Genomic DNA, 112,930 nt, shown 5'->3' on the forward strand with positions numbered 1-112,930 from the left:
CAGCCGAGCGTGGGGGAGTTGACAACCGACGACAACGCGGCAGATGTGCGTGCCACGCCCCGCGACGCCGGCATGATCCAAACGACAGGCCCTAGGCCCGGCGGCGGTTCTTCGGGTTGCCCGAGCGGCGTGTGGTGCGCTTCTCGTACTGCCTGCGGGCCTCTTCGTACTCCTCGCGGTGGAGCTTCTCGCCGGGTGCCTCGGTGAGGGAGCGAAAGAAGTACGCGAGGAGGGAGCCGACGAAGCCGACGGTCAGGAGGCCGCGCAGGGACGCCTGGCGCTCGGGGTCGGGACGGCGGGTGAAACCGTCCCAGGTGTGCCGGAAGGCCATCGCGCTGCAGATCGCGAACATCGCGACCATGAGGACCGTGACGAAGCCGCCGATCGCGGCGATCTGGAGGCCCTGGTAGGCGAGGCGGAGGACGAGGCAGGAGGCGGCGGCGGTGGCCAGGGAGCCGACGGTGACCGCGATACGACGGGGCGTGTAGCCGTTGTCGTGGTTCAGCCAGGTCGTGCCGAAGAAGCGCAGGGGCTCGGGGCGGGGACCGGAGGCCTCGGCCGTGGAGCCCGCGGCGGCGGCAGGGGTGCTGTCATCTGCACTCACGGGTCGATTATCACCCTTGCCGGGCCGCGGGCTCCTTGCGGGCTAGCCGCAGCGCGGGCGGACGTAGCCGTCGCTGCCGGTGTTCACATAGGCGTCCGCGACGTACTCGCCGTCGTCGATGTTGTCCCAGATGTTCGAGGTGCCGTAAGGACCCGCCACCGTGGTGCCGGGCCGCTGGCAGAAGATGGTGACCCTGGCTCCCTCGGGCAGGACGCGGACGATGCCGTAGCCGGTGCCCGGGCCGCTGCGGACGTTCAGACGGACGCCCGGGGCGACGGCGTACGACGGCAGGGCCGACGCCGCCATGGTGACGGCCTCTCCCTCGCCTCTGCCTTCGAGTTCCTCGACATGGTCGACGGACATGTGCTTCTCCCCCGTTGAACCCCATGGCTGTCATGGGGTGCCGTTGATTCCCCCGAGTCACGCCGTGAAACACGTGTGCGCAACTCGTGCGTGGAGGCTAGCAAGCCGCCTCTGTCCCGTACGAGTCTTCGACTAGGCTCCGTGCGTCGCGCGCGCGGACGAACAGCACGGGGGTGGTTCCATGGCGCCACAGCGGAACGCCGGAGCGGGCGCGGAAGCGGAACTTCCCGAATACGCCGGTCACTACCGCCTGGAGTCCCGGCTGGGCTCGGGCGGCATGGGTGTCGTGCATCTGGCCCGGAGCACCTCCGGAATGAAGCTCGCGGTGAAGGTCGTGCACGCCCAGTTCGCCGAGGACCCCGACTTCAGGGGGCGTTTCCGGCAGGAGGTGGCGGCGGCGCGGAAGGTGAGCGGCGCCTTCACGGCACCCGTCGTCGACGCCGACCCGGACAGCGAACGGCCGTGGATGGCCACGCTGTTCATCCCGGGTCCGACCTTGTCCGACCACGTCAAGCGGAACGGCCCCATGGAGCCGGCCCAACTGCGGCGTCTGATGGCGGGGTTGGCCGAGGCACTGCGTGACATCCATCGGGCCGGGGTCGTCCACCGGGATCTCAAACCGAGCAACGTCCTGCTCGCCGACGACGGACCCAAGGTCATCGACTTCGGTATCTCCCGGCCGGTGGACAGCGAACTGCGCACCGAGACCGGAAGGTTGATCGGCACGCCGCCCTTCATGGCACCCGAGCAGTTCCGGCGACCCCGCGAGGTGGGTCCCGCGGCCGACATCTTCGCGCTCGGGTCGGTGATGGTGCACGCGGCCACGGGGCAGGGGCCGTTCGACTCCGACAGCCCGTACATCGTCGCCTACCAGGTGGTGCACGACGAGCCCGACCTGACCGGTGTACCGGACGAGGTGGCACCGCTGGTGCTGCGGTGTCTCGCGAAGGAGCCGGAGGAGCGGCCGACGCCGGACGAGTTGATGCGGGAACTGCGGTCGGTGGCCGCCTCGTACGACACGCAGACGTTCATACCGGCTCAGCGGTCCTGGGACACCGAAGGTTCGAGGCCGCCCGCCGGGAGACCCGTCCGCGAGGTGGAAGCCGTCCGTGAGGTGGAAGCCGTCCGTGAGGTGGAAGCCGGTCGTGCGGGGCGAGCGGGTGATGCGGTGCAAGCCGGCCGTGGCAGGGGGCTGCGGCTCGGCAGGCGGGCGGCCCTCGGAGCGGGGGCGTTCGGCCTGGCCGTCGTCGGTGCCCTGGCCGCGCTCCCGTTGCTCGACGGTGCCGACGGCTCACCACAGCCCGCCTCCCCGCGGACCACGTCCGCCGCGTTCAGCGGGTGGCAGACCACACCGGCGGCCGGGGACAGCGCGCCCCTGTGCTCCGACGGGGCGGGACGGCTGCTCTGTGCCGCCTCCGGACTGGTCTTCGCCCTGGATCCGTCCGACGGGCACCTGCTGTGGCGGCACCCCGTCGGCAAGGGGCCCCGCAAGGAGCCGCCGGTGCTGGCGGGTGGGCTCGTACAACCCTCGACGGACCAGGGGCGTCGCCTGGAGGCGCTCGATCCGGCCTCCGGCGAGGTGCGCTGGCGGCGGGACCCACCCGAGGGCGGCAGTGCGGTGTACGCCGGCGGCATGCTTCTGGTCACGGGTGCCGACGGGAAGGTCACCGGTGTGGACGGCGCCTCGGGTGACGCGCGGTGGAGCCACCGGATCCCCGGCCATGAGGCGCCGTACTTCGACACGTTCAGCGGTGACCCGCTGGCGTACCTCGCCGGCGCGTCGGGGGACGGGAGGAGCACCCGGCTCACCGTGGTGGACCCGCAGACGGGCGATGTGCGGTCGGACGCCCGGCTCGACGGGACCCTGAAGCCCTTCGGCGCGACGGACGGATCGGTGTTCCTCCTGTCCGTCGACGCGGTGCACGGCGATGCTCGGGCCGTGGTCCGCTACACCCCGAAGACGGGTGAGACCCGACGGGTGCCCCTGGCCGTCCCCCTCCAGCAGGCCCAGGGCGCCGTGCGCGGGAACCTGGCCTATCTCATGGGAACCGGGGGATCGTTGGTGGCCGTGGATCTCGAGGCGCGCGAGCAGCTGTGGAATCTGGAGACGGGGGCGATGCGGGGGTCCACGCCGGTCGCCGGTGACCGGTACGTGTACGTGACGACGTCGGACGGGCGGTTGCTCGCCGTCGACGCGCGGCGCGGGAAGATCGCCGGACAGACGTCCCCCCGGCTGGGCGAGCGGTCGGACCGGATCCCGGCCGCGCTGCCCGAGCCCGTGGTCGTGGGCGACCGCGTCTACGGCAGTGCGCCGGACGGGACCGTCTTCGCCGTGAACGGGCGCGATCCGGCGGCCTGGTAGTCGGCGGGGCCGGTAGCCGGCGGGCATGCGCGAGGGCCGCCCCCCGGCAAGCGGGAGGCGGCCCTCGGTGCGAGCAGGGGTCAGCCCAGCTTCGACACGTCCCGCACCGCGCCCTTGTCCGCGCTGGTCGCCATCGCCGCGTAGGCCCGCAGCGCCGCCGAGACCTTGCGGTCGCGGTTCTTCGGGGCGTACACGCCGTTCAGCGCCTGCTCGCGGCGGGCCAGTTCGGCGTCGTCCACCAGCAGCTCGATGGAGCGGTTCGGGATGTCGATGCGGACGCGGTCGCCGTCCTCGACCAGGGCGATGGTGCCGCCCGCTGCCGCCTCGGGCGAGGCGTGGCCGATGGACAGGCCGGAGGTGCCGCCGGAGAAGCGGCCGTCCGTGACCAGCGCGCAGGTCTTGCCGAGGCCGCGGCCCTTGAGGTACGAGGTCGGGTAGAGCATCTCCTGCATGCCGGGGCCGCCCTTGGGGCCCTCGTAACGGATGACGACGACGTCGCCGTCCTTGACCTGCTGGGTGAGGATCTTCTGGACGGCCTCCTCCTGCGACTCGCAGACGACCGCAGGGCCCTCGAAGGTCCAGATGGACTCGTCGACGCCGGCCGTCTTCACGACGCAGCCGTCCACGGCCAGGTTGCCCTTGAGGACCGCGAGGCCGCCGTCCTTGGAGTAGGCGTGCTCGGCGGAGCGGATGCAGCCGCCCTCGGCGTCCTCGTCCAGGGCCTCCCAGCGCTCGGACTGGGAGAAGGCCTCGGCGGAGCGGACGCAGCCGGGGGCCGCGTGCCACAGCTCGACCGCCTCGGCGGACGGGGAGCCGCCGCGCACGTCCCAGGTCTTCAGCCAGTCGGCGAGGGACGGGCTGTGCACGGAGTGCACGTCCTCGTTGAGCAGGCCCGCGCGGTGCAGCTCGCCGAGCAGGGCGGGGATGCCGCCGGCGCGGTGCACGTCCTCCATGTAGTACGTGCGGTCCTTGGCGACGTTCGGGGCGACCTTGGCGAGGCACGGCACGCGGCGCGAGACCGCGTTGATCTCGTCCAGGCCGAAGGGGACGCCCGCCTCCTGGGCGGCGGCCAGCAGGTGCAGGATCGTGTTGGTCGAGCCGCCCATGGCGATGTCGAGCGCCATGGCGTTCTCGAAGGCCGCGAAGGACGCCACGCTGCGGGGCAGGACCGTCTCGTCGTCCTGCTCGTAATAGCGGCGGGTGATGTCCATGACCGTGTTGGCCGCGTTCACGTACAGCTGCTTGCGGGCCGTGTGGGTGGCGAGGACCGAGCCGTTGCCCGGGAGGGACAGGCCGATGGCCTCGGTCAGGCAGTTCATGGAGTTGGCGGTGAACATGCCGGAACAGGACCCGCAGGTCGGACAGGCGTTCTCCTCGATGCGGAGGATGTCCTCGTCCGAGATCTTGTCGTTCACGGCGTCGGAGATAGCGTCGACCAGGTCGAGGGTGCGGACCGTGCCGTCGACGAGGGTGGCGCGGCCGGACTCCATCGGGCCGCCGGAGACGAAGACCGTGGGGATGTTCAGCCGCAGGGCGGCGTTCAGCATGCCCGGGGTGATCTTGTCGCAGTTGGAGATGCAGATCAGGGCGTCGGCGCAGTGGGCCTCGACCATGTACTCCACGCTGTCCGCGATCAGGTCGCGGGAGGGCAGGGAGTAGAGCATGCCGCCGTGGCCCATGGCGATGCCGTCGTCGACGGCGATCGTGTTGAACTCGCGCGGGATGCCGCCGGCCGCGACGACCGCCTCGCTGACGATCCGGCCGACCGGCGCCAGGTGCGTGTGGCCGGGCACGAACTCGGTGAAGCTGTTGGCGACCGCGATGATCGGCTTGCGGCCGATGTCCGCACCCGGTACACCGGAGGCGCGCATAAGGGCGCGGGCGCCCGCCATGTTGCGGCCGTGGGTGACTGTGCGGGACCTCAGCTCGGGCATCGTCGCTCGCTCCTTCAGAGACGGCGTCAGAGAGTTCGGAGATTTCTGACTGCTACCGAGCGTACGCCGGTCATCCAGTGGGCGGGACGGAGTGTCCGAAATGCGGGACGGCTGTCTCGGACGACGGCACCCGCACGCCTTGCGGATCGGTCACCCGCACGCCTTACGGATCGGTCAGATGTCCCTGTACGACGGGTGCGAGCCGCGCGATGACCTGCTCCGGGTCCGCCGAGGCCAGCGGCTCGATCTTGAGGACGTACCGCATGATCGCGGTGCCGACGAGCTGGGCGGCGGCGAGCTCGGAGCGCAGCTCGGCGTCCGGCAGGTCCAGCTGGACGGCGATGCGGCGCAGCACCTGGGTGGCGACGATCCGCCGGAAGACGGCGGCCGCGGCCTCGTTGGTGAGGGCGGAGCGGACGATGGCGAGCAGGGGAGCGCGGGTCGCCGGGTTCTCCCAGACGCCGAAGAAGAAGCGGGCCAGGCGCTCCCCCACCCCGTCGAGCGGGCCCTCCTCGATGGCCTTCGGCGCCTGCAGGGCCGGTCCGAAGGACTGGGTGATCGCCGCCTCGAAGACCTGCTCCTTCGTCCCGAAGTAGTGGTGCACCAGCGCCGAGTCGACCCCGGCGGACTTGGCGATGCCGCGCACGGAGGTCTTCTCGTAGCCGCGCTCGGAGAACTCGTCGCGGGCGGCGGTCAGGATGCGGTCGCGGGTGTCCGCCGACTCCGTGCGCGGGGGGCGGCCGCGGCGGCGGGCGGTGGTGCCGGACGCGCTGTCGGCCGGGGGCCGTCCGGTCATCGCCGCGGCACCTTCACCGCCGAGGCCAGGTGCAGGCGGGTGAAGGCCAGGGCCTCCGCCAGGTCGGCCTCGCGCTCCGCGCTCGACATCGCGCGGCGGGTGTTGACCTCGATGACGACGTGCCCGTCGAAGCCGGTCAGGGCGAGCCGCTCCAGCACCTCGGCGCAGGGCTGGGTGCCGCGGCCGGGCACCAGGTGCTCGTCCTTGGCGGAGCCCCGGCCGTCGGCGAGGTGGACGTGGCCGAGCCGGTCCCCCATGCGGTCGACCATGTCGAGGGCGTCGGAGCGGGCCGTCGCGGTGTGGCTGAGATCGATCGTGAAGTGCCGGTAGTCGTCCTTGGTGACGTCCCAGTCGGGGGCGTACGCGAGCATCTCGCGGTCGCGGTAGCGCCAGGGGTACATGTTCTCGACGGCGAACCGTACGTCCGTCTCGTTCGCCATGCGCCAGATGCCGGAGACGAAGTCCCGGGCGTACTGACGCTGCCAGCGGAACGGGGGGTGGACGACGACCGTGCTCGCGTCGAGCTTCTCGGCCGCCGCACGGGCCCGCTGGAGCTTGGTCCACGGGTCGGTGGACCACACGCGCTGCGTGATGAGCAGGCACGGGGCGTGGACGGCGAGGATCGGGATCCGGTGGTAGTCGCTGAGTCTGCGCAGGGCCTCGATGTCCTGGCTGACCGGGTCGGTCCAGACCATGACCTCGACCCCGTCGTAGCCGAGGCGCGCGGCGATCTCGAAGGCCGTGGCCGTCGACTCCGGGTAGACCGAGGCCGTCGACAGGGCGACCTTCGCGTCCGGGATCTTCACGGCTGGCTCTGCCATGCAGGACAGATTACGGGGTGTGGTCGGGGTGGGGTGGGGGGCCTCTTGGCCGTTGTGGTGTTTGCCATAGCGTTCGGCCCCCTACACGGACTCCATGTGATCCAGGCGACGCAGGATCACGCCCTCGCGAAGCGCCCAGGGGCATATGTCGACGCGCTCCACGCCGAAGAGGTCCATCGCGGCCTCCGCCACCAGGGCGCCCGCCAGGAGCTGGCCGGCCCTGCCCTCCGAGACGCCCGGCAGCTCCGCGCGCTCCCGCTCCGTCATGGCGGCCAGCCGCGGGACCCAGCCCTCCAGGGACTCCCGCTTGAGCTCGCGCTGGACGTAGAGGCCCTCGGCGGAGCGGGCCGCGCCGGCGATGCGGGCCAGCTGCTTGAAGGTCTTCGAGGTGGCGACGACGTGGTCGGGGGTGCCGAAGCGGCTGAACTCGCCGACCGTGCGGGCGATCTCGGTGCGGACGTGGCGGCGCAGGGCGCGGACGTCCTCCGGGTCGGGCGGATCGCCGGGCAGCCAGCCGGCGGTGAGGCGCCCGGCGCCCAGCGGCAGCGAGGCGGCCGCGTCGGGCTCCTCGTCGATGCCGTAGGCGACTTCCAGGGAGCCGCCGCCGATGTCCAGCACCAGCAGCTTCCCGGCCGACCAGCCGAACCAGCGGCGGGCGGCGAGGAAGGTCAGGCGGGCCTCCTCGGAACCGGTGAGGACCTGGAGCTCGACGCCGGTCTCGGTGCGCACGCGGTCGAGGACGTCGTCGGCGTTGCGGGCCTCCCGTACGGCGGAGGTCGCGAACGGGAGGACCTCTTCGACGCCCTTGTCCTCGGCGGCCTGGAGCGCCTCCTTGACGACCGAGACCAGCCGGTCGACGCCGTGGGGGCCGATCGCGCCGTCGTCGTCGAGGAGCTGGGCGAGGCGCAGTTCCGCCTTGTGCGAGTGCGCGGGCAGCGGGCACGCGCCGGGGTGCGCGTCCACCACGAGCAGATGCACCGTGTTCGATCCCACGTCGAGGACACCGAGTCTCATGTACGGAACGCTACTGCCCTGTGTGTCGTCCGCCGTCCTCGGCGGGGGTACAAGGCCCGTACCGTGGCCCGTACCCTGGACTCGTGCCAAAGACGAAAAAGGCGAAGCGCGACAAATCACCGGCCGTCGTGGACTCCGACGAAAAGGGCCTCGACTTCGCTCGCGCGTGGGTGGAGTTTCCTGATCCGGCGGACGACGAGCAGGTCTTCCGCTGCGATCTGACATGGCTGACCTCTCGCTGGAACTGCATCTTCGGCAGCGGCTGCCAGGGCATCCAGGCGGGCCGCGCGGACGACGGGTGCTGCACGTTGGGTGCCCACTTCTCCGACGAGGACGACGAGAAGCGCGTCGCCGAGCATGTGGCCAGGCTCACGCCGGACATCTGGCAGCACCATGCCGAGGGCACGCGGAACGGCTGGGTCTCCGAGGACGAGGACGGCGAGCGCCAGACGCGGCCCTTCCAGGGCTCGTGCATCTTCCAGAACCGGCCCGGCTTCGAGGGCGGCATGGGCTGCTCGCTGCACATCCTCGCCCTCAAGGAGGGCCGCGAGCCGCTGGAGACCAAGCCGGACGTGTGCTGGCAGCTGCCGGTGCGGCGGACGTACGAGTGGATCGACCGGCCCGACGACACGCGCGTGCTGCAGGTGTCGATCGGTGAGTACGACCGGCGCGGCTGGGGCCCGGGCGGCCACGACCTGCACTGGTGGTGCACGTCGGCGACCTCGGCGCACGGCGCGGGCGATCCCGTCTACATCTCCTACCGGCCCGAGCTGATCGAGCTGATGGGCAAGGCCGGCTACGACCGGCTGGTCGAGCTGTGCGAGGAGCGGCTGGCCTCGCAGCTGCCGCTGCTGGCACCGCATCCGGCGGATCCCGCGCACCCGGCGAGCCCTGGGGCCTGAGCGGTCGGCTACGACGTGACCGGGCTCGGGTCGCCGCTGTCCGATGGCGGTGGCGTCGAGTCCGCCGGGTCGGTGGGGCCCGGGTCCGTCGGGGTGGGTGTGGGGTCCGGGTCGGTCGACGGGGGCGGGGTGGTCGGCGTCGGGTCGGGGGCCGGGGCGGAGGTCGTGGGCGTCGGGTCGGGGTGGGTCGGCACCGGGTCGCCCGGATCGCTGGGGCGTGGGTCCGGGCCGGGAGGAGTGGGCGCGGTGCCGTAGCCGTCGATGTGGACGACGGCGCCCATCGGTGCCACCGCCACCTGCGCGTGCCAGGGGCCGGCGGGCTCCCGCAGGTGGTCGACGTACACCTTGATCGTCAACGACTCGCCGGGCCGGAGCGTTCCCGAGGACTGGCTGAGGTAGAGCCAGGGGGCTCCCGTGGACGCCGACCAGCGGACCGGGGCCGGGCCGCTCGCGGTCAGGGTGATCAGGGTGGTGTCGCCGCTGTTGTCGGCGGTGACCTCCAGGGCGCTCTCGCGTCCCGCGCCGGCGACGCCGATCACCTCGACGGAGACGTCGGCCTTGCCGTCCTTGCCGAAGCGGGGGCCGGGACGCGTGCTCGCGTTGCCCGTGTTCTCGTAGCCGCCGCCCGCCATCTCGCCGTCCAGGCCGAACGGGTCGTCCACCTCCAGCGCGGAGGCCGAGCGGCCGTCCTGGCCCTCGCCGACCGGGGTGCCCCGGTAGGCGGCCCACAGGGCCAGCACGGGGGCGGCCACGACGGTGGCGACGACGGTCGTGGTGACGGCACGCGCGCGGAGGCGGTCGCGCCGGGCGGCGTGGTCCTTGGGATCCATCGGGAAGCCCCGCCGGTCGAAGCGGGGAGCGGCGTTCCGCGCACGCGGGTGGTGGGCCATGGCGATGTGCACGGCCGCGCGCGGCGCCGGCAGGACGGGCAGTTCGGCGGGCGTGACGCTGGTGCCGGGCCAGCGGCCGGGGATGGCGCGCTCGGCGGTGCGACGGCAGCGGGGGCAGTCGTCGACGTGCCGCACGAGTTCGCGGCGCAGGGCAGTGCCGAGCACGAGCCGGTCGTCGCCGACGAGGTGCGCGACGCTCGGACACGCCCCGGTCTCCACCACGGCGAGCGCAGCACGCGTGCGTTCCACCTCGCACGCGGCGGACGCGAGCAGATCGCGGGCGGCGGCCAGGTCCATGCCGAGGACGGCGGCGACCTCGTGGGCGGCGAGGTGGTGGCGCACGGCCAGCTCGAGCGCCTCGCGCTGCTCCGGGGTGGTGCCGGCGGCCTCCGGCCAGGCCAGCAGGGCCAGTTCGCTTCGGCGCCGCTCCTGGACCTCCTCGGAGGGGACCGGGGCGGCCGGACGGTCGGCGCGCTGCCGGTCGGTGCGGCCCGCCGCGTGACTGCTCAGACGTTTCTGCTTGGCCTCGGCCAGCTTGCGCAGGCACGCCCAGCGGGCCAGCGCGTACAGCCAGGCCCTGCGGTCCCCGGGTGCCTCGGGGGCCTGCCGGCCGCGGCGTTCGGCGAGTGCGAGGACGTCGCCCAGGGCGGTGGTCGCGGCCTCGTGGTCGCACAGCACCGACAGGCAGTAGGTGAACAGGCCGTCCAGGTACGGCTCGTAGCGCGCGGGCGGCCGCTGCGCCAGCGTGCGCGCCGCCCCGCGGTCACGCGCTTCCCGGTGCGCCCGGTGTGCACCGGCCGTGCGGGTCGAGCGGGTCGAGATCTCCGGAGTACTGCTCATCATTCGGCGACCGTAGGGGGCCGGGAGTGGCACCTTCAGGCGGCTTGAGCACATTTAATCCGTACGGGTGAAACGATCCCTCAATCGGGGACATGAACCAGGCGTTCCGCCGCTGGCGCGGGGTGGCGGACCCCTGGCGCGCAGGTGGCCGCCACCGGCCGGTCCCCGCGATGTCAGTGCCTGCGGCTACGGTTCCGTCCATGGCTGCCCGTACGAAGACCACCAAGGACCGCCCGTCCTACCGCTGCACGGAGTGCGGCTGGCAGACGGCGAAGTGGCTCGGCCGCTGCCCCGAGTGCCAGGCCTGGGGGACGGTCGAGGAGTACGGCGCGCCCGCGGTACGGACGACGGCACCGGGCCGGGTCACCACCTCCGCCCTGCCCATCGGCCAGGTGGACGGCCGCCAGGCCACCGCCCGCCCCACCGGCGTGCCCGAGCTGGACCGCGTGCTCGGCGGCGGCCTGGTCCCCGGCGCGGTCGTGCTGGTCGCGGGCGAGCCGGGCGTCGGCAAGTCGACGCTGCTGCTCGACGTCGCGGCCAAGTCCGCGAGCGACGAGCACCGCACGCTGTACGTCACGGGCGAGGAGTCGGCGAGCCAGGTCCGGCTGCGCGCCGACCGCATCGGCGCCATCGACGACCACCTGTACCTCGCGGCCGAGACGGATCTGGCCGCGGTGCTGGGCCACTTGGACGCGGTGAAGCCGTCCCTGCTGATCATGGACTCGGTGCAGACGGTGGCCTCTCCCGAGATCGACGGCGCCCCCGGTGGCATGGCCCAGGTGCGGGAGGTCGCCGGCGCCCTCATCCGGGCCTCCAAGGAGCGCGGCATGTCCACCCTGCTGGTGGGCCACGTCACCAAGGACGGCGCGATCGCGGGCCCGCGCCTGCTGGAGCACCTCGTGGACGTCGTCCTGTCCTTCGAGGGCGACCGGCACGCCCGCCTGCGTCTCGTGCGCGGCGTCAAGAACCGTTACGGCACCACCGACGAGGTCGGCTGCTTCGAGCTGCACGACGAGGGCATCACGGGCCTCGCCGACCCGAGCGGGCTCTTCCTGACCCGCCGGGCCGAACCCGTCCCGGGCACCTGCCTGACCGTCACCCTGGAGGGACGCCGCCCGCTGGTCGCCGAGGTCCAGGCGCTCACGGTCGACTCGCAGATCCCCTCCCCGCGCCGCACCACCTCGGGCCTGGAGACCTCCCGCGTCTCGATGATGCTCGCGGTGCTGGAACAGCGCGGGCGGATCAGCGCCTTGGGCAAAAGGGACATCTACTCCGCGACGGTCGGCGGGGTGAAGCTGTCGGAGCCGGCCGCGGACCTGGCCGTCGCCCTCGCCCTGGCGAGCGCCGCGAGTGACACACCTCTCCCGAAGAACCTCGTCGCGATCGGCGAAGTGGGCCTCGCGGGCGAGGTGAGACGCGTCACGGGCGTGCAGCGCAGACTGGCGGAAGCCCACCGTCTGGGCTTCACACATGCCCTGGTACCGGCCGATCCGGGCAAGGTCCCGCAGGGCATGAAGGTCCTGGAAGTCGCGGACATAGGGGACGCCCTGCGGGTCCTCCCGCGCTCCCGTCGCCGAGAGGCCCCACAGGACGAGGAGGGTCGCCGGTAGACTTTGCCCTGGTCTCGCCCGTCCGTGCGAACCGAGCGCGCGACACGGGGGCGCCCAGAACCTGCGACCGGAGGAGTGCAGTGGCAGCCAACGACCGGGCATCGGCTCCCGGAAAGTCCGGCGGGAGTGCCGGTACCGATGGCCTGATGCGCGCCTCCCTGAGCGCCGTGGCACCCGGCACCGCCCTGCGTGACGGCCTGGAGCGGGTGCTCCGCGGCAACACCGGCGGGCTCATCGTGCTCGGCTCCGACAAGACGGTCGAGGCGCTGTGCAGCGGCGGTTTCGTCCTGGACGTCGAGTTCACCGCGACCCGTCTGCGCGAGCTGTGCAAGCTGGACGGGGGCATCGTGCTGTCCTCGGACCTGTCGAAGATCCTGCGCGCCGGCGTGCAGCTGGTCCCGGACCCGACGATCCCCACCGAGGAGACGGGTACCCGGCACCGCACCGCCGACCGCGTCAGCAAGCAGGTCGGCTTCCCGGTGGTCTCCGTCTCCCAGTCGATGCGGCTGATCGCCCTGTACGTCGACGGCCAGCGCCGCGTCCTGGAGGACTCGGCGGCGATCCTGTCCCGCGCCAACCAGGCCCTCGCGACCCTGGAGCGCTACAAGCTCCGCCTCGACGAGGTCGCGGGCACACTGTCGGCGCTGGAGATCGAGGACCTGGTGACCGTCCGGGACGTCTCGGCGGTCGCCCAGCGCCTGGAGATGGTCCGCCGCATCGCCACGGAGATCGCCGAGTACGTGGTGGAGCTGGGCACGGACGGCCGGCTGCTGGCCCTCCAGCTCGACGAGTTGATCGCGGGCGTGGAGCCCGAGCGCGAGCTGGTCGTGCGGGACTACGTCCCCGAGCCCACGGCCAAGCGCTCCCGCACGGTCGACGAAGCCCTCGCCGAACTCGACGCCCTCAGCCACGCCGAGCTTCTCGAACTGTCCACGGTGGCCCGGGCGTTGGGCTACACCGGCGCGCCCGAGACGCTGGACTCGGCGGTCTCCCCGCGCGGTTTCCGCCTGCTGGCCAAGGTGCCCCGGCTCCCCGGCGCGATCATCGACCGCCTGGTCGAGCACTTCGGCGGGCTGCAGAAGCTGCTCGCCGCGAGCGTCGACGACCTGCAGACGGTGGACGGCGTGGGCGAGGCCCGGGCGCGCAGTGTCCGCGAGGGCCTGTCGCGCCTGGCGGAGTCGTCGATCCTGGAGCGGTACGTCTAGGACGCGCAGAAACCTTGAGCAACGGCTGAGGGCGGTACCCGGCAAGGGGTACCGCCCTCGGATGTTTCCGCCGGCGTCTCTTCTGCTCGGCCTCGTTGCCGGCCTCCGTCCCGGCCTCCGTCCCGGCCTTCTTGCCGGCCTCCGTCCCGGCCTTTGTCCCGGCCTTCTTGCCGGCCTCTGTCCCGGCCTTTGTCCCGGCCTTCTTGCCGGCCTCTGTCCCGGCCTCTGCGACGGGACCTAGTCGGCCGAGAGCACGAACGACGTCTGGACCTTCGTGAAGCCCGGGGCCTTGGCTTCCACCAGGTACGTGCCCGCCCCGGCCGAGCCCGCGGGAGGTGTGGCGCACTCGGGAGCGCTCGGCTTGCGGTCCCACTTCACGGTGTAGGTGATGCCGCTGCCGGCGGCGACCCGGTACAGCTGGTGCGCGGCGGCCTTGGGGCAGTCCTCGGAAGACCAGTAGTCGTCGTCGCTGCTCGCCTGGGCGATGGTGAACACCGCGTTCTTCGGCCCGAGATCGATCTTGCAGTCGCTGCCGGAGACGTTCCGTGCGGTCAGCAGGAACGTGGGCGTCTGCTCGGGGTCGTAGGTGTTGTGCCGGCTGCGCAGGCTCAACTTGACCGCGCTCGCGGTGCAGTTGGGGAGGGTGGAGCCGGACGGCAGGGTGTCGCCCGCGCCGACGCCGCCCGCGGTGGCGCCGCTCCCCGAGCCGCCGTCGCCGCCCGCCCCCTCGGAGCCGCCGGAGCCGGAACCGTCGCCGGAGCCGGAACCGTCTCCCGACCCGCTCCCCGAGTCGTCACCGGAGCCGCCGCCCGAGCCGCCGCCGGAGCCGGACGACGAGCCGCCGGAACCGCCGCCGCCCGACTCGTCGCGTCCGCCGGGGGCTTGGCTGATGGCCGGACCCGAACTCGACGGCCCGGGGGTGATGGAGGGCGCGGGATTCTCGCCGTTGGCGCCGTTGTCGCTGTCTTTGCCGCCACCGCCGCCCATCATCACGATCCAGGTGGTCAGCAGCGCCAACACGGCGACCACAGACACCAGTACGACCCTCCGACGCCAATAGATGGAGGAGGGAAGCGGCCCGACCGGATTGCGCAGAGATCCCACGGCCCAAACCTTACGAGAGATCGGCTCGTCAACCCGTCCCACCCGCCGCTCGGAGCGACAACTTTTCCGGATCATCATTCCGGAAGTCACGTTCCCACCCCCGTCTTTCGTCAGGTGCGCAGCATGACGATCGCTGGGTGTGACGGAACAGGCCCTTCGCCTACCGTCCGTGACCATGACCTTCGAGGACGAGACGCTCTACCGCGACATCACCGACTTCGCCCACACCACCCCGTTGTGGGTACAACACGGAGCCAGGACATGGACGGAGGCCGGACTGCTCGTCTTCGTCGCGCTGTTCGCCGTCGGCTGGTGGCGCGCTCGCCGCGACGGTCCCCACGCCTTCGCGACAGCGGTCCTCGCACCTCTGGCCACTGCGGTGGCGTACGTGTGCAGCGAGGTCCTCAAGTCCGTTGTCACGGAGGAACGTCCGTGCCGGGCGGTGGCCGACGCCGCCGTGTCGCTGGCCGGATGTCCCCCGCACGGCGACTGGTCCTTCCCGTCCAACCACGCCACGATCGCCGGTGCTTCGGCGGTCGCCCTGGCCCTGGTCCGGCGTGCGCTGCTGTGGCTGACCGCCCCGCTCGCCCTGCTCATGGCCCTCTCCAGGGTCTTCGTCGGCGTGCACTACCCGCACGACGTCCTGGCGGGCCTGGGGCTCGGCGCACTCGTCGCCCTGGTCGCCGTACGAGTGGGCGCCGAGCCGATGACGCGGCTGACCGGGGCACTGCGCACCTCGTCGGCACCGGCGGTGCGGTGGGTGCTGGGTCCGGGCCCGGACCCGGACCCGGCGCCCGTCCCGTCGTACGAGACGGCCGCGCGCCGGTGAGCCGGGACGCACGGCGCACGGCCGGGCCGGGACGCACGTGCGCCGCACAGCCACTCCGCACGCGCGCCGTCGAGCCACGGCCGTGCGCGCGTCGGCCGACGGTGCGCGCGTCGGCCGGCGGTGCGCGCCCGCGCCGCCGGCCGGTCGTTCGTCCCCCACCGAAGGGCACCGCGAGCCCACGGTCGCTTACGGCTCCACCAGCCCCGCCTCGTACGCCACGATCGCCGCCTGCACGCGGTTGCGTACGTCCAGCCGGTCCAGGACCGCACTGACGTAGGCCTTCACCGTGCCCTCGACCAGGTGCAGCCGGGCGGCGATCTCCGGGTTGGACAGGCCTGCGCCGACCAGGCCGAGCACCTCGCGCTCACGGGGGCTCAGGACCGCCACCCGCGCGCGTGCCCGGGCCTCGCGGGTGAGGCGCCCGCCGCCGAGGCCCTCGTCGATGACGTACCGGGCCACCTTGGGCGAGAGGAACGCGGCGCCGGCGGCCACCGCCCGCACGCCGGCGACGAGTTCGTACGGATCCCCGGACTTCAGCAGGAAGCCGGTGGCGCCACCGCCGAGGGCGCGGGTCACGTAGGCGCCCTCGGAGAAGGTGGTGAGCATCGCGACGGCCGTGCCGGGCACGGACCGCACGATCTCCTCCGCCGCCCCGAGCCCGTCCAGGCGGGGCATGCGGATGTCCAGCAGGGCAACGTCCGGGCGGTGCGCGCGGGCCAGCTCGACGGCCTCGCGCCCGTCGCCCGCCTCGGCGACGACCTCCGTCCCTCCGCCACTGCCCAGGATGGCGCGCACCCCGGCGCGGACCATCGCCTCGTCGTCGGCCAGCAGCACCCGGATCGGTGCCCCGCTCGCGTCCCCTGTGCTCACCGTGCGAACTCCTCGTACTCTTCCCGGCCTTCGCCGGACAGGCCGATGCCGGGGACGACGTCCTTGGCGACCAGCCGCCCGGCCTCGAAGCACAGCCGGAAGTGGTCGACCGAGACGAAGAGTTCGCCGCTCGCGCGGTAGTAGCGGCACTCGGCTCCCCCGGGCGGAACGGGAGCCCGGTCTTCGGGTGGGTCGTTCACATCACGATCGGGCAGCACGCGCTCGATCTCTGTCGTGGGGGCGCCCAGGCGCAGTTCCGCGTATGCGGCCGGTTCGAGCACCGAATGCGTCTCGGCGTACGCGTACCAGCCGAAGGCGGCGCCGACGAGCACGACGCCCACACCGGCCGCGGTGCCGAGGCCGATGGCGACCCGGCGGCGGACCTGGGTGAACGGCGCCCGGGCAAGGCGCGGAGGTGTGACGGCGGTCCGCTGCCGGGGGACGTACGCCCGCACCCGGAAGCCCTCTGCGTGACGGCCCGCCTCGAACTCCCCGCCGACCGAGGTCACCGCGGCCCGCAGCCCGAGCAGGCCCGTACCGCCTCCGGAAGGCGCGGAACCGTTCTGTGTCGCCCGGCCGCTGGTGATCGTGACCGAGGTGCCCGCGGCGCGTCCGCTGACCGCCACGACCACAGGGGCGCCCGGTGCGTGCCGTGCCGCGTTGGTCAGTGCCTCCCGGGTGACGCGGTGCAACAGCCGCTCGGCGATGTCGCCGGGGTCCACGGGCGGGTCGTGTCCGGCGGGGTCCCAGCGCACGGGGAGGCCGGACTCGGCGGCGCGGGCGACGAGTTGCTCCAGGGTCTCGCCTGCCGGCGTCAGCGGTACCGGATCGTCGTCGTCCTCGCGCAGAACGCCGATGATGCGGTGCAGCCGGTCGGTGGCGTCGGCGGCGGCCGCGCGCAGGTCGGCCGCCGCGGCCCGGTGTTCGTCGCCGAGGCCGTGGGCGATCTGGAGGGCACCCGCGCGCAGGGCGATCAGGCTCAGCTCGTGGCCGAGGGAATCGTGCATGTCCTGGGCGATCCGGGCACGTTCGCGCAGCCGGGCGCGCTCCTCGGCGAAGCCGGCCTCGTCCTCCAGTCGCGCGGCGCGCAGCCACCCCGCCTCGGCCAGCTCACGGCTTAGCCGCCAGTAGCGCCCGCCGAGCCAGGGAAAGACACAGCCGAAGAGCAGCGTGCCCGCCATGACGAGGCACTCGGGGGCGGGGTCGGCCCCGACGAGCGCGCTGCGCACGGCGCCCGCGCAGCCGACGGCCGCGAAGCACACCAGGGCGGGACGCGCCCGGCCTGCCCGCAGCCCGAGCAACAGCGCGCACACGCCCAGGGCGGGGCCGTAGGAGACGGTGAACAGGGCCGGGGCGGCGGCAAGACTTAAGACCGCCACCAGCCCGAAGGCGACCAGAGGCAGCCGCCGGGACACAGCGGCGGCCCCGGCCAGGACGACCACACCGACCGCCTGCTGCCAGCCCGGCCGCGGCTCGTTCAGCCCGACCCGGTCCGCCGTGAGCGCCGGGATGGCGAAGGCGGCCCAGAGGAGGGCGCCACGGGCGAGAGAGGCCGGGCCAGGACGTTCCATTCGGCTGACGCTACAAGCGCCCGGCCCGCCCGCACTGCTGTCGATCGTCAGGTAGCTGTCCCCTTCAGGGGTGGCGGTTCAACCGGACAGGGGCCTGTGCGTGGCACCATCGAAGGGCCATGACTGCTCCCACGAAACCCCCGCACCCCACCGCCGCCTCCCCCTCCACCCCCTCCGAGGCCCTCTCCGGCACCCCCTCCGGGCCGGCCCTCGGGGAGAAACTGCACTCCCCCGTCATCGACTGGTTCGGCGAACACGCCCGTGACCTGCCGTGGCGGCGTCCCGAAGCCGGGGCGTGGGGGGTGATGGTCAGCGAGTTCATGCTGCAGCAGACCCCGGTGAGCCGTGTTCTGCCCGTCTACGAGCAGTGGCTGGAGCGCTGGCCGCGCCCGGCCGACCTGGCCAAGGAGGCGCCCGGCGAGGCCGTCCGCGCCTGGGGGCGGCTCGGTTACCCCCGCCGTGCGCTGCGCCTGCACGGCGCCGCCGTCGCCATAACGGAACGGCACGGCGGTGACGTACCGGCCGACCACGCGCAGCTGCTGGCGCTGCCCGGCATCGGCGAGTACACGGCCGCCGCCGTCGCCTCCTTCGCCTACGGGCAGCGGCACCCGGTGCTGGACACCAACGTGCGTCGGGTCTTCGCCCGCGCGGTCACCGGGGTGCAGTACCCGCCGAACGCCACCACCGCCGCCGAGCGCAAGCTGGCCCGCGCGCTGCTGCCCGAGGACGAGCCGACCGCCGCCCGCTGGGCCGCCGCCTCCATGGAGCTGGGGGCGCTGGTGTGCACGGCGAAGAGCGAGTCGTGCCACCGCTGCCCGATCGCCGCGCAGTGCGCGTGGCGGCTGGCGGGCAAGCCGGAGCACGACGGTCCGCCGCGCAAGGGCCAGACCTACGCGGGCACCGACCGGCAGGTGCGCGGGCGGCTGCTCGCCGTGCTGCGGGAGGCCCACGGGCCCGTACCGCAGGCGGCCCTGGACCGGGTGTGGCACGAGCCGGTGCAGCGGGCCCGCGCCCTCGACGGTCTCGTCGCCGACGGTCTGGTGGAGCCGCTGGCCGACGGTTTGTACCGGCTGCCGCTGACCTGACGTACAGGCAGGTCACAGCCGTGGGCCGCCGCCCGTAACAGAGCTCGGGGTGGACAAATCACCCCGAACCTGCACCAACACCCCCGCCGCCTTACCCCGTTCGGATTTCCGTTACACAACCGACGGACAGCCGAGCGCTGGCCGCAGGCTGCTTCGGACAGCGCCGTGACAACGCCTCCGTACCTTCAGATGCGTTCCCGGAAGACACGGGAGCACTGAAGACCACAGGCAGTACACGGGCGGCGGGGAGCCGGCCCGAAACGGGGAAACGGGAGGCGGTTCACCATGGCGCAGGGCGAGGTGCTCGAGTTCGAGGAGTACGTCCGCACCCGGCAGGACGCGCTGCTGCGCAGTGCCCGCCGCCTGGTCCCGGACCCGACGGACGCGCAGGATCTGCTGCAGACGGCGCTGGTGCGGACGTACGGCCGGTGGGAGACCATCGAGGACAAGCGGCTGGCCGACGCCTACCTGCGCCGGGTGATGATCAACACCCGCACGGAGTGGTGGCGGGCGCGGAAGCTGGAGGAGGTCCCGACCGAGCAGCTCCCGGACGCTTCGGTCGACGACGCCACCGAGCAGCACGCGGACCGTGCCCTGCTCATGGACATCCTGAAGGTCCTCGCCCCGAAGCAGCGCAGTGTCGTGGTGCTGCGACACTGGGAGCAGATGTCCACGGAGGAGACGGCCGCCGCCCTCGGCATGTCGGCCGGAACGGTCAAGAGCACGCTGCACCGGGCGCTCGCCCGGCTCCGTGAGGAGCTGGAGTCCCGCGACCTGGACGCACGCGCGCTGGAGCGTGAGGAGCGGGAGCGTTGCGCGGCCTGACCGGCGAGGGTTCTGCACGGACCCGGGGCAGTATCCAGGCGGTGAGCGCGGCCCTGGCCGTGCCCACCGCCCTCGCCCTTTTGGTCTCCGGGTGCGGAGCCGGCGGCACCGGCGCCCGTGACGAGGGCCCGGCGCACGCCGACTCGGTGGCGGGCGCCGCCGCGACGCCGTCCGCCGCACCGTCGAAGTCGCCCGACGCCGTGAACGCGGTCAAGCTCGTCAAGGACGACCCGAAGGTCGCGCCCGAGGTGAAGCGCGAGCTGAAGCCGTGCGTGGCGAACGAGTACCCGGTGGACGTCTCCTACGGCAATCTGACCGGAGGCTCCGTGGACGACGTCGTCGTCAATGTGCTGACCTGCGGTGACGCGGTGGGCGTCGGCAGTTACGTGTACCGCGAGCAGGACGGCTCGTACGAGAACGTGTTCACGTCCGAGGAGCCGCCGGTCTACGCGGAGATCGACCGCGGCGACCTGGTGGTGACCAAGCAGGTGTACGACAAGGGTGACCCGGTGTCGAGTCCCTCCGGGGAGAACGTGATCACGTACAGATGGACCTCCGGCCACTTCGCCGAGAAGTACCGCACGCACAACGACTACGGGAGGGTCGCCGGCGACAGCGCGACGCCGGCGCCGGCGAGCTGACGCGGGCGGAGGGCCGCGAGAACCGATCGGGACACTCGGACCGATCCTCGGGTGAACGCATCGCGCGGACCGTGCGTCCCAGCAGTAGAACGCATCTTCAATAACCGCACATGCGTCCCAGCAGTAGAACCCGCCCCCACGGATCACAAAGGACAGAGAGCACCGGGATGGCAGACCAGACCCACGTCCTGTTCGTCGAGGACGACGACGTCATCCGCGAGGCCACGCAGCTCGCCCTTGAACGGGACGGCTTCGTGGTCACCGCCATGCCCGACGGGCTGTCGGGTCTGGAGGCGTTCCGGGCGGACCGCCCCGACATCGCGCTGCTGGACGTCATGGTCCCCGGCCTCGACGGCGTCAGCCTGTGCCGCCGGATCCGGGACGAGTCGACCGTGCCGGTGATCATGCTGTCGGCGCGGGCCGACTCCATCGACGTCGTGCTGGGCCTGGAGGCGGGCGCCGACGACTATGTGACCAAGCCGTTCGACGGTGCCGTCCTGGTCGCCCGGATCCGCGCGGTGCTGCGCCGCTTCGGGCACGCGGGCGGCGGCCGGGGCGAGGAGCCGGACGCTCCGGCGAGCGGCGGGATCCTGGCCTTCGGGGACCTGGAGGTCGACACCGAGGGCATGGAGGTCCGCCGCGCCGGGCAGCCGGTGGCCCTGACGCCGACGGAGATGCGGCTGCTGCTGGAGTTCTCCTCCGCGCCGGGCACGGTGCTCTCCCGCGACAAGCTGCTGGAACGGGTGTGGGACTACGGCTGGGGCGGCGACACCCGCGTCGTCGACGTGCATGTGCAGCGGCTGCGGCAGAAGATCGGCCAGGACCGGATCGAGACGGTCCGTGGCTTCGGCTACAAGTTGAAGGCCTGAGCAGGGGCAGGGGTATGAGGGGGCACTTCCGGCGCCTGGTCGCCGCGGGCTTGGAGCGTGCGGGCATCCGTACGGGCCTCAGATGGAAGCTGAGCGCGGCCATCGCCCTGGTGGGCGCGCTGGTGGCGATCGCGCTGAGCCTCGTGGTGCACAACGCCGCCCGGGTCTCGATGCTGGACAACGCGCGCGACCTGGCCGACGAGCGGATCATGATCGCCCAGCGCAACTTCGAGCTGTCCGGGCGCATGAACTTCCCCAACACCAAGATCAACGACCCTGACCTGCCGCAGGCGTTGCGCGACCGGGTCGAGGCGGGCCGGCGGGCGACGTACGTGGCGGACCGGCCGGGTGACGTGCCCGACATATGGGCCGCCGTGCCGCTGAAGAACGGGCAGGTGATGTCGCTGCACTCGGGCTTCACCGACCGCAGCTCGGACATCCTCCAGGACCTCGACCAGGCCCTGCTCATCGGGTCCATCGCGGTCGTCCTCGGCGGCAGCGCGCTCGGGGTGCTCATCGGCGGGCATCTCTCGCGGCGGCTGCGCAAGGCGGCCATCGCGGCCAATCAGCTCGCGGGCGGCGAGACGGACGTGCGCGTGCGGGACGCCATGGGCGGCGTCGTACGGGACGAGACCGACGACCTGGCGAGCGCGGTGGACGCCATGGCGGACGCGCTGCGGCAGCGCATCGAGGCCGAGCGGCGGGTCACCGCCGACATCGCGCACGAGCTGCGCACCCCGGTGACCGGGCTGCTGACCGCCGCGGAACTGCTGCCTCCCGGCCGCCCCACCGAGCTGGTGCTGGACCGGGCGAAGGCCATGCGCACGCTGGTCGAGGACGTGCTGGAGGTGGCCCGGCTGGACGGGGCATCCGAGCGGGCGGAGCTGCAGGACCTCATGCTGGGGGAGTTCGTCGCCCGGCGGGTGGCCGCCAAGGACCGGGCCATCGAGGTGCGCGTCGTGCACGAGTCGGAGGTGACCACCGACCCGCGCCGCCTGGAGCGCGTCCTGTTCAACCTCCTGGCCAACGCGGCCCGGCACGGCAAGCCGCCCATCGAGGTCAGCGTCGAGGGCCGGGTCATCCGGGTGCGCGACCACGGCCCGGGTTTTCCCGAGGACCTGCTCGCCGAGGGGCCCAGCCGCTTCCGCACCGGCAGCAAGGACCGGGCCGGGCACGGCCACGGACTGGGCCTGACCATCGCGGCCGGGCAGGCCCGGGTGCTGGGCGCCCGGCTGACCTTCCGCAACGTCCGCACCCCCGGGACACCGGAGCATCTGCCGGCCGAGGGCGCGGTCGCCGTGCTGTGGCTGCCGGAGCACGCGCCGACGAACACCGGCAGCTATCCGATGCTGCCGGGTTCGTGAGCCGTCCGGGCCTGCGGGACCGGCCGGATCGGCGGGATCGGCCGGATCGGCGGGATCGGCCGGATCGGCGGGATCGGCCGGATCGGCGGGATCGGCCGGATCGGCGGGATCGGCCGGATCGGCGGGGTCAGCAGGACCAGTCCTGGTCCATGTCGAGGCCGCCCTCGCGGGGCTGGGTGAACGAGAACCAGTTGCCGGAGTCGTCGCGGAACAGCGCCTCCGTGCCGTACGGGCGCTCCTGCGGCTCCTGGAGGAACTCCACGCCCTTGTCCTTGAGCTTCTTGTAGTCGCCGTGGATGTCGTCGGTGGTCAGCACGCCCGCGCCGAGCGCGCCCTTGGTCACCAGCTTGCGGAGCATCTCGGCGGACTCGGGGTCCATCGCGGGCCCGCCGGGCACCATCAGCGTCAGCTCGACGTCGGGCTGGTTCGGCGAGCCGACCGTGAGCCAGCGCATGCCGCCCTCGCCCATGGTCATGTCCGTACGGACCTCCAGGCCCAGTTTCTCCGTGTAGAACTCCTTGGCCCGGTCCTGGTCGAGGACCCAGACGGTCGAGATGGCGAGACCCTTGATCATGGCGTGCTCCTGCTCTGACGCTGCGGCCGGTTGTGCCTGCCCTGCCACGGTAGGCAGCGGGGGTGTCAGCCCGCTTCTCCGGAATTGCGCTGCTTCACTGCTCGGGAATCGCCGGTGTTTCCGGCGGCTCGGTAATCGCCGGTGTCTCCGGTGGCTCGGGAATCTCCGGAACCTTCGGCGGGGCGCGGCTTGCCGGCGCCGGGTGCGGAGCGGAAGCCGCCGGCCCAGAGCATGGCGTAGCAGCCGGGTATGAGGGCGGCTCCGCGGCCCACGTGCTTGGTCCGGTACTCGCTGGGGGTGAGACCCGTCCAGGTCTTGAAGCGCGCCGAGAACGTGCCGACGCTGCTGAAGCCGACCAGGTGGCAGATCTCCGTCACCGACAGGTTCGCCGTACGCAGCAGGTCCTCGGCGCGTTCTATCCGGCGGTGCGTGAGGTACTGGCCGGGGGTCTCGCCGTACGCCTCCTTGAAGGCGCGGATGAAGTGGTAGCGCGAGTACCCGGCGTGGGCGGCGACGGTGTCCAGGTCGAGCCCGGGGTCGGCCCAGTCCCGGTCCATCGCGTCCTTGGCCAGCCGGACCTGGCGCGCCTTGTCCATGCGACCGATGGTGGCACGGGGGTCTGACAACGGCCCCCGGCAAGACGAAGGCCCCGGGCGATGTCCGCCCGGGGCCTTCGCCGAGAGGTGGTCAGACCGGCTCGACCACCGGCGTCTGAGCCGTCGGGCCGCCCGCCTTGCCGTCGTCCGATGCCGTCGGTCCCGCTCCCTTCAACGGCACCTCCTTCACGAACACGGCCGCCGCGAGGGCGACCACCGCCACCACGGCTCCGAGCAGGAACGCCGAGTGCGTACCGGCGGCGACCGCGTGCTGGTAGGCCTCGCGGGCCGCCTCCGGCAGCTTGGCCATGCTCGCCTGGTCGAGCTGGGCGGACTGCTCGGTCACCTTGGAGCCCAGCGCCCCGGCCCGCTCGGCCATGACGTCCTGGACGCGGTGGTTGAACAGCGCACCCATGATCGCCACGCCGAAGGAGGAACCGAGCGTGCGGAAGAGGGTGGTGGACGAGGACGCGACGCCCATGTCCTTCATCTCCACGCTGTTCTGCGCGACGAGCATGGTGATCTGCATCAGGCAGCCCATCCCGAGGCCGACCACGGCCATGAAGACACCGGAGGTGAACCGCGAGGTCCCCGTGTCCATCGTGGACAGCAGGTACAGGCCGACGATCATCAGCGCACCGCCGAGCACCGGGAAGACCTTGTACCGGCCGGTGTTCGTGGTCACCCGCCCGGCGACCATCGACGTGACGAGCATCGCGCCCAGCATCGGCAGGAGCAGCAGCCCCGAGTTGGTCGCGGAGGCGCCCTGCACGGCCTGCTGGTAGAAGGGCAGGAACAGCGTGGCGCCGAACATCACGAAGCCCGTGATGAAGCCGATGACCGACATCAGCGTGAAGTTCCGGCTGCGGAAGATGTGCAGCGGCAGGACCGGCTCCGCGGCCCGAGTCTGCCAGAACACGAACCCGACGAGCGCGGCGACGCCGATGCCGATCAGCTCCATGATGCGCGCCGAGGACCAGGCGTACTCGGTGCCGCCCCAGGTCGTGACCAGCACGATCGCGGTGATGCCGACGGTCAGCAGCACGGCGCCCAGGTAGTCGATCCGCGCCTGCGCCCGCTTCTTCGGCAGGTGCAGCACGGCACTGACGGCGATCAGCGCGACCACGCCGAGCGGCAGGTTGATGTAGAAGGCCCAGCGCCAGCCCCAGTTGTCGGTGATCGTGCCGCCGACCAGCGGGCCGCCGATCATCGCCAGCGCCATCACGCCGGCCATCATGCCCTGGTACTTGCCCCGCTCCCGGGGCGGGATCAGGTCACCGATGATCGCCATGACGCCGACCATCAGACCGCCGGCGCCGAGACCCTGCACCGCGCGGAAGCCGATCAGCTCGTTCATGTCCTGGGCCATGCCGCTGAGCGCGGAGCCGATCAGGAATATCACGATGGACGACAGGAACGTGCCCTTGCGGCCGTACATGTCGCCGAGCTTGCCCCACAGCGGGGTGGAGGCCGCGGTCGCGAGGGTGTACGCGGTGACGACCCAGGAGAGGTGTTCGAGCCCGCCCAGCTCACCGACGATCGTCGGCATCGCGGTGCCGATGATCATGTTGTCGAGCATCGCGAGCATCATCGCGATCATCAGCGCGAGCAGTACGACCCGTACGCTCTTGGGCTGCTTCGCCTCGGCGGCCTGTGCCACCGGTGTGTCCGTCTTGTCCGCCATCGCTCCCACTCCCCCAGCTACCGCTACTTACTTGCCGACCGGCTAGTGACTACACTCGGAAGCTAGCCGCGGAACTAGCCGGGCGTCAAGTAAGTTTTATGGAAAGCGGGGGGCGTAGGAGGATGGGCGGCACCATGGACGGCACCAGGCAGCGGCGCCGCGGGAACACCCGCCGGCGCATCCAGGACGTGGCCCTCGAACTCTTCGCCGAGCACGGCTACGAGAAGACCTCCCTCCGCGAGATCGCGGAGCACCTGGAGGTCACCAAGGCGGCGCTCTACTACCACTTCAAGACGAAGGAAGAGATCCTCGTCAGCATCTTCGAGGACCTCACCCAGCCGATCGAGGACCTGATCGAGTGGGGCCGGCAGCAGCCGCACACCCTGGCGACCAAGCAGGAGATCATCCGCCGCTACGCCGACACGCTCGCCGAGGCGGCGCCGCTGTTCCGCTTCATGCACGAGAACCAGGCGACGGTGCGGGACCTGCGGATCGGTGATTCCTTCAAGGCCCGCATCCACAGCCTGCGCGACATCATCGTCGACCCGGACGCGCCCCTGGTCGACCAGGTCCGCTGCGCCAGCGCCATCTTCACGCTGCACGCCGGCATGTTCCTGCTGCAGGACATGGGAGACGACCCCGAGGAGAAGAACAGAGCCGTCCTCGAGGTCGCCACGGACCTGGTGACCCAGGCCCACCGGGGAGCCGGAGGCTCCTAGCGGGCGGTCATGCGGGTCACACCGTCCCCAGGGAGCCGGAGGCTCCCAGCGGGCAGGCGGGTCAGACCGTCACGCCCTTGCCGCGCAGGAACTTCACCGGGTCGACCGCCGAGCCGTAGTTCGGGGTCGTGCGGATCTCGAAGTGCAGGTGCGGGCCGCTGGAGTTGCCGGTGTTGCCGGACTTGGCTATCTCCTGGCCGGTCTTGACGATCTGGCCGATGCGCACCTCGACCTTCGAGAGGTGGGCGTACTGGGAGTACGTGCCGTTGCCGTGCTTGATGACGACGGCGTTGCCGTACGCGGGACCGTCGCCGGCGCCGTTGCCGCCGGCCTTGACCACGGTGCCGCCGTGGGTGGCGACGACCTGGGTACCGCTCGGCACGGCGAAGTCCTGGCCGCTGTGCTTGTGCGCCCACATGCCGCCGTTCTGGGCGAAGCTCGCGGAGAGCGTGTACTTCTTCACCGGGTCGACCCAGGACGGCTTGGCCTTCTTGGCCGCGGCCTTCTTCTCGGCCGCCTTCTCGGCGGCGGCGGCCTTGGCGGCCTTCTCAGCCTTCGCGGCCTCGGCCTTGGCGACCTTGGCCTGGGCGGCGGCCTGCGCCTGGACGGCACTGGCGGCCCCGGACGCGGCCGTGGTGTCGGCGGCGGACGCGACCCCGGCTCCCAGTGCGACCGAGACACCAAGGCCGGCGGCCAGCACGGTCGCACGGGTGCGGAGCTGGGACGTACGGGAAGAACGGGACGTGACGCGCTGGGACATCGAAACCTCGTAAGGAAGGGGACGGAGAAAACCACCCGGCGCACAACCGCTCGCCGTGTGGCCATCCCTTGGTAACCCGAAGCCCGACAAACTCCCAAAAGCGTGATCTACGACGCTAGTTAGTAATTTGGTTCAGTGTTCTACGTCTCTTGACACAGCAGTCATTCGGTACAAATCAGGACACCGGCCAGCACTTCCACCCGCACTGCGGGGGAAGAATCCCTTTTCTCCTGGTCCGTTATCCACTAATCCAGCTAGTAACGGACATATCGCCTGTGCGCCATGTCACCGGGGACCCTCTTCGGCCATTCCGAAAATGTGGCGCAGGCCTCTAGGCGCCTACCGTCCGGTAACCCTACGGTTCCCCTCACGCCACCCTCGAGCACAAGCATGCACACGACATGTTGGCAGCGTCACGGACGTGAGAGGACCCCCACGACATGCAGACCCGACGCCCCTGGTTGCGCCGCGCATCAGTGACCGCCGTCTCGGCGGCGGCCCTCGTGGCGATGGCCGCACCGGCCGACGCCACGACCGCTGCACGGGCCTCCACGACCACCGCCGCGACCACCGCCGCGGCCACGGCCGCGGACGTCGACTACGGCACCTGGCAGAAGGACTGCCAGGCCGTGATGGACCAGGCCCTGCCCTATCTGAAGCAGCGGATAGCGGCCACGAAGCCGGGCGAGAAGCAGGCGATCGTCTTCGACATCGACAACACGACGCTGGAGACGGACTTCGGCTTCGCCTATCCGCAACCGGCCAACAAGCCGGTCCTGGAGGCCGCCAGATACGCACAGGAGCGCGGCGTCGCCCTGTTCTTCGTCACCGCCCGGCCGGACATCATCGCCTCGTTCACCCAGTACAACCTGAAGCAGACCGGCTATCAGGTCTCCGGACTCTACGTCCGCAACTTCATCGATCTCTTCAAGAACGTCGCCGACTACAAGACGGCCCAGCGCATCGACGTCGAGAAGAAGGGCTACACGATCATCGCGAACATCGGCAACAGCGCCACCGACCTGTCGGGCGGCCACGCCGAGAGGACGTTCAAGCTGCCGGACTACGACGGACAGCTGTCCTAGGCCAGGCATGCGAGAGGGGCCGGTGCTGTTCAGCACCGGCCCCTCTCAGTGGGTCGTTACGCTCAGGCGTCCTTGCTCAGGTTCGGACCCGTGCCGCCGGCCGCCTGCTCGATCGGCGGGACGTCCGGGAGGGCCGCCTTCTCCTCGCCGCGGAAGGTGAAGGTCTTGGTCTCGCCCTCGCCCTCCGTGTCGACGACCACGATGTGACCGGGGCGCAGCTCGCCGAAGAGGATCTTCTCCGACAGCGAGTCCTCGATCTCGCGCTGGATGGTGCGACGCAGCGGACGCGCGCCCAGCACGGGGTCGTAGCCCCTCTTGGACAGCAGCTCCTTGGCGGACTGGGAGAGCTCGATGCCCATGTCCCGGTCCTTCAGGCGCTCGTCCACCTTGTCGATCATCAGGTCGACGATCTTGAGGATGTCCTCCTGGCTGAGCTGCGGGAAGACGACCACGTCGTCGACGCGGTTGAGGAACTCGGGCCGGAAGTGCTGCTTGAGCTCGTCCGAGACCTTGTTCTTCATGCGCTCGTAGTTGGACTTGGTGTCGCCCTGGGCGGCGAAGCCCAGGTTGAAGCCCTTGGAGATGTCCCGGGTGCCGAGGTTGGTCGTCATGATGATGACCGTGTTCTTGAAGTCCACGACCCGGCCCTGGGAGTCGGTCAGGCGACCGTCCTCCAGGATCTGCAGCAGCGAGTTGAAGATGTCCGGGTGGGCCTTCTCGACCTCGTCGAACAGCACGACCGAGAACGGCTTGCGGCGGACCTTCTCCGTCAGCTGGCCGCCCTCTTCGTAGCCCACGTAGCCGGGGGGCGAACCGAAGAGACGCGAGACCGTGTGCTTCTCGCTGAACTCCGACATGTCGAGGGAGATCAGCGCGTCCTCGTCACCGAAGAGGAACTCGGCGAGCGCCTTGGACAGCTCGGTCTTACCGACACCGGACGGGCCGGCGAAGATGAACGAGCCACCGGGGCGCTTCGGGTCCTTCAGACCGGCACGCGTACGGCGGATCGCCTTCGACAGCGCCTTGACGGCGTCGTTCTGGCCGATGACCCGCTTGTGGAGCTCGTCCTCCATGCGCAGCAGACGCGAGGACTCCTCCTCGGTCAGCTTGAAGACCGGGATGCCGGTGGCGGTCGCGAGGACCTCGGCGATCAGCTCGCCGTCGACCTCGGCGACGACGTCCATGTCGCCGGCCTTCCACTCCTTCTCCCGCTTGGCCTTGGCGGCCAGGAGCTGCTTCTCCTTGTCGCGGAGGGAGGCGGCCTTCTCGAAGTCCTGCGAGTCGATCGCGGACTCCTTGTCGCGGCGGACGCCGGCGATCTTCTCGTCGAACTCGCGCAGGTCCGGCGGCGCGGTCATCCGGCGGATGCGCATCCGGGAACCGGCCTCGTCGATCAGGTCGATCGCCTTGTCCGGCAGGAAGCGGTCCGAGATGTACCGGTCGGCCAGCGTGGCGGCCTGGACCAGCGCCTCGTCCGTGATGGAGACGCGGTGGTGGGCCTCGTACCGGTCGCGCAGCCCCTTGAGGATCTCGATCGTGTGCGGCAGGGACGGCTCCGCGACCTGGATGGGCTGGAAGCGGCGCTCCAGGGCCGCGTCCTTCTCCAGGTGCTTGCGGTACTCGTCCAGCGTGGTGGCACCGATGGTCTGCAGCTCACCGCGGGCCAGCATCGGCTTCAGGATGGAAGCCGCGTCGATGGCGCCCTCGGCGGCACCCGCACCGACCAGCGTGTGCAGCTCGTCGATGAACAGGATGATGTCGCCGCGGGTGCGGATCTCCTTGAGGACCTTCTTCAGGCGCTCCTCGAAGTCACCGCGGTAGCGGGAGCCGGCGACCAGGGCGCCGAGGTCCAGGGTGTAGAGGTGCTTGTCCTTGAGGGTCTCGGGCACCTCGCCCTTGACGATGGCCTGGGCGAGACCCTCGACGACGGCGGTCTTGCCGACGCCGGGCTCACCGATCAGGACCGGGTTGTTCTTGGTACGGCGGGACAGCACCTGCATGACCCGCTCGATCTCCTTCTCGCGCCCGATGACCGGGTCGAGCTTGGACTCACGAGCGGCCTGGGTGAGGTTCCGGCCGAACTGGTCGAGGACCAGGGACGTGGAGGGGGTGCCCTCGGCAGGACCGCCGGCGGCGGCGGTCTCCTTGCCCTGGTAACCGGAGAGCAGCTGGATGACCTGCTGCCGCACGCGGTTCAGATCTGCGCCCAGCTTGACGAGGACCTGGGCGGCGACGCCCTCGCCCTCGCGGATCAGGCCGAGCAGGATGTGCTCCGTGCCGATGTAGTTGTGGCCCAGCTGAAGGGCCTCGCGGAGCGACAGCTCCAGGACCTTCTTGGCACGGGGGGTGAAGGGGATGTGGCCGGACGGGGCCTGCTGGCCCTGGCCGATGATCTCCTCCACCTGCTGGCGGACCGCCTCGAGCGAAATCCCGAGGCTCTCAAGGGCCTTGGCGGCGACACCTTCACCCTCGTGGATCAGGCCCAGGAGGATGTGCTCAGTGCCGATGTAGTTGTGGTTGAGCATCCGGGCTTCTTCCTGAGCCAGGACGACAACCCGCCGCGCGCGGTCGGTGAACCTCTCGAACATCGTTAATCGCTCCTCAGAGCGGTCAGGCAGTGGGGGGAACTTCCCCTCCCTGTCCTTCCGCAGCTTAGTCCCGCAAGCGGGGACCGCTCATTCCAACTGCCGACACCGTCCTTGGCCTCCTGACCCCGAACGCCGACATCTGCTCCAACCCGATGGTGCGAGACGATGTTCCCGCAGGCCAGGCAGATACCCCACTCGCCAGTACGCCGATGGCGAACGTGAGACGTCCTTTTCTGCGTGTCGCCCCCTCCCACTAGGGATGTCTTACCCGCGGAGACCGGAAGTCCATGCCGAGCGCCCCCATTCCCTCCGCTACGGGCGAACAACCTTGCGCCTCCCCGCGCCCCCTTCACGCCCCCGATTCGCCACTGTGTGCGTCCATGGCGCCACCCAGCGTAACCCGCATGACTTTCCGGCCGTTGCACTTGGCATGTTCGGCGCCCCTCGTCCCGTGATCGCGTCCGCGTCCCCGGCCCTCCCGCTCCCCCGCCGGCCGCTCGACCCGGCCTGTCCCGCCGCGAGCGGCCCGGGCACGAGCCGTCCCACGAGCCGTCCCACGAGCGGTCAGGTCCGGCGGTGGTACGAGAACGATCTGGGCTGGCCGACGGTGCCCGGCGATCCCCTGCGGCTGGTGGTGGGGGTGCGCTACGACGTCCTGGACGTGCCGGCGCAGGCGGGTCGGGCGGCGCTGCGCCGCCGGGCGCCGGGTTCCCCCGTCGCCCTCCACGGTGACCGGATGCTGCTCCTGGTGGCCGCGGGCAGCGCCGAGGAACTTCCCGGGCTGCTGGAGTGGCTCGACTGGGGGCGCCTGCCGCTGGATCTGGCGGCGATCGGTGCGGGCGGCCTCATGGCTGCGCCGTCGCCCCCGGTGCCTCACGAGGAGAGGACGGCACCGCTCTCGTGCGAGCCGTGCGAGCCGTGCGAGTCGGCCGCCGTACCGGCGGATGCTCTTCGGGCCTGCGGCGCGGACACACCGTTCAGGGACGGGTCACCGCCCCCTGGTCCCGGTTCTGCCGTCGACCGGCCGTTTCCGCCGGGGCGGGTCGGTTCCCAGGGGGCCGCCGTGTGGCTGCGGCCCCCCGAGCCGGGATGCGAGGTCGAGACCTCGCTGCCGACGCTGTCGGCGCTGGGGGGCGCTGGGGACGCCCCCGATCTCGTGCGGCTGGTGAACGCGGTGGCCACCCAATGCCACCGGATCCGGCTGCGGCGCGCGTGCGCCCAGCCTCCGGCCATGCGTGCGCAGGGTCGGTAGTGCCGCTGTTCAGCCGTTGGCCTTCTCGTAAGCCTCGCGGATGGTCGCGGGAACACGGCCGCGGTCGTTGACCTCGTAGCCGTTCTCCTTCGCCCAGGCGCGGATCGCCGCGGTGTCCTGGCTGCCGCTCGAAGCCGCGCGCGCCTTTCCGCGCCCGCCCGAAGCACGGCCTCCGGTACGACGACCGCCCTTCACGTAAGGCTCGAGAAGGCCACGGAGCTTGTCCGCATTGGAGGTGGTGAGATCGATCTCGTACGTCTTGCCGTCCAGCGCGAACGTCACGGTCTCGTCCGCCTCGCCACCGTCGAGGTCGTCGACAAGAAGGACCTGAACCTTCTGTGCCACCGGATTTCCTTTCATCGATATCTTCAGGGCCGGGGTGTGCCGGCGTCCGCCGTATCGCCGTCCCCTGTTATATGCAGTACTGCAGTACCTCGGAAAGCAAACCGCTTTTGCCGGAAAAACACAAACCCCCGGCAGAGACCCGCAGCCCGGGCTCGGTCCGGAAACACACGCGTTTCGGACATAGGGCACCGGGGCAGGGGCCGCCCCGCGGAATATGCCTTGACGAACCCGACCGGCCCGTTGGACCGGCTAGCGCCCGATGATCACAGATGCAGAAGCATCCGGCTGTTGCCCAAGGTGTTCGGTTTCACTCGTTCGAGTCCCAGGAACTCCGCGACGCCCTCGTCATAGGAACGCAGCAGCTCCGCGTAGACATCCGTGTCGACGGGTGTCTCGCCGATCTCCACGAAGCCGTGCTTGGTGAAGAAGTCGACTTCGAAGGTCAGACAGAAAACGCGGCGAACACCGAGCCAGCGGGCGGTCTGCAGCAACTTCTCCAGCACCCGGTGCCCGACGCCCGCCCCCTTCAGGCCGGGCTTCACCGCGAGAGTGCGGACTTCCGCGAGGTCTTCCCACATCACGTGCAGCGCACCGCAGCCGACGACCTCGGCGTTGTCGTCCCGTTCCGCGACCCAGAACTCCTGGATGTCCTCGTAAAGCGTCACCGTCGCTTTGTCGAGCAGGATGCGGCCGCGCACGTAGGCGTCAAGGAGGCCGCGCACGGCCGGGACATCGCTGGTGCGGGCCCGCCGGACGGTGATGGCTTTTGCGGTGGCTTCGGGGCTCTTCGCGGACATGGCGGGACGCTATCGCCCGCCGAGGTCCTGAGCGGAGGCGGGGTTCTCCTCGGGGCCTTCCCCGCGTTCCGGCCGTTCGGGCCGTTCTGCGGATTCCGACGGTTCGGTCGGTTCCTGGGTTTCCGGGCCCTGCACGATCCGCACGGCATCACTGAGAGACCGCCGTTGTTCCTCGCTCATCATGCCGAAGAAGGCGACGAGAGCGGCGGCGGGGTTGTCGCTCTGCGACCAGGCGTCGTTCATCAGGGCGGCGGCGTAGGCGGCGCGGGTGGAGACCGCCTCATATCGATAGGCGCGGCCTTCCGCCTCGCGGCGCACCCAGCCCTTCTGATGGAGATTGTCCAAAACGGTCATCACGGTGGTGTACGCGATGGACCGCTCCTTCTGAAGATCTTCCAGGACTTCTCGAACGGTCACCGGGCGGTTCCACTTCCACACCCGCGACATGACCGCGTCTTCGAGTTCTCCCAATGGGCGAGGCACAGCTCAGAACAATAGTGGGAGATCCCGGTAATGGCGTGGCGGACGTGCGCTTCACCGGCGAACAGGCACAAAAAGGGCGTACGGCTCGGAAGTGCGGGCGCCGCGGGGTGCGGGTCCGCCGAGTCGCACGCCCTCGGAGGGGGTGGGTCAGGCGTCGGTCCTCGAAGGCGCCGCGCCGGACTGGCGGGCGCCCTCCACGCGCGCGAGGGCGGCGTCCACCGCCGCGTCCTCCTTGGCCTTGTTGGCGCCGCCCTGGGTCTTCACGATCACCCGGATCACGCCGATGAAGAAGACGGCCATGACGGCCGGGGGCAGCAGCGCGGAGACGTAGTCCATGGACCCAGGGTAGCCACGTCAGCCCGCGGCGAGCTGCTGGGGGTTCGCGGGTGGTGGCGGGGTCGGCTTGCGGCGCGGGAAGACCTCGCCCGGGGTGGGGATGGGGCGGGAGGGCTTCGGGGTGCCGGGGGCGGGGGCCGGGGTGGGCTTGGGGGGCGTCGGCTTGCGCGTGGGCTTCTTCTCGGGCTGCTTCTCCGGGCCCTCCGCGACGGCGTCCCCGGGGGCGCGGCGACCGCCGGGGATCGCCAGGAGACGGGTGCGGGGGCCGGAGCGGGTGCGGGAGCCGGGAACGGCGGCCACCGGGGCGGGCGCGACGGCCGCGGGGGCGGGCGCGCAGCGGTCCAGGAGGGCCGCGGCGGCGGGATTGCCGCGCAGGGCGCGCAGGGCGGCCAGGTCGTCGGGGAGGGGGCGGTAACCGGCACCCAGGGCCTCGTCGAGGAGCGCGAGGTAGCCGACTGCGGTACCGGGGAGGGCGGCGCGGTACCGGCCCAGGTCGGCCACGAGGAAGGCGCGCAGCCTGGCCCCCTCCCGCAGCGCCTCGTCGAGCGACTCTGCGAGACGGAGGCAGTCCTGGACGTCGTCGGCCGAGGCGGGGGTGGGATGGAGGGCAAGGGCGAGAGCGCGGCGGAGCACACGCAGCTCCTCCACGCCGAACGCCATGCCGCCGCGGGATCCGTATGGCGTGGGCATGCGGCGACGATACGCGCTAATCAGACAAATCTCACATAGGGGACTGGTGTGGCGTGGGGGACCACCCGGGTGGACGGGGTGCGCGTCCTTCGCCTCGCGCCGGGTGTGCGTCGGGGTCGCGCCCGGGGTGTCCGTCCTCGGAACGGCGCGACGGACTTTCTCACCGACCGCCGGCGTCGACCCGCCCACCGCTGCGGGCGGACACCCCCCGACACGGCCCCTCGCGTACGACGGCGGATGCGGGCGCGTCTCCGCCGAGCTGCGGGCATGCGTGCCGCCGGGGCGATGGGGTTCCCCCTGTTCGGACGAAGCCGAGAACTTGTGGGAGGGCGGGCGCAGCGGCACCTCGTTCGCGCCGAGCTGCGCAACGCCCCGGCCCCGGCGGCGACGCCGAGCGGCGACTCACATGCGCGACACGTTGCGCTCGTACACCAGGCGCAGCCCGATCAGCGTCAGCCACGGTTCGTGCTCGTCGATCACCGACGACTCGCCCAGCACCATCGGGGCCAGCCCGCCCGTCGCGATGACCGTGACGTCGTCCGGGTCCTCCGACAGCTCGCGGGCCATGCGGTTGACCACGCCGTCGACCTGGCCGGCGAAGCCGTAGATGACGCCCGACTGCATCGCCTCGACCGTGTTCTTGCCGATGACGCTGCGGGGCCGGGCCACCTCGATCTTGCGGAGCTGGGCGCCGCGGACGCCGAGGGCCTCGACGGAGATCTCGATGCCGGGCGAGATGACCCCGCCGACGTACTCGCCGCGCGCGCTGACGGCGTCGAACGTCGTCGCCGTGCCGAAGTCGACGACGATGGCGGGACCTCCGTAGAGCTCGACCGCCGCGACCGCGTTGATGATGCGGTCGGCGCCGACCTCCTTGGGGTTGTCCATGAGGATCGGCACGCCCGTCTTGACGCCCGGCTCGACGAGGATCGCGGGCACGTCGCCGTAGTAGCGGCGGGTCACCTCGCGGAGCTCGTGCAGGACCGAGGGGACGGTGGCGCAGATGGCGATGCCGTCGATGCCGTCGCCCAGTTCGTCGCCGAGGAGCGGGTGCATGCCCATCAGGCCCTGGAGGAGGACCGCCAGCTCGTCGGCCGTGCGGCGCGCGTCCGTGGAGATGCGCCAGTGTTCGACGATCTCGTCGCCGTCGAACAGGCCGAGGACGGTGTGGGTGTTTCCTACGTCGATCGTCAGCAGCATGGCCCTACCGCCCCTACTCCGCCGGCCGCAGGTCGAGGCCGATGTCCAGGATCGGCGAGGAGTGGGTGAGGGCTCCGACGGCGAGGTAGTCGACGCCGGTGTCGGCGTACGCCTTGGCGTTGTCGAGGGTCAGGCGGCCCGAGGCCTCCAGGGCGGCGCGGCCCTGGACGACCGCGACGGCCTCCGCGCACTCGCCCGGCGTGAAGTTGTCGAGCAGGATCAGGTCGGCGCCGGCGTCCAGGACCTCGCGGAGCTGGTCCAGGGTGTCGACCTCGACCTCGATGGGCACGTCGGGGAAGCGTTCGCGTACCGCCTGGAAGGCCTGTGCGACACCGCCCGCGGCGACCACGTGGTTGTCCTTGACGAGGGCCGCGTCGGAGAGGGACATGCGGTGGTTGACGCCGCCGCCGCAGCGGACCGCGTACTTCTCCAGGGAGCGCAGACCCGGCGTGGTCTTGCGGGTGTCGCGGACCCTGGCCTTCGTGCCGTCCAGGACGTCCGCCCACGCGCGCGTGGCCGTCGCGATGCCCGACAGGCGGCACAGGATGTTCAGCGCGCTGCGCTCGGCCGTGAGCAGGTCGCGGGTGCGGGTGGTGACGGACAGGAGCTTCTGGCCGGCTTCGACGCGGTCGCCGTCCTCGGCGTGGCGCTCGATCTCCAGCTCCTCCTCGCAGACCACCGAGATGACCGCCTCGGCGACGCGCAGGCCGGCCACGGTGCCCGCCTCGCGTGCGGTGAAGTCGGCCGTGGCCACCGCGTCCTCGGGGATGGTCGCCACCGTCGTCACGTCCACGCCGTGGGCCAGGTCCTCCTGGAGGGCCACGTTGGCGATGTCCTCGACCTCGACGGGGTCGAGACCGGCGTCGGCCAGGAGCTGGGCGAGTGCGGGGTCCAGGCCGCACTCGAGGTATGCCTCGTCGTCCGCGCCGCAGGCGCAGCCGTCACCGCAGCCTCCGGAGGAGGCGAGGGGAAGGTCGGGGGTGCTCACGTCGGTCACTGCTCCTGGGGGGCCTGGGTGGGGAGGGTCGGGGGGAAGTCTGTGGTGTCCGTGGTGTGCACGGCCAGCGTGCGGTCCGGGTTCAGGGTGACGACGATGTGGCGCCGCCAGGCGGTGTCGTCGCGCTCGGGGCGGTCCTCGCGCCAGTGGCAGCCCCGGGTCTCCTCGCGCAGCAGGGCGGCTGCGACCAGGACACGGGCCACGCACAGCAGGTTGGTGGCCTCCCAGGTGTCGACACCGGCCTCGGCCGTCCTGCCGTTCTCGGCGAGGGCCTCCCGGGCGTCGGTGTGCAGCCGCTGGAGCTGGTCGGCGGCCTTGGCGAGGGAGCCGGCCGAGCGCAGCACGCCCGCCCCGCCCGTCATGATCCGCTGGATCGAGAAGCGGGCCTGAGGGGTCTGCAGGGGGTGCTCGGGGGTCTCCGGGTGCGGGACCGGCTGAGGCACGCGCGCGTGGAGGCCGTTCGCCGCGATGTCGGCCGCGATGCGCTCGGCGTAGACCAGGCCTTCGAGCAGGGAGTTGGACGCCAGGCGGTTGGCTCCGTGCACGCCGGTGCAGGCGACCTCGCCGCACGCGTAGAGGCCCGGGACGGTCGTACGGCCGTGGGAGTCCGTGCGGACGCCGCCGGAGGCGTAGTGGGCGGCCGGGGCGACCGGGATGGGCGCGGTGACCGGGTCGATGCCATGGGCGCGGCAGGCGGCCAGGATCGTCGGGAAACGGTGCTCCCACATCTCGGCGCCGAAGTGCCGGGCGTCGAGGTACATGTGCTCGGCGTCCTGCTCCAGCATGCGGCGCGTGATGCCCTTGGCGACGATGTCCCGGGGGGCGAGTTCGGCGAGTTCGTGCTGCCCGACCATGAAGCGCACGCCGTCGGCGTCGATCAGGTGGGCGCCCTCGCCGCGCACGGCCTCGGAGACCAGGGGCTGCTGGCCCTCCGCGTCCGGGCCGAGGAACAGCACGGTCGGGTGGAACTGGACGAACTCCAGGTCGCTGACCTCCGCGCCGGCCCGCAGCGCGAGCGCCACGCCGTCGCCCGTCGACACCGACGGGTTGGTGGTCGCGGAGAAGACCTGCCCCATGCCGCCGGTCGCGAGGACCACGGCGGGGGCGTGGACGGCCCCCACACCGTCGTGCTGGCCCTCCCCCATGACGTGCAGGGTGACACCGGCGGTGCGGCCCTCCGCGTCCGTGAGGAGGTCCAGGACGAGCGCGTTCTCGATGGTGCGCATGCCCCGTGCGCGGACGGCCTCGACCAGGGCGCGGGAGATCTCGGCGCCGGTGGCGTCGCCACCGGCGTGGGCGATGCGGCGGCGGTGGTGGCCGCCCTCGCGGGTCAGGGCCAGCTCGCCCTCGGACTCGTCGAACCGGGCGCCGGTCTCGATGAGGCGGCGTACGGCGTCGGGGCCCTCGGTGACGAGGAGGCGGACCGCGTCCTCGTCGCACAGGCCGGCGCCCGCGACCAGGGTGTCGTCGAGGTGCTGCTCGGGAGTGTCGCCCTCGCCGAGCGCAGCGGCGATGCCGCCCTGGGCCCAGCGGGTGGAGCCGTCGTCGAGACGGGCCTTGGTGACGACGACGGTCCGCAGGCCCGCGGCCTCGCAGCGCAGGGCGGCGGTCAGTCCGGCGACCCCGGAGCCGACGACGACCACGTCCGCGGCGATGGACCACCCGGCGGCGGGCGCGTGCAGTCGTATGCCTGTGGTGGTCACGAGGCGGCTCCGAAGCGTGTGAAGGTGAGCGGGACGTTGTCGATCAGCCGGGTCGCCCCGACCCGGGCGGCGACGGCGAGGACCGCGTCGCCGGTGAAGTCGTCCCCGATCTCGGTGAAGTCGGACGGGTCCACCAGGGCGAGGTAGTCCAGCGCGAGCGGCGGTTCGAGGCGGGCGGCCTCGTCGAGGACCTGCCGGGCGGCCGCGCGGACGGCCGCCGGGCCGCCGGGGACGGCCGTCGCCACGGCGTGCGCGTCGGCCGCCGCACGGGACTCCCCTATGGCGCTCAGCGCCTCGGCACGCGCGCGCGTGGCGGGCACCTCGCGCGCCCGGGCCCGCAGCGCCTCCTGTGCGGCGTGCCGGTCCTGGCCCGCGAAGAGGGCCCCGGACAGGGCGAGGGCGGTGCGCCGCTCGGCGGCCGACAGGTAGCGGTTGCGGCTGGACAGGGCCAGGCCGTCCTCCTCGCGGACGGTGGGCACGCCGACGATCTCCACGCCGAAGTTCAGGTCCCGCACCATGCGGCGGATCAGGGCGAGCTGCTGGGCGTCCTTCTGCCCGTACAGGGCGACGTCGGGGCGGGTGAGGTGCAGCAGCTTGGCGACGACGGTGAGCATCCCGTCGAAGTGGCCGGGGCGGGAGGAGCCCTCCAGGCGCTCGCCCATGGGGCCCGCGGTGATGCGGACCTGGGGCTCGCCGCCCGGGTAGACCTCGTCCACGGTGGGGGCGAACACGACGTCCGCGCCCGACCGTCCGGCGAGCTCGACGTCGGCGTCCAGGGTGCGCGGGTAGCGGTCGAGGTCCTCGCCCCGGCCGAACTGGAGCGGGTTGACGAAGACGGTGACGACGACCTCGCCGTCCGGCCCGGCGATGTCGCGCGCGGTGCGGATCAGCGTGGCGTGGCCCTCGTGCAGCGCGCCCATGGTCATCACCACGGCGCGGCGGCCCGCACGCGCGCGTGCGTGCAGGTCGCGGGCGGTGCTCAGCAGGGTGGTGGTCATCGGGCGTCCCCTTCGGTGCCGTCGGTCCCGTCCGTCCCGTGAGCGAGTACCCCGAGGAGGTCCTCGGCCAGTTCCGGCTTCAGCAGGCCGTGGGCCAGGGCCCGGTCGGCGGTCGCGCGGGCCATCGCCAGGTACCCGTCGACGGCCTGGGGGGCGTGCCGGCGCAGCTCCGTGACGTGCGCGGCGACCGTGCCCGCGTCGCCGCGCGCGACCGGGCCGGTGAGGGCCGCGTCGCCGGAGCGCAGGGCGTTGTCCAGGGCCGCGCCGAGCAGCGGGCCGAGCATCCGGTCGGGGGCCGTGACGCCGGCGGCGCTCAGCAGCTCCATGGACTGGGCGACCAGCGTGACCAGGTGGTTGGCCCCGAGGGCGAGCGCCGCGTGGTAGAGCGGCCGGTTCTCCTCGGCGATCCACTCCGGCTCGCCGCCCATCTCGATGACGAGCGCCTCGGCGGCCAGGCGCAGCTCCTCGGGGGCGGTGACGCCGAAGGAGCAGCCGGCCAGGCGCTGGACGTCCACGGGCGTGCCCGTGAAGGTCATCGCGGGGTGCAGGGCGAGCGGCAGGGCGCCCGCGCGCAGGGCCGGATCGAGGACCCGCGCCCCGTACCGTCCGGAGGTGTGGACGAGGAGCTGCCCCGGCCGGACGGATCCGGTGTCGGCGAGGCCGGTGACGAGGTCGGGCAGGGCGTCGTCGGGGACCGTCAGCAGCACCAGGTCGGCCCGCTTCAGGACCTCGGCGGGGGGCATCACCGGCACGTCGGGCAGCAGGTGCGCGGCGCGGCGCCGGGAGGCGTCCGAGACGGCGGAGACGGCGACCGGGCGGTGCCCGGCGAGCTGCAGGGACGCCGCGAGCGCGGGTCCCACACGGCCGGCGCCGACGACGCCGACGGTGAGCCGCGCGGGGCGGTCCTTGGGGTCTGGCTGTGGGGTTGTGTTCACTCGACGGCGGCCTTCCCGTTCCAGTCCGCTCCGGGTACCGGACGATTTCTCGTCATGTTAACGCGATCGGTTGGAGGGGCGTTCTGTCGTCCACGACGAGGGGCGTTCGGTCGTCGGGGGCGTTCTGTCGTCCACGACGAGGGGCGTTCGGTCGTCGGGGGCGTTCTGTCGTCCACGACGAGGGGCGTTCGGTCGTCCACAGGCTGTGCACGCCCGTGCGGCATTCCCGCGAGGGCGTCCGGAAATGCGGATGCCCCGCCGCCCGTCCACGGGGCAGGATCCGGGGCATGAGCGACACGGCGGAACGCGACGACCGGGTGACGGACGAGGACCGGGTCGCGCGGCTGCGCGAGCGGCGGCTGGCCGCCCATCACAGGGCCCGGCGCGTGTTCGCGCGCTTCGGCTTCCACCAGACCCTCCGGGAGCGCCTGGCGCTGCTGGAGGAGGCGGCGGCCGTCCACGACCTCGACCGGTTGTCCGACGTGTACGGCGACGGTGTGGTCGAGGCGCTGGAGACGAAGGTCGCCGCGCTGCTCGGCACCGAGGCCGCCGCGTTCTTCCCGACGGGCACGATGGCCCAGCAGGTGGCCCTGCGCTGCTGGGCGGGCCGCACCGGGAACCCGACCGTCGCCCTGCACGCGCTCAGCCATCCCGAGGTGCACGAGCGGAACGCCTTCAGCGAGGTCGGGCGGCTGCGCCCGGTGCGGCTGACGAGCGAGCCCCGGCTGCCGACCGCCGACGAGGTGCGCGACTTCGAGGAGCCCTTCGGGGCGCTGATGCTCGAACTGCCCCTCAGGGACGCCGGTTTCGTCCTGCCCGCCTGGGAGGAACTCACCGCGGTCGTCGAGGCCGCGCGGGAACGGGACGCGGTGGTGCACTTCGACGGGGCCCGCCTGTGGGAGTCCACCGTCCACTTCGGCCGCCCGCTGGAGGAGATCGCGGGCCTGGCCGACAGCGTCTACGTGTCGTTCTACAAGGCTCTGGAGGCTTTCGGCGGCGCGGCGCTCGCGGGCCCGAAGGAGCTCGTCGAGGAGGCGAAAACCTGGCGGCACCGGTACGGCGGGACGGTCTTCCAGCAGTTCCCCACGGTGCTGTCGGCGCTGGTCGGGCTGGAGCGGCAGCTGCCCCGGCTGCCGGAGTACGTGGCCCACGCGCGCGTGGTGGCCGCCGCGATGCGCGAGGCGTTCGCGGCGGCCGGGGTGCCGTGGGCGCGCGTGCACCCGGAGGTGCCGCACACCCACGACTTCCAGGTGTGGCTGCCGTACGAGCCGGACGTCCTCGCGGAGGCGTCGGTCCTCATGGCCGAGGAGACGGGGGTCGTCCTGTTCGGCAATGGCTGGGACCGGGGCGGCCCCGGGCTGGCGCTCACGGAGGTGCATGTGCGGGCCGACGGGCTGCAGTGGAGTGCCGAGGACGTGAAGGCGGCGGTGGCGGAGTTCGTGACCCGGCTGCCGGATCAGGTCAGGTAGGGCGCCGCCGCCACCGCCTCAGGGCGTCCAGGAGCCCTCGGCGGGCAGGGCGGCCCGCGAGGGCGGCACGGAAGTGCCGTTCGTCGCGCCACTCCCGCACGACCTTCCAGTCGTCGGTGCCGGGGGCGGGCGGGCCGGGCTCGCCGAGGGACCGGGCGCGGTAGGTGTCGAGGAGGTACTGCTGCGTGATGCTCATGGTGAATCGCCTCTGTGGGACGGGGTGATGGAGGTCCGAAGGCTCCGCGGCTGCCCCGGTGGTCCCACCGTGCGTCCGGACCGGGAACGGCGTCGCGTCGATTGACGAGGCCCGTCAATCGACGGGGGCGTTGTCGGTGGCCGGGTGCACCATGAGGGCATGAGCGTGCACATCGACATCGAGGGGCTGCAGCCCGAGGCGGTCGCCGTCGTGCCGTCGCCCCTGGCCGAGCTCGGCATGGCCCTGCACGCGCTGTCCGAACCGGCGCACCACCCGGGCCTGCAGGGCTGGGTGACGGGGGTGACGGCCCGGCTCGACCCGCACTTGGCCGACCGGATGTGCGAGGCGGACTTCCTGTGGCGGACGACGTTCTCGGATCTGTTCCTGCCCTGGGCGGGCCTGCCGGACCGGCGCACGCTGCCGGGCGCGACCCTCGCCGAGGAGCTGGACCAGCTCGACAAGCTTTCCGACGAGCAGTTCGTGGACGCGGCCCTGGAGTTCACCTGTGGCACCGGCTACGGCGAGTCCGAAGCGACGGCGCTGTCCGACCCGGAGACGCGCCGCCGGGCACTGGAACTGGCCGCCGCGCGCGGGCCGCGTCAACTGCGCTTCGGTGAGCGGCTGCTGGCGGACCCGCCCAGGACCCGGGCCTGGCTGCGGCAGTTCCTGCGGGACTGCGAGGAGGCGTTCTTCGCGGAGGCCTGGGCCCGGCTGCGCCACCAGCTCGCGGCCGATGCCCGCCACAAGACGGACCTGCTGCGGCGCAAGGGCCTGGCCGAGGGTCTGGCCGCGGTGTCGCCGGCGATCACGCTCGACACCGCCGGCACCCGGATCACGGTCGACAAGCTGGGCGACGGCCGTACGACCACGGGCGACGGCGGCCTGCTGCTCGTCCCCACGAGTCTCGGCTGGCCGCATCTGATGGTCCTGCACCGGTACGGCTGGCAGCCGGTGCTGCACTACCCGGTGGGCTCCCCGGAGCTCGCCGCACCGCAGACGGTCGAACAGCTGGCCCTGCGGATGACCGCACTGTCCCATCCGGTGCGGATGCGTATGTGCCGCCACCTGGCCCGCAGCGCGCACACCACCAGCGAGCTGGCGCAGGTGCTCGGCATGACGGCCCCGGAGATATCCCGGCATCTGGCCGTGCTGAAGAAGGCTGGCCTGATCACCACCCGCCGCCGCGGCCGCTACGTGCTGCACCAGCTGGACGTGACGGTGGTGGCCCGGCTGGGCAGCGAGTTCCTGGAAGGCATCCTCAGGTAACCGGCCCGCGCCGACGGGCCGGCATGGCCGGGGCGCAGCAGCCCGGCCGGCACGGCAAGGTCAGCGCCGCCGGGGCAGCACAGCCCCGACGGGCCGGCATGGCCGGGGCGCAGCAGCCCGGCCGGCACGGCAAGGTCAGCGCCGCCGGGGCAGCACAGCCCGGCCGGCACGGACGGGTCAGCGCTACCGGGGCGGCACAGCCCGGTCGGGTCAGCCGTGCCGCCCGGCCCGCACCAGCCCCGTCTCGTAGGCCAGCACCACGACCTGCACCCGGTCCCTGAGCCCGAGCTTGGTCAGGATGCGGCCCACGTGCGTCTTCACGGTCGCCTCCGACAGCACCAGCCGCGCCGCGATCTCGCCGTTGGACAGACCCTGCGCGACCAGCACCATGACCTCGCGCTCACGGTCGGTGAGCCGCTCCAGCTCCTTGAGCCGGGGCTGCTGGGTGCCCGGCAGCATCGGTGCGAAGCGGTCCAGCAGCCGCCGGGTGGTGGAGGGCGCGACGACCGCGTCCCCGCTGTGCACGGCCCTGATCGCGGTCAGGAGCTCGGCCGGCGGGACGTCCTTGAGCATGAAGCCGGAGGCGCCCGCCTTCAGCCCGGAGAAGGCGTACTCGTCGAGGTCGAAGGTGGTCAGGATGAGCACCTTCGGCGGGTCGGTGTCCGCGCAGATCCGGCGGGTCGTCTCCACCCCGTCGAGCTTCGGCATGCGGACGTCCATCAGCACCACGTCGACCTCGGTCGTCCGCAGTTCCCGGAGGGCCTCGACGCCGTCGCCCGCCTCCGCCACGACCTCCATGTCCGGCTGGGCGGCGAGCACCATCCGGAACCCGGTGCGCAGCAGCACCTGGTCGTCGACGAGCATCACGCGGATCGTCATCGGGCCTCTTCCATGTCGGGTCGTCTCAAGGGGCGTTACAGGTGTCAGCGAGGGGCGTACGGAGTCAGTGCGCGGGTTTGAGCGGCAGCAGGGCACTGATGCGGAATCCTCCGCCCGGGCGCGGGCCCGCGTCCAGGGTGCCGCCGACCATACCGACCCGCTCGCGCATGCCGATCAGACCGTGGCCCTGGCCGTCGAACCCGCCCTCCTCGTACAGCTCGTGCGGGGCGCCCTTGCCGTCGTCCTCGACGAGCAGGCCGAGGCCGTCGTCGAAGTAGACCAGCCGCACGCTCGCGCCCGCGTTGGGCCCGCCGTGCTTGCGGGTGTTGGTGAGCGCCTCCTGCACGATGCGGTAGGCGGTGAGCTCGACGCCGCTGGGCAGCGGACGGGGCGTGCCCTCGATCTTGAAGTCGACGGGCAGTCCGTGTCCGCGGCACTGCTCGACGAGGTCCTCGATCTGCTGGACGTCGGGCTGTGGCACGTACTCGCCGGCCTCCTGGTGCTCGCCGGTGCGCAGCACGCCGAGCAGGCGGCGCATCTCGGCGAGGGCCTGGCGGCCGGTGGAGGAGATGGTCTCCAGGGCCTTCTTCGCCTGGTCGGGCGCGGCGTCCAGGACGTAGGCGGCACCGTCGGCCTGGACCACCATCACCGAGACGTTGTGCGCGACGACGTCGTGCAACTCGCGCGCGATCCGGGCCCGTTCGGCGGCGACGGCGACCTTGGACTGTGCCTCGCGCTCCTTCTCCAGGCGGGCGGCCCGCTCCTCCAGCTGCGCGAAGTAGGCGCGGCGGGTGCGGATGGAGTCACCGAGCACCCAGGCGAGGGCGAAGGGAACGGTCTGGAGTACCGCCAGGGCGATGTCGCCCGCGATCCCCGTCTGCTCGTTCGACCAGCGCAGCTGGGCCAGGGGGGCCGCGCACAGGCCGGCGACCAGCGCGAAGCGGGAGGCCCAGCGGGCCCCTTCCGCCGCGACGGTGTAGACGATCACCAGCATGGCGAAGTCGGCGGGCAGGATCGCGACGTCCGTGACCAGCTGCGCCACGCCGACCGCCGCCGCGAGCAGCAGCATCTTCTCCGGCATCCGGCGGCGCAACGCGACCACCAGGCTCAGCAGCACCGTGATCGGGACGACCACGGACCAGGGGCCGATCCGCTCGCCCGCCGCCCCGCCCAGCACCGAAATCCCGAGGAGGACGACGGCCCAGGTGCCGTCGACCCACGTCGGGTGCCTGCGGAGGAAGTCATAGAGGCGCTGCACGTAACCCAGCGTAGGGAAGTGCGATAGGTGCAGGGGTCAACCGGAGGGCCGATCCGCGCCGGCCGCGCGTACTCCGCAAGGTGGAGTTGCGTTCGTTGTGTCCACATAGCCTGGCCCGATGACGGCAGGGACGAGGGGCGAGTGGCGCGGGTGGCATGGGTGGCGCGGGTGGCGTGCGGCGGCGCAGGACGCGCTGTACGCGCCGGGGGGCTTCTACCGGAGTGTGGAGGGACCGGCCGGGCATTTCCGGACGTCCGTGCACACGTCGCCGCTGTTCGCGGGAGCCGTGGCCCGGCTGCTGTGCCGGGTCGACGAGGCGCTGGGGCGGCCCGCGGTGCTGGACTTCGTCGACATGGCGGCCGGGCGGGGTGAGCTGACGAGCGGGGTGATCGCCGCCCTCCCCGCCGACGTGGCGGCACGTACGCGCGCGTACGCCGTCGAGATCGCCGAGCGGCCCGCGGGGCTCGATCACCGGATCGAGTGGCTGGCCAGGCCCCCGGAGGAGACGACCGGGCTGCTTTTCGCCAACGAGTGGCTCGACAACGTGCCCGTGGAGGTCGCGGAGGTGGACGCCGCGGGCGTCCCACGGCTGGTCATGGTCCGGGAGGACGGGACCGAGCGGCTCGGGGAGCCGGTGGGCGGGGTGTCGGCGCGGTGGCTGGAGCGGTGGTGGCCGCTGTCCGGCGAGGAGGGGCTGCGCGCCGAGATCGGTCTGCCCCGGGACGAGGCCTGGGCCGCCGCGGTGGCGACGCTCGGGCGGGGGCTCGCGGTGGCCGTGGACTACGCGCACACGGCGGACACCCGCCCGCCGTTCGGCACCCTCACCGGGTTCCGGGAGGGCCGCGAGACCACACCCGTCCCGGACGGCTCCTGCGACATCACGGCCCATGTGGCCCTGGACGCGTGCGCGCTGCCCGGCGGCCGCGTGCTGCCCCAGCGCGAGGCACTGCACGCCCTGGACGTGACCGGCGCACGCCCCCGGCTCGCACTGGCCTCCACCGACCCCGCCGCCTACGTACGCGCCCTCGCGAGCGCCGGTGAGGCCGCCGAGCTCACCGCGCCGGGCGGGCTGGGCGACTTCGGCTGGCTGGTGCAGCCCGTCGGCGTCGAGGACCCCTTCCAGGCGCTGGAGGACCCCTCCTAGGCGCTGGAAGGCCCCTTCCAGGCGCTATTTGTCGATGTCTCCGACCACGAAGAACATCGACCCCAGGATCGCCACCATGTCCGCGACCAGCGTCCCCGGCAGCAGCTCCGTCAGCGCCTGGATGTTGTTGTACGACGCCGAGCGCAGCTTCAGCCGGTACGGAGTCTTCTCGCCCTTGCTGACGAGGTAGTAGCCGTTGATGCCGAGCGGGTTCTCGGTCCAGGCGTACGTGTGGCCCTCGGGTGCCTTCAGGACCTTCGGGAGCCGCTGGTTGACCGGCCCGGGCGGCAGCTCGGCCAGCCGGTCGAGGCACGCGTCGGCCAGGTCCAGCGCGTTGTGCGTCTGCTCCAGGAGGCACTCGAAGCGGGCGAGGCAGTCGCCCTCCTGGCGGGTGACCACCTTCAGGACACCGGCCAGTTCGCCGTAGGCGAGGTACGGCTCGTCCCGGCGCAGGTCGAAGTCGACGCCCGAGGCGCGTCCGATCGGCCCGCTGACCCCGTAGGCGTGCACGGCCTCCGGCGAGAGGGTGCCGACGCCCCGGGTGCGGCCCCGGAAGATCTCGTTGCCGAGCACCAGGTCGTCGAAACGGTCCATCCGCGAGCGCACGTCGGCGACGGAGGCACGCGCGCGCGTGGTCCACCCGGCCGGCAGGTCCTCCTTGAGGCCGCCCACGCGGTTGAACATGTAGTGCATCCGCCCGCCGGAGATCTCCTCCATGACGTGCTGGAGCTCCTCGCGCTCCCGGAAGGCGTAGAAGATCGGGGTGATGCCGCCGAGCTCCAGCGGATAGGAGCCGAGGAACATCAGGTGGTTCAGCACCCGGTTCAGCTCGGCGAGCAGCGTGCGCAGCCACACCGCGCGCTCGGGCACCTCCATGCCGAGCATCCGCTCCACGGCGAGGACGACGCCCAGCTCGTTGGAGAACGCCGACAGCCAGTCGTGGCGGTTGGCGAGCATGATGATCTGGCGGTAGTCGCGCGCCTCGAACAGCTTCTCCGCGCCGCGGTGCATGTACCCGATCACCGGCTCCGCGCTCCTGATGCGCTCGCCGTCCAGGACGAGCTTCAGCCGCAGCACGCCATGGGTGGACGGGTGCTGCGGTCCGATGTTGAGCACCATGTCGGTGCTCTCCGCGGCGCCGCCGATTCCGACCATGGTCTCCGTCGTGGGAGTCATGGACACAGTCTCTCCTACGTACGCTGGCCCCATGGATACGGGGAGTCCGCACGAGGTGGGGCCGGACGGGACACAGGGCACGGCCGAGGCGGCCGGGGGTGAGCCGGTGTGGATCGCGCTGCCGCCCGGTCTGCTGAGGATGCGCCGGCTGCTGCTGGTCGTGTGGCTCGGGCTGATCGCCCTGGCGGCCGGACTGCTGCCGGGGCTGCTGGCGGGCCCCGCCTGGGCCGCCTTCGCCCTGCCGCCACTGGCCCTGCTGGCGTGGAGCTGGGTGATGATCGAGCGCAACTGGCGTTCCTGGCGGTACGCCGAGCGTGCCGACGACCTGCTGATCAGCCGGGGCGTGCTGTGGCGCGAGGAGACGGTCGTGCCGTACGGGCGGATGCAGCTGGTCGAGGTCACGTCCGGGCCCGTCGAGCGGCACTTCGGGCTGGCCAGCGTGCAGCTGCACACGGCCGCCGCGGCCACCGACGCGACCATCCCGGGCCTGGACCCGGCCGAGGCGGAACGGCTGCGCGACCGGCTCACCGAGCTGGGCGAAGCCCGGTCGGCGGGGCTGTGACGGCGCCGGAGGCCGCCGAGGCCTCGGAGGCCGCCGCCGAGGTGACCGAGCGGCGGCTGCACCCCGTCACGCCGCTGCGGCGCGCCTGGGCACCGGTCGCGGTGCTCATCGGCTGGGCCGTGCACGACCCCGACGGGGCACAGCGCCATCTGACCCGGCTGACCACGACCACGCTGCTGATCGGCCTGGCCGTGCTCGTACCGGCCGCCGCCCTCTACGGCTTCTGCTCCTGGTGGTTCACGCACTTCGCGGTGACGGGGACCGAACTGCGCATCCGCACCGGGCTCGTGTTCCGGCGCACCGCGCACATCCGGCTGGAGCGGATCCAGGCCGTCGACGTCACCCAGCCGCTGCTGGCCCGGGTCGCGGGCGTCGCCAAGCTCAGACTCGACGTCATAGGCGCCGACAAGAAGGACGAGCTGGCCTTCCTCGGCGCGGACGAGGCACGGGCACTGCGGGCCGAACTGCTCGCCCGGGCAGCCGGTTTCGCACCCGAGACCGCGCACGAGATCGGCGAGGCCCCGTCCCGGCAGCTGCTGCGGGTGCCGCCGGGCGTGCTCGCCCTGTCTCTGGTGCTGACGGGCGCCACCTGGATGTCACTGGCCGCGGCGCTCGTCGTCCCGCCGGTGCTGTGGCTGGTCACCCACAGCCTGTGGACGATCCTCGCGGTCGCCCTGCCGTTGCTGGGCGCGGCGGGCGCGAGCAGCGTGGGACGGTTCGTCGCCGAGTACGACTGGACGGTGGGTGAGTCGCCCGACGGGCTGCGCATCGACCACGGGCTGCTGGACCGGGCCCACGAGACGGTTCCGCCCGGGCGCGTGCAGAACGTGCGGATCGTGGAACCGCTGCTGTGGCGGCGGCGCGGCTGGGTGCGTGTGGAGCTGGACGTGGCCGGTTCGTCCAACTCCGTGCTGGTGCCGGTCGCTCCGCGCGAGATCGCCGAGGACGTCGTCGCGCGCGTGCTTCCGGGGGTGACCGTGCCGGGGCCCGCGGCCCTGTCGCCGGCGCCGCGCAGCGCCCGCTGGTGCGTGCCGCTGTGGTGGCGCGGATACGGACTCGCCGTCACGGACGCGGTGTTCGCGGCCCGGTCCGGTCTGCTGCGAAGGAGCCTGGCGCTGGTGCCGCACGCCAAGGTGCAGAGCGTGCGGATGACGCAGGGGCCATGGGAACGGGCTCGGGGCGTCGCCGACGTGTGTGTGGACACGGGCGCGAACAAGACGGTGCGGGCCCGGCTGCGGGACGCCGGTGAGGCGCGCGAGCTGCTGGCGGCACAGGCGGAGCGGTCCCGCACGGGACGCAGGGACGCGCGGCCGGACCGCTGGATGGTGTGACCGTCCGAACGCCGAGGGCCCCCGGCCGTAGCCGAGGGGCCCTCGATCGGAACGAGCGTCAGGACACCGCGCTGCGCAGCCCCTGTACGTCGATCTGCTCCGTCTCGTCGTGCGCCGTCAGGTCGATGACCTGGCCGATGCCGCGCGACTCCTCGTCGGCCGGCTTGTAGTGGGCCTCGGTCTCGGCCTTGTGCAGGGCGAGCGCCTCCTGGCCGACGACATCGGCGAGGTCCTCGTTCTGCACGGCCTCCAGGGCCGCCCGGGACGTACCGGCCTTCGTGCCGAAGAAGTCGAACCCGTCCCCGGCCGGCGGACGCCGCACCGGCGACTGCGGCGGGACGGCCACGGCGGTCGGGACGGTGTAGTGCCCGGAGAGCCGGCCGGCGGGCTGCTCGGCCCGCGCGGGCTCGGGGAGTTGGCCGGTCCCGTCGCCCGGCACGGACGTCTCGGCGGTCGTGCGCTCGTGCCCGTCGTCCGCCTCGGACGGCCCCTGCGCCTCGTCCTCCGGCGCCTGCTGTTCCGCCTGCTCCTGCTCCTGCTCCTGCTCCTGCTCCTGCTCCTGCTCCTGCTCCGGCTCCTGCTCCGGCTCCTGCTCCGCGTCCTTCGGCGCGCCATCGCCGTCGCCGCCGCCGTCCGGGTCCGGAACCGTCTCACCGTCGAACCGGGCGAGTGCGGCCGCGGCACGCAGGAACAGCCGGGAACCCTCCGGCGAGAACACGGCGGGAACCGCGGGCTGCTCCTCGGCGCCGAGAGCGGCAGGCGCGGTAGGCGCCTCGTCCGGCTCCGGCGAAGCCGCCACCTCGTCCGACGCCCCTGACGGCAGCGCGGCCCGGACCGGAGCCGTCGCCTCTATCTCGAGAACCCGGCGATCCTCCAGGACGCTCGCGCGTTCCGCCTCCGCCGTGGCGTACCGGCGCAGCAGCGCGGCGTGCTCGTTGCGCAGTCCGGCCAGTTCCGTGCGCTTGGCACGCAGCCGCTGCTCCAGCTTCCCGCGCAGCTCGCGCGACTCCTCGAGGGCGGCCTCCAGTTCGGCCACGCGTTCCTCGAAGCGCCACTCGTCGCTCGCACGCGCGCGCGTGAGGTCGGCGACGCGCTTGCCCGCCTGGGTGTCCCAACGGCGCAGCACCACCGCGCCGATGACCGCCGTCGCCGCCGCGGCGGCGGCCAGACCGCGGAGCAGCATCGGCTCCGTGAACACCCAGGGCCCCAGGGCGCAGACGAGGGAGACGCCTGCGATCGCCGACGGGGGCAGCATCCTGTGCAGGGGCGGGGAATGGCGGTGACGTCCACGTGGCATGGCCAGAAACTTACCGCGCGTAGGCGAATCATGGTGACCCACCCCGCAAAAACAAAGCCGTGCCGAAACGTTCACACCACTTCAGAACTCGGGAACAACCGGAATCGATCGCTCACCCAATTCCCAAGATCATTTTCAGGGCCCGGTCAGCCGCTCGCTCATCCACTCCAGCGCCGCCGGAATCTCGCGCCGCCAGGTGTTGAAGTTGTGCCCCCCGCTTTCCAGGATGATCGACGAGATCCGCGTCCGCCCGGTGCCCTCCACCCGCTCGATGAACCTCAGCGTGTCCTTGTAGTTGGTCTCTCCCTGTTTGCTGCTGCTGACCAGCAGGGACGTATCGGGAGCGGGCTCGTGCGCGAGGTACCACTGCAGGTCCGCGCGATTGCGCAGCGCCTTGTCGCCCTGGAAGAGGTCGCCTGTCGTGGCGTCGATCGGCGCCTTGTAGTAAGCCGACAGGCCGGCCCCGGCGGCGTACACACCGGGATGGTGCATGGCGATCTTCAACGCGCAGTAACCGCCCGTGGAGTTGCCGATGATGCCCAGACCGCCCGGCTTTTCGGCCACCCTGTACTGCGTGCGCATCGCCTCGGGGAGATCCTTCGCGAAGAACGACTCGGTCTGCGGACCGCCCGGGATGTCGACGCACTCGGTGTCCCGGGGCGGCGCCACCGTCGGCCGCAGCATCACGAGGATCATCGGCTTCGCCCGGCCCGCCCGGGCCAGTTCCAGAGCCGTACGCGGATAGCGGAGCTTCTCCACCAGCGCCGACGCCGTGCCCGGATAACCCGTCAGCACGACGGCGGTGGGAAACCGGTGGGCGCGATAGCGCGGTTGGAAGTACTCCGGCGGCAGATAGACGAACGCGGGCGTGGCGATGTGCGTCGTACGGCCCACGATGTCGACCCGCTGGATCCGGCCGCCCGTCTGCGGCAGCGCACCGCTCGCACCCGGCACCCGGCGCGAGCCGACCACCTCCAGCGGACCCCCGCCCCGCAGGTGGTCGACGACCACGCCCTGGTCCTTCTCCTGCCCGAACAGGTCCGCCCAGCTCGCGTAGAACCCGAAGGACTGGTTGGCGGCCAGGCCCACCGCGGCGAACAGCGCCACCTGGGTGCCCAGCAGCAGGGCGACCCGCCCGCTCACGGCACGCAGGCTGCGCCGGGCCAGCCGTGGCCACAGCCAGACCGTGCCGGCGAACAGCAGCACGGCGGACAGCACGGCCAGCCCCAGCACCTCGTTGCTCGTCAGACCCATGGATCGGTCACCTGTCCGCGCTCTCCGTCCGGACCCGTACCCCTCACACCTTCGCAAGGGCTTGTCCCGGACTTTCCTCGTCCTTTGAAACGGCTTTGACGTGGAGAGTGAACCTCTCTCCCCGAGACACCGTCCTAGAGGGCGCAATGTCGCCGGATGCCCGAATCGGCACCGGATCCAAGGTCTCTCGCAGAACTACGGGATGCGATGTCTGTCAGGACAGATGAGGAAATGTCGGGCGAGGTTCCGCGTCGCAGCAGCGGCACGGCCCGTCCGGGCCGGGTGAGCCGGATACTGAGCGGGCCACGCCCCGAGGCCGTCCCTGTCCTCGTCGGCAGAGCCTGCGCCCTGGTGGGCGTCCTGGACATCGCCGCGGGCGTCTTCCCGCGCTTCCGGCACAGCAGGATGCACGCCATCGCCGAGGTCCTGCCCGGCGCGCTCGGTCCGTTCGCGGCCGCCCTGTCCCTCAGCACCGGAGTGCTGTTGCTGCTGCTCGCCCACGGCCTCAAGCGCGGCAAGCGCCGGGCCTGGCGGGCCGCGGTGGCGCTCCTGCCCGCCGGGGCCGTCGCCCAGTTCACCTACCGGCACTCGCTGGTGGGCGTGCTGATCTCCCTGGTACTGCTGGCGCCCCTGCTGCGCCACCGCGACCAGTTCAACGCCCTGCCCGACCCGCGCAGCCGCTGGAAGGCCCTCGCCAACTTCGTGCTTATGAGCGCCGGTTCGCTCGCGCTCGGACTGCTCGTCGTCAGCGTCCACAGCGGGCGCATCGTCGGCGACCCCAGCCTCGCCGACCGCATCACCCACGTCATCTACGGCCTGTTCGGCTTCGAAGGCCCGGTCGACTACCGGGGCGACACCTCCTGGACCGTCGCCTTCTCACTCGGCGCCCTCGGCCTGCTCACCGCCGTCACCACCATCTACCTGGCCTTCCGCCCCGAGCACCCGGCCGCACAGCTCACCGAGGAGGACGAGGCCGCGCTGCGCGCCCTGCTGGAGAAGCACGGGCGCCGCGACTCCCTCGGCCACTTCGCGCTGCGCCGCGACAAGGCCGTCGTCTTCTCCCCCAGCGGCAAGGCGGCCGTCACCTACCGTGTCGTCTCCGGCGTGATGCTCGCCAGCGGCGACCCGATCGGCGACGTCGAGGCCTGGCCCGGCGCCATCGAACGGTTCATGGACGAGGCCAGGGCCCACTCCTGGACCCCCGCCGTCATGGGCTGCTCCGAGACCGGCGGCGAGGTGTGGACCCGCGAGACCGGGCTCGACGCCCTCGAACTGGGCGACGAGGCGGTGGTGGACGTCGCGGATTTCTCCCTCGCCGGCCGCGCGATGCGCAATGTGCGCCAGATGGTCAAGCGCATCGAGCGCGCCGGTTACGAAACCCGGGTACGACGTGTCCGTGACCTCGGCGAGGCCGAACTGGAGCGCGTCCGCCAGGCCGCCGACGACTGGCGCGGCACCGACACCGAACGCGGCTTCTCCATGGCGCTCGGCCGCGTCGGCGACCCCGCCGACGGCGACTGCCTCATCGCCACCGCCCACAAGCAGGACGAGCACCCCGGCCCCTACGGCGATCTGAAGGCGATCCTGCACTTCGTGCCGTGGGGCCCCGACGGCGTCTCCCTGGACCTGATGCGCCGTGACCGCTCGGCCGACCCCGGTATGAACGAACTGCTCATCGTGGCCGCCCTCCAGGCCGCCCCCAGGTTCGGCATCGCCCGTGTCTCCCTCAACTTCGCCATGTTCCGCGCGGCGCTGGCCCGCGGCGAGAAGATCGGCGCCGGCCCGGTGCTGCGCGCCTGGCGCGGGCTGCTGGTCTTCCTCTCCCGCTGGTTCCAGATCGAGTCCCTCTACAAGTTCAACGCCAAGTTCCAGCCGCGCTGGGAACCGCGCTTCGTCGTCTACCGCGCCTCCGCCGACCTGCCCCGCATCGGCTTCGCCGCCATGCAGGCCGAGGGCTTCGTCAACCTCGCCCTGCCCCTGCCGCGCTTCCTGCGCCGCCGGCGCTTCGCCGCCCCCCGCCCCTGCGCCCACGCCACCACGGCCGAACGCGACGTCCGGGCGGCATGAGACGCCCCCCGCCCGGGGCCGTCGCCGGGCCGCAGCGCCGGACGGCCCCCGCCGGGGCCTACGCTGAACATATGAGCAACCAGAGCGGACGCGGGCGCGTGGCGGGCCTACCGGAACGGGACCGCTGCGCGGTCATGGGAGTCGTGAACGTCACCCCCGACTCCTTCTCCGACGGCGGCCGCTTCTTCGACACCACGGCCGCCGTCAAACGCGGCCTCGGCCTGGTCACCGAGGGCGCGGACCTGGTCGACGTCGGCGGCGAGTCCACCCGCCCCGGCGCCACCCGGGTCGACGAGGACGAGGAGCTGCGGCGCGTCATCCCCGTCGTCCGCGGCCTGGCCTCCGAGGGCGTCACGGTCTCCGTCGACACCATGCGCGCCTCCGTCGCCGAACGGGCCCTCGCGTCCGGCGCCGCCCTGGTCAACGACGTCAGCGGCGGCCTCGCCGACCCCCGCATGATCCCGGCCGTCGCCGACGCCGGGGCCCCCTTCGTCGTCATGCACTGGCGCGGCTTCCTGCAGGGCGGCAACGTCAGGGGCGAGTACACCGACGTCGTCACCGAGGTCGTCGACGAACTCCACGCGCGCGTGGAGGCCGTCCTGGCCGGCGGCATCGCCCCCGACCGCGTCATCGTCGACCCCGGCCTCGGCTTCTCCAAGGACGCCGAGCACGACCTCGCCCTCCTCGCGGGCCTCGACCGGGTCCTCGCCCTCGGCCACCCGCTGCTCGTCGCCGCCTCCCGCAAACGCTTCCTCGGCCGGGTCCTCGCCGGCCCCGACGGCCCCCCGCCGCCCGCACGCGAACGCGACGCGGCCACCGCGGCCGTCTCCGCGCTCGCGGCGCACGCCGGCGCATGGGCGGTCCGTGTCCACGAGGTGCGCGCCACCGCGGACGCCGTACGGGTCGCCCGCGCCATCGAAGGAGCACGCACCGGCACAGAAGGAGCCCGGTGAGCGCCCCGCACACCGACGTCGAACAGGTCGAGGCCGCCAACACCGCCTTCTACGAGGCGCTGGAGCAGGGCGACTTCGAGGAACTGGCGTCGCTCTGGCTGACCCCCTCCGACCTGGGCGTCGACGAGTCTTACCACGACCCGGCCGACACCGGCGTGGTTTCCTGCGTGCACCCCGGCTGGCCCGTGCTCACCGGCCGCGGCGAGGTCCTCAGGTCGTACGCGCTGATCATGGCCAACACCGACTACATCCAGTTCTTCCTGACCGACGTGCACGTCTCGGTCACCGGCGACACCGCCCTGGTGACCTGCACGGAGAACATCCTCAGCGGCGGCCCCGCACCCGAGGGCGCCGGCGAGGAGCTCGGCCCGCTCGTCGGACAGCTCGTGGTCGCCACCAACGTGTTCCGGCGCACGCCCCAGGGGTGGAGGATCTGGTCGCACCACGCTTCCCCGGTCCTGGCGGAAACAGACGAGGACGAGCAGGACGACACCCCCGCCTGAGTGGGTACGCGCCAGGAAGTGGTTGGAATCACCTACGCCCGGGTAGGGGCGGCTACCAACCTGTGCACCGACGGGTTCCCCAGGGAAAACGCCGGATGAACCCTGCCGGGCCCGGCCACAGCCCCCACCCCGTGGCCCGGACCCGCCCGTGCGCGCAGGTAGATTCGAACCGAGGCCCGGTGTGCCGACCGCACACGGCACCCACCGGCCCTGACCGACGATTGCAGGAGTGATTCGCGTGGATCGTGTCGCGCTGCGCGGCCTGAAGGCCCGCGGGCACCACGGCGTGTTCCCCGAGGAACGCGCGGAGGGCCAGACCTTCATCGTGGACCTCGTCCTCGGCCTGGACACCCGACCGGCCGCGGCCGACGACGACCTGGCGAAGACCGTGCACTACGGCATCGTGGCGGAGGAGGTCGTGGCCGTCGTCCAGGGCGAGCCCGTCGACCTCATCGAAACCCTCGCCGAGCGCATCGCCCAGGCCTGTCTGAAGCACGAGGGAGTACAGGAGGTCGAGGTCTGCGTCCACAAGCCGGACGCCCCGATCACCGTCCCCTTCGACGACGTGACCGTCACCATCACCCGGAGCCGAGTATGACCGCGCCCTTCATCAAGGGTCCGACCGACCCGACCGTACAGCCGGTGCCCGCCTCCGTCGTCGAGAAGGTCGACGCCGCCGACACGACCCTGTCCAACCCCAAACGGGCCGTCGTCGCCCTCGGCTCCAACCTCGGCAACCGCCTGGAGACCCTCCAGGGAGCCATCGACGCCCTGGAGGACACGCCCGGCGTCCGCGTCAAGGGCGTCTCCCCGGTCTACGAGACCGAGCCCTGGGGCGTGGACCCCGGCAGCCAGCCCGCCTACTTCAACGCCGTCGTGGTCCTCAAGACCACCCTCCCGCCGTCCTCGCTCCTGGAGCGCGCGCACGCGGTCGAGGAGGCCTTCCACCGCGTCCGCGACGAGCACTGGGGACCCCGCACCCTCGACGTCGACATCGTCTCCTACGCCGATGTCGTCTCCGACGACCCGCAGCTCACCCTCCCCCACCCCCGGGCCCATGAACGCGCCTTCGTCCTGGCGCCCTGGCACGACCTGGACCCCGAGGCCCAGCTGCCCGGCCGCGGCCCCGTCGCCGGTCTCCTCGACATCGTCACCCGTGACGGGGTGGCGCCCCGCGAGGACCTGGAACTCCGGCTGCCCGAGTAGCCGTTAAGGTCAAGACGGCCGCGAACCGGGCCGGAAGCCGGGGGAACCGAAGGGACACCGTGAGAGAGCTGCGTATCCGGGTGCTGGCCGGCGTCTTCGTCGTGGCCGGAGTCCTGTCCTGGGCGGGCGCCCGCCTGTGGAACTCGGTCGGCACGCTCCCGAGCGTCCCGCTGGCCGCCCCCATCGTCCTGGCCGTGATCGCCGTGGTCCTGCTGGCCACGGCGCTCTCGATCCGCGCCCGACTGAAGGCCCAGCGCGAGCGCCGCCCCGAAGCGAAGGGCGTCGACCCCCTCATGGCGGCCCGCGCGGTCGTCTTCGGCCACGCCAGCGCCCTGGTCGCCGCCCTCGTCGCCGGCATGTACGGCGGCACCGGAGCCTTCCTCCTGGAATCCCTGGACATCCCCGCCCGCCGCGACCAGGCCATCTACGCCGGCTTCTCCGTCCTCGCCGGCATCGGCGTCATAGCGGCCGCCCTCTTCCTGGAACGCGTCTGCAAGCTCCCGGAGGACGACGAGAACGACGGCACGGGCGTGGCACCGACGGTCTGACACCGCTCGCGCTCACCACGACTGACGGGCGAGATGCCCGTTGACGAGGAAGCCGGGGTGGGGGGCGAGTCGGTAGCTGTAGAGGGTGCCGGAAGGTTCCCCTGCGGGCCCACTGGTCGGAGATGTACACGCGCGACGCGCGACCTGGCACGGAGTTCGGTGTGAACCGTGCACCGATGATCGCTGCCATCTCCCGTAGAAACGGAACGTCGCCGCTGACCACCACCCGCGCGTCCCGGTGTGTGCGGATCCGATGGCCGTCACCGTCCACGTAGCCGTCGAGGAAGCCTGCGAACATGACGTCGTCGCACAGCACGACCCGCGGGAAGCGCTGCCGCATGTGGTGCGCGTCGCCCCCCACACACTGCCGCAGAGCGTCAGAGAGGTACGACGACACCACTCGCACGCGGAACCCCGAGACGTCCCGCTCGAGAAACCCCGAGGGCCGCGTCACCGGTTCGAGACGCGCCGACAGCCCGGTGGCCTTGGTCAGACACGCGGCGTACCGCGACGCGAAGGACTCGTCATTGACGACGAGAGACACGTAGTTCTGCGTGCGTCCGGGCGATCATGGCGCCCCGGGCGTGGACTGCGGGAACCCAGCCCTCGGTCGTTCGCAGCTCCTGCTGCGAAGCGACGGTGAAAGTCAGACGGTCGGTGACCACGTCAACGACCTCACGCGCCTTGACGGCCGAGATTCCGACGACGGTCGTCTGCACGGTCCGCGTACCGTCCAGGCTCCACCGTTTCGAGCCCACCTCGACGTCACGGGCCTGACTGCCCCCACCGACCACGCTCACCAGCTGCTTGCTCGGCAGCCAACGCTCCACCGCGATCCCCCTGATCAGCGATCACCTCACTGATCAAGGACGGTATCGGGCACCACTGACAATCGGGTCAGCGCGCCAGTATCAGACTCATCGCCTCGGACCGGGTCGTTGCATCCCGAAGCTGGCCGCGGACCGCCGATGTCGTGGTCTTGGCCCCCGGCTTGCGAATGCCGCGCACGGACATGCACATGTGCTCCGCCTCGATCACGACGATGGCGCCCCGGGCCTCGAGGATCTTCATCAGCGAGTCGGCGATCTGCGTGGTGAGTCGTTCCTGCACCTGCGGCCGCCGGGCGAAAACCTCGACTAGACGGGCGAGCTTCGACAGACCGGTGATCTTGCCGGTCTCAGCCGGGATGTAACCCACATGGGCTACACCGTGGAATGGCAACAAATGATGTTCACAGAGGGAAACGATCTCGATGTCCTTCACCAGGACCATCTCGTCGTGCCCCAGGTCGAACGTCGTCGTCAGTACGTCCTCGGGCTCCTGCCGCAGCCCTGCGAGCAGCTCCCGATACGCCCGCGCCACCCGCGCCGGCGTCTCTCGGAGGCCCTCGCGGTCCGGGTCCTCGCCGACCGCGATCAGGAGCTCGCGTACGGCGTTCTCGGCGCGCTTCTCGTCGAACTCGCCGATCTGGCCGTCGCCGTCCAGCTTCACGGGGTCGGTCATCTGCTGCCTCGTTCCTGTGTCCTTCACGGGGCGGCCTGCGGAAATGGCGAAAAGCCGCGCCCCCCAGGCTAAAACCTGGGGGGCGCGGCATCCATTCCGGGGCAGGGGGCCGCCGGGAGAGCTCAGGTCAGCTCTCGGGGCGGTCCTCCGCGGTCCGCTCGGGCGCCGGGGCGGGCTCCGCCGTCGTGGTGCTCTTCGCGGTGGAGATGGCCGGCGTCGCGCCGTTCGCCCCGTTCGTCAGGGCCAGCTCCTTGGGGGAGAGGACCGGCGGGCGGGTGGACGGCGTACGGCGGGAGGAACCCGTCCAGGCAGGTCGCGGCGGGCGCTTGACGATCGGCGCGAAGATCTCGGCGATCTCCTCCTTGCCGAGCGTCTCCTTCTCCAGCAGCTGCAGCACGAGGTTGTCGAGGACGTCGCGGTTCTCGACGAGGATCTCCCAGGCCTCGTTGTGCGCCGTCTCGATGAGCTTCTTGACCTCTTCGTCCACGAGCGCGGCGACCTCTTCCGAGTAGTCGCGCTGGTGAGACATCTCACGGCCGAGGAAGGGCTCGGTGTTGTCGCCACCGAACTTGATCGCGCCGAGACGCTCGGTCATGCCGTACTGCGTGACCATCGCGCGGGCCAGACCGGTGGCCTTCTCGATGTCGTTGGCGGCACCCGTGGTCGGGTCGTGGAAGACGAGCTCCTCGGCCGCGCGGCCGCCCAGCATGTAGGCCAGCTGGTCCAGCATCTCGTTGCGCGTGGTCGAGTACTTGTCCTCGTCCGGCAGCACCATCGTGTAGCCGAGGGCGCGGCCCCTCGACAGGATCGTGATCTTGTGGACGGGGTCGGAGTTCGGTGAGGCCGCCGCGACCAGGGCGTGTCCGCCCTCGTGGTACGCGGTGATCTTCTTCTCCTTGTCCGACATGATCCGGGTCCGCTTCTGCGGGCCCGCGACCACACGGTCGATCGCCTCGTCCAGCATGTGGTTGTCGATCAGCTTCTGGTCGCTGCGGGCCGTCAGCAGGGCGGCCTCGTTCAGGACGTTGGCCAGATCGGCACCCGTCATGCCGGGCGTGCGGCGGGCCATGGCCGACAGGTCGACGTCGGGCGCGACCGGCTTTCCCTTCTGGTGGACCTTGAGGATCTCCAGACGGCCCTGCATGTCCGGGCGGTCGACGGCGATCTGCCGGTCGAAACGGCCGGGGCGCAGCAGCGCCGGGTCGAGGATGTCGGGCCGGTTCGTCGCGGCGATGAGGATCACGCCGCCCTTGACGTCGAAGCCGTCCATCTCGACGAGGAGCTGGTTCAGGGTCTGCTCGCGCTCGTCGTGACCGCCGCCGAGGCCGGCACCGCGGTGGCGGCCGACCGCGTCGATCTCGTCGACGAAGACGATCGCCGGGGCGTTCGCCTTGGCCTGCTCGAACAGGTCACGGACTCGGGAGGCACCGACACCGACGAACATCTCGACGAAGTCGGAACCGGAGATCGAGTAGAACGGGACGCCGGCCTCGCCCGCGACGGCACGCGCGAGCAGGGTCTTGCCGGTGCCGGGAGGCCCGTAGAGCAGGACGCCCTTGGGGATCTTGGCGCCGACGGCCTGGAACTTGGCCGGCTCCTGGAGGAACTCCTTGATCTCGTGGAGCTCCTCGACGGCCTCGTCGGATCCGGCGACGTCGGAGAAGGTGGTCTTGGGGGTGTCCTTGGTGATGAGCTTCGCCTTGGACTTCCCGAAGTTCATGACCCGGGAGCCGCCGCCCTGCATCTGATTCATCAGGAACAGGAACACGACCACGATCAGTACGAAGGGCAGCAGGGAGAGCAGGATGCCGACGAACGGGTTCTGCTTGGACGGCGAAACGGTGTAGCCGTCCGGGATCTGCTTGTCCTGGTACTTGTTCTGCAGCGTGTTGGCGAGGTCCACGCCTTGGGTGCCGATGTAGCTCGCCTGGATCTTCGAGCTGTCCTCGACCTTTACGCCGTCCTTGAGCGTGACCTTGATGATCGATTCGTCACCGGTGGTCAGCTTGGCCGACTCGACCTTGTTCTGGTTGATCGCCTGGACGACCTGGCCGGTGTCCACCGTCTTGTAGCCGCCGGACGAGCCGACGACCTGCATCAACACGACCACGGCAAGGACGGCCAGCACGATCCACATGACCGGCCCACGGAAGTATCGCTTCACGTCCATCCATACGGAGCGGTGCCGCCCCGTCCCTCCTGCCATAGTGAGTTTGATAAAGACTGTTCTTCGGACGGTACCCCAGCATTGTCACCTGAAGCCGCGTGGGACGGCTGGCGATCCGCCTACGCCTGCTCCAACGGCGGGAAGCCCGCTGGGGTTCCCGATCACCGTCACGGCACTCCGGCCGGGTGTTCAGCCGCCGTACACGTGGGGCGCGAGCGTACCGACGAACGGGAGGTTGCGGTACTTCTCGGCGTAGTCGAGGCCGTATCCCACGACGAATTCGTTGGGGATGTCGAAGCCGACCCACTCCACGTCGATGGCGACCTTCGCGGCCTCGGGCTTGCGCAGCAGCGTGCACACCTTGAGGGAGGCGGGCTCGCGCGAGCCGAGGTTGGAGAGCAGCCAGGACAGGGTCAGGCCGGAGTCGATGATGTCCTCGACGATCAGGACGTGCCTGCCCTTGATGTCGGTGTCGAGGTCCTTGAGGATCCGCACGACACCGGAGGACTGGGTGCCCGCCCCGTACGAGGATACGGCCATCCAGTCCATGGTGACGGGGGTGGACAGCGCCCGCGCGAGGTCGGCCATGACCATCACCGCGCCCTTGAGGACTCCGACGATCAGCAGGTCCTTGCCCGCGTACTCCGCGTCGATCTTCGCTGCCAGCTCGGCCAGCTTGGCGTCGATCTCTTCCTTGGTGATGAGCACCTTCTCGAGGTCGGCACCCATGTCTTTCGCGTCCACCCGCATCACTTTCGGTCGTCCCACCGGCCGAGCGGCCCCTCCGCCGCCTGCGGGGAGGGGTCGTGGCTCAGCCTTGCCGAATCACCAGTCTGCCACCCTGCCGCCGGGCCACGACCTTGCCGGGGAGGTTGATGGCTCCCTGACCGCGCCATCCGGTGATCAGCCGGTCGACTTCCTCGATGTGGCGGGCGAACAGCGAGCCGGCGGGCGCACCGGCCGCGATGGCGGCCCGGCGCAGGATACGGCGGCGTACGGCGGGCGGCAGGGCGTAGAGCTTGGCGCACTCAAGGAGGCCCGCGGCGTCGCGGACGGTGGCCTCGGCCTGGCCTGCCCAGGAGTCCAGGGCGTCGGCGTCGTCGCGGGAGAGCCGGGCCGTACGGGCGAGGGCCTCGACGACGCCCTTGCCGAGGGCCTTCTCCAGGGCGGGCAGGCCCTCGTGGCGGAGCCGGGAGCGGGTGTAGGCCGGGTCGGCGTTGTGGGGGTCGTCCCAGACGGGCAGGGACTGGACCATGCAGGCCTTGCGGGCGGTCTGCCGGTCGAGTTCCAGGAAGGGGCGCCGGTAGCGGCCGCCGGCCCCCGAGACCGCGGCCATGCCGGACAGGGAGCGGATGCCGGAGCCCCGGGCGAGGCCGAGGAGGACGGTTTCGGCCTGGTCGTCGCGGGTGTGGCCGAGCAGGACCGCGGCGGCGCCGTGGCGCTCGGCGGCGGTGTCGAGCGCCGCGTAGCGGGCGTCGCGGGCGGCGGCCTCGGGTCCGCCGGTGCGGCCGACGGTGACGGCGACGGAGTCGACGGGGTCGAGGCCGAGTTCGCGCAGCCGCTGGACGACTTCCGCGGCGCGAAGGTCGGAGCCGGTCTGGAGGCCGTGGTCGACGGTGACGCCGCCGGCTCGGACGCCGAGCTTGGGGGCCTCGAAGGCGAGGGCGGAGGCGAGGGCCATGGAGTCCGCGCCGCCGGAGCACGCCACGAGCACGAGCGGCGGAGGTGGGGGTACCTCCGTGCTCGAGTGCGGCCGAGAGCCGGGGGGAGGCTCGTCCGGCGTGGAGTGCGCGTGGGCGTGCGGGACCGCGGCGGGGGCGCGGTGGTGTTCGGTGAGGAGGTCGTGGAGGACGCGGCGGACCGCCAGGCGTATCGCCGCGACCGCAGGATGGGGACCCATGTCCGGTTCCCTTCATGAAGTTTTCGGGGGGTGAGCCCGCGTGCCGGTCACGCAGAGTGTGTAGATGGTGACAGAACCGGGCCGTTCCCCGAGCATTGCACGCCTACCCCTGCCTCACGGTCCCTCGGACGGGTGATTGGAGGGGCGTTCGCCTGCCGTCGGCCGGTTTCCCTTCACGACCTTCCCGCGAAGTTCACTACTCGGCCCTGCGATGCACCCGCGCGACCCAGTCCGCCGGTTTGGCGATCTCCGACTTGGTCGGCAGGGTGTTGGGCGAGGTCCACACGCGGTTGAAGCCGTCCATGCCGACCTCGTCGACGACGGCCCGCACGAAGCGTTCGCCGTCCCGGTACTGGCGGAGCTTGGCGTCCAGGCCGAGCAGCTTGCGCAGGGCCAGGTCCAGGCGGGAGGCGCCCTTGGCGCGGCGCTGCTGGAACTTCTCGCGGATCTCCCCGACGGAGGGCACGACGGACGGGCCGACGCCGTCCATCACGAAGTCGGCGTGGCCCTCCAGCAGGGACATCACGGCCGTGAGGCGGCCGAGGATCTCGCGCTGGGCGGGGGTCTGGACGATTTCGACGAGGGAGCGGCCGCCGTCGTCCTCCTCGGCCTCGGGGCGGCCCCCGGCGAGGCTCTGGGCGGCTTCCCGGACGCGCTCCAGGACGGTCATGGGGTCGACGTCGGTCTCCTGGAGGAACGACTGGATCTCGCCCTCCAGGTGGTCCCGCAGCCAGGGCACGGCGGTGAACTGGGTGCGGTGCGTCTCCTCGTGCAGGCAGACCCAGAGCCGGAAGTCGTGCGGCTCGACGTCGAGTTCGCGCTCCACATGGACGATGTTCGGGGCGACGAGCAGGAGCCTGCCGCCACCCGGTGCGTCGGGGGAACCGCCGGAGGGGAGGTCGCCGGCGGCGGGGGCGAAGGTCTCGTACTGGCCGAGGACCCGGGAGGCCAGGAAGGACAGCAGCATGCCGAGTTCGACGCCGGTGACCTTGCCGCCGACGGCGCTCATGACCGCGCCGCCGGTGGTGGTGCCGCGCCGTTCCTGCATCTTGTCGAGCAGGGGCCGCAGGATCTCCCGGAACCCGGCGACGTTCGCCCGGATCCAGCCCGGCCGGTCGACGACGAGGACGGGGGTGTCGTGCCCCTCCTCGGTGCCCAGACGGGTGAATTCCCGGACGTGTACCTCCGAGGCCTTGGCATGCCGACGCAGCTCCGCGACGACGGCCCGGGCCTCGTCGCGACTGACCTCGGGGCCCGGCCGTACGAGCCGGGTCGCGGTCGCGACCGCGAGATTCCAGTCGACCATGCCGGTTGAAGCACCACCGATGCTCGTCATGCGTCAACCGTACGTGAGGGCCGCCCGCTCGGGCAGGGCGGCGACGACCGGAGCCCCCCGGCGGGCACGTCCCCGACGCCGGAGCGGGTGCGGGCGGCCGAGGCGCACCGAGCCGGTCCCGTCCGTCACCTGCAGCCGCACGCCGCCAGGGCCGTCGCGATCCGGTCCAGGGCCTGCTGGGACGCCGTCGGCCTGCCGGGGTCGGTGCCGGAGGCCATGAACGCGAAGGCCAGCAGGCGGCCGTCCTCGTCGACCAGGGTGCCCGCGAGGGTGTGGACGCCGGAGAGGGTGCCGGTCTTGGCGCGGACGACGCCGGACGCTCCCTCGCGGTAGCGGGTGGTCAGGGTGCCGGTGAAGCCGGCGACGGGAAGGCCGGTGAGGGCCGGGCGGAGCTCGGGGTGGGAGGGGTCGGCCGCCTTCGCGAGCAGCGCGGTGAGGAGCTCGGGGGTGAGCCGGTCGGCGCGGTCGAGGCCGCTGCCGTCCCTGAAGGCGGCTCCCTTCACGGGGAGGCTGAGCTTGCGCAACCGGGAGCCGATCGCCCGGCCGGCTCCGGCGAAGTCGGCCCGTTCGCCCGTGGCGATCGCCGTCTGGCGGGCGAGTGCCTCGGCGATGTCGTTGTCGCTGTTGGTCAGCATGCGTTCGACGAGGGCGGAGAGCGGGGGCGAGGAGACGGCCGCGAGGGACTCGGCCCGGGTCGTGGCCTTGGACGGGCCGGGCGCCGTGGTCTTGACACCGTGCGACGTCAGGAGCTCCCCGAACCGGCGGGCCGCGTCCGCCGCCGGGTCCTTCACGCGCTCGACCGGGCCCCTCACCGAGTCGTTCGTGCGGCCTTCGTCGGCCATCAGGGGGCTGACGAGTGCGAGGTTGGGGTTGTCCCCGATCGGGTGTTTTTCGTCGCCCGCGTAGAGGGTCGTGTCGTAGGAGAGCGTCACCTCGCGCACGCCCCGGTCGGCGAGCGCGGCGGCCGTCCGGGCGGCCAGGGTGCGCAGACTCGCCGAGCCTCCGGTGTCCTCCCGGGCGGTGAGCGTGGGGTCGCCGCCTCCGACCAGGACGACTTCCTTGGTGTCGGGCTCCAGCGCGGCGCGGGTGGTGAGGCGGTGGTCGGGGCCCATCGCGGACAGTGCGGCGACGGCCGTGGCGACCTTCGTCGTGGAGGCCGGGGTGAGCCCGGTGCCCGCGCCGGAGCCGAACAGGCGCCGTCCGGTGGTCACGTCCATGACCGCCGCGGCGGGCCGGGGGCCGAGGGCCGGGTCCTTGAGCAGGGGGCGCAGGGCGTCCGCGAGGGCCTTGCCGTCCGGGGCGGATTTCACGGTGCTGACGCCGCCGAGGCCGGTCAGCACGGGTCCGGCGCTGGGGGCGGGCCGGGGCCGGCCGGGTGCGCCGGGGGCGCTGCCGTGATCTGTGCCACCCGCGCGGCCCAGGGCCACTGCCCGGTCCCGCTCGGCCGTACGCTGACCCGAGGAGTCCCAGGGACCGGCGGCGGTCACCACACCGGCGGTCAGTGCGAGTCCGGCGGTGGCGGCGCCCGCTGTGTACTGCCAGGTCTTCGGCCGAGCGACCTTCGCGACCTGCGGTTTTCCGGCTCGTGCGAGCCGCGCGAGCCGTGGTTTCGTGGCTGCTGCGGCCCGGGCCAGGCGTGGTCGTACGGCATCCGCGAGCCGCACCACGTGCGGTTTCGCGGCCCGCCAAGGCCTCAGCTCTGGCACGACCACCAGCCCCTTTCGCGATCACACACCTGCGTGAGGGACACTTAACCACCAGAACTATGTGTTGATCATGGAGGAGCCACCGGTGGAGTTCGACGTCACGATCGAGATTCCGAAGGGTTCGCGCAACAAGTACGAGGTGGACCACGAGACCGGTCGTATCCGCCTGGACCGGCGACTCTTCACCTCGACCGCCTACCCGACCGACTACGGCTTCGTCGAGAACACCCTCGGCGAGGACGGCGATCCGCTGGACGCGCTCGTCATCCTCGACGAGCCGACGTTCCCGGGCTGCCTGATCCGCTGCCGCGCGATCGGCATGTTCCGCATGACGGACGAGGCCGGCGGCGACGACAAGCTGCTGTGCGTGCCGTCGACGGACCCGCGCGTGGAGCACCTGCGGGACATCCACCACGTGTCGGAGTTCGACCGCCTGGAGATCCAGCACTTCTTCGAGGTCTACAAGGACCTGGAGCCCGGCAAGTCGGTCGAGGGTGCCGACTGGGTGGGCCGCACCGACGCCGAGGCCGAGATCGAGCGGTCCTACAAGCGTTTCAAGGACCAGGGCGGTCACTGACCTCCCTCTCTTGATGCTGACGGGCCGCACGCCTGCGTGTGCGGCCCGTTCGTCCGTCTGTGCGCATACTGAGGCTGTGGGGGGTACGAGGCTGACGTGTCGTACAGGGAGCGCCAGGCAGTGACGGACGCGGAGGACCGCAAACCGAGGTCGGACGAGGCGAGGAGTGCGTTTGTCCCTCCGGCCGGGACCGGCCTCGACGGGGACATGTCGACGACGTCGGAGTTCGCGATCCCCGAGGGGCTGGCCCTGCTCAGAACGGCCGGTTCGGAGTCCGACACGACGTCCGAGTTCGCCGTGCCGCACGGGCTGGACGTCCACGCCGCGCCCTCGGGGGAGCAGGAGGGGTCGGCTTTCACCCCGCCGAGCACGTACAGCTCCAAGCACGCCCCGTCGGCCTTCACACCGCCGAGCGGGATTCCCGTGGTCAGCCTGACCAAGGACGTGCCCTGGCAGGACCGGATGCGCACGATGCTGCGCATGCCGGTGGCGGAGCGGCCGGCGCCGGAGACGACCCAGCGCGGCACCGACGAGAGCGGGCCCGCGGTGCCCCGCGTGCTCGACCTGACGCTGCGTATCGGCGAGTTGCTGCTGGCGGGCGGTGAGGGCGCCGAGGACGTGGAGGCGGCGATGTTCGCCGTGTGCCGGTCGTACGGGCTGGACCGCTGCGAGCCCAACGTCACCTTCACGCTGCTGGCGATCTCGTACCAGCCGTCCCTGGTCGACGACCCGGTCACGGCGTCGCGGACCGTGCGCCGCCGGGGCACGGACTACACGCGGCTGGCGGCCGTGTACCAGCTGGTGGACGACCTCAGTGACGACGAGACGGCGGTCTCCCTGGAGGAGGCCTACCGGCGGCTGGCGGAGATCCGCCGTAACCGGCACCCCTATCCCGGCTGGGCGCTGACGGGGGCGAGCGGGTTGCTGGCCGGCGCGGCCTCCGTGCTCGTGGGTGGCGACCTGATCGTGTTCGTCGCCGCGGCGCTGGGCGCGATGCTCGGTGACCGGCTGGCGTGGCTGTGCGCGGGGCGCGGGCTGCCGGAGTTCTACCAGTTCACGGTCGCCGCGATGCCGCCGGCCGCGATCGGGGTCGCGCTGACGATCGGCCACGTGGACGTGAAGGCCTCCGCGGTCATCACCGGTGGGCTGTTCGCGCTGCTGCCCGGGCGGGCGCTCGTGGCGGGTGTGCAGGACGGTCTGACGGGCTTCTACATCACCGCGTCCGCGCGGCTGCTGGAGGTTCTGTACTTCTTCGTCGGCATCGTCGCCGGTGTGCTGCTGGTGCTGTACTTCGGCGTGCAGCTGGGCGCGCGGCTCAACCCCGACCAGGCGCTCGGGGCCTCCGACGACCCGCTGATGATGATCGGCGCGTCGATGCTGCTGTCACTGGCGTTCGCGGTGCTGCTCCAGCAGGAACGATCCACCGTGATGTGGGTGACGCTGAACGGCGGTGTCGCGTGGATCGTGTACGGCGCGATGCACTACGTGGGGGACATCTCGCCGGTGGCGTCCACGGCGGCGGCCGCGGGGCTCGTGGGGCTGTTCGGGCAGTTGCTGTCCCGGTACCAGTTCGCCTCCGCCCTGCCCTACACGACCGCGGCGATCGGTCCCCTGCTGCCGGGTTCCGCGACGTACTTCGGGCTGCTGGCGATCGCGCAGAGCGAGGTGGACGAAGGGCTGGTGTCGCTGTCGAAGGCGGTGGCGCTCGCCATGGCCATCGCCATCGGGGTGAACCTCGGGTCCGAGATCTCCCGGATGTTCCTGAGGATCGGCTCCGCGGAGAAGCGGCGGGCCGCCAAGCGCACCAGGGGCTTCTAGCGCCGAGGAGGTCGGAGCCGGGGGGTACGTCGGCGGCCACGGGCCGGTGGGGGTGTTCGCGCAGTTCCCCGCGCCCCCCAGGACGGTCGGTTCAGTAGCCGTTGTTGTAAGGCCCCTGCTGCGTGCCGTACGGCTGCTGGTGGCCGCCCTGCTGCTGGTGGCCGTAGCCCGGGGCAGGCTGCTGGTGGCTGCCCTGCTGCTGCCCGTAGCCCGGGCTCTGCGGGTACTGGTTGTAGTACTGCTGGTCGTTGTAGCCGTTCTGGTTGCCGTAGGGCTGCTGCTGCGGCTGCTGGTGGGGCGGCTGGTCGTCCGGGGTGATGCGGCGGAGCTGGGTCGTCGCGTCGTCCATGGCGGGGGCCTGCTGCCGCTGCTCGGGGGCCTCGGCCGCCGCGCGCTTCTTCTTCGAGCGGTCGCGCAGGTACTCGATGATGATCGGGACGACGGAGAGCAGGACGATCAGGATGAGGATCGACTCGACGTTCTTCTTGATGAAGTCGATCTGGCCGAGCCAGTAACCCGCGAGGGTGACGCCGGTGCCCCAGGCGATGCCACCGATGACGTTGTACGTGAGGAACGTGCGGTACTTCATGCGGCCGGCGCCGGCCACGATGGGGGCGAAGGTGCGCACGATCGGGACGAAGCGGGCCAGGACGATCGCCTTGGGGCCGTACTTCTCCATGAACTCGTGGGCCTTGTCCAGGTTCTCCTGCTTGAAGAGCTTGGAGTTGGGACGGTTGAAGAGCTTCGGGCCCAGGAACTTGCCGATCATGTAGCCCACTTGGTCGCCGATGACGGCGGCGAGCACGATCAGCGTGCAGACCAGCCACAGCGGCTGGGTGATGTACGTGCCCTCGGCCACGAAGAGCCCGGCCGTGAACAGCAGGGAGTCACCCGGCAGGAACGCGAAGAGACCGGACTCCGCGAAGACGATGAGCAGGATGCCGGGCAGGCTGAACGTCGAGATCAGGTAGTCCGGGCTGAGCCACTCGGGGCCGAGCGCAAGCGTGGTCACGGGGATGTGGCTCCTGCTGCAGTGGGGTACGGGCGGGGGCTGGCTGCCTCAAAGTATCAACGCAGCCGTCATGGCCCAGGTTCCATGGGCGTACTCAGGATGCACTGTGCGCGGTCCCGGTCAAAGCTGTGGACCATGGGCATCGATGAGTACGGCGGCGGACAGGGCCCGGAGCCCGATGTTCTCGTCGTCACGACGAACGACGTACCCGGCTACCACGTGCGGGAGGTGCTCGGCGAGGTCTTCGGCCTGACCGTGCGCTCCAGGCATGTGGGAAGCCAGATCGGCGCCGGGCTGAAGTCGATGGTCGGCGGCGAGCTGCGCGGGCTCACCAAGACACTGGTGCAGACCCGCAACCAGGCGATGGAGCGGCTGGTCGAGCAGGCACGCGCGCGTGGCGCCAACGGCATCCTGGCGTTCCGCTTCGACGTGACGGAGGCGGCGGACGTCGGCACCGAGGTGTGCGCGTACGGCACGGCGGTGGTCCTGACCCGGGAGTAGCCGCCCGGGCCAGGACCTCTCACGCGTTGTGGCGGGCGGCGTTCGCGACGATCGCGTCCCTCAGGTGTTCGGCGAGCCCCGGGCGCATGGAGTCGTAGAACGCCTTGAAGCGCTCGTCGGCGACGTACATCTCGCCCATGCCCTGGTGGAGCTCGTACGGGCACTCGTAGAACCATCCGCAGATGTGCTGCCGGTGCTCCTCGGCCATGTCCATGGCCGCCTCGCCGGTCGGCGATTCGCCGGCGGTCATCAGGGCGTCGTAGCGCTCGCCCCAGTCGGCCACCTCGGCCTGCATGCGCTTCCAGTCCTCCTTGGTGTAGTTCGCGGCGCGGCGCTGTGACTCGGCGTACGCCTCGGTGCCGCCCCAGCGCTGCTCCGCCTCCTGCGCGTACTGCTCGGGGTCCTTGTCCCCGAAGACTTCGAACCGTTCCTCGGGGGTGAGGTCGATGCCCATCTTGCGTGCCTCCATGGCCTGCTCCACGGCCGCCGCCATCTTCCGCAGCCTCTCGATCCGGGCGGTCAGCAGTTCGTGCTGGCGGCGCAGATGCGCGCGCGGGTCCGTGTCCGGATCGTCGAGCAGGGCGGCGACCTCGTCGAGCGGGAAGCCGAGCTCCCGGTAGAACAGGATCTGCTGCAGCCGGTCGAGGTCGGCGTCGCTGTAGCGCCGGTGCCCCGCGTGGCTGCGTTCGCTCGGGACGAGCAGGCCGATGTCGTCGTAGTGGTGCAGCGTGCGCACCGTGACGCCGGCGAAGCCCGCGACCTGTCCCACGGAATGGCTCACTTCCGCGCCCTTCTTCTTCCGTCTTCTTCCGGGATCCACGATCGGGCCTCACGCCACGTGAGGTGCAAGCGTGTTGCTTACTTATCCCGTTTGTACGGTTTGATCCGTTTATCGTGTGCCCGTGGTCCAGGACTCCGAAGACCGGGCGCCCGCCGTCACCCCGTCGACCCCCGCGCGCGCCCTGCTGCCGTCGGTCCTGCCCGCCGTCGTCGTGGGCGTGATCTCCAGCCTGATCCTGGTGGGGGTGGAGGTCGCCGCCGAGCAGCTGCAGGACGTGCTGTGGGAGACCGTGCCGGACGCGCTCGGGGTCGGCCGGTACTCCGTGGCATGGATGTTCGCGGTGCTCGTCGCGACCGGCATCGCGGTCGGGCTGGTCGTGTGGAAGGTGCCGGGGCACGCGGGCCCCGATCCCGCCACCGTCGGCCTGGAGGCCCCCGTCCTGCCGCCCGTGGTGCTGCCCGGGCTGCTGCTGGCGAACGCGCTGATGCTGGCCGGCGGCCCGAGCCTCGGGCCCGAGAACCCGATCATCGCCACGAACGTCGGCCTGGCGGTCTGGCTGGGCGGCCGGTTCATCCCCCGGGCGCCGGGCCGCATCTGGCCGGCGCTGGCGGAGGCGGCGACCATCGGCGCCCTGTTCGGCACCCCGGTGGCGGCCGCCCTGGTGATCTCCGAGGTGCTGGCCCGCCAGGAGACCCGCGGCATGCTGTGGGACAGCCTCTTCGCGCCCCTGACCGCCGCGGCCGCCGGTTCCCTGACCATCACCCTCCTCGACCACCCGAGCTTCGCCCTGAACCTGCCCTCCTTCGGCCGGCCGGGCTGGTCCGACCTGCTGGCGTCGGCCGTGGTCGCGGCGGTGGGCGCGCTGCTCGCCCTGTGCGCCGTGCGGGCCTTCCCGTACGTCCACGCGGCCTTCCAGCGGCTGCGGCACCCGATGCTGATCCTCCCGGCGGGCGGGGTCGTGCTCGGCGCTCTCGCGGCTGCGGGCGGCCATCTGACGCTGTTCAAGGGGCTCGACGAGATCGCCACGCTGGCGCACGACCCGGACGGCTGGTCGGCCGGGGAGTTCGCCGTCATGACGGTGGTGAAGCTGGCTGCGCTGGTCGTCGCCGCGTCCTGCGGTTTCCGTGGCGGGCGGATCTTCCCCGCCGTGTTCGTCGGTACCGCCCTCGGCCTGTGCGCGCACGCCCTGGTGTCCGGGGTGCATCCCTCGGTGGGGGTGTCCGCCGGTGTGCTCGGGGTGCTGCTGGCGATCACGAGGCAGGGCTGGATCAGCCTGTTCGTGGCCGCGGTGCTGGTCGCCGAGCCGGGGATCATCGCCCTGCTCTGCATCGCCTCGCTGCCGGCCTGGCTGCTGGTCACGGGCCGGCCGCAGATGCAGCTGCGCAGGGACGGCACGTCGGTCCACTGAAGCCCCCTGACGTCTTCACCCCCTTCAGAACTCACCCCCGGAGACACCCGATGCCGCTTCACGAAGGTCCCCGGCAAGCCGCCGAAAGCCGTCTGTCCGTCAACCCCTTCTACGGTCCCGCCAACCCGCTCGGCGACATGGCCGAGGCCCCGCCCACCCACCGGCTGCCGGAGCAGCCCATCGCACCGGCGACCGCCCACCAGCTGGTACGCGACGAGCTGATGCTCGACGGCAACGCCCGGCTGAACCTCGCCACCTTCGTCACCACCTGGATGGAACCCGAGGCCGGGCTGCTGATGGCGGAGTGCCGGGACAAGAACATGATCGACAAGGACGAGTACCCGCGCACCGCCGAGCTGGAGCGGCGCTGCGTGGCGATGCTCGCGGACCTGTGGAACGCCCCCGATCCGGCGCGTGCCGTGGGGTGTTCGACGACCGGGTCGAGCGAGGCGTGCATGCTCGCGGGGATGGCGCTGAAGCGGCGCTGGGCGAAGCGCAACGCCGACCGTTACCCGGGCGCGCGGCCCAACCTGGTGATGGGCGTGAACGTGCAGGTCTGCTGGGAGAAGTTCTGCAATTTCTGGGAGGTGGAGGCCCGGCTCGTGCCCATGGAGGGCGAGCGGTTCCACCTGGACCCGCGGACCGCGGCCGAGCGGTGCGACGAGAACACCATCGGCGTCGTCGGCGTCCTGGGCTCCACCTTCGACGGCTCCTACGAGCCGGTCGCCGACCTGTGCGCGGCACTCGACGCGCTGCAGGAGCGGACCGGACTCGACATCCCGGTGCATGTCGACGGGGCGTCAGGGGCCATGGTCGCGCCGTTTATCGACGAGGATCTGGTGTGGGACTTCCGGCTGCCGAGGGTGGCGTCGATCAACACCTCGGGGCACAAGTACGGGCTGGTCTACCCGGGTGTCGGCTGGGCGCTGTGGCGGGACGCGGAGGCCCTGCCCGAGGAGCTGGTGTTCCGGGTGAACTACCTGGGCGGCGACATGCCGACGTTCGCGCTGAACTTCTCCCGCCCGGGCGCGCAGGTCGTCGCGCAGTACTACACGTTCCTGCGGTTGGGCCGGCAGGGCTACCGGGCCGTCCAGCAGGCCGCGCGGGACGTGGCCACGGGGCTGGCCGGGCGCATCGAGGCCCTCGGCGACTTCCGGCTGCTGACCCGGGGCGACGAACTGCCGGTGTTCGCCTTCACGACGGCGCCGGAGGTCACCGCGTACGACGTCTTCGACGTCTCCCGGCGGCTGCGTGAGCACGGCTGGCTGGTGCCCGCGTACACCTTCCCGGAGAACCGTCAGGACCTGTCCGTGCTGCGGGTGGTGTGCCGCAACGGCTTCTCCGCCGACCTCGCCGATCTGCTCGCGCAGGACCTGGAGCGGCTGCTGCCGGACCTGCGGCGGCAGCCTCGCCCGCTGACCGAGGACAAGGGCGCTGCGACCGGCTTCCACCACTAGGCCGCGTCCGCACCGCCCGACGGGACGGGCGGCGCCTCAGCCGCCCGTACCCTGCCTGCCGGGGCTGGGGTCCGTCGTTCGGATCAGGTCGCAGGGAATCGACGGTGCTTGCCGAGGTCGGTGAGCGGGGCCCGGTGCGTGTAGCTGCGAGGCGGAGGAGGGGGGCGACGCGGTGGGGGCCCCTCCTCCGCCTTGCATCTGCACGCACCACGCCCCGCTCGGGTCGGCCGAGAGGCGCTGTCACTCTCGGCCGACCTGATCCAAACGACAGGCCCTAGCGGCTCAGCCGCGCGAACCTCCGTACCGCCAGCGGGAAGAACACCGCCAGCAGGGCCAGGGGCCAGACGACCGCGGCCCATGCGTGCCCGGACTCCGTGCCGGGCACGCCGAACAGGTCCCGTACGGCCGTGGCCGTGTGGGACATCGGGTTCCACTCGACGACCGTGCCCAGCCAGCCGGGCATGGAGCCGGGCGTGGCCAGCGCGTTGGAGAGGAAGCCGACCGGCCAGACCAGGATCTGCACGGCCTGGACCATCTCCGGCTTCCCGGCGACCAGCGCCAGGTGGATGCCGATCCACAGCATGGCGAACCGGAACAGGAGCAGCAGGCCCACGGCTGCGAGGAGGGCCGCCGGGCCGCCGCCGGGCCGCCAGCCGAGCGCGGCGCCCACGCCGATGAGCACCAACAGGCCCGTCGCCGACTGGAGCATGTCGGCGGCCGAACGGCCCACCAGCACCGCCCCGTCGGCCATCGGCATCGATCGGAAGCGGTCGATCACACCCTTGTTCAGGTCCTGCGTGACGGCGAGCATCGTGCCCTCCAGGCCGAAGGCCATGGTGAGCGTGAGCATGCCGGGGATCAGGTAGTCACGGTACTCGCCGCTCACCCCGCGGCCGCCGCCGACGAGGTAGCCGAACATCAGCAGCAGCATCACCGGGAAGACAAGGTTGACGACCAGCTGCACCGGCTGCCGTCCCCAGCGGGCGAGTTCCCGGCGGGTCATGGTCCAGGAGTCGGTCAGGGCGTGCGCGGTCACGCGGTCTCCTTCACTCGGCGGTCGTCTCCGGTGAGGTGCAGGAACACCTCGTCCAGCGTCGGGCGGCGCAGGGCGACGTCCTCCGCCTCGATCCCGGCCTCCCGAAGGGCCCGTACGACCCCGGAGAGCGCCTCCATGCGGTCGGTGACCGGAGCGCTCAGCAGCCGGCGGTCGGCGTCGACGCTGATCCGGGTCAGCGGCAACAGCGCGACGGCGGCCCCCAGTTGACCCGCGTCGCGCAGGACCACGTCGATGCGGTCGCCGCCCGTCTCGGCCTTCAGTTCGTCCGCCGTGCCCTCGGCGATGACCCGTCCGGCGGCGACGACCGAGATGCGGTCGGCGAGCTGGTCGGCCTCCTCCAGGTACTGGGTGGTGAGCAGGACGGTCGTGCCGCCGCCGACCAGGGAACGGACGGACGACCACACCTCGGCACGGCCGCGTGGATCCAGACCGGTGGTGGGCTCGTCCAGGAACAGCACCTCCGGCTCGGTGATCAGGGACGCGGCGAGGTCCAGGCGGCGCCGCATGCCGCCGCTGTACTGCCGCACCGCCTTGCGGCCGGTGTCGGCCAGGTCGAAACGCTCCAGGAGTTCGTCCGCACGCGCGCGTGCCCGCCGCGCGCCCAGGTGGTGCAGCCGGCCGAACAGCTCCAGGTTCTGCCGTCCGCCGAGCTCCTCGTCGAGTGCGGCGTGCTGGCCGAGCAGGCCGATGCGCAGCCGCACGGCGTAGGCCTCGCGCACCACGTCGTGCCCTGCCACCTCGATCCGGCCCGCGTCGGGTCGCAGCAGGGTGGACAGGACCCTCACCAGGGTGGTCTTGCCGGCTCCGTTCGGGCCGAGCACTCCGTGCACCGTGCCGCGCGCGACCGTGAGGTCGAGCCCGTTCAGCGCCTTCTTGTCGCCGTACGTCTTCTCCGCGCCTTCGACGGTGATCGCCGCGTCGGCCACTGAGCCTCCCCATCTAGTCAAAGTTGACTACAGGCTCGAAGGTATCCCCGCCCGAGCCATTCGTCAAACTTGATTAGTGGTCGTCCCCGGGGTGCCGCTCCCCCGTCGCGTACGGGTTCTCCTCGCCGTCGGCCAGGACGCCGACGAACGGGTCGCCCTCGTCGGCGAAGGTGTAGGCGCCGCCCTCGATGCGCTCGATGAGACCGCGGGTCCACTCGGCCTCGGAGTCGGCCGTGTGGACCCACATGTTCATGATCTCGCCGATGTGCCCGAGCTGCCCTGGGCCCTCCTCGGGCACGTAGTGCTCCAGGACGGAGGTCCGCCACTGCTCGATCCGCAGGGTCCGCTCCTTCAGCAGCGCGACCGCCTCGGCGCGCGGCAGGTCGACGATGAAGCCGACGGCCGCCGTCTTCACGTCCGCGCGCTGGTCGTAGGTGACCAGCGCCTCCCGCAGCAGCCGGAAGTACTCCTCGCTGCCCTGCCCGGTGATCTCGTACTCCGTGCGCGGCGGACCGCCGGCCGTCGACGGGGCGATCTCGTGCGCGTGCAGCAGCCCCTGCTTCGCCATCTGCTTCAGCGCGTGGTAGATCGAGCCGGGCTTGGCGGTGGACCACTCGTGCGCGCCCCAGTACTCCAGGTCGTTGCGCACCTGGTAGCCGTGGGCCCGCCCGTGCATACGGACCGCGCCGAGCACGAGGAGGCGGATCGTTGACATGCGGCCAAGGCTATGCCTCGGCCACCACCCGCTGTTCCTCGGCCACCAGCTCGAATGCCGTCCGGCCGTCGAGCGACTCGCGGATGACGTCGGCGTGACCGGCGTGCCGGGCCGTCTCACGGATGAGGTGGAGACAGAGCCAGCGGTGCGAGACCCGGCCGTCCGGCGGGAACCAGGGCTGGGCGGGCAGCGCGAAGGTGTCGTCGAGGCTCGGCACCGAGCGGATGTACGCCTCCGTCTCGGCGGCGACCTTCTCCCAGTAGGCCAGCTGCGACGCGACCGTCTCGCCCTCGACCAGCCGGAAGCACTCGTGCCAGTTGCTCTGGTCCCGCACGACGGCCGGCGGCTCGCCCTTGGCCAGGGAGACCCACATCTGCTCGACCTCGGCGACGTGCTTGACCAGCCCGGCGAGGGACAGCTCACTGGCACTCGGCCGCGACGAGGCCTGCTCGTCCGTCAGCCCGAGCACCGCCCGGCGGACGCCGCCGCGCTGCTCGGCGATGAAGGACAGGAGCGCCCCGCGCTCGTCGCCGTATGCCTCAGCCGGAACGTGCATGACCATGACCGCCGCCTTTCGCCAGGCCCGGGGGCCTCTCCCCCTGACACCGACAAAGCTACGGACCCTTGCGGTCAGGTTCTGTCCGCAAGGGACCGGGCGCCGACGACTTCTAGAACGGGAAGCCGCTCCGGCCGTGCTGCACCGAGATCCACTTGGTCGTGGTGAACGAGTCCAGCATCGTGTCGCCGTTGAGCCGGCCGATGCCCGAGTGCTTCTCGCCGCCGAACGGGACGATCGGCTCGTCGTGGACCGTGCCGTCGTTCACGTGGAACATGCCCGTGTCGATCTGCTTGGCGAAGGCGACCCCGCGCTCGATGTTCCCGGTGTGGACGGCACCGCTCAGCCCGTAGGGCGTGTCGTTGACGAGCCGTACGGCCTCCTCCTCGCCGTCGAACGGGACGAGGAAGGCGACCGGCCCGAAGACCTCCTGCTTGAGCAGCGCCGAGTCGGCGGGGAGATCCGTCAGCACGGACGGCTCGACGAGGTTGTCGGTCCGTCCGCCGCGCACCAGGGCCGTGGCGCCCTCGGCGAGCGCCTGCTCGACGACGCCGGAGACGGCGTCCGCCTGCGAGGAGTTGATGACCGGGCCGATGACGGTCTCCGGGTCGCGCGGGTCGCCCGCCTTGAGGGTCCTGACCTTGGCGACGAACTTCTCGGTGAACTCGTCCGCGACCGACCGGTCGACGAGGACGCGGTTGGCGGCCATGCAGACCTGGCCCTGGTGGACGTACCGGCTGAAGACGGCCGCGTCGACCGCGTAGTCGATGTCGGCGTCGTCGAGCACCACCAGCGCGCTGTTGCCGCCCAGTTCGAGCACGGAGCGCTTGAACAGCCGGGCGCAGACGGTCGCCACGTGCCGGCCGACCGCGTCGGAGCCGGTGAAGGAGATGACCTTGGGGACCGGATGCTCGAGGAAGGCGTCGCCGATCTCCGCGATGTCGGTGATGACGACGTTGAGCAGACCACCGGGCAACCCGGCGTCCTCGAAGATCTTCGCGACCAGGGAGCCGCCGACGATCGGCGTGTTCTGGTGCGGCTTGAGCACCACGGCGTTGCCGAGCGCGAGCGCCGGGGCGACGGACTTGATCGACAGCAGGAACGGGAAGTTGAAGGGGCTGATCACACCCACGACCCCGACCGGCACGCGGTAGACGCGGTTCTCCTTGCCGTCCACCGGCGAGGGGATGATCCGTCCCTCGGGAGCCAGCGCCAGATGGACCGCCTCGCGCAGGAACTCCTTGGCGAGGTGCAGCTCGAAGGCGGCCTTCAGACGCGTGCCGCCGAGCTCGGCGATGATGGCCTCGGAGATCTCGGCCTCGCGCTCCTCGATCAGGCGCAGCGCCTTCTCGAAGACCGCCCGGCGGGCGTAGGGGTTGGTCGCGGCCCACTGCTTCTGGGCGCGGGCCGCCGCCCGGTACGCCTGATCGACCTCGTCGACCGTGGCTATGGTGATCGACGCGAGCTTCTCGTCGTCGTACGGGTTGAAGTCGATGATGTCCCAGGAACCGGTACCCGGGCGCCACTCACCGTCGATGTACTGCTGTGCGAGGTCGGTGAAGTAGGACGACGACATGTGTGATCCCTCGATCCCTGGAAGATCTCCGATCGCGCCATCACGATCTGATCACACGTCATCGTACTGATGTTTCAGGTGAGTTGGAGGATTACTTCAGGAGAGCTGGAGGAGGCCCCGCAGTAGGTCCCGGCTCTCCGAGGGGCCCGGGCTGTCGCTCTGGAGCTCCTTGAGCGCCTTCTCGTACTGGGCGACGTCCTCGACCTTGTCCAGGTACAGCGCGCTGGTGAGCTGCTCCAGGTAGACGACGTCCGACAGGTCGGACTCCGGGAAGCTGAGGATCGTGAACGCGCCACTTTCGCCGGAGTGGCCACCGAGGCTGAACGGCACCACCTGGAGCCGGACGTTGGGCCGCTCGGAGATCTCGATGAGGTGCTGGAGCTGGCCCCGCATCACCTCGCGGTCCCCGTACGGGCGGCGCAGGGCGGCCTCGTCGAGGATGATGTGGAAGTCGGGTGCGCGCTCGTCGAAGAGGTACTTCTGCCGCTCCAGCCGCAGCGCCACGCGGCGTTCGACGTCGGCCTCGCTCGCCCCCTGCATGCCCCGCCGGACCACCGCGTGGGCGTACGCCTCGGTCTGCAGCAGACCGTGCACGAACTGCACCTCGTACGCCCGGATCAGTGAGGCGGCGCCCTCCAGGCCGACGTAGGTCGGGAACCAGCTGGGCAGCACGTCCGAGTAACTGTGCCACCACCCGGCGACGTTGGCCTCCTTGGCCAGGGACAGCAGGGAGGAGCGCTCCTGCTCGTCGGTGATGCCGTACAGGGTGAGGAGGTCCTCGACGTCTCTGGTCTTGAAGCTCACCCGGCCCAGCTCCATCCGGCTGATCTTCGACTCGGAGGCGCGGATCGAATAGCCCGCCGCCTCGCGCGTGATGCCCCGCGCCTCACGCAGTCGCCTGAGTTGTGATCCGAGCAGCATGCGCCGCACCACCGATCCCGGCTCTCCCGCGCTCACGTTCGCCAGCCTCCCCAACGTCTTCAGGGGCCGCAGTCTGCCACTAAAACACTCCGAGCAGTACTCGTCCGGTTACGGAAACGGAATCGAGTCGGTCGACGCTCGCGCGCGGGAGCAAGAAGAAGGCAAGTGAACGGCCAAAGAGCGACGCGAAGATGACGGAAAAATTTCCCAACAACCGGTACGGGACATCTCATTCCGGTCACGTGCACGTGCATCTGCCCTTGCATCTGCTGTACGCATCCGAAACCATGGTCCCGCACCACCGCCGCATCGCACCGACCGCGAATTCCCGGGAGTGCCTCGCATGGGGACGAATGGATCGACCATGCTCGAGCCGTTACGGCAGGGCCTTCCTCCGCTGGATCCCGCGGCCGTGTCGGACGCCGCCTCCTGCGCCCTTCCCGCCCGCTACGAAGCGGTGCGCGAGGCCCGGCGGTTCACTCGCAGAACCCTCGACCAGTGGGACATGGGCGAGCGGTTCGACGACGTCTGCCTGGTGGTCTCGGAACTCGTCACCAACGCGCTGCGGCACGGGCTGCCGACGGGCAACGCGTGCACCGGCGACCGCGAACCCCCCGTGCGGCTGCACCTGATGCGGTGGGCCGAGCGGCTGGTGTGCGCGGTACGGGATCCCAGTCACGACAGTCCGGTCGCCCGGGAGACCGACGACTTCTCGGCCGAGTCGGGACGCGGGCTGTTCCTCGTCGACTCCTTCAGCGACAGCTGGGGCTGGCACCCGCTCGCGGGCGCGCTCGACGGCAAGGTGGTCTGGGCGCTGTTCCGGCTGCCGCACGCCGGTTCACGACCCGGCGGAGAGTGAGAGACCGCGGCGCATTCTGGCGTCGCGGTTCTACGCGCGTCACCGCGCGTTGAGGGCGGATCGCCCCGATTTCGCCCCGGGCTGCCGCGGCTTCAGCCGCCGACCAGGTGGTCGAACTCGCCATCCTTCACGCCGAGCAGCATCGCCTCGATCTCCGCACGGGTGTAGACCAGTGCGGGACCGTCGGGGAAGCGCGAGTTGCGCACGGCCACGTCACCGCCCGGCAGTCGGGCGAACTCCACGCACGAGCCCTGCGAGTTGCTGTGCCGACTCTTCTGCCAGGCCACACCGCGCAGTCCGGCGGCCGCCATACCGTTGTACACGTCGTGGTCCACAGGTCGCTCCCCGGTGGTGCACTGGCTGGTGTGGCCATTGGTGCAGTGGTCAACTGACCCGGATCATAGCCCTGTTCATGTGCAGATGCATGGGCAGATGCACGTGCACGCGGGGTGCTCCTGCGGTTACAGCTTTGACGACCGCTTGACCCGAAGCTCTCGACTGTTTGACGGCTCGTCCCCACGTCTCGTTCCCTGCGGCCTGCGCCGAAGTGGCCCGGTTCGGGGAGGTCCGATGGAGGCGGAGCATCCGCTCGGCGGCGGGTCGAGGCGGCGGCGCGGGGGCCGCACCGGAGAAGCGGGAGCTGAAGCGCACGGCTGAGCGAAGGGCGTTCGACTGGCCGACCCGCATCCGGAAGGCGTCCATGGCCTGCGAGGACGGGGAGAAATGGGCCGGTCGCAGGAGACCGGGGTCGTCCTGGTGGCCGGTGCCCGGCTCGGACCATCGCCGGACACCCGCTCGGCTCGCGGCCCCGCCCACCCACGCGTACTGCGCCCGGCAGCACCCCGGCACGGCTCGCGGGAACGCCACCGGGTGTCCGGCCGGACCGGCGTCCGGCCCGGTCCCAGCGGCCTTCGGCCCGGTCCAGACGGCCCGCCGCGGGCCGCGGCACCGGACGGCCGGCGGCGGACTACGACCCGGTCGAGCCACGGGCAAAAGGTCCCCCACCCGTCAAGCACGGGGAACCTCACCCGGGCCCGACGGGCTCGGCGTCAGCGGCCGGCGTACGGCAGGAGCGCCATCTCGCGCGCGTTCTTGATGGCCCTGGCCAGCTGCCGCTGCTGCTGGGACGACACCCGGGTGACGCGGCGGCTGCGGATCTTGCCGCGGTCGGAGATGAACTTCCGCAGCAGGTCGGTGTCCTTGTAGTCGATGTACGTGATCCCGGCCTGGTACAGAGGGTTGGGCCGGTCCTTGGCGGGCTTGCGGTCGGGCTTGCGGGGCATGGCGGGTCAGACCTCCAGGAGGGTGTCGAAGGCGTGCGGCAGGCGCTGCCAGGCGTCGGGGCCGGCGGCGTACTCGGCGTTCGTCAGCAGGCAGGACTCCAGCAGTCGCTCCAGGCCGTCCCGGTCGAGGCCGGGCGAGGTGAAGACCAGGTGCTGGCCGCGGTCCCCGTGCTCGGGATGCCAGTCCAGCGCGGCGGCGGCACGGCGCACCGGCGGGACCATCTCCCAGGCCGCGTCCGGGAGGGACGCCAGCCACGGGCCCGCGCTCTCCACGCACAGGGCGCCGCCCGCCGCGTCCCAGTGGAACAGCGTGTCGGGCTTGTCGGCGAGCCAGAACCGGCCCCGGCTGCGGGCGGCCGCACAGGTGAGGTCCTCCAGCGCGGCGTACAGCCGCTCCGGGTGGAAGGGGCGGCGCCGGTGCCACACCAGGGTGGACACGCCGTGCGCGTCGGCCTCGGCCGGGAGCAGCGCGCAGGCCGGGTGCTGGGCGGCGGCGGCCGCCTCGACGTCGAAGCCGGCCAGGGCGGCCTCGGCCAGTGGCGAGAGCGGAGGCCTGCGCGGGGTCGGCACGGTCAGGCCGTCGTCGGCCCGGTCCGCGGGGGCTCCCTGCCCGACGGGGGCCAAGCGGGCCGTCGGGTGCAGCTGCGCCAGCAGCTCGCGGTCCTCGTCGTCGGCCTCCGGGGAGTCGGCGACGGCGAGGACGGGGGCGTACTCCAGCTGGCGCGCGAAGGTGTCGGCGATCGTGCGCTGGTCGGTCGCGGCGGCGGCGAGACCGGCGTCGGCCAGGTCGTCGCCGTTGCCGAGGTAGGGCAGGACCAGGGCCGGGTCGACGGCGGTGATCACGCCGGTGACGGTGAGCCCGCCCGCCGTGACGACCTCGGCCATGGCCTTGGGCTCGACGGAGTCCCACAGCTCGACGACGGCCAGCCGGGTGGATCCGGCGTCCCGCAGCCGCTCCAGCTCGGGCACCAGGTCCTCTCGCAGGGCGCAGCACGCGCAGTCGTTGACGAGCGGTGCCTCCCCCGCGTCGAGGACCCCGGAGGCGTCCCGGATGGTCCGTACGACCGTGCCCGCGGCGGCCGTCGCCAGGTCGTGGTGGAGCACGACGCTGCCGGGCACGTCGGCGAGCAGCCGCGCGACGGCCGCCCTGCGGGCGTCGGCATGCAGCCCGCCGACGATCACGACGGGGAGCCCAGGGGGGACAGCCACGGGATCAGCCCTTCTTTCCGTACCGGCGCTCGAAGCGCTCCACGCGGCCGGCGGTGTCCAGGACGCGGGCGGTGCCGGTGTAGAAGGGGTGGCTGACGTCGGAGATCTCGACGTCGACGACCGGGTAGGTGTTGCCGTCCTCCCACTCGACGGTCTTCTCGCCCGCCGTGGCGGACAGAGTCGAGCGGGTGAGGAAGGCGTAGTTGGCGGCACGGTCGCGGAAGACGACGGGGCCGTACTCCGGGTGGATTCCCTGGCGCATGGTCAGCGCTCCTCTCGGAAGTCGACGTGGCGGCCGACGACCGGATCGAACTTGCGCAGAGTCATGCGGTCCGGGTCGTTGCGGCGGTTCTTGCGGGTCACGTAGGTGAAGCCGGTCCCGGCGGTGGACCGGAGCTTGATGACCGGACGGAGTTCGTTGCGTGCCATGCCGCTATGATACTGAAAATGAAATCCATTTCCACAACTTGAGGCAGAGAGGTACGTCACCACCCATGTCCGCGCACTGCATGCTGACCGGCACACAGCCGGGCTTCGGCAACCGCATCTCCCACTCCCACCGGCGTACGCCCCGCCGGTTCGACCCCAACATCCAGTCCAAGCGCTACTGGCTGCCGAGCGAGGGCCGGTACGTCCGGCTCCGGCTCAGCACCAAGGGCATCAAGACCGTCGACACGATCGGGATCGAGGCGGCCGTCGCCCGGATCCGCGCCCGGGGAGTGAGGATCTGATGGCGAAGAAGAGCAAGATCGCGAAGAACGACCGGCGGCAGGAGATCGTCGCGCGGTACGCCGCCCGGCGGGCGGAGCTGAAGGAGATCGTCCGGCGGCCGTCGTCGACTCCGGCCGAACGGCTCGCCGCACAGGCGGAGCTGCGCAGGCAGCCGCGCGACGCGAGTGCCACGCGCGTACGCAACCGCGACCAGGTGGACGGCCGGCCGCGCGGCTACTTCCGGGCGTTCGGGCTGTCCCGGGTGAGTCTGCGGGAGCAGGCGCACGCGGGGTATCTGCCCGGCGTGCGCAAGTCGTCCTGGTAAGGGGCGTTCGCAAGGGCTCTTGACGGGCCCTGGTAGCTTGCTGCGATCGTTCCGGCCACGGGGCCGGCCGGTGCCGTCCGGGCCGGTCGGCCGGCTACAGCTTGGGGGCTTGCAGTGACTTCGGTGATCTTCTCGCGCCGCTCCGGCGCCGTGCGCGTCGCTGCGGCGGCCGCGGGGCTGACGGGCGCGCTCGTGCTGAGCGCCTGCAGCAGCGGCGGCGACTCGGGCGACGACTCGGCCTCCAGCCCGGCCCCGTCCGCCTCGGCGTCCACCGGCACGGGCGGCGACTCCGGGTCCGGCTCCGGCTCCGGTTCCGGTTCCGGTTCCGGGGAGTCGGCCGGTGGCGCGCTGGCGGGCAGCTGGCTCGCGACGACCGGCGGCAAGGCCGTGGCCCTGGTGATCACCGGCAAGCAGGCCGCGCTGTTCGGCACCGGTGGGAACGTGTGCAGCGGCACGGCGGACGAGGAGTCCGGCATGCGGATGATCCGCCTGAAGTGCACGGACGGCTCCAAGGACCGGGCGACCGGCATGGTCGACTCGGTGAACGGGAGCAGTCTGAAGGTCACCTGGGAGGGCGGCCTGGGCACGGAGACCTACCGGAAGGCCGAGGGCGGCAAGCTCCCGACGGGGCTGCCGACGGCGAGCCTCGGCTGACCCCTGCCTCCTTCACGGACGGGCCGCGAACGCCTCATGGGCGCTGCGGCCCGTTCGGCGTCGGCATCCGGTCCGGGCGGCCTCGGCATCCGGCCGGGGGCGCCCGCCCGTCCGACGTTCGGGGGAATCGTAGGGGGTGCTTGCCCCAGCGGCAGTCGCGTGCGTGATGATCCAGGGGCCCGATGCCGCTTTCGCACGTCCAGAGGACCTCATGCGCACCTACCCCCTCACCCTGGCCGCCGCCCTCGCCGCTACGGTCCTGCTGACCGGCTGCAGCAGCGACACGTCCGGTGGCGACGACGTCAAGAACGCGGACCGGCCGAGCGATTCGGCGTGCGCGCTCGGCGACATGGGCGTGGAGGTCGGCGCCGGCGCCGCCCCGGCCGCGGGGGACACCGGCACCGTCACCGTCACGCTCACCAACAAGGGCCCGCGGTGCACGCTGAAGGGCTTCCCCGGCGTGGACCTGCTGGCCGACGACAAGACGACCTCCGTCTCCCCGGACGAGGGCGCGAAGGCCCAGTCGCTGACCCTCGGGAAGGGCGGCACCACGTCCTTCACCATCACCTACGTCCGGGGCGAGGCGGGCTCCGCGCAGAGCCTCGCCGTGCGCAAGGCGTCCTTCACCCTGCCCGGCGACACCAAGACCGCGCACGAACTGGCGTGGTCGTACGGCGCCGTCGACTGGAGGGATGACCAGAAGCCCTCGGTGAGCGGCTTCGAGACGTCGGGCGACTGACGGCACTGACGGCAGATCAGCGCAGCCGCGGCCGGAGCCCTGACGGCAGATCAGCGCAGGCGCGGCCGGAGCCCTGACGGCAGATCAGCGTTCAGCGGCGGCCGGAGCCCCTGTCGGCAGGTCAGCGCAGCGGTGGCCGGTGCCGGACCTGGGCCCGGTCCGCCGCCTGCGCGCCCTGCGTCCAGCCCTCCGCGTCGCGCACCCCGCGCAGCCGGGTCGTGGTCGTCTCCGGGAACATCCGGTCCAGCCGCCCGGCGACGGCGACCTCGCGGGAGGCGAGGACCGGCAGCAGGTCGTCGGTCACCTGCGTCTCGGCGGCTGCCGCCAGCCGGGTGCCGATGCGGTGGGCGTAGGCCGCGAGGAACGACTGCCGGAACGTCTTGGTGCGCTTGCGGCCACCGGCCCTCTGCACGGCCTCCGCCCTGGTCATCGCGGCCGTGGCCTGCACCAGGAGTGAGGTGTGGAGGAGTTCGACCGCCTCCAGGTCGGTCTCGAAGCCGACGACGGTGGAGAAGCCGAGGGGTTCGTTCCACACCGCGCGGCAGTGGTTGGCGTGGGCTACGGCGTCCAGCAGCACCGCCTTGGCCTGTTCGTACGGCGGCTCGACTCCGATCCGGCAGGCCCCGGGTGTGTCCGGGGAGGGTGCCCGCGCCGCGAGCAGCGCCTCGTCGACACTGTGCCGGGCCATCAGCTCCTGCGCCTTGGCGCTGAGCGCCTCCGCCTCCTCGGGGAACCCGGTGGCCTCGGCCTTGGCGAGCAGGGCACGGATGCGGGTGAGCATCCGCGACTCGCCCCTGGCCTCCCCGGGCGCCGCCCCGGGCGTCTCGTCGAGGGCCTCCAGGGACGGCAGCCGCAGCAGCAGGCGGTACAGCTCCAGCACGGCCGTGGCACAGGAGAAGCGGTCGGTGCGGGGCGGGGCGTCGGCCGGGAGATCCGCGAGCTGCCCGTTCCAGCGGCGGCCCCGGGGGCGGTCGCCGGGCGCCTGTGCGCGGATCAGCGCGGCCACGAGGAGCACGTGGACATCGTCCAGCTCGCGCCGGACGATCCGCACCACGTCGGCCGGCTGCCAGCCGCGCCGCCAGGCCGCCGCCACGAACTCCTGTCCGCGACGGTCGAGTTCACGGTCCGCCGCCGGGTCGGAGGCGAGCAGGGAGGCGCCGGCGTCGAGGGCCGCCTCGCCGGTCTCGTAGAGGGCCGCTGCGAACGCGCGGTCGACGGTGCTGGACGTACTCACGGGCCGATGGTGCCACGCCGTCATGTCCGGCCCGGAACCCGAGGCCGACTGTCAACCTGCGGTTGACAGTCGAGAGGGCGCAACCTACGGTTGACACATGACGAACCCCGACACCACGTCATCCATCCGTCTCGACGACCTCATCGCGGCCATCAAGAAGGTCCACGAGGAGCCGCTCGACCAGCTCCAGGACGCCGTGATCGCCGCGGACCACCTGGGCGACGTGGCCGACCACCTGATCGGCCACTTCGTCGACCAGGCCCGGCGCTCCGGCGCCTCCTGGACCGACATCGGCAAGAGCATGGGCGTCACCCGGCAGGCCGCGCAGAAGCGGTTCGTGCCCAAGGAGTCGGCCGACCTCGATCCGAGCCAGGGCTTCAACCGGTACACGCCGCGCGCCCGCAGCGTGGTGATGGCGGCGCACAACGCGTCCAAGGCCGCGCACAACGCCGAGGGCCTGCCCGAACACCTCGTCCTCGGACTGCTGGCCGAACCGGAGGGACTCGCCGTGAAGGCGGTCGTCGAGCAGGGGGTGTCCCTCGACGCGGTCCGCGCGGCGGCCACGGCGGCGCTCCCACCCGCCGTCGAGAACGCCCCGGAGCTCGTGCCGTACGGCCCGGCCGCCAAGAAGGTCCTGGAGCTCACCTTCCGCGAGGCCCTGCGTCTCGGCCACAACTACATCGGCACCGAGCACATCCTGCTCGCCCTGCTGGAGCACGAGAACGGCCAAGGGGTCCTCAGCGGCCTGGGCATCGGCAAGGAGCGGACCGAGCGGTTCGTGGCCGAGGCCCTGGAGAAGATCGTGCAGGCGCAGAAGGACATGCCGGACGAGTCCTGAGGCACGTCGGCGACAGAGGGCGTTGTCAGACCCCCCTGTCACACTCACCGCATGGCCGACCGATGGGCGCTCGCCCCGGCCGAGGACGGTGGCGTGGACGTCGCCCCCCTCGGCCCGGACGGGCTGCCCGCCGGACCGGTGCGGCGGGAGGCGGATCCCGCCGAGGCCGTGCGGAGCCGTCCCGGCGTCACGCGGTGGGTGTGGCGGTCCACCGCCGAGGTCTACCCGCGCCTGCTCGCCACGGGGGTGCGAGTCGAGCGGTGCTACGACATCGAGGCCGCCGAGACACTCCTCCTCGGCCACGAGGGGCGGTACGGGGAACCACGCTCGGCCGCGGCCGCCCTGGCCCGGCTGCGCGGCGGCCCCGTACCGCCCGATCCGCCGCAGCGGTCCGCGCAACCGGGCTCCCAGTCCTCCCTGTTCGAACCTCAGGGCGTCCACCTGCCCCTGGCGGACCTCCTCGCGGTCTATGCCGAGCAGCAGCGGCGGCACGACAGCGCCGAGCGCCCCGACCGCATGCGGCTGCTCACGGCCGCCGAGTCGGCGGGCATGCTGGTGGCGGCCGAGATGAACCGCGCCGGGCTGCCCTGGAGCGCCGAGGTGCACCGCACGCTGCTGCACGACCTGCTGGGCGAGCGGTACGCGGGCGGCGGCGAGCCACGCCGTCTGGCCGAGCTGGCCGAGGAGGTGTCCACCGCGTTCGGCCGCCGGGTCCGCCCCGACCTGCCCGCCGACGTGGTCAAGGCCTTCGCGCAGGCCGGCATCAAGGTCTCCTCGACTCGTAGGTGGGAGATCGAGACGGTCGACCATCCCGCCGTGAAACCCCTGCTGGAGTACAAGAAGCTGTACCGCATCTGGGTCGCCCACGGCTGGTCCTGGCTGCAGGACTGGGTCCGCGAGGGCCGCTTCCGGCCCGAGTTCCTGGCGGGCGGGACGGTGACCGGCCGCTGGGTCACCAACGGCGGGGGCGGGCTCCAGATCCCCAAGGTGATCCGGCGGGCCGTGGTCGCCGACCCCGGCTGGCGGCTCGTCGTCGCCGACGCCGACCAGATGGAACCGCGCGTCCTCGCCGCGATCTCCCGCGACCCGGGCCTGATGGAGGTGGCCGGGCGGGAGAGCGACCTGTACCAGTCGGTCTCCGACCGGGCCTTCTCCGGCGACCGCTCCCAGGCCAAACTCGCCGTGCTCGGCGCGGTCTACGGCCAGACCTCCGGCGACGGCCTGAAGAACCTCGCGGCCCTCAGACGCCGGTTCCCCATAGCCGTTGCGTACGTCGACGACGCGGCCCGGGCCGGTGAGGAGGGCCGGCTCGTGCGGACCTGGCTCGGCCGGACCTGCCCGCCGGCGGCCCGGGGGACGGACGACGCGACGGAGGAAGCGGGCATCCCGGCCGCCGAGGCGGACCAGTCCGACGACAGCACCGCGTGGGTGCCCGGCTACGCCTCCACCAACGCCCGCGCCCGCGGCCGCTTCGCCCGCAACTTCGTCGTCCAGGGCAGCGCCGCCGACTGGGCGCTGCTGCTGCTCGCCGCGCTGCGCAGGACCTGCGCGGAGCTGGCGGCCGAGCTGGTCTTCTTCCAGCACGACGAGGTGATCGTGCACTGCCCCGCGGAGGAGGCCGAGGCGGTCGTGGCGGCGATCCGCGAGGCGGCGGCTCTGGCCGGGCGACTGACCTTCGGCGAGACCCCGGTGCGGTTTCCGTTCACGACGGCCGTGGTGGAGTGCTACGCGGACGCCAAGTGATCATCCGCTGCTGGACGGCTGGGCTGGCGCACCGAGGCGGGTCGGGCACCGACGCGGGTCGGGCACCGAGGCGGGTCGGGCACCGAGGCGGGTCTGCGCCGACGCGGGGGCACCGAGGCGGGTCTGCGCCGAGGCGGGTCGGGCACCGAGGCGGGTCGGGCACCGAGGCGGGTCGGGCACCGACGCGGGTCGGGCACCGACGCGGGTCGGGCACCGACGCGGGTCGGGCACCGACGCGGGTCGGGCACCGAGGCGGGTCGGGCGCCGACGCGGAGCCCCGGAGTGCGCGCAGCGGGCCGCGGTGCTTCAGGCAGCGGCGGATCCAGGAGGGACGTCGTCCTGGTCGAGGCCGGGTCCCACGGTCGCGGCCAGGACCTGCTCGGCGACAGCTGCGTACCAGTGCAGCGTCGAGCCGGCGGCGTCCGCGGCGCCCCGCTCTCCGGCGCGTTCACGGGCGAAGTCGCGCACCAGGACGTGCGGCACGTAGCGGCCGTACGCCGTCTCCTCCAGCAGGGCCTCGTCGAGGAGGCGGTCCACGGCCGCCTCGGTGCGGGGTGCGCCGATGCCGGTGAGACGGGCGAGGAGGGGGACGCCGTAGGCAGGCAGGTCGAGCGTGCCGATACCGCGCAGGATTCGGGCCGCGTCCCGGTCGGCCTCGCGCTCGGAGACGGCGAGCGCGTCGTAGGCGACGGCCAGGGAGCGGCGGACGCTCAGGTCGTCGTACTCCAGGTGGCGCAACCGCCCCTTTGCGGTGGCGAGTTGTCCGGCGAGCGACTCGGGCGTCAGGGCCCGGCGGGCGGCGAGCCGCGCGGCGAGGACCCGCAGGGCCAGCGGAAGCCGGCCGGTGAGCTCGACGAGGCGCCGGACGGCGTCCGTGCCGTCCAGGCCGTCGCGGCCCGAGGCGCTGCACAGGAGTTCGGCGCTCTCCTCGTCCGACAGCGGGGCCAGCGGGAACCGGGCAGCGCCGTCGAGGGCGGTCAGCGGCGAACGGCTGGTGACGATCACCGCGCACCCGGCACCGCCCGGCAGCAGCGGCCGTACCTGCGCGGCGCTCGCGGCGCCGTCCAGCACCAGGAGCGTGCGGCCCGGTGCGAGCAGTGACCGGAGCAACGCGGCGGCGGCGTCCGGCTGTTCGGGGACGCGGCAGGACTCGGTCCCGAGGTCACGCAGCAGCGCGGTGAGCGCCTGACCAGGGGTGAGAGGCGTCACGCCCGAGGTGGCGCCGTGCAGATCGAGGTGCAACTGCCCATTGGGGAAACGTTCCGCCACCTGGTGGGCGACCTGCAGGGCGAGGGCGCTCTTGCCGACACCGGCCATGCCGCTGACGACGGCGACGGTATGGGGGCCGGGTGCCGTGAGCGCGCGGTGCAGGGAGTCACGTACGGCGCCGCGGCCGACGAATGGGGTCGGTGCCGGCGGAAGTTGGGCGGGCGGAGGCACCGGCCGGGCCGGTTCACCGAGTGCCCCGGGCGGAGGCACCGGCCGAGTCGGTTCACCGAGTGCCCCAGGCGGAGGCACCGGCCGAGTCGGTTCACCGAGTGCCCCAGGCGGAGGCACCGGCCGGGCCGGTTCACCGGGTGGCGCCCCGCCGACGGGACACATCGACACTCTGCCGCTGTCACCGGGCTCCCCGGCACCACCGTCGCCCACGGCCCCCCGCAGCACCTCGATATGCGCTTCCCGCACCCCCGCCCCCGGCTCGATGCCGAGTCGGCCGACGAGGCGAGTCCGCAGGTCCCGGTGGACGGCCAGGGCCTCGGCCTGACGGCCGGTGCGGTGCAGGGCGAGCATCAGCTGCCGGTGGTAGACCTCCCGCAGCGGATACTCGCCGGTCAGCGCCGCCAGCTCCGGCACCAGCTCCTGCAGCCGCGGCCCGCCCAGCGCCAGCTCGGCGTCGTAGCGCCACTCCAGCAGCAACAGCCGGGCCTCGCTCAGCCGCTGCGCGAAGGCGTACCCACCCACCTCGGGCGGCAGCCCGGCGAGCGGCGCACCCCGCCACAGCCCGAGCGCGGCCGCGCACTCACGCACGACCCGTTCCCAGGCCTGGCCGGCGTGCGCGGTACGCGCGGCGGTGACGTGTCCGTCGAAGACGTGGACGTCCAGCTCGCCCTCGTCGAGCCCCAGCACGTACCCGGACGGCACGGTGCGCAGCCGCCCGGGGTCGTCGAGCAGCCGCCGCAGCCGGGCGATGTGATTGTGCAGCGAGGCCCGGGCGGAAACGGGCGGTGCTCCGCCCCACAGCGCGTCCTCGAGCGCTTCGGCGGAGACGACCCGCCCTGCGTCGAGGAGCAATGTGGCAAGGAGGGCACGGGACTTGGCGCTTGGGACGGGCGTGGCGTCACTCCGGGTCCCGCCTCGATCGTCGCGGAACAGCACCGGTGGGCCCAACAGCCCGAACCGCATCATCGCGTCACTACCCCCCGTGCACCCCGCCGTGGCGGGTTTCCACCCCTGGGCGACGAATTTCCGCCACCCGGCTTTCACCTGCTGCGTCTGGATCAGCCGATGCCCTGGCCGTCCTCGACCCCGGTTCGGCGACTTCCGGCCGATCGGCGGATGACCCAACGGCGAAACATTGGCCACATGTTAGCGATCCGTTGGCAAGGCCTGATGTGATCACTACATCGGATCTGGCCCGGCGGTGCGCGCGTCTGGACGCGCAACTCGGGGGAGTGTCGCCGCCGCGGCCGGGTCCGGGTCCCGGTCGGCGAGGTGAACGGCCGGGGCCCTCTCCATCTCTCCGGCGCGGCGAGTTCTTCGGCGCGCCGGCCTCTGCGGCGAGTCAGGTCCTCGACGAGCCGGACTCTCCGGCAAGTCGGACTCCACTGGCGCGTCAGATGACGGGCGGCGCGTCACATGCCGGACGCCTCGCGTCACATGCCGGGCGGCGCGTCACATGCCGGGCGGCGCGTCAGATGACGGGCGGCCGTCCCAGCCGGGTCAGCCGCCACACCGTCCGCCACCGCATGGGCCGCCGCTCCCCCGCCGGCTCCCGTACGCCCTCCACGAAACCGCCGAACCACGCGCGCAGCCCGGCGCCCGACCGGTTGCGGGCGAGGGTGAGCAGCACCCACACGCCCAGATGGACGGGGACGAGCGGGAGCGGCAGCCGACGCCGGGCCAGCCAGACCCGGTTGCGGGCGTTCACCCGGTAGTAGATGGCGTGCCGGGCGGGCGAGGTCTTGGGGTGCCGGAGCAGCAGCTCCGGCGCGTACAGGATTCGCCACCCGGCATCCACCGCCCGCCACGCGAGGTCGGTCTCCTCGTGCGCGAAGAAGAACTCGGCGGGCCAGTCTCCGATTTCGTCGAGCATCGCCATCCGCAGCCCGTGTCCGCCACCGAGGAAGCCGGTGACGTAACCACCCCGGTGGGGGTCCGAGTTGCCGAGGCGGGGCACGTGCCGCTGCTGCGTCTCGCCGAGTTCGTCGGCGATGCGGAAGCCGACGATGCCCAGCCGCTCGTCGGCGGCGTACAGGTCCCTGATGCGGCGCAGCACGTCGGGGTCGACGAGCAGTCCGTCGTCGTCCAGATCCACCACGACGTCGATGTCGCCGAATTCCCGCAGCCGCGCCAGGGCGGCGTTGCGCCCGCCGGGGCAGCCGACGTTCTCGTCGAGTTCGACGGTGGTGACCTCGCCGGGCAGCGACAGTCTGCGGGCGAAGTCGGGCAGCGGGCAGCCGTTGCCGACGACGACGATCCGCTCGGGCGGCACGTCCTGTTTGGCCACGGACTCCAGCAGGGCGTCGACCTCGTCGGGCCGGTTGCCCATCGTCACCACGGCGACGGCGATCCTGGGCGCCCCCATGTCCTCACCTCGTACCGGTCGGCAGCTGACTGATTGCCGGGCGATGCTAGCCGTTCACGGTAGGGACGTCTTGAGGACGCCTGCCGGACGGCGGTGCGCCTACGCCGTCCGGCGCAGGGCGGCACCCGACCGGAGCGGGCACAGGATGTCGGGTGCGGCAGGGCACGCGCTGCCTAGCGTGAAGGCACGAAAGGAAGGAGACCGGACGTGCTGGACCGGCTCAACCAGGCGATGGACCGGATCGAAAGGGACCTCGGCCACACCGTCGACGCGGCGGAACTGGCGCGTATCGCATGCACCTCGGAGTACCACCTGCGCCGCATGTTCTCGGCCCTGGCCGGCATGCCTCTGTCGGAGTACATCCGCCGCCGCCGGCTGACGGTCGCGGGCGCGGAGGTGCTGGCGGGGGACGTGACGCTCCTGGAGATCGCGGTCCGCTACGGCTACGGCTCCGGCGAGGCGTTCGCGCGGGCGTTCCGCGCGATGCACGGCGTGGGCCCGGGCGAGGCCCGTCGTACCGGCGCCGCGCTCGTCTCCCAGCCCCGGTTGACCTTCCGCCTCACCGTCGAAGGGAGCAGCAGCATGCACTACCGCGTCATGGACCGCCCGGCCTTCACCGTCACGGGCTTCAAGACCCGGATCCCCCTGATCCACTCCGGCCCGAACCAGGCGATCATCGACTTCGTCCGGGGCCTCGACAAACCCGCGCTGGAGCACCTGGAGAAAATGTCCGACCAGGAGCCGCAGGGTCTCGTCGCGGTCTGCGACGATCTGAATCCGAGTCGCGCGGAGGGCACGGAACTCGACTACTACCACGCCGTGATCACCTCTTCCCCGGCTCCGGCTCCGGCTCCGGCACCGGCACCGGCACCGGCACCAGCACCAGCACCAGCACCAGCACCAGCACCCGAGGGCACCACAGCCCTCCCGGTCCCGCCGGGCACCTGGGCGGTCTTCACCACATCGGGCCCGGCCCCCGAGGCGATCCAGCGCCTCTGGCACGACGTGTACACCGAGTGGTTCCCGTCCAACCCCTACCGCACCCGCCCCGGCCCGGAGATCCTCCGCACCCGCCTGTCATCCGACGGCACGGAGGCGGACGCCGAGCTGTGGCTGCCGGTGGAGCGGGAAACGACCCTCTGAAACACGCCAGGGCTCCGGGCCCACGCGGACGTTGGCGCGGGGCCGACGGGACTCGAGCAAGCCGCCATCACCGCCGGGGCGACCTGCCCCGCACACTGCCGAAGTGCTCTGGCACAACGGCCCGGGTCGAGCATGAACACCAAGAAACCCCAGGTCAAAAGCTTGACCTGGGGTTTACCGTGGAGCCGCCTTCGGGATTCGAACCCGAGACCTACGCATTACGAGTGCGTTGCTCTGGCCATCTGAGCTAAGGCGGCGAGCTGTCCGCACTATGGTGCGATCAGCAACGACGGTAAGTCTACACAGTTTCCGAGGGTGCTCCGCACCAGCCCCAGAGGCTGGCCGTCCGGGGCCGACAGCAGGGTTATGAGCAGCGCTTTCCGTCCGTGGGCGGGGTGCCGCGCAAGAGGTAGGCGTTGATCGTCCGGTCGATGCAGGAGCTGCCACGGCCGTAGGCGGTGTGGCCGTCGCCCTGGTAGGTGAGCAGGCGCGCCGAGGAGAGCTGGCCGGCCAGGGCCCGTGCCCAGCGGTAGGGGGTCGCCGGGTCGCGGGTGGTGCCGACCACGACGATGGGCGCCGCGCCCTTGGCCTCGATGCGGCGCGGCTCGCCCGTGGCGTGCACCGGCCAGTAGGCGCAGTTCAGGGAAGCCCAGGCGAGGCCCTCACCGAAGACCGGCGACGCCTTCTCGAACGTGGGCAGGGCCGTGCGCACCTGCTCCGGGGTGTCGAAGGCGGCCGGCAGGTCCAGGCAGTTCACCGCCGCGTTGGCGAACATCAGGTTGCTGTAGGCGCCGTCGGCGTCCCGCTCGTAGTAGCCGTCGGACAGCACGAGGAGTCCGGATCCGTCGTTCCGCTTCATCGCGGACGTCAGCGCCTCGCGCAGCTGCTCCCAGGAGCCCTCGTCGTACATGGCCGCGATCACACCGGTCGTGGCGAGCGACTCGGTGAGCTTGCGGCCACCGGCGTGACCGGTGGGGGCGGGCCGAGTGTCCAGCTTCTCGAAGAACGCCTTGAGGTTCGCGCCCGCCCGCTCGGGCGAGGTGCCCTTGCCGCCCAGCGGGCAGTCGGCCTGCCGCACGCAGTCCTTCGCGAACGACCGGAACGCCGTCTCGAATCCCGCCGTCTGTTCGAGGTTCAGCCGCCGGGCCGGCAGCGACGGGTCCATCGCGCCGTCCAGCACCAGCCGCCCCGCCCGCTCGGGGAACAGCCCGGCGTACGTCGCTCCGAGGAACGTGCCGTACGAGGCCCCGACGAAGTTCAGCTTCTTGTCGCCGAGCGCCGCCCGCACGATGTCCATGTCCCGGGCGGCCTCCACGGTGGACACATGACGCAGCAGCCGGGGCGCGTCCGCGCCGCAGCCCTCGGCGAACGTCCGGTACGCCGCGACCAGCCCGTCCGTCTCCTTCGCGTCGTCGGGCGTGGTGTCCGTCCGCGTGTACGTGTCCATCCCCGGCCCGTCCAGGCACTCCACGGGCTCGCTGCGGGCTACGCCGCGCGGGTCGACCGCCACCATGTCGTACCGGGCCCGCACCTCGGCCGGGTAGCCGATGCCCGCGTACGTCTGCACGTAGCCGATCGCCGAGCCGCCCGGCCCTCCGGGGTTCACGAGCAGCGAGCCCAGCCGCTTGCCCGGGCCGGTGGCCTTCTTGCGGGTGAGGGCGAGCCGGACGTCACCGGCGGACGGCTCGGCGTAGTCGAGCGGGGCCTTGAGGGTGGCGCACTCGAAACCGGCACCGCAGCCGCGCCAGGCCGGCTTCTGCCCGTAGTACGACGACAGCGCCGCGGGCGTGGCCTTCGGCAGCGCGACCAGGGCCGCCTCCTGCGCCGCGGAGGCGGAGGTCGTCGCGGTCCCGGAGGAGCAGGCGGAGACGAGCAGCGCGGCCGTGGCGAGGAGACCGGCGGCGGTCTCGGCCCGGTTGCGTGTCCTGCGGTGGAGACCCCCGGAGCCGGAGGCGGAGCGGGGGGTACGCCGTGTGTCCATCCAGCGATCGTAACCCTGAGCGACGGAATGAGTGCCCTGCGTGCATGTCGTGCCTCGTACGAGTTACGACGTCAACCGCATGCCCGACCCGGTGTCCTGCGACCTGGCTCCGGCGAGCGAAAGCCGGTGCGCAGGGCGCCGGTGACGCGACCGCCGCGGGCTCGTGGAGCCACCGCGGGACTCGTAGAGCCGGACGACGACGTCCCCGGTCTCTCAGCCCGCTCTGAGCGCCATCGTCATGGCCTCCACCGCTAGCAGCGGCGCCACGTTGCGGTCGAGGGCGTCACGGCAGGCCGCGACCGCCTCGATACGGCGGAGCGTGGCCTCCGGGGAGCTGGCGCGGGCCAGGCGCTCCAAAGCGTCCTCGGCGTCCGCGTTGGCGATGGCCACGCGTGAGCCGAGCTGGAGGGCGAGGACGTCTCGGTAGAAGGCCGTGAGGTCGGTGAGGGCGAGGTCGAGGCTGTCACGCTGCGTGCGCGTTCTGCGGCGCTTCTGCTTGTCCTCCAGGTCCTTCATGACGCCCGCGGTGCCGCGCGGCATGCGACCGCCCTGGGCGGCGCCGAGAGCGGCCTTCAGTTCCTCGGTCTCCTTGGCGTCCGTCTCCTCCGCGAGCTGCTTGGCGTCCTCGGCCGCCGCGTCGACGAGCTCCTGGGCGGCCTTCAACGCGCCGCCGATCTCCTCGACGCGCAGCGGCAGCCTGAGCACGGCGGCTCGGCGTTCACGCGCGGCCGGGTCGGTGGCCAGGCGGCGCGCCCGGTCGACGTGGCCCTGGGTCGCGCGGGCCGCCGCGGCGGCGACGTCCGGCTCGACGCCCTCGCGGCGTACGAGCATGTCGGCGATGGCGTCGACCCTCGGCGTGCTCAGGTTCAGGTGGCGGCAGCGGGAGCGGATGGTCGGCAGGACGTCCTCGATGGAGGGGGCGCACAGCAGCCAGACCGTACGCGGGGCGGGTTCCTCCACGGCCTTGAGGACGGCGTTGGCCGACTTCTCGTTCAGTCGCTCGGCGTCCTCGACGAGGATGATCTGCCAGCGGCCGTTCGCCGGCGACGTGAACGACTTACGGACGGTGTCGCGCATGTCGTCGGCGAGGATCTGCGTGCCGACGGCGGCGACGGTGGTGACGTCGGCGTGCGTGCCGATCAGTGCCGTGTGGCATCCGTCGCAGAAGCCGCAGCCCGGGGAGCCGCCGAGGGCCCGGTCGGGGCTGACGCACTGCAGTGCCGCCGCGAACGCACGCGCCGCCTGGTTCCGCCCGGCCCCGGGCGGGCCCGTGAACAGCCACGCGTGCGTCATCTTCGACGCCTCCGGCGGCGGGGCGTGGGTGGCGGCCGCGGTGACCAGCGCGTCGGCGTCCCGGGCGGCAGCGGCCAGCTGCTCGCTCACCCTCTCCTGCCCGACGAGGTCGTCCCACACGGTCATGGGTCACGCCGCCCTTCCGTCACGTTCCGCGTTGCGAGATCCATTGTGCGGGCGACCACTGACAACGCCCGCCCCCGCATCCGGTGCACAGCGTCCGACCGGCCGCCTCGCAGGCCCGAGCCGGGCTTCCGGGCGGGCCCGCCGGAGGCCGCAGCACCCCCGGCCGCGTCAGGACCCCGGGCTCCCGCATCGACCCGCCGGAGGCATCAGCACCCCCGGCCGCGTCAGGACCCCGGGCTCCCGCGCCGACCCGCCGGAGGCCTCAGCGGCCCCGGCCCCCCCGCCCCCGGCGCCCGCGGCCCTGGTCCGGCTCGTCGTCGTGCGGTCCGAGCAGCTCGTCCGCGAGCGAGGGCAGGTCGTCCAGCGGGGTCTCCTCGGCCCAGTCGGACCGGCGGCGGCGCGGCGTCCCGTCGGCGTCGACCTGGGGCATCTCCCGCGTGCGGTCCTCGGTGCCGTCGGGCCGGGCGGCCGGGGCCTCCTTCCGGAAGTACCCGGGCGGAACCCGGTCCGCCGGTTCGTCCCCACGCACCGGCGGGAGCACGGCCGTCTCCTCGGCGTCCTCGGACCGGACGGGGGGCAGCACCGCCGTCTCCTCGGCGTCCCCCGGCCGGACCGGGGGCAGCACGGCCGTATCGTCGGCTGCCCCGGAGGCGTCGGCTTCGCGCACCTGCGGCAGCACCTCGGTCTCGTCCCCGGCGCGAGGCGAGAACGGCGGCAGGGCCTCCGTCCCCTCCCCGGCCACCGGCGGAACCGGCGGCTTCGGCAGCTCCGCCGTCACCTCGGCGTCGGACTCACCGGAGGTCCGGCCCCGGTCCGCCTGCTGCTCTTCGTCCCGCACCGGGCGCAGCACGGTCGTGTCGTCGGACGCACCGCCCGGTGTCACCACCGGCGTGGGCACGGTCGCCGCGTCCTGAGCGGCCGCCGACCCCGCGGCACTCTTCTTCGGAGTGGAGCTCTTCGGGCCGACCTCGGCCGCCGCGGCAGCCGCCTCCGCGAGCCGCCGGGCCTCCTCGGCACGCAGCAGCGCCGCCTCGGCCTTGCGTTGCTTCTCCAGGCGGAGCGCCTCGGCCTCGGCACGCAGTCGCGCCTCCTCCTCGGCCTGCTTGCGGCGCCGCTCCTCCTCGGCCCTGCGGCGGGCCTCCTCCTCGGCGCGGGCCTTCTCCTCCGCGAGGAGCCGGGCCCGCTCCTCCTCGGCCTTCCGGCGCGCTTCCTCGGCCCGGCGCCGGGCCTCCTCCGCCTGCCGTTCGGCCTCGCGGCGCTGCGCCTCCTCCAGCTCCCGGCGCTTGCGCTCCTCCTCCTCGGCGCGCAGCTTGGCGAGCTGCTCCTGGCGCTCGCGCTCCAGGCGCTCCTCCTCGGCCTTGCGGGCGGCCTCTTCCTCGGCCTTGCGGCGGGCCTCCTCCTCGGCCTTCTTCCGCGCTTCCTCCTGGGCCTTGATCTCGGCCTCGGACAGCGGCAGCACCTGGTCGAGGCGGTGCCGGATGACCGTCGTGACGGCCTCGGGCTCCTGGCCGGCGTCCACCACCAGGTAGCGCCCGGCGTCGGCGGCGGCCAGGGTGAGGAAACCGGCCCGCACGCGCGCGTGGAACTCTGCGGGCTCCGACTCCAGCCGGTCCGGCGCCTCGGTGAACCGCTCACGCGCGGTCTCCGGGGCGACGTCCAGCAGCACGGTCAGATGCGGCACCAGCCCGTTCGTCGCCCAGCGGTTGATCCGGGCGATCTCGGTCGGCGAGAGATCACGGCCGGCGCCCTGGTAGGCGACGGACGAGTCGATGTACCGGTCGGAGATGACGACCGCGCCGCGCTCCAGGGCGGGCCGTACGACGGTGTCGATGTGCTCGGCCCGGTCGGCCGCGTACAGCAGTGCCTCCGCGCGGTGCGACAGGCCCGCGCTCGACACGTCCAGCAGGATCGACCGCAGCCGCTTGCCCACCGGCGTCGCACCCGGCTCGCGCGTCAGCACGACCTCGTGGCCCTTGGCGCGGATCCACTCGGCGAGCGCCTCGGCCTGCGTGGACTTGCCGGCCCCGTCGCCGCCCTCCAGGGCGATGAAGAAGCCGGTGGCCGCGGCCCCCTGGTCCGGGTCGTCGCCGCCGAGCAGCGCGTCCCTCAGGTCCTGCCGCAGCGGCACACCGGAGCGGTCGTCGACCTTGGCCAGCACCAGCGCGGCGACGGGCAGCAGCAGGGCGCCGGTCAGCATCAGCGTGAAGGCCGCGCCGCCGTGCGCGAAGACGAACTTGCCGCTCTCCAGCCGGTGCGGTCCGATCGCCGCCGCCACCAGGGGGGCGATCACCGCGCCGAGCGCGACACTGACCCGCACGACCGCGTGCAGGTGCTCAGTGGTGCGGGCGCGCCGGTTCTCCTCGGTCTCCTGGTCGAGCAGGGTGTGTCCGATGTTGGCGGACAGGCCCGCGCCGACACCGGCCAGCGCGAGGATCAGCAGCACGGTGGTGACGTCCGGGACCAGCCCGGCGGCCAGCAGGACGACACCGGTGAAGGCGATGGTCAGCGCGAGCAGCCGACGGCGCGACAGGGCGGGCACGAGGGCGGGCGCCGTACGGATGCCGACGACGACACCGCCGGTCAGCGCGGCCACGAACAGGCCGTAGAGCACCGGGCCGCCGCCCAGGTCCTTGGCGTGCAGCACGGCCACAGCGACGGCGGCCGACACCCCGGCCGCGACGGCCGCGCAGGACAGGACCAGCAGCGGCATCGCGCCGGTGCGGCCCTTGTCGGCGCCGGCGGTGGTCTTCGGACGGCGCAGTCCCTCCAGCGGCGACCGCGCGCGCGGGGTGCGCGTGCCGGGCAGCTCCAGGAAGGTCAGCACGGACAGGGACGCGGCGAACATCCCGGCGGCCACGTAGGAGGCGAGGGCCGCCTGGTGCTGGCCGAACCAGTCGATTCCGGCGCCCAGCAGGTTGTTGAACAGGGCCGCGACGACCAGCACGACGGCCGCCAGGGGGATCGCCGCGAAGCCGGTGCGCAGCGTCAGGCGGCGCAGGGCGTCCATGTGGTCGGGCAGCGGCCGGACCGTCGCCCCCTCCGGCGGCGGGGCGGGGAGCAGCGCGGGGGCAGCGCTCTCGCGGCACACCGTCCAGAACCGCTCGGCGACGCCTGTCACGAACGCCGTGACGAGGAGGAGGGCCAGTGCGTTGTCGGGCGTCCAGTCGATCCACAGGGGCGCGACGATGAGCAGCGCCGCGCGCAGCCCGTCGGCGCCCACCATGGTCCAGCGGCGGTCGAGCGGGCCGTCCTGCGAGGTGAGGGCGGTGAGCGGGCCGAGCAGAACGGCGCCGAACAGGAGTGTCGCGAGGATGCGCACCCCGAAAACGGTCGCCACTGCGAACGCCACGCCCCGGTAACCACCCCCGAACGAGGCCTCCGCGACGGCCGCCTGGACCGCCAGGAGGACCAGCACGAGAAGGGCGAGGGTGTCCCCCACACCACCCACGAGCTGTGCGCTCCACAACCGCTTCAGCTGCGGTCGTCGCAGCAGGGCGCGGACGGCACGCTCGCGGGAGTCCGCGACCAGGGCGTCGTCGGGGGCGGGCTGAGGGGCCGTTGGGTGGTCGGCTCGCGTCATGCGTTCAGCCTATCGGGAGCCACCGACACCCCGGGGGGCGCGGGCTGGCATGCGCACGCCCCGACACCGAAGTGTTGCCGGGGCGTTCGCTTTCCGAACCCTGGGCGAACAACCGGACGCGGCCGTCCGGTTTCCGGACAGACACGAACGACGCCAGCCCTCCGCGGACTTGGGGCAGATCTGCCGCTCGGCCCGCCGCGGACTTGGGGCAGATCTGCCGCTCGGCCCTCCGCGGACTTGGGGCGAACTGCCGCTCAGTCCTCCGAGGGCTTGGGACGAATCTGCGCTCAGTCCTCCGCGGAGTTGGCGGCGGTCGCCGTCTTGGCGGCCGTCTTCTTCGCGGGGGTGGTCTTCTTCGCCGTCGTCTTCTTCGCGGTCGTGGTCTTCTTCGCGGCGGTCTTCTTGGCCGTCGTCGTCTTCTTCGCCGGCGCCTTCTTGGCCGTCTTCTTGGCGGTCTTCTTCGCCGGCCCCTTGGCGCGCTTCTCGGCGAGCAGCTCGAAACCGCGCTCCGGGGTGATCTCCTCGACGCTGTCGCCGGAGCGCAGGGTCGCGTTGGTCTCCCCGTCGGTGACGTACGGACCGAAGCGGCCGTCCTTGACCACGACCGGCTTCTCGCTGACCGGGTCGGTACCCAGCTCCTTCAGCGGCGGCTTGGCCGCCGCCCGGCCACGCTGCTTGGGCTGGGCGTAGATCGCCAGCGCCTCCTCCAGCGTGATCGTGAAGAGCTGCTCCTCGGCCTGGAGGGAGCGCGAGTCCGTGCCCTTCTTCAGGTACGGGCCGTAGCGGCCGTTCTGCGCGGTGATCTCCTGGCCCTCGGCGTCGGTGCCGACGACACGCGGCAGCGACATCAGCTTCAGGGCGTCGTCGAGGGTCACCGTGTCCAGGGACATCGTCTTGAACAGGGACGCCGTACGCGGCTTGACCGCGTTCTTGCCCGTCTTCGGGGTGCCCTCGGGGAGGACCTCCGTCACGTACGGGCCGTAGCGGCCGTCCTTGGCGACGATCGTGTGGCCGGTGGCCGGGTCCGTGCCCAGCTCGTAGTCGCCGCTCGGCTTGGCGAGCAGCTCCTCCGCGAGGTCGACGGTCAGCTCGTCGGGCGCCAGGTCGTCGGGGATGTCGGCGCGCTGGTGCTGCTCGGTGTCCTTCTCGCCGCGCTCGATGTACGGCCCGTAACGGCCGACCCGCAGCACGATGTCGTTGGCCACCGGGAACGACGACACCTCGCGCGCGTCGATCGCGCCCAGGTCGGTCACCAGCTCCTTGAGGCCGCCGAGGTGGTCCCCGTCGCCGTTGCCGGCGTCGGCCGCGCCGCCGCTGACCGTGCCCTCGCCGAAGTAGAACCGCTTCAGCCACGGCACGGACTGCGCCTCACCGCGGGCGATGCGGTCGAGGTCGTCCTCCATCTTGGCGGTGAAGTCGTAGTCGACGAGCCGGCCGAAGTGCTTCTCCAGGAGGTTGACCACGGCGAAGGACAGGAAGGACGGCACCAGGGCCGTGCCCTTCTTGAACACGTAGCCGCGGTCGAGGATCGTGCCGATGATCGACGCGTACGTCGACGGGCGGCCGATCTCGCGCTCTTCCAGCTCCTTGACCAGGGAGGCCTCGGTGTAGCGGGCCGGGGGCTTGGTGGCGTGCCCGTCGACCGTGATCTCCTCGGCGCTCAGGGCGTCGCCCTCGGAGACCTGCGGCAGCCGGCGCTCGCGGTCGTCGAGCTCCGCGTTCGGGTCGTCGGCACCCTCGACGTAGGCCTTCAGGAAGCCGTGGAAGGTGATCGTCTTGCCGGACGCGCTGAACTCGACGTCCCGGCCGTCGGCCGCCGTGCCGCCGATCTTCACCGTGACGCTGTTGCCGGTCGCGTCCTTCATCTGGGAGGCGACGGTCCGCTTCCAGATCAGCTCGTAGAGCTTGAACTGGTCACCGGTCAGTCCGGTCTCGGCGGGAGTGCGGAAACGATCACCCGAGGGGCGGATCGCCTCGTGGGCCTCCTGCGCGTTCTTGACCTTCCCGGCGTACGTCCTCGGCTGCGGCGGCAGGTAGTCGGCGCCGTACAGCTGCGTGACCTGGGCGCGGGCGGCGGCGACCGCCGTGTCGCTCAGGGTCGTGGAGTCCGTACGCATGTAGGTGATGTAGCCGTTCTCGTACAGCTTCTGCGCGACCTGCATCGTGGCCTTCGCGCCGAAGCCGAGCTTGCGGCTGGCCTCCTGCTGCAGCGTCGTCGTACGGAACGGGGCGTACGGCGAGCGGCGGTACGGCTTGGACTCGACGGAGCGGACGGCGAACCGCGTCTGCTCCAGGGCGGCGGCCAGGGCGCGGGCGTTCGCCTCGTCGAGGTGGAGGGTGTTCGCGCTCTTCAGTTGTCCCAGGGAGTCGAAGTCGCGGCCCTGCGCGACCCGCCTGCCGTCGACGGTCTGCAGGCGCGCGACCAGCGACGACGGGTCCGACGAGTCCCCGGCGCGGCCGGTCGCGAAGGTGCCCGTCAGGTCCCAGTACTCAGCAGAACGAAAGGCGATGCGCTCGCGTTCCCGCTCCACCACGAGGCGGGTCGCGACCGACTGGACACGGCCCGCGGACAGCCGCGGCATGACCTTCTTCCACAGGACCGGCGAGACCTCGTAGCCGTAGAGGCGGTCGAGGATGCGGCGGGTCTCCTGGGCGTCGACGAGCTTCTGGTTGAGCTGGCGCGGGTTGGCCACGGCGGCCTGGATCGCGGCCTTGGTGATCTCGTGGAAGACCATCCGCTTGACCGGGACCTTGGGCTTCAGCACTTCCTGGAGGTGCCAGGCGATGGCCTCGCCCTCGCGGTCCTCATCGGTGGCGAGGAAGAGTTCGTCGGACTCCTTCAGCAGGTCCTTGAGCTTCTTGACCTGCGCCTTCTTGTCGGCGTTGACCACATAGATCGGCGCGAAGTCGTGTTCGACGTCCACACCGAGGCGGCGGACCTCGCCGGTGTACTTCTCGGGCACCTCGGCGGCGCCGTTGGGAAGGTCGCGGATGTGCCCGACGCTCGCCTCGACGATGTAGCCGGGGCCGAGATAGCCCTTGATCGTCTTCGCCTTGGCAGGCGACTCGACGATGACGAGTCGGCGGCCGCCCTCTGCGGTCTCGCTGGTCGGGGACAACTTCGCTCTTCTCTCCGGTCGACGCTGGGGCCTCCCCGGAGTCGTTCACCGGGGCTGGGTACGTGGTGACGCTGCGGAGTGTGACGGTACATCCCGCCCCCGTGTCAAACGGGAAAAGCCCGCAACGGCCACTCGAACGGTAACCCGACTACCACCGATCCTGCCGCCCGGAGTGCCGGGGGCGGGCCTGGCCCTGTGCGGAGCGCGACCTCCCGGTCACCGGCGGCAGTGTCGCCGGCGCCGACCTCAGAGGCGGCTGAAGCACCACGCTCCGAGCCCCAGGGCGAGCACCGCGACGACACTCGCGAGGGCCGCCGAGGGGGCCGGCCTCACACCCTCGGCGACGGGCAGGTGCCGACGCACGCGCAGCACGGTCCAGGCCAGCAGTGCGCCTCCGAACAGGGAGAACACCGCTCCCGCGAAGATCGCCGGTTCGCTCTCCATGACCCGCCGTGCCCCTTTTCCCCTGTCTCGCATCCCCAGCGACGGGAGGCTGACACGCGTGGGCGACGGGCAGGCGAACCCGAGGTGAACGCCGGGGCGGGACGACGGTGGATCAAGGGCGTCCGCTTCCTCGTGACCCGTTTCGGTCGAGGTGTTCAAATCGACTCGAATTTGTTGGCGGGCCGCCTCGGCTCCCCTCTCGGTCGCCCCTCGGCGGTCCGCTCAGCGGACCGGTTCCAGGAACCCCTGCTCGACCAGCAGCCGGATCTGGGCCGGGGTGCGGTCGCGCAGCAGCACCGGGTCCTCGCCGATCAGCTGGGCGATGGCGTCGAGGATGCGGCCGGCGCTCATCGTGCCGTCGCAGACGCCCGCGAAGCCCGCACCGACCGTGTCCACCCGGGTCGCCCGGCGCATGCCGCGGTTCTGGCGCAGCACGACGTGCTCGGGGTCCTCCGCGCCGGGCAGCCCGACCTGCTCCTGCACGATCTCGGCGGCGAGCCGGAAGTGTCCTTCGAGCAGCGCGGCGTCGTCGTGGTCGCGCAGGTGGTCGAGCCGGTCGAAGTGGGCCCGGATCGTGTCACCGAGCGGCTGCTCGACCGGGTGCGGCCACTCCTCCACCGTGAGCGAGGGCACGACGGCGTCCGTCCTGCGCAGGGTGATCCAGCCGAAGCCGACGGCCTTCACCTTGCGCGCCTCGAACTCGTCGAGCCATGCGTCGTACCGCGCCTGGTACTCCGCCGCGTCGCCCTGGTGGTCACCGGCGTCCCGCAGCCACAGCTCGGCGTACTGATTGATGTCCTGCACCTCGCGCTGCACGATCCACGCGTCGCACCCGCGGGGCACCCATGACCTCAGCCTGTCCTGCCAGTCCTCCCCTTCCACGTGCTGCCAGTTGGCGAGGAACTGCGCGAACCCGCCCTGGTTCAGACGCTCCCCTGCCTCCTGAACGAGCGTGCGGCACAGATCGTCCCCGCCCATCCCGCCGTCGCGGTACGTGAGCCGGGCACCGGGCGAGATCACGAACGGCGGGTTGGAGACGATCAGGTCGTACGTCTCGTCGCCCCGGACCGGTTCGAAGAGGGAGCCCTGGCGCAGGTCGGCGGCGGCAGTGCCGGACAGCGCCAGCGTGAGACCGGTGATGTGCAGGGCGCGCGGGTTGAGATCGGTGGCCACCACACGCGTGGCGTGCTGTGCGGCGTGCAGGGCCTGGATGCCGGAGCCGGTGCCGAGGTCGAGTGCCGCGGCGGCGGGCGTACGCACGGTGATCCCGGCGAGGGTCGTGGAGGCGCCGCCGACTCCGAGGACGACGCCTTCGTCCCGCCGGCCGATGCCGCCGGCGCCGCCGACCGCGCAGCCGAGGTCCGACACGATGTACCAGTCCTCGCCGCCGGGACCGCCGTAGGGCCGGACGTCGACCGTTGCGGAGATGTCGTTCCCGCCGGTCCGGGCCAGCCAGCCCGCCTCCAGGCAGGCGTCCGCGGGCAGGACCGCCGCCGCGCGCGCGTGCGGCACGGGCTGCTGGAGCAGGAACAGCCGGACGAGCATCTCCAGCGGCGTGTCCCCGCGGGTCGCCCGGAGCGCGGGCACGGTCTCGCTCCGGGCGAGCGCCGCGTACGCGGGGGCGCCGAGCAGTTCGAGCAGTCCGTCGGCGGTGAAGGAGGCCGCGAGCAGGGCGTCCCGGAGCCGGGCGGCGACATCGGGGCGGTCGGAGGCGGGCAGCGGGGGCAGGGGTGACTGGCTGGCGTTACTCACGCCCCCCATTGTGGCCGCCGGGGCGGAGGTCGCACGTGCCCGTGCGGGGTCGAACTGCCCCTGCCGCCCGGTTTCCGGTCCCTCAGCTCTGGGTGGCGCCCGCCGACGCCGTGGCCGCCTTGCAGCTGGACTGCTGGGCCATCGCCTGGCCGACCTCGCCCTCCTCCAGGTTCCTGAGGGCGTCGTTCCCGCTCTGGCTCAGCTTGTCCAGCTCGGTGGCGATGTCCTTCAGACCGTCGGCGAACTTGCCCTGGTCCTTGGTGTCGAGCTCGTCGACCTGCTTCTTCAGGGAGGCGTACGCGGCGGAGATCGAGTTGAGCTCCTTGACCGCGTCCTTCTGCTTCTTCTCGCCGTTCTCGACGTCGGGCGCCCCGGCCTTGTTCACAGCGGTCCCGATCGCCTTGTAGGCGTCGGACATGTCCTGGAAGGCCTGTGCGTCGGTCTTCTGGACGTCCTTCGGCGTGCTGTTGTCCGAGGTCTCCTTCTGGATCGCGGCATTGGCCGACTCGATCTTCTTGGCCTGCGGCTGTACGGCGTCACAGACCTGCTTGGCCCAGGAGTCCAGCTTGTCGTTGCCGTCGTCGCCGCCGCAGCCCGACAGCGCCAGTACCAGTACCGCACCGCCGGACAGTGCGGCCGCGAGCTTCTTGTTCACCGGTTTGGTCCCTTCCATGGCTCTCGGCCCCGGAACATACACGCCAGATGCACGGCAACCGCACGCCAGACGTCTATTAAGACCGTTTTGTAACCTTTTGCACCAAGCGAGAGAAGGCTCACGCGTGAGCGTGTACCCACACAGCGCGGGCGGACAGCACGCCAACGCGTGCCGCCCGCCCGCACCTTGAGCCGGGGCCGGAGAAACCTCCCTACGAAACCACCGCCGGATCGGCCGACTTGGGCTGCGACCCGGCGTTGTCTTCGTCACCCATGGCGATTCCGCGCCGCTTTGAGACGTAGACCGCCCCGGCGATCACGAGGAACGCGAGGACGGCGATCAGGATCCGCACCCCGATGCTCCGGTCCGGGCCGTAGGAGAACTTGATCACCGCGGGCGCGATGAGCAGCGACACCAGGTTCATGACCTTCAGCAGCGGGTTGATCGCGGGGCCCGCGGTGTCCTTGAAGGGGTCGCCGACCGTGTCCCCGATCACGGTCGCCGCATGGGCCTCGCCGCCCTTGCCGCCGTGGTGGCCGTCCTCGACGAGCTTCTTGGCGTTGTCCCAGGCGCCACCGGAGTTGGCGAGGAACACCGCCATCAGCGTGCCCGCGCCGATCGCGCCCGCCAGGAACGCACCGAGCGCGCCGACGCCGAGCGTGAACCCGATGAAGATGGGCGCCATCACGGCCAGCAGACCGGGCGTGGCGAGCTCGCGCAGGGCGTCCTTGGTGCAGATGTCGACGACTTTGCCGTACTCCGGTTTCTCGCTGTAGTCCATGATCCCGGGCTTCTCACGGAACTGCCGGCGCACCTCGTAGACCACGGAACCCGCCGAGCGCGACACGGCGTTGATCGCCAGCCCCGAGAAGAGGAAGACGACCGCCGCGCCGGCGATGAGGCCCACGAGGTTGTTGGGCTGCGAGATGTCCATCATCAGGCTCATCGGGGCGCCTTCCCCGCTGAGTTTCTCGCCCACGTCCCGCGCGCCGGTGATGATCGCGTCGCGGTACGAACCGAACAGCGCCGCCGCCGCGAGTACGGCCGTGGCGATCGCGATGCCCTTGGTGATCGCCTTGGTGGTGTTGCCGACCGCGTCCAGGTTGGTGAGCACCTGCGCGCCCGCGCCCTCGACGTCGCCGGACATCTCCGCGATGCCCTGCGCGTTGTCGGAGACCGGCCCGAAGGTGTCCATCGCGACGATCACACCGACCGTGGTGAGCAGGCCGGTGCCGGCCAGCGCCACCGCGAACAGCGCCAGCATGATCGACGTGCCGCCGAGGAGGAACGCCCCGTACACACCGAGTCCGATCAACAGGGCGGTGTAGACGGCGGATTCGAGACCGACGGAGATACCGGCGAGGACGACGGTGGCCGGGCCGGTGAGCGAGCTCTTGCCGATGTCCCGCACAGGCCGGCGCGTGGTCTCGGTGAAGTAGCCGGTCAGTTGCTGGATCAGGGCGGCGAGCACGATGCCGATGGCCACCGCGATCAGCGCGAGGACGCGCGGGTCGCCGTCCTTGCCCAGGATCGCGGTGTCGGTGACGCCGTCGAGCTCGGAGTACTTCCCCGGCAGGTAGACGAAGACGGCCACCGCCACCAGCACCAGCGAGATCACCGCGGAGATGAAGAACCCGCGGTTGATGGCGCTCATACCGCTGCGGTCGGCGCGCCGGGGCGCCACCGCGAAGATGCCGATCATGGCGGTGATCACACCGATCGCGGGCACGAGCAGCGGGAAGCCGAGCCCCGCGTCCCCGAAGGCCGCCGAGCCGAGGATCAACGCGGCGACCAGGGTCACGGCGTACGACTCGAAGAGGTCGGCCGCCATGCCCGCGCAGTCGCCGACGTTGTCGCCCACGTTGTCGGCGATGGTCGCGGCATTGCGCGGATCGTCCTCCGGAATGCCCTGTTCGACCTTGCCGACCAGGTCGGCGCCGACGTCGGCGGCCTTGGTGAAGATGCCGCCGCCGACACGCATGAACATCGCGATCAGTGCGGCCCCGAGGCCGAAGCCCTCGAGCACCTTGGGCGCGTCGGCCGCGTACACCAGCACCACGCAGGAGGCGCCGAGCAGGCCGAGGCCCACCGTGAACATGCCGACCACGCCACCCGTGCGAAAGGCGATCTTCATCGCCTTGTGCGAGACGGCGGTCAGATCCTTTTCCGGCTCGCCTTGGGCCGGAGTGGCTTCACGCGCCGCCGCGGCGACACGCACATTGCTGCGTACGGCGAGCCACATGCCGATATAGCCGGTGGCCGCCGAGAACGCCGCTCCGATCAGAAAGAACACCGAACGTCCGGCACGCTGACTCCAGTCGTCCGCGGGCAGCAGCATGAGCAGGAAGAACACGACCACGGCGAATACGCCGAGCGTGCGCAGCTGACGCGCCAGATAGGCGTTCGCGCCTTCCTGGACCGCCGCCGCGATCTTCTTCATGCTGTCGGTGCCCTCGCCGGCCGCGAGTACCTGGCGCACCAGGACGCCCGCGACCGCCAGCGCCGCCAGTGCGACGACCGCGATGACCACGATGAGAACGCGGTTGCCATCGGTCAGTACGGCGGCTGCGAGGTCGGTGGGATGGCCCGACTGTTGTGAGAGGGAAAGCCCCGCCATTCGTCCTCCTTGACGCTTGGGCTGAGCTCAAGATGTGGACGGGATTGTAGGTACCGGAACCTGATCAAAACAGAGCGCGATAAACGGAATTGGCCTTCTGAGGTAATGCCCTGAAAGCATTCTGAGGCTGCCGGAGGGCGCGCGAATGATCGTGAACGAATTCACGCGATGAACGGCACAGGAACTACTGTAAAGGCGAGCACTGACACCCGCACATGACGAAGGGCCCCACGGGTGGGGCCCTTCGGAAGAACGGGTGGTGCGCGGTGGCGGGGTCAGACCAGAATCGTCGGCGGCGGCGTGGTCGGCCAGGTCATCTTGATCAGCCCGCCGTGCTCGCCCGCACTGACCTCGACGTCGTCGACGAGCCCGCTGATGACCGCGAGGCCCATCTCGTCCTCGTCGGCCTCACCGTCGGGATCGCCGGGTCCCGCGCCGGGAGCGCGCTCGCCGGCCACCGCGTGCGGGGCCTCGTCGCCGACCTCGATGGAGAACTGCTTCTCCTCCTCGATCAGCAGCACCTTCACCGGTGCCGAGATCCCGCCGATCTGGTGCAGCCCGACAGCCCGGCTGCACGCCTCGCCGACGGCGAGCCTGACCTCGTCGAGGACGGCCTCGTCCACTCCGGCCCTGCGCGCCACCGCTGCCGCCACCAGCCGGGCGGTCCTGACGTGCTCGGGCAGCGCGCTGAAGCGGAGCTCAACGGTGGCCATGCATCCCCCTCGCAACTTCGGGCGTGCTGTCGAGAGGCGCCGGGCCGCCGAAGCCCGGGCCCCCTCGGTCTTCTTTCGACCATCGGCCGACCCGGGCACACGGCCCGGGACCGGCGTCAGTCGGTGGCCGCAACCGCTTCCTCGACCGAGGTGTGAATCGGGAACACCTTGGTGAGACCGGTGATACGGAAGATCTTCAGAATGCGCTCCTGGTTGCAGACCAGGCGCAGGGAGCCCTCATGGGCCCGCACACGCTTCAGGCCGCCGACCAGTACGCCGAGCCCGGTGGAGTCGAGGAAGTCCACGCCCTCCATGTCGACGACAAGGTGGAAACTGCCGTCGTTCACCAGCTCGACCAACTGCTCGCGCAACTTGGGCGCGGTATATACGTCGATTTCGCCACCGACCCTGACGATCGTGCGATCGCCCATGGTTTCGGTCGACAGGGACAGGTCCACGGATCCTCCAGCACCTTGCTATCGAGCGGTCGCCCTAGGGGCATTCGGCTTCAGCCCCTGGACGCTTCGCCAGCCGCGATGGCATTCAATCACTTACCGGCAGGCGTGCACGACGCCTTGGCTCCATTGTCCGTCACTCCAGTGACACACTCGGTGCCGATGGCCAAGAATCACCGATCCGATCGAACCCCGACGGACCCCGCCTCCCGGCCCGCGCCGGGCGCGGTCCTGGACCGGCTCGCGTCCGGTCCGAGCAGGGCTTCGCGCATTACTCATACGGAGCACTTGCCCCCACGTGAGGGTCGGCATGCCGTCTGGCCCGACCGGATCCGCGCGGAGGTCGTGGCGGCCGTGCGAGCCGCGGGCATCGAGCATCCCTGGGCCCACCAGGCACAGGCGGCCGAGCACGCCCTGGACGGCGACTCGGTCGTCGTCGCCACCGGCACGGCCTCCGGCAAGTCCCTGGCCTACCTCGTGCCGGTCCTGTCCACCCTTCTGGAGGGCGCGGAGGCTCCGAACGGCCGGGGCGCCACCGCCCTCTACCTGGCTCCGACCAAGGCGCTCGCGGCGGATCAGTGCCGGTCGGTGAAGGAACTTTCACACCCTCTGGGCCATTCGGTACGCCCAGCCGTGTACGACGGCGATACTCCGTTCGAGGAACGCGAGTGGATCCGCCAGTACGCCAACTACGTCCTGACCAACCCGGACATGCTGCATCGGGGCATCCTGCCCTCCCACCCCCGCTGGTCCTCCTTCCTCAAGTCCCTGAAGTACGTCGTCATCGACGAATGCCACACCTACCGCGGTGTCTTCGGCTCACACGTCGCCCAGGTGCTGCGCCGGCTGCGCCGCCTGTGTGCCCGCTACGGCGCGTCGCCCGTGTTCCTGCTGGCCTCGGCGACGGCCGCGGAACCCTCGGTCGCAGCCCGCCGCCTCACCGGCCTGCCGGTGCTGGAGGTGGCCGACGACGCCTCCCCACGCGGTGAACTGGTGTTCGCCCTCTGGGAACCGCCACTGACCGAGCTGCACGGCGAGAAGGGCGCCCCCGTCCGCCGCACGGCCACCGCCGAGGCCGCCGACCTGCTGACCGACCTCACCGTGCAGGGCGTGCGCTCGGTCGCCTTCATCCGCTCGCGGCGCGGCGCCGAGCTGATCTCGGTCATCTCCCAGGAGCGCCTGGCCGAGGTCGACCGGTCACTGGCCCGGCGTGTCGCGGCGTACCGGGGCGGCTATCTCCCGGAAGAGCGCCGTGCTCTCGAACAAGCCCTCCATTCGGGTGAACTCCTGGGCCTCGCCGCGACGAACGCCCTCGAACTCGGCATCGACATCTCCGGCCTCGACGCGGTCGTCATCGCCGGCTACCCGGGCACGCGGGCCTCCCTCTGGCAGCAGGCGGGCCGGGCCGGACGGTCCGGGCAGGGGGCCCTTGCCGTCCTGGTCGCCCGCGACGATCCGCTGGACACCTTCCTCGTCCATCACCCCGAGGCCCTGTTCGACCAGCCCGTCGAATCGACCGTCCTCGACCCCGACAACCCCTACGTGCTGGCCCCGCACCTGTGCGCGGCCGCGGCGGAGCTGCCCCTGACGGACGAGGACCTCGACCTGTTCGGCCCGGCGAGCGAGGGCCTGCTGCCCCAGTTGGAGGCCGCGAAGCTGCTGCGCCGCCGGACCAGGGCCTGGCACTGGACCCGCCGCGAGCGCGCCGCCGACCTGACGGACATCCGCGGTGAGGGCGGGCGCCCGGTCCAGGTCGTCGAGACCGGCACGGGCCGGCTGCTCGGCACGGTCGACGCCGGCGCCGCGCACTCGACGGTGCACGAGGGGGCGGTGCACCTCCACCAGGGCCGCACGTACCTGGTGCGATCGCTGGACCTGGAGGACTCCGTCGCCCTCGTCGAGGAGGCCGCCCCGCCGTACTCGACGGTCGCCCGCGACACCACGTCCATCTCCGTCCTGGAGACGGACGTGGAGATCCCCTGGGGCGACGGCCGCCTCTGCTACGGCTCCGTCGAGGTAACCAACCAGGTCGTCTCCTTCCTGCGTCGCCGGCTCATGACGGGTGAAGTCCTGGGCGAGACGAAACTCGACCTCCCTCCTCGTACGCTGCGCACCCGCGCGGTGTGGTGGACCGTCACCGAGGACCAGCTGGACCGCGCCCGGATCAACCCGGAGATCCTCGGCGGCTCCCTGCACGCCGCCGAGCACGCGTCGATCGGCCTGCTGCCCCTCTTCGCGACCTGTGACCGCTGGGACATCGGCGGCGTCTCGATCCCGCTGCACCCCGACACGCTCCTGCCGACGGTCTTCGTCTACGACGGCCATCCGGGTGGTGCGGGCTTCGCGGAGCGCGCCTTCCACACCGCCCGCACCTGGCTGACCGCC

The 112,930-nt window shown here is 71.9% G+C and carries 102 protein-coding genes and 1 tRNA gene (1 of these 103 cut by a window edge); 38 read left to right on the forward strand and 65 right to left on the reverse strand.

Translation table 11 applies throughout. The features are described from left to right. Positions 1-91: 91 nt before the first annotated feature. The gene (locus tag ACFY5B_RS33020) at positions 92-604 is read right to left on the reverse strand and encodes an EamA/RhaT family transporter (RefSeq protein WP_389976768.1); all 513 of its coding nucleotides are present in this window, start codon (positions 602-604) and stop codon (positions 92-94) included. A gap of 42 nt (positions 605-646) precedes the next feature. After that, positions 647-967: an SH3 domain-containing protein gene (locus tag ACFY5B_RS33025; RefSeq protein ID WP_389976771.1), complete on the reverse strand. Its 321-nt coding sequence runs from the start codon at positions 965-967 to the stop codon at positions 647-649. A 181-nt stretch (positions 968-1,148) separates the two neighbouring features. Between ACFY5B_RS33025 and ACFY5B_RS33030 the strand changes: the two genes are divergently transcribed. After that, the gene (locus tag ACFY5B_RS33030) at positions 1,149-3,329 is read left to right on the forward strand and encodes a serine/threonine-protein kinase (protein WP_389976773.1); all 2,181 of its coding nucleotides are present in this window, start codon (positions 1,149-1,151) and stop codon (positions 3,327-3,329) included. An 80-nt stretch (positions 3,330-3,409) separates the two neighbouring features. On the opposite strand, the gene ilvD is transcribed toward ACFY5B_RS33030, so the two are convergent. From ilvD to ACFY5B_RS33050, 4 genes are all read right to left on the reverse strand, one after another. Then, the gene (gene ilvD, locus ACFY5B_RS33035; protein ID WP_107460296.1) at positions 3,410-5,263 is read right to left on the reverse strand and encodes a dihydroxy-acid dehydratase; all 1,854 of its coding nucleotides are present in this window, start codon (positions 5,261-5,263) and stop codon (positions 3,410-3,412) included. A gap of 163 nt (positions 5,264-5,426) precedes the next feature. Beyond that, positions 5,427-6,059, reverse strand: a complete 633-nt coding sequence (locus ACFY5B_RS33040) for a TetR family transcriptional regulator (protein ID WP_389976776.1) — start codon at positions 6,057-6,059, stop codon at positions 5,427-5,429. Then, positions 6,056-6,880 (reverse strand): sugar phosphate isomerase/epimerase, encoded by an 825-nt coding sequence (locus ACFY5B_RS33045; protein WP_062928387.1) that lies wholly within the window; start codon positions 6,878-6,880, stop codon positions 6,056-6,058. Before ACFY5B_RS33045 ends, ACFY5B_RS33040 begins: the two co-directional genes overlap by 4 nt. Positions 6,881-6,961: 81 nt before the next feature. Next, the gene (locus ACFY5B_RS33050; protein WP_389976780.1) at positions 6,962-7,894 is read right to left on the reverse strand and encodes a Ppx/GppA family phosphatase; all 933 of its coding nucleotides are present in this window, start codon (positions 7,892-7,894) and stop codon (positions 6,962-6,964) included. 83 nt (positions 7,895-7,977) lie between these two features. Between ACFY5B_RS33050 and ACFY5B_RS33055 the strand changes: the two genes are divergently transcribed. Then, complete coding sequence (locus ACFY5B_RS33055) at positions 7,978-8,796, forward strand: hypothetical protein (protein WP_389976783.1); 819 nt, start codon at positions 7,978-7,980, stop codon at positions 8,794-8,796. 8 nt (positions 8,797-8,804) lie between these two features. Here ACFY5B_RS33055 and ACFY5B_RS33060 read toward each other — a convergent pair whose 3' ends face one another. Continuing rightward, a complete protein-coding gene (locus tag ACFY5B_RS33060) occupies positions 8,805-10,529 on the reverse strand; it encodes a hypothetical protein (RefSeq protein ID WP_389976785.1) in 1,725 nt (574 codons plus the stop codon). Positions 10,530-10,726: 197 nt separating this feature from the next. Here ACFY5B_RS33060 and radA point away from each other — a divergent pair, with 197 nt between their 5' ends. Together radA and disA are read left to right on the forward strand one after the other, a co-directional pair. Further along, positions 10,727-12,136: a DNA repair protein RadA gene (radA, locus tag ACFY5B_RS33065; protein WP_389976788.1), complete on the forward strand. Its 1,410-nt coding sequence runs from the start codon at positions 10,727-10,729 to the stop codon at positions 12,134-12,136. A gap of 80 nt (positions 12,137-12,216) precedes the next feature. Beyond that, positions 12,217-13,341: a DNA integrity scanning diadenylate cyclase DisA gene (gene disA / locus ACFY5B_RS33070; RefSeq protein WP_104783374.1), complete on the forward strand. Its 1,125-nt coding sequence runs from the start codon at positions 12,217-12,219 to the stop codon at positions 13,339-13,341. A 237-nt stretch (positions 13,342-13,578) separates the two neighbouring features. Here disA and ACFY5B_RS33075 read toward each other — a convergent pair whose 3' ends face one another. Next, a complete protein-coding gene (locus ACFY5B_RS33075) occupies positions 13,579-14,445 on the reverse strand; it encodes a hypothetical protein (protein ID WP_389976792.1) in 867 nt (288 codons plus the stop codon). A 175-nt stretch (positions 14,446-14,620) separates the two neighbouring features. On the opposite strand from ACFY5B_RS33075, the gene ACFY5B_RS33080 reads away from it, so the two are divergent. Beyond that, a complete protein-coding gene (locus ACFY5B_RS33080; protein ID WP_389976795.1) occupies positions 14,621-15,274 on the forward strand; it encodes a phosphatase PAP2 family protein in 654 nt (217 codons plus the stop codon). 186 nt (positions 15,275-15,460) lie between these two features. Here ACFY5B_RS33080 and ACFY5B_RS33085 read toward each other — a convergent pair whose 3' ends face one another. Further along, positions 15,461-16,084, reverse strand: a complete 624-nt coding sequence (locus tag ACFY5B_RS33085) for a response regulator (protein WP_389977082.1) — start codon at positions 16,082-16,084, stop codon at positions 15,461-15,463. A gap of 56 nt (positions 16,085-16,140) precedes the next feature. Beyond that, a complete protein-coding gene (locus tag ACFY5B_RS33090) occupies positions 16,141-17,715 on the reverse strand; it encodes a sensor histidine kinase (protein WP_389976798.1) in 1,575 nt (524 codons plus the stop codon). Positions 17,716-17,834: 119 nt separating this feature from the next. Here ACFY5B_RS33090 and ACFY5B_RS33095 point away from each other — a divergent pair, with 119 nt between their 5' ends. From ACFY5B_RS33095 to cseC, 5 genes are all read left to right on the forward strand, one after another. Further along, positions 17,835-18,800, forward strand: coding sequence for an A/G-specific adenine glycosylase (locus ACFY5B_RS33095; protein ID WP_389976800.1), 966 nt, complete (start codon positions 17,835-17,837; stop codon positions 18,798-18,800). Between the two features lie 285 nt (positions 18,801-19,085). Continuing rightward, positions 19,086-19,625, forward strand: a complete 540-nt coding sequence (locus ACFY5B_RS33100; protein WP_030251439.1) for a SigE family RNA polymerase sigma factor — start codon at positions 19,086-19,088, stop codon at positions 19,623-19,625. Then, a complete protein-coding gene (locus tag ACFY5B_RS33105; RefSeq protein ID WP_389976803.1) occupies positions 19,613-20,266 on the forward strand; it encodes a hypothetical protein in 654 nt (217 codons plus the stop codon). The genes ACFY5B_RS33100 and ACFY5B_RS33105 overlap by 13 nt, the downstream gene beginning before the upstream one ends. 167 nt (positions 20,267-20,433) lie before the next feature. Further along, positions 20,434-21,135, forward strand: coding sequence for a two-component system response regulator CseB (gene cseB, locus ACFY5B_RS33110; protein ID WP_389976806.1), 702 nt, complete (start codon positions 20,434-20,436; stop codon positions 21,133-21,135). Positions 21,136-21,149: 14 nt separating this feature from the next. Then, positions 21,150-22,499: a two-component system sensor histidine kinase CseC gene (cseC, locus tag ACFY5B_RS33115; RefSeq protein ID WP_389976810.1), complete on the forward strand. Its 1,350-nt coding sequence runs from the start codon at positions 21,150-21,152 to the stop codon at positions 22,497-22,499. Positions 22,500-22,626: 127 nt separating this feature from the next. Here the strand turns inward: cseC and ACFY5B_RS33120 are convergent, their stop codons facing one another. The 3 genes from ACFY5B_RS33120 to ACFY5B_RS33130 form a co-directional block, all read right to left on the reverse strand. Continuing rightward, complete coding sequence (locus tag ACFY5B_RS33120) at positions 22,627-23,073, reverse strand: VOC family protein (protein WP_053673914.1); 447 nt, start codon at positions 23,071-23,073, stop codon at positions 22,627-22,629. 65 nt (positions 23,074-23,138) lie between these two features. Beyond that, on the reverse strand, positions 23,139-23,630 hold the full coding sequence (locus tag ACFY5B_RS33125) for a helix-turn-helix transcriptional regulator (RefSeq protein ID WP_389977085.1): 492 nt from the start codon (positions 23,628-23,630) through the stop codon (positions 23,139-23,141). Positions 23,631-23,760: 130 nt separating this feature from the next. Further along, positions 23,761-25,353: an MDR family MFS transporter gene (locus ACFY5B_RS33130; RefSeq protein WP_389976814.1), complete on the reverse strand. Its 1,593-nt coding sequence runs from the start codon at positions 25,351-25,353 to the stop codon at positions 23,761-23,763. Between the two features lie 122 nt (positions 25,354-25,475). On the opposite strand from ACFY5B_RS33130, the gene ACFY5B_RS33135 reads away from it, so the two are divergent. Beyond that, positions 25,476-26,072 carry a TetR/AcrR family transcriptional regulator gene (locus ACFY5B_RS33135; RefSeq protein ID WP_389976817.1) on the forward strand — a complete coding sequence of 199 codons (597 nt, stop codon included), beginning with the start codon at positions 25,476-25,478 and terminating at the stop codon, positions 26,070-26,072. A gap of 61 nt (positions 26,073-26,133) precedes the next feature. Here the strand turns inward: ACFY5B_RS33135 and ACFY5B_RS33140 are convergent, their stop codons facing one another. Then, entirely contained in the window at positions 26,134-26,832 is a 699-nt protein-coding gene (locus ACFY5B_RS33140) for a M23 family metallopeptidase (protein WP_389976820.1), read from the reverse strand. Positions 26,833-27,272: 440 nt separating this feature from the next. Between ACFY5B_RS33140 and ACFY5B_RS33145 the strand changes: the two genes are divergently transcribed. Next, a complete protein-coding gene (locus ACFY5B_RS33145) occupies positions 27,273-27,917 on the forward strand; it encodes an HAD family acid phosphatase (RefSeq protein WP_389976823.1) in 645 nt (214 codons plus the stop codon). Positions 27,918-27,979: 62 nt separating this feature from the next. On the opposite strand, the gene ACFY5B_RS33150 is transcribed toward ACFY5B_RS33145, so the two are convergent. Further along, a complete protein-coding gene (locus ACFY5B_RS33150) occupies positions 27,980-30,505 on the reverse strand; it encodes an ATP-dependent Clp protease ATP-binding subunit (protein ID WP_389976826.1) in 2,526 nt (841 codons plus the stop codon). Between the two features lie 451 nt (positions 30,506-30,956). Here ACFY5B_RS33150 and ACFY5B_RS33155 point away from each other — a divergent pair, with 451 nt between their 5' ends. Beyond that, the gene (locus tag ACFY5B_RS33155) at positions 30,957-31,757 is read left to right on the forward strand and encodes an SCO3374 family protein (RefSeq protein ID WP_389976829.1); all 801 of its coding nucleotides are present in this window, start codon (positions 30,957-30,959) and stop codon (positions 31,755-31,757) included. A 9-nt stretch (positions 31,758-31,766) separates the two neighbouring features. On the opposite strand, the gene ACFY5B_RS33160 is transcribed toward ACFY5B_RS33155, so the two are convergent. The 10 genes from ACFY5B_RS33160 to ACFY5B_RS33205 form a co-directional block, all read right to left on the reverse strand. Further along, positions 31,767-32,102 (reverse strand): Lsr2 family protein, encoded by a 336-nt coding sequence (locus ACFY5B_RS33160; RefSeq protein ID WP_053673923.1) that lies wholly within the window; start codon positions 32,100-32,102, stop codon positions 31,767-31,769. 263 nt (positions 32,103-32,365) lie between these two features. Continuing rightward, positions 32,366-32,899, reverse strand: a complete 534-nt coding sequence (locus ACFY5B_RS33165; RefSeq protein WP_031111859.1) for an amino-acid N-acetyltransferase — start codon at positions 32,897-32,899, stop codon at positions 32,366-32,368. A 9-nt stretch (positions 32,900-32,908) separates the two neighbouring features. Then, complete coding sequence (locus ACFY5B_RS33170) at positions 32,909-33,370, reverse strand: BlaI/MecI/CopY family transcriptional regulator (protein ID WP_389976833.1); 462 nt, start codon at positions 33,368-33,370, stop codon at positions 32,909-32,911. A 159-nt stretch (positions 33,371-33,529) separates the two neighbouring features. Beyond that, on the reverse strand, positions 33,530-33,718 hold the full coding sequence (locus ACFY5B_RS33175; RefSeq protein ID WP_389976836.1) for a hypothetical protein: 189 nt from the start codon (positions 33,716-33,718) through the stop codon (positions 33,530-33,532). Between the two features lie 18 nt (positions 33,719-33,736). Further along, positions 33,737-34,408 carry a hypothetical protein gene (locus ACFY5B_RS33180; RefSeq protein ID WP_389976839.1) on the reverse strand — a complete coding sequence of 224 codons (672 nt, stop codon included), beginning with the start codon at positions 34,406-34,408 and terminating at the stop codon, positions 33,737-33,739. 402 nt (positions 34,409-34,810) lie between these two features. After that, positions 34,811-35,608: a type III pantothenate kinase gene (locus tag ACFY5B_RS33185; protein ID WP_031110806.1), complete on the reverse strand. Its 798-nt coding sequence runs from the start codon at positions 35,606-35,608 to the stop codon at positions 34,811-34,813. 13 nt (positions 35,609-35,621) lie between these two features. After that, positions 35,622-36,596 carry a carboxylating nicotinate-nucleotide diphosphorylase gene (nadC, locus tag ACFY5B_RS33190; protein ID WP_389976842.1) on the reverse strand — a complete coding sequence of 325 codons (975 nt, stop codon included), beginning with the start codon at positions 36,594-36,596 and terminating at the stop codon, positions 35,622-35,624. A 5-nt stretch (positions 36,597-36,601) separates the two neighbouring features. Continuing rightward, positions 36,602-38,308 (reverse strand): L-aspartate oxidase, encoded by a 1,707-nt coding sequence (locus ACFY5B_RS33195; RefSeq protein ID WP_389976845.1) that lies wholly within the window; start codon positions 38,306-38,308, stop codon positions 36,602-36,604. Next, complete coding sequence (gene panC, locus ACFY5B_RS33200; RefSeq protein WP_389976848.1) at positions 38,305-39,306, reverse strand: pantoate--beta-alanine ligase; 1,002 nt, start codon at positions 39,304-39,306, stop codon at positions 38,305-38,307. Before panC ends, ACFY5B_RS33195 begins: the two co-directional genes overlap by 4 nt. Further along, positions 39,303-40,241 (reverse strand): Rossmann-like and DUF2520 domain-containing protein, encoded by a 939-nt coding sequence (locus ACFY5B_RS33205; protein ID WP_389976851.1) that lies wholly within the window; start codon positions 40,239-40,241, stop codon positions 39,303-39,305. Before ACFY5B_RS33205 ends, panC begins: the two co-directional genes overlap by 4 nt. Before the next feature lie 287 nt (positions 40,242-40,528). Between ACFY5B_RS33205 and ACFY5B_RS33210 the strand changes: the two genes are divergently transcribed. Then, positions 40,529-41,710, forward strand: coding sequence for a threonine aldolase family protein (locus ACFY5B_RS33210; protein WP_389976854.1), 1,182 nt, complete (start codon positions 40,529-40,531; stop codon positions 41,708-41,710). Here the strand turns inward: ACFY5B_RS33210 and ACFY5B_RS33215 are convergent. Beyond that, the gene (locus ACFY5B_RS33215; RefSeq protein ID WP_389976857.1) at positions 41,703-41,906 is read right to left on the reverse strand and encodes a hypothetical protein; all 204 of its coding nucleotides are present in this window, start codon (positions 41,904-41,906) and stop codon (positions 41,703-41,705) included. The genes ACFY5B_RS33210 and ACFY5B_RS33215 overlap by 8 nt on opposite strands. 159 nt (positions 41,907-42,065) lie before the next feature. Between ACFY5B_RS33215 and ACFY5B_RS33220 the strand changes: the two genes are divergently transcribed. Next, the gene (locus ACFY5B_RS33220) at positions 42,066-43,172 is read left to right on the forward strand and encodes a DUF5937 family protein (RefSeq protein ID WP_389976860.1); all 1,107 of its coding nucleotides are present in this window, start codon (positions 42,066-42,068) and stop codon (positions 43,170-43,172) included. Positions 43,173-43,382: 210 nt separating this feature from the next. Here ACFY5B_RS33220 and ACFY5B_RS33225 read toward each other — a convergent pair whose 3' ends face one another. Continuing rightward, complete coding sequence (locus ACFY5B_RS33225) at positions 43,383-44,051, reverse strand: response regulator (RefSeq protein WP_389976863.1); 669 nt, start codon at positions 44,049-44,051, stop codon at positions 43,383-43,385. Between the two features lie 64 nt (positions 44,052-44,115). Next, complete coding sequence (locus ACFY5B_RS33230; RefSeq protein WP_389976866.1) at positions 44,116-45,309, reverse strand: sensor histidine kinase; 1,194 nt, start codon at positions 45,307-45,309, stop codon at positions 44,116-44,118. A 118-nt stretch (positions 45,310-45,427) separates the two neighbouring features. Between ACFY5B_RS33230 and ACFY5B_RS33235 the strand changes: the two genes are divergently transcribed. Continuing rightward, positions 45,428-46,453 carry an SAM-dependent methyltransferase gene (locus tag ACFY5B_RS33235; protein ID WP_389976869.1) on the forward strand — a complete coding sequence of 342 codons (1,026 nt, stop codon included), beginning with the start codon at positions 45,428-45,430 and terminating at the stop codon, positions 46,451-46,453. Positions 46,454-46,477: 24 nt separating this feature from the next. Here ACFY5B_RS33235 and ACFY5B_RS33240 read toward each other — a convergent pair whose 3' ends face one another. After that, complete coding sequence (locus ACFY5B_RS33240) at positions 46,478-47,629, reverse strand: NADH-quinone oxidoreductase subunit D (protein WP_389976872.1); 1,152 nt, start codon at positions 47,627-47,629, stop codon at positions 46,478-46,480. A gap of 31 nt (positions 47,630-47,660) precedes the next feature. Here ACFY5B_RS33240 and ACFY5B_RS33245 point away from each other — a divergent pair, with 31 nt between their 5' ends. After that, positions 47,661-48,191: a PH domain-containing protein gene (locus ACFY5B_RS33245; RefSeq protein ID WP_389976875.1), complete on the forward strand. Its 531-nt coding sequence runs from the start codon at positions 47,661-47,663 to the stop codon at positions 48,189-48,191. Next, complete coding sequence (locus ACFY5B_RS33250; protein WP_389976878.1) at positions 48,188-49,522, forward strand: PH domain-containing protein; 1,335 nt, start codon at positions 48,188-48,190, stop codon at positions 49,520-49,522. The genes ACFY5B_RS33245 and ACFY5B_RS33250 overlap by 4 nt, the downstream gene beginning before the upstream one ends. Before the next feature lie 58 nt (positions 49,523-49,580). Here the strand turns inward: ACFY5B_RS33250 and ACFY5B_RS33255 are convergent, their stop codons facing one another. Both ACFY5B_RS33255 and ACFY5B_RS33260 read right to left on the reverse strand, forming a co-directional pair. Then, positions 49,581-50,819: a coiled-coil domain-containing protein gene (locus ACFY5B_RS33255; RefSeq protein ID WP_389976881.1), complete on the reverse strand. Its 1,239-nt coding sequence runs from the start codon at positions 50,817-50,819 to the stop codon at positions 49,581-49,583. 135 nt (positions 50,820-50,954) lie between these two features. Further along, a complete protein-coding gene (locus ACFY5B_RS33260) occupies positions 50,955-52,073 on the reverse strand; it encodes an alpha/beta hydrolase (protein WP_389976883.1) in 1,119 nt (372 codons plus the stop codon). Between the two features lie 231 nt (positions 52,074-52,304). On the opposite strand from ACFY5B_RS33260, the gene ACFY5B_RS33265 reads away from it, so the two are divergent. The 6 genes from ACFY5B_RS33265 to ACFY5B_RS33290 all read left to right on the forward strand — a co-directional run bounded on the left by ACFY5B_RS33265 (position 52,305) and on the right by ACFY5B_RS33290 (position 57,350). After that, positions 52,305-54,140 (forward strand): phosphatidylglycerol lysyltransferase domain-containing protein, encoded by a 1,836-nt coding sequence (locus ACFY5B_RS33265; RefSeq protein ID WP_389976886.1) that lies wholly within the window; start codon positions 52,305-52,307, stop codon positions 54,138-54,140. A gap of 71 nt (positions 54,141-54,211) precedes the next feature. Next, entirely contained in the window at positions 54,212-55,093 is an 882-nt protein-coding gene (gene folP, locus ACFY5B_RS33270) for a dihydropteroate synthase (protein ID WP_389976889.1), read from the forward strand. Continuing rightward, positions 55,090-55,596: a nuclear transport factor 2 family protein gene (locus ACFY5B_RS33275; protein ID WP_344461005.1), complete on the forward strand. Its 507-nt coding sequence runs from the start codon at positions 55,090-55,092 to the stop codon at positions 55,594-55,596. Before folP ends, ACFY5B_RS33275 begins: the two co-directional genes overlap by 4 nt. A 238-nt stretch (positions 55,597-55,834) precedes the next feature. Beyond that, positions 55,835-56,194: a dihydroneopterin aldolase gene (folB, locus tag ACFY5B_RS33280; protein WP_389976892.1), complete on the forward strand. Its 360-nt coding sequence runs from the start codon at positions 55,835-55,837 to the stop codon at positions 56,192-56,194. Beyond that, on the forward strand, positions 56,191-56,802 hold the full coding sequence (gene folK, locus ACFY5B_RS33285; protein ID WP_389976895.1) for a 2-amino-4-hydroxy-6-hydroxymethyldihydropteridine diphosphokinase: 612 nt from the start codon (positions 56,191-56,193) through the stop codon (positions 56,800-56,802). Before folB ends, folK begins: the two co-directional genes overlap by 4 nt. Positions 56,803-56,861: 59 nt before the next feature. Next, positions 56,862-57,350 (forward strand): DUF3180 domain-containing protein, encoded by a 489-nt coding sequence (locus ACFY5B_RS33290; RefSeq protein ID WP_389976898.1) that lies wholly within the window; start codon positions 56,862-56,864, stop codon positions 57,348-57,350. 524 nt (positions 57,351-57,874) lie between these two features. Here ACFY5B_RS33290 and ACFY5B_RS33295 read toward each other — a convergent pair. The 7 genes from ACFY5B_RS33295 to dacB all read right to left on the reverse strand — a co-directional run bounded on the left by ACFY5B_RS33295 (position 57,875) and on the right by dacB (position 65,968). Continuing rightward, on the reverse strand, positions 57,875-58,180 hold the full coding sequence (locus ACFY5B_RS33295; protein WP_389976901.1) for a hypothetical protein: 306 nt from the start codon (positions 58,178-58,180) through the stop codon (positions 57,875-57,877). A 67-nt stretch (positions 58,181-58,247) separates the two neighbouring features. Further along, positions 58,248-58,853 carry a GTP cyclohydrolase I FolE gene (gene folE / locus ACFY5B_RS33300; RefSeq protein ID WP_389976904.1) on the reverse strand — a complete coding sequence of 202 codons (606 nt, stop codon included), beginning with the start codon at positions 58,851-58,853 and terminating at the stop codon, positions 58,248-58,250. A gap of 127 nt (positions 58,854-58,980) precedes the next feature. Continuing rightward, positions 58,981-61,023 (reverse strand): ATP-dependent zinc metalloprotease FtsH, encoded by a 2,043-nt coding sequence (gene ftsH, locus ACFY5B_RS33305; protein WP_389977088.1) that lies wholly within the window; start codon positions 61,021-61,023, stop codon positions 58,981-58,983. A 186-nt stretch (positions 61,024-61,209) separates the two neighbouring features. Continuing rightward, the gene (hpt, locus tag ACFY5B_RS33310; protein ID WP_053669745.1) at positions 61,210-61,770 is read right to left on the reverse strand and encodes a hypoxanthine phosphoribosyltransferase; all 561 of its coding nucleotides are present in this window, start codon (positions 61,768-61,770) and stop codon (positions 61,210-61,212) included. Between the two features lie 61 nt (positions 61,771-61,831). Beyond that, complete coding sequence (tilS, locus tag ACFY5B_RS33315) at positions 61,832-62,920, reverse strand: tRNA lysidine(34) synthetase TilS (RefSeq protein WP_389976907.1); 1,089 nt, start codon at positions 62,918-62,920, stop codon at positions 61,832-61,834. Between the two features lie 196 nt (positions 62,921-63,116). Continuing rightward, positions 63,117-64,256 (reverse strand): zinc-dependent metalloprotease, encoded by a 1,140-nt coding sequence (locus tag ACFY5B_RS33320; RefSeq protein ID WP_389976910.1) that lies wholly within the window; start codon positions 64,254-64,256, stop codon positions 63,117-63,119. A 125-nt stretch (positions 64,257-64,381) separates the two neighbouring features. Beyond that, positions 64,382-65,968 (reverse strand): D-alanyl-D-alanine carboxypeptidase/D-alanyl-D-alanine-endopeptidase, encoded by a 1,587-nt coding sequence (gene dacB, locus ACFY5B_RS33325; RefSeq protein ID WP_389976913.1) that lies wholly within the window; start codon positions 65,966-65,968, stop codon positions 64,382-64,384. Positions 65,969-66,047: 79 nt separating this feature from the next. On the opposite strand from dacB, the gene ACFY5B_RS33330 reads away from it, so the two are divergent. Both ACFY5B_RS33330 and ACFY5B_RS33335 read left to right on the forward strand, forming a co-directional pair. Beyond that, positions 66,048-66,539, forward strand: a complete 492-nt coding sequence (locus ACFY5B_RS33330; protein WP_007452023.1) for an inorganic diphosphatase — start codon at positions 66,048-66,050, stop codon at positions 66,537-66,539. A gap of 120 nt (positions 66,540-66,659) precedes the next feature. Then, positions 66,660-68,357: a threonine/serine exporter ThrE family protein gene (locus ACFY5B_RS33335; RefSeq protein WP_389976916.1), complete on the forward strand. Its 1,698-nt coding sequence runs from the start codon at positions 66,660-66,662 to the stop codon at positions 68,355-68,357. A 91-nt stretch (positions 68,358-68,448) separates the two neighbouring features. On the opposite strand, the gene ACFY5B_RS33340 is transcribed toward ACFY5B_RS33335, so the two are convergent. Continuing rightward, the gene (locus ACFY5B_RS33340; protein ID WP_389976919.1) at positions 68,449-69,369 is read right to left on the reverse strand and encodes a DedA family protein; all 921 of its coding nucleotides are present in this window, start codon (positions 69,367-69,369) and stop codon (positions 68,449-68,451) included. A 135-nt stretch (positions 69,370-69,504) separates the two neighbouring features. Here ACFY5B_RS33340 and ACFY5B_RS33345 point away from each other — a divergent pair, with 135 nt between their 5' ends. Beyond that, positions 69,505-69,870 (forward strand): YbjQ family protein, encoded by a 366-nt coding sequence (locus ACFY5B_RS33345; protein WP_389976921.1) that lies wholly within the window; start codon positions 69,505-69,507, stop codon positions 69,868-69,870. A 19-nt stretch (positions 69,871-69,889) separates the two neighbouring features. Here ACFY5B_RS33345 and ACFY5B_RS33350 read toward each other — a convergent pair whose 3' ends face one another. After that, positions 69,890-70,651: a MerR family transcriptional regulator gene (locus ACFY5B_RS33350; protein WP_389976924.1), complete on the reverse strand. Its 762-nt coding sequence runs from the start codon at positions 70,649-70,651 to the stop codon at positions 69,890-69,892. Between the two features lie 115 nt (positions 70,652-70,766). Between ACFY5B_RS33350 and ACFY5B_RS33355 the strand changes: the two genes are divergently transcribed. Together ACFY5B_RS33355 and ACFY5B_RS33360 are read left to right on the forward strand one after the other, a co-directional pair. After that, the gene (locus ACFY5B_RS33355; RefSeq protein ID WP_389976927.1) at positions 70,767-72,059 is read left to right on the forward strand and encodes an ion channel protein; all 1,293 of its coding nucleotides are present in this window, start codon (positions 70,767-70,769) and stop codon (positions 72,057-72,059) included. A 50-nt stretch (positions 72,060-72,109) separates the two neighbouring features. Beyond that, a complete protein-coding gene (locus ACFY5B_RS33360) occupies positions 72,110-73,516 on the forward strand; it encodes a glutamate decarboxylase (RefSeq protein ID WP_389976929.1) in 1,407 nt (468 codons plus the stop codon). A 274-nt stretch (positions 73,517-73,790) separates the two neighbouring features. Here the strand turns inward: ACFY5B_RS33360 and ACFY5B_RS33365 are convergent, their stop codons facing one another. The 6 genes from ACFY5B_RS33365 to ACFY5B_RS33390 form a co-directional block, all read right to left on the reverse strand. Then, a complete protein-coding gene (locus ACFY5B_RS33365; protein ID WP_389976932.1) occupies positions 73,791-74,552 on the reverse strand; it encodes an ABC transporter permease in 762 nt (253 codons plus the stop codon). After that, entirely contained in the window at positions 74,549-75,499 is a 951-nt protein-coding gene (locus ACFY5B_RS33370; protein ID WP_389976935.1) for an ATP-binding cassette domain-containing protein, read from the reverse strand. The genes ACFY5B_RS33365 and ACFY5B_RS33370 overlap by 4 nt, the downstream gene beginning before the upstream one ends. Positions 75,500-75,572: 73 nt before the next feature. Further along, positions 75,573-76,214: a PadR family transcriptional regulator gene (locus ACFY5B_RS33375; protein WP_389976938.1), complete on the reverse strand. Its 642-nt coding sequence runs from the start codon at positions 76,212-76,214 to the stop codon at positions 75,573-75,575. A 10-nt stretch (positions 76,215-76,224) separates the two neighbouring features. Then, positions 76,225-76,776, reverse strand: a complete 552-nt coding sequence (locus ACFY5B_RS33380; RefSeq protein WP_389976941.1) for a DinB family protein — start codon at positions 76,774-76,776, stop codon at positions 76,225-76,227. A 106-nt stretch (positions 76,777-76,882) separates the two neighbouring features. Next, a complete protein-coding gene (locus tag ACFY5B_RS33385) occupies positions 76,883-78,346 on the reverse strand; it encodes an aldehyde dehydrogenase family protein (protein ID WP_389976944.1) in 1,464 nt (487 codons plus the stop codon). 96 nt (positions 78,347-78,442) lie between these two features. Then, positions 78,443-79,267, reverse strand: coding sequence for a helix-turn-helix domain-containing protein (locus ACFY5B_RS33390; protein ID WP_389977091.1), 825 nt, complete (start codon positions 79,265-79,267; stop codon positions 78,443-78,445). A gap of 343 nt (positions 79,268-79,610) precedes the next feature. Between ACFY5B_RS33390 and ACFY5B_RS33395 the strand changes: the two genes are divergently transcribed. Then, complete coding sequence (locus tag ACFY5B_RS33395; protein WP_389976947.1) at positions 79,611-80,126, forward strand: ATP-binding protein; 516 nt, start codon at positions 79,611-79,613, stop codon at positions 80,124-80,126. A 92-nt stretch (positions 80,127-80,218) separates the two neighbouring features. On the opposite strand, the gene ACFY5B_RS33400 is transcribed toward ACFY5B_RS33395, so the two are convergent. The 5 genes from ACFY5B_RS33400 to rpmG form a co-directional block, all read right to left on the reverse strand. Then, positions 80,219-80,437 (reverse strand): DUF397 domain-containing protein, encoded by a 219-nt coding sequence (locus ACFY5B_RS33400; RefSeq protein ID WP_050810297.1) that lies wholly within the window; start codon positions 80,435-80,437, stop codon positions 80,219-80,221. 738 nt (positions 80,438-81,175) lie between these two features. Then, positions 81,176-81,409 (reverse strand): 30S ribosomal protein S18, encoded by a 234-nt coding sequence (gene rpsR / locus ACFY5B_RS33405; protein ID WP_361873223.1) that lies wholly within the window; start codon positions 81,407-81,409, stop codon positions 81,176-81,178. Positions 81,410-81,415: 6 nt separating this feature from the next. Then, positions 81,416-82,618 carry a CobW family GTP-binding protein gene (locus ACFY5B_RS33410; RefSeq protein ID WP_389976951.1) on the reverse strand — a complete coding sequence of 401 codons (1,203 nt, stop codon included), beginning with the start codon at positions 82,616-82,618 and terminating at the stop codon, positions 81,416-81,418. A 4-nt stretch (positions 82,619-82,622) separates the two neighbouring features. Then, the gene (locus ACFY5B_RS33415) at positions 82,623-82,880 is read right to left on the reverse strand and encodes a type B 50S ribosomal protein L31 (protein ID WP_142161178.1); all 258 of its coding nucleotides are present in this window, start codon (positions 82,878-82,880) and stop codon (positions 82,623-82,625) included. Positions 82,881-82,882: 2 nt separating this feature from the next. Continuing rightward, entirely contained in the window at positions 82,883-83,047 is a 165-nt protein-coding gene (gene rpmG, locus ACFY5B_RS33420) for a 50S ribosomal protein L33 (protein ID WP_053669727.1), read from the reverse strand. A gap of 65 nt (positions 83,048-83,112) precedes the next feature. On the opposite strand from rpmG, the gene rpmB reads away from it, so the two are divergent. The 4 genes from rpmB to ACFY5B_RS33440 all read left to right on the forward strand — a co-directional run bounded on the left by rpmB (position 83,113) and on the right by ACFY5B_RS33440 (position 85,047). Continuing rightward, positions 83,113-83,349 carry a 50S ribosomal protein L28 gene (gene rpmB, locus ACFY5B_RS33425; protein ID WP_344461052.1) on the forward strand — a complete coding sequence of 79 codons (237 nt, stop codon included), beginning with the start codon at positions 83,113-83,115 and terminating at the stop codon, positions 83,347-83,349. After that, complete coding sequence (gene rpsN, locus ACFY5B_RS33430; protein WP_389976956.1) at positions 83,349-83,654, forward strand: 30S ribosomal protein S14; 306 nt, start codon at positions 83,349-83,351, stop codon at positions 83,652-83,654. The genes rpmB and rpsN overlap by 1 nt, the downstream gene beginning before the upstream one ends. Positions 83,655-83,777: 123 nt before the next feature. After that, positions 83,778-84,308, forward strand: a complete 531-nt coding sequence (locus ACFY5B_RS33435; protein WP_389976959.1) for a hypothetical protein — start codon at positions 83,778-83,780, stop codon at positions 84,306-84,308. Between the two features lie 211 nt (positions 84,309-84,519). Next, positions 84,520-85,047: a DUF4232 domain-containing protein gene (locus tag ACFY5B_RS33440; RefSeq protein WP_389976962.1), complete on the forward strand. Its 528-nt coding sequence runs from the start codon at positions 84,520-84,522 to the stop codon at positions 85,045-85,047. A gap of 121 nt (positions 85,048-85,168) precedes the next feature. Here ACFY5B_RS33440 and ACFY5B_RS33445 read toward each other — a convergent pair whose 3' ends face one another. Continuing rightward, positions 85,169-86,281: a DUF2786 domain-containing protein gene (locus tag ACFY5B_RS33445; RefSeq protein WP_389976966.1), complete on the reverse strand. Its 1,113-nt coding sequence runs from the start codon at positions 86,279-86,281 to the stop codon at positions 85,169-85,171. Positions 86,282-86,378: 97 nt separating this feature from the next. Here ACFY5B_RS33445 and ACFY5B_RS33450 point away from each other — a divergent pair, with 97 nt between their 5' ends. Next, on the forward strand, positions 86,379-87,119 hold the full coding sequence (locus tag ACFY5B_RS33450) for a Clp protease N-terminal domain-containing protein (protein WP_389976969.1): 741 nt from the start codon (positions 86,379-86,381) through the stop codon (positions 87,117-87,119). Positions 87,120-87,170: 51 nt separating this feature from the next. Then, positions 87,171-88,862: a bifunctional 3'-5' exonuclease/DNA polymerase gene (locus ACFY5B_RS33455; protein WP_389976972.1), complete on the forward strand. Its 1,692-nt coding sequence runs from the start codon at positions 87,171-87,173 to the stop codon at positions 88,860-88,862. A 306-nt stretch (positions 88,863-89,168) separates the two neighbouring features. On the opposite strand, the gene ACFY5B_RS33460 is transcribed toward ACFY5B_RS33455, so the two are convergent. Next, positions 89,169-91,268, reverse strand: coding sequence for a BTAD domain-containing putative transcriptional regulator (locus ACFY5B_RS33460; protein WP_389976975.1), 2,100 nt, complete (start codon positions 91,266-91,268; stop codon positions 89,169-89,171). Positions 91,269-91,773: 505 nt separating this feature from the next. Next, positions 91,774-92,667 carry a glycosyltransferase family 2 protein gene (locus ACFY5B_RS33465; protein ID WP_389976978.1) on the reverse strand — a complete coding sequence of 298 codons (894 nt, stop codon included), beginning with the start codon at positions 92,665-92,667 and terminating at the stop codon, positions 91,774-91,776. Between the two features lie 207 nt (positions 92,668-92,874). On the opposite strand from ACFY5B_RS33465, the gene ACFY5B_RS33470 reads away from it, so the two are divergent. Beyond that, complete coding sequence (locus ACFY5B_RS33470; protein ID WP_389976981.1) at positions 92,875-93,810, forward strand: helix-turn-helix domain-containing protein; 936 nt, start codon at positions 92,875-92,877, stop codon at positions 93,808-93,810. Between the two features lie 180 nt (positions 93,811-93,990). On the opposite strand, the gene ACFY5B_RS33475 is transcribed toward ACFY5B_RS33470, so the two are convergent. From ACFY5B_RS33475 to bldG, 11 genes are all read right to left on the reverse strand, one after another. Beyond that, positions 93,991-94,067, reverse strand: a tRNA-Thr gene (locus ACFY5B_RS33475). Positions 94,068-94,174: 107 nt separating this feature from the next. Next, on the reverse strand, positions 94,175-95,791 hold the full coding sequence (locus ACFY5B_RS33480) for an alpha/beta hydrolase (protein ID WP_389976984.1): 1,617 nt from the start codon (positions 95,789-95,791) through the stop codon (positions 94,175-94,177). A 213-nt stretch (positions 95,792-96,004) separates the two neighbouring features. Continuing rightward, entirely contained in the window at positions 96,005-97,210 is a 1,206-nt protein-coding gene (locus ACFY5B_RS33485) for a DNA polymerase III subunit delta' (RefSeq protein ID WP_389976987.1), read from the reverse strand. A 262-nt stretch (positions 97,211-97,472) separates the two neighbouring features. Further along, positions 97,473-100,790, reverse strand: a complete 3,318-nt coding sequence (gene tmk, locus ACFY5B_RS33490; RefSeq protein WP_389976990.1) for a dTMP kinase — start codon at positions 100,788-100,790, stop codon at positions 97,473-97,475. 287 nt (positions 100,791-101,077) lie between these two features. Beyond that, entirely contained in the window at positions 101,078-103,909 is a 2,832-nt protein-coding gene (topA, locus tag ACFY5B_RS33495; RefSeq protein WP_389976993.1) for a type I DNA topoisomerase, read from the reverse strand. Between the two features lie 246 nt (positions 103,910-104,155). Next, entirely contained in the window at positions 104,156-104,353 is a 198-nt protein-coding gene (locus ACFY5B_RS33500) for a hypothetical protein (RefSeq protein WP_389976995.1), read from the reverse strand. Positions 104,354-104,575: 222 nt separating this feature from the next. Next, entirely contained in the window at positions 104,576-106,114 is a 1,539-nt protein-coding gene (locus ACFY5B_RS33505) for a methyltransferase (RefSeq protein WP_389976998.1), read from the reverse strand. A gap of 73 nt (positions 106,115-106,187) precedes the next feature. Further along, a complete protein-coding gene (locus ACFY5B_RS33510) occupies positions 106,188-106,778 on the reverse strand; it encodes a small secreted protein (RefSeq protein ID WP_344461090.1) in 591 nt (196 codons plus the stop codon). A 193-nt stretch (positions 106,779-106,971) separates the two neighbouring features. After that, the gene (locus ACFY5B_RS33515) at positions 106,972-109,377 is read right to left on the reverse strand and encodes a sodium-translocating pyrophosphatase (protein ID WP_389977001.1); all 2,406 of its coding nucleotides are present in this window, start codon (positions 109,375-109,377) and stop codon (positions 106,972-106,974) included. Positions 109,378-109,652: 275 nt separating this feature from the next. After that, positions 109,653-110,090, reverse strand: a complete 438-nt coding sequence (locus tag ACFY5B_RS33520; RefSeq protein WP_389977003.1) for an ATP-binding protein — start codon at positions 110,088-110,090, stop codon at positions 109,653-109,655. A gap of 116 nt (positions 110,091-110,206) precedes the next feature. Further along, the gene (bldG, locus tag ACFY5B_RS33525) at positions 110,207-110,548 is read right to left on the reverse strand and encodes an anti-sigma factor antagonist BldG (RefSeq protein WP_003991900.1); all 342 of its coding nucleotides are present in this window, start codon (positions 110,546-110,548) and stop codon (positions 110,207-110,209) included. A 78-nt stretch (positions 110,549-110,626) separates the two neighbouring features. On the opposite strand from bldG, the gene ACFY5B_RS33530 reads away from it, so the two are divergent. Next, positions 110,627-112,930, forward strand: the 5' portion of a protein-coding gene (locus tag ACFY5B_RS33530; RefSeq protein ID WP_389977007.1) for a DEAD/DEAH box helicase. The gene runs 225 nt beyond the window's last position; 2,304 of the gene's 2,529 nt are visible here — the first part of the coding sequence; it begins with the start codon at positions 110,627-110,629; its stop codon lies beyond the right edge, outside the window.

Source organism: Streptomyces sp. NPDC013187 (assembly GCF_042899705.1).
Classification (GTDB): domain Bacteria; phylum Actinomycetota; class Actinomycetes; order Streptomycetales; family Streptomycetaceae; genus Streptomyces; species Streptomyces hawaiiensis_A.

Excerpts from the sequence above, each read along its gene's own strand:
- ACFY5B_RS33025 (WP_389976771.1), bottom strand. The coding sequence starts at position 967 with ATGTCCGTCGACCATGTCGAGGAACTCGAAGGCAGAGGCGAGGGAGAG.
- ACFY5B_RS33030 (WP_389976773.1), top strand. The coding sequence starts at position 1,149 with ATGGCGCCACAGCGGAACGCCGGAGCGGGCGCGGAAGCGGAACTTCCC.
- ilvD (WP_107460296.1), bottom strand. The coding sequence starts at position 5,263 with ATGCCCGAGCTGAGGTCCCGCACAGTCACCCACGGCCGCAACATGGCG.
- ACFY5B_RS33040 (WP_389976776.1), bottom strand. The coding sequence starts at position 6,059 with ATGACCGGACGGCCCCCGGCCGACAGCGCGTCCGGCACCACCGCCCGC.
- ACFY5B_RS33045 (WP_062928387.1), bottom strand. The coding sequence starts at position 6,880 with ATGGCAGAGCCAGCCGTGAAGATCCCGGACGCGAAGGTCGCCCTGTCG.
- ACFY5B_RS33050 (WP_389976780.1), bottom strand. The coding sequence starts at position 7,894 with ATGAGACTCGGTGTCCTCGACGTGGGATCGAACACGGTGCATCTGCTC.
- ACFY5B_RS33060 (WP_389976785.1), bottom strand. The coding sequence starts at position 10,529 with ATGATGAGCAGTACTCCGGAGATCTCGACCCGCTCGACCCGCACGGCC.
- radA (WP_389976788.1), top strand. The coding sequence starts at position 10,727 with ATGGCTGCCCGTACGAAGACCACCAAGGACCGCCCGTCCTACCGCTGC.
- ACFY5B_RS33080 (WP_389976795.1), top strand. The coding sequence starts at position 14,621 with ATGACCTTCGAGGACGAGACGCTCTACCGCGACATCACCGACTTCGCC.
- ACFY5B_RS33085 (WP_389977082.1), bottom strand. The coding sequence starts at position 16,084 with ATGGTCCGCGCCGGGGTGCGCGCCATCCTGGGCAGTGGCGGAGGGACG.
- ACFY5B_RS33090 (WP_389976798.1), bottom strand. The coding sequence starts at position 17,715 with ATGGAACGTCCTGGCCCGGCCTCTCTCGCCCGTGGCGCCCTCCTCTGG.
- ACFY5B_RS33095 (WP_389976800.1), top strand. The coding sequence starts at position 17,835 with ATGACTGCTCCCACGAAACCCCCGCACCCCACCGCCGCCTCCCCCTCC.
- ACFY5B_RS33100 (WP_030251439.1), top strand. The coding sequence starts at position 19,086 with ATGGCGCAGGGCGAGGTGCTCGAGTTCGAGGAGTACGTCCGCACCCGG.
- cseB (WP_389976806.1), top strand. The coding sequence starts at position 20,434 with ATGGCAGACCAGACCCACGTCCTGTTCGTCGAGGACGACGACGTCATC.
- cseC (WP_389976810.1), top strand. The coding sequence starts at position 21,150 with ATGAGGGGGCACTTCCGGCGCCTGGTCGCCGCGGGCTTGGAGCGTGCG.
- ACFY5B_RS33120 (WP_053673914.1), bottom strand. The coding sequence starts at position 23,073 with ATGATCAAGGGTCTCGCCATCTCGACCGTCTGGGTCCTCGACCAGGAC.
- ACFY5B_RS33125 (WP_389977085.1), bottom strand. The coding sequence starts at position 23,630 with ATGGACCGGGACTGGGCCGACCCCGGGCTCGACCTGGACACCGTCGCC.
- ACFY5B_RS33130 (WP_389976814.1), bottom strand. The coding sequence starts at position 25,353 with ATGGCGGACAAGACGGACACACCGGTGGCACAGGCCGCCGAGGCGAAG.
- ACFY5B_RS33135 (WP_389976817.1), top strand. The coding sequence starts at position 25,476 with ATGGGCGGCACCATGGACGGCACCAGGCAGCGGCGCCGCGGGAACACC.
- ACFY5B_RS33140 (WP_389976820.1), bottom strand. The coding sequence starts at position 26,832 with ATGTCCCAGCGCGTCACGTCCCGTTCTTCCCGTACGTCCCAGCTCCGC.
- ACFY5B_RS33145 (WP_389976823.1), top strand. The coding sequence starts at position 27,273 with ATGCAGACCCGACGCCCCTGGTTGCGCCGCGCATCAGTGACCGCCGTC.
- ACFY5B_RS33150 (WP_389976826.1), bottom strand. The coding sequence starts at position 30,505 with ATGTTCGAGAGGTTCACCGACCGCGCGCGGCGGGTTGTCGTCCTGGCT.
- ACFY5B_RS33165 (WP_031111859.1), bottom strand. The coding sequence starts at position 32,899 with ATGTCCGCGAAGAGCCCCGAAGCCACCGCAAAAGCCATCACCGTCCGG.
- ACFY5B_RS33175 (WP_389976836.1), bottom strand. The coding sequence starts at position 33,718 with ATGGACTACGTCTCCGCGCTGCTGCCCCCGGCCGTCATGGCCGTCTTC.
- ACFY5B_RS33180 (WP_389976839.1), bottom strand. The coding sequence starts at position 34,408 with ATGCCCACGCCATACGGATCCCGCGGCGGCATGGCGTTCGGCGTGGAG.
- ACFY5B_RS33185 (WP_031110806.1), bottom strand. The coding sequence starts at position 35,608 with ATGCTGCTGACGATCGACGTAGGAAACACCCACACCGTCCTCGGCCTG.
- panC (WP_389976848.1), bottom strand. The coding sequence starts at position 39,306 with ATGACCACCACCCTGCTGAGCACCGCCCGCGACCTGCACGCACGCGCG.
- ACFY5B_RS33210 (WP_389976854.1), top strand. The coding sequence starts at position 40,529 with ATGAGCGACACGGCGGAACGCGACGACCGGGTGACGGACGAGGACCGG.
- ACFY5B_RS33215 (WP_389976857.1), bottom strand. The coding sequence starts at position 41,906 with ATGAGCATCACGCAGCAGTACCTCCTCGACACCTACCGCGCCCGGTCC.
- ACFY5B_RS33220 (WP_389976860.1), top strand. The coding sequence starts at position 42,066 with ATGAGCGTGCACATCGACATCGAGGGGCTGCAGCCCGAGGCGGTCGCC.
- ACFY5B_RS33225 (WP_389976863.1), bottom strand. The coding sequence starts at position 44,051 with ATGACGATCCGCGTGATGCTCGTCGACGACCAGGTGCTGCTGCGCACC.
- ACFY5B_RS33235 (WP_389976869.1), top strand. The coding sequence starts at position 45,428 with ATGACGGCAGGGACGAGGGGCGAGTGGCGCGGGTGGCATGGGTGGCGC.
- ACFY5B_RS33240 (WP_389976872.1), bottom strand. The coding sequence starts at position 47,629 with ATGACTCCCACGACGGAGACCATGGTCGGAATCGGCGGCGCCGCGGAG.
- ACFY5B_RS33245 (WP_389976875.1), top strand. The coding sequence starts at position 47,661 with ATGGATACGGGGAGTCCGCACGAGGTGGGGCCGGACGGGACACAGGGC.
- ACFY5B_RS33255 (WP_389976881.1), bottom strand. The coding sequence starts at position 50,819 with ATGCCACGTGGACGTCACCGCCATTCCCCGCCCCTGCACAGGATGCTG.
- ACFY5B_RS33260 (WP_389976883.1), bottom strand. The coding sequence starts at position 52,073 with ATGGGTCTGACGAGCAACGAGGTGCTGGGGCTGGCCGTGCTGTCCGCC.
- ACFY5B_RS33265 (WP_389976886.1), top strand. The coding sequence starts at position 52,305 with ATGTCGGGCGAGGTTCCGCGTCGCAGCAGCGGCACGGCCCGTCCGGGC.
- folP (WP_389976889.1), top strand. The coding sequence starts at position 54,212 with ATGAGCAACCAGAGCGGACGCGGGCGCGTGGCGGGCCTACCGGAACGG.
- folK (WP_389976895.1), top strand. The coding sequence starts at position 56,191 with ATGACCGCGCCCTTCATCAAGGGTCCGACCGACCCGACCGTACAGCCG.
- folE (WP_389976904.1), bottom strand. The coding sequence starts at position 58,853 with ATGACCGACCCCGTGAAGCTGGACGGCGACGGCCAGATCGGCGAGTTC.
- ftsH (WP_389977088.1), bottom strand. The coding sequence starts at position 61,023 with ATGGACGTGAAGCGATACTTCCGTGGGCCGGTCATGTGGATCGTGCTG.
- hpt (WP_053669745.1), bottom strand. The coding sequence starts at position 61,770 with ATGCGGGTGGACGCGAAAGACATGGGTGCCGACCTCGAGAAGGTGCTC.
- tilS (WP_389976907.1), bottom strand. The coding sequence starts at position 62,920 with ATGGGTCCCCATCCTGCGGTCGCGGCGATACGCCTGGCGGTCCGCCGC.
- ACFY5B_RS33320 (WP_389976910.1), bottom strand. The coding sequence starts at position 64,256 with ATGACGAGCATCGGTGGTGCTTCAACCGGCATGGTCGACTGGAATCTC.
- ACFY5B_RS33345 (WP_389976921.1), top strand. The coding sequence starts at position 69,505 with ATGGGCATCGATGAGTACGGCGGCGGACAGGGCCCGGAGCCCGATGTT.
- ACFY5B_RS33360 (WP_389976929.1), top strand. The coding sequence starts at position 72,110 with ATGCCGCTTCACGAAGGTCCCCGGCAAGCCGCCGAAAGCCGTCTGTCC.
- ACFY5B_RS33375 (WP_389976938.1), bottom strand. The coding sequence starts at position 76,214 with ATGTCAACGATCCGCCTCCTCGTGCTCGGCGCGGTCCGTATGCACGGG.
- ACFY5B_RS33380 (WP_389976941.1), bottom strand. The coding sequence starts at position 76,776 with ATGGTCATGCACGTTCCGGCTGAGGCATACGGCGACGAGCGCGGGGCG.
- ACFY5B_RS33385 (WP_389976944.1), bottom strand. The coding sequence starts at position 78,346 with ATGTCGTCGTCCTACTTCACCGACCTCGCACAGCAGTACATCGACGGT.
- ACFY5B_RS33390 (WP_389977091.1), bottom strand. The coding sequence starts at position 79,267 with ATGCTGCTCGGATCACAACTCAGGCGACTGCGTGAGGCGCGGGGCATC.
- ACFY5B_RS33395 (WP_389976947.1), top strand. The coding sequence starts at position 79,611 with ATGGGGACGAATGGATCGACCATGCTCGAGCCGTTACGGCAGGGCCTT.
- ACFY5B_RS33400 (WP_050810297.1), bottom strand. The coding sequence starts at position 80,437 with ATGGCGGCCGCCGGACTGCGCGGTGTGGCCTGGCAGAAGAGTCGGCAC.
- rpsR (WP_361873223.1), bottom strand. The coding sequence starts at position 81,409 with ATGCCCCGCAAGCCCGACCGCAAGCCCGCCAAGGACCGGCCCAACCCT.
- ACFY5B_RS33415 (WP_142161178.1), bottom strand. The coding sequence starts at position 82,880 with ATGCGCCAGGGAATCCACCCGGAGTACGGCCCCGTCGTCTTCCGCGAC.
- rpmG (WP_053669727.1), bottom strand. The coding sequence starts at position 83,047 with ATGGCACGCAACGAACTCCGTCCGGTCATCAAGCTCCGGTCCACCGCC.
- rpmB (WP_344461052.1), top strand. The coding sequence starts at position 83,113 with ATGTCCGCGCACTGCATGCTGACCGGCACACAGCCGGGCTTCGGCAAC.
- rpsN (WP_389976956.1), top strand. The coding sequence starts at position 83,349 with ATGGCGAAGAAGAGCAAGATCGCGAAGAACGACCGGCGGCAGGAGATC.
- ACFY5B_RS33440 (WP_389976962.1), top strand. The coding sequence starts at position 84,520 with ATGCGCACCTACCCCCTCACCCTGGCCGCCGCCCTCGCCGCTACGGTC.
- ACFY5B_RS33450 (WP_389976969.1), top strand. The coding sequence starts at position 86,379 with ATGACGAACCCCGACACCACGTCATCCATCCGTCTCGACGACCTCATC.
- ACFY5B_RS33455 (WP_389976972.1), top strand. The coding sequence starts at position 87,171 with ATGGCCGACCGATGGGCGCTCGCCCCGGCCGAGGACGGTGGCGTGGAC.
- ACFY5B_RS33460 (WP_389976975.1), bottom strand. The coding sequence starts at position 91,268 with ATGATGCGGTTCGGGCTGTTGGGCCCACCGGTGCTGTTCCGCGACGAT.
- ACFY5B_RS33465 (WP_389976978.1), bottom strand. The coding sequence starts at position 92,667 with ATGGGGGCGCCCAGGATCGCCGTCGCCGTGGTGACGATGGGCAACCGG.
- ACFY5B_RS33480 (WP_389976984.1), bottom strand. The coding sequence starts at position 95,791 with ATGGACACACGGCGTACCCCCCGCTCCGCCTCCGGCTCCGGGGGTCTC.
- ACFY5B_RS33485 (WP_389976987.1), bottom strand. The coding sequence starts at position 97,210 with ATGACCGTGTGGGACGACCTCGTCGGGCAGGAGAGGGTGAGCGAGCAG.
- tmk (WP_389976990.1), bottom strand. The coding sequence starts at position 100,790 with ATGACGCGAGCCGACCACCCAACGGCCCCTCAGCCCGCCCCCGACGAC.
- ACFY5B_RS33500 (WP_389976995.1), bottom strand. The coding sequence starts at position 104,353 with ATGGAGAGCGAACCGGCGATCTTCGCGGGAGCGGTGTTCTCCCTGTTC.
- ACFY5B_RS33505 (WP_389976998.1), bottom strand. The coding sequence starts at position 106,114 with ATGGGGGGCGTGAGTAACGCCAGCCAGTCACCCCTGCCCCCGCTGCCC.
- ACFY5B_RS33510 (WP_344461090.1), bottom strand. The coding sequence starts at position 106,778 with ATGGAAGGGACCAAACCGGTGAACAAGAAGCTCGCGGCCGCACTGTCC.
- ACFY5B_RS33515 (WP_389977001.1), bottom strand. The coding sequence starts at position 109,377 with ATGGCGGGGCTTTCCCTCTCACAACAGTCGGGCCATCCCACCGACCTC.
- ACFY5B_RS33520 (WP_389977003.1), bottom strand. The coding sequence starts at position 110,090 with ATGGCCACCGTTGAGCTCCGCTTCAGCGCGCTGCCCGAGCACGTCAGG.